The 115,343-nt window shown below is 63.9% G+C and carries 98 protein-coding genes, 1 tRNA gene and 3 pseudogenes (1 of these 102 running past the window's edge); 62 read left to right on the top strand and 40 right to left on the bottom strand.

Going from position 1 to position 115,343, the window contains the following annotated elements; all coding sequences use genetic code 11:
* The first annotated feature begins 268 nt into the window (after positions 1-268).
* The 9 genes from EWV37_RS06965 (at position 269) to EWV37_RS07005 (ending at position 9,871) form a co-directional block, all read left to right on the top strand.
* A complete protein-coding gene (locus EWV37_RS06965; protein ID WP_129700685.1) occupies positions 269-1,906 on the top strand; it encodes an ABC transporter substrate-binding protein in 1,638 nt (545 codons plus the stop codon).
* A 3-nt stretch (positions 1,907-1,909) separates the two neighbouring features.
* Positions 1,910-2,866: an ABC transporter permease gene (locus EWV37_RS06970; protein WP_129700686.1), complete on the top strand. Its 957-nt coding sequence runs from the start codon at positions 1,910-1,912 to the stop codon at positions 2,864-2,866.
* Complete coding sequence (locus EWV37_RS06975) at positions 2,863-3,804, top strand: ABC transporter permease (RefSeq protein WP_129700688.1); 942 nt, start codon at positions 2,863-2,865, stop codon at positions 3,802-3,804. Before EWV37_RS06970 ends, EWV37_RS06975 begins: the two co-directional genes overlap by 4 nt.
* Positions 3,805-5,736 carry an ATP-binding cassette domain-containing protein gene (locus EWV37_RS06980; protein WP_129700690.1) on the top strand — a complete coding sequence of 644 codons (1,932 nt, stop codon included), beginning with the start codon at positions 3,805-3,807 and terminating at the stop codon, positions 5,734-5,736.
* A gap of 26 nt (positions 5,737-5,762) precedes the next feature.
* Positions 5,763-6,926, top strand: coding sequence for a serine hydrolase domain-containing protein (locus tag EWV37_RS06985; RefSeq protein ID WP_129700692.1), 1,164 nt, complete (start codon positions 5,763-5,765; stop codon positions 6,924-6,926).
* 34 nt (positions 6,927-6,960) lie between these two features.
* Positions 6,961-8,001: an enoyl-CoA hydratase/isomerase family protein gene (locus EWV37_RS06990; protein WP_238663117.1), complete on the top strand. Its 1,041-nt coding sequence runs from the start codon at positions 6,961-6,963 to the stop codon at positions 7,999-8,001.
* Positions 8,002-8,033: 32 nt separating this feature from the next.
* Entirely contained in the window at positions 8,034-8,915 is an 882-nt protein-coding gene (locus EWV37_RS06995) for an alpha/beta hydrolase family protein (protein ID WP_129700696.1), read from the top strand.
* An 84-nt stretch (positions 8,916-8,999) separates the two neighbouring features.
* Positions 9,000-9,308, top strand: a complete 309-nt coding sequence (locus EWV37_RS07000) for a type II toxin-antitoxin system Phd/YefM family antitoxin (protein WP_095797671.1) — start codon at positions 9,000-9,002, stop codon at positions 9,306-9,308.
* A complete protein-coding gene (locus EWV37_RS07005) occupies positions 9,305-9,871 on the top strand; it encodes a type II toxin-antitoxin system RelE family toxin (protein ID WP_129700698.1) in 567 nt (188 codons plus the stop codon). The genes EWV37_RS07000 and EWV37_RS07005 overlap by 4 nt, the downstream gene beginning before the upstream one ends.
* A 60-nt stretch (positions 9,872-9,931) precedes the next feature.
* Here EWV37_RS07005 and EWV37_RS07010 read toward each other — a convergent pair whose 3' ends face one another.
* Entirely contained in the window at positions 9,932-11,314 is a 1,383-nt protein-coding gene (locus EWV37_RS07010) for a uracil-xanthine permease family protein (protein WP_129700699.1), read from the bottom strand.
* Between the two features lie 98 nt (positions 11,315-11,412).
* Between EWV37_RS07010 and EWV37_RS07015 the strand changes: the two genes are divergently transcribed.
* Entirely contained in the window at positions 11,413-12,186 is a 774-nt protein-coding gene (locus tag EWV37_RS07015; RefSeq protein WP_202976193.1) for a metal-dependent transcriptional regulator, read from the top strand.
* A 223-nt stretch (positions 12,187-12,409) separates the two neighbouring features.
* On the opposite strand, the gene EWV37_RS07020 is transcribed toward EWV37_RS07015, so the two are convergent.
* The 7 genes from EWV37_RS07020 to EWV37_RS07055 form a co-directional block, all read right to left on the bottom strand.
* Complete coding sequence (locus tag EWV37_RS07020) at positions 12,410-12,700, bottom strand: YrhK family protein (RefSeq protein ID WP_193554306.1); 291 nt, start codon at positions 12,698-12,700, stop codon at positions 12,410-12,412.
* Between the two features lie 163 nt (positions 12,701-12,863).
* Positions 12,864-14,498, bottom strand: a complete 1,635-nt coding sequence (pgm, locus tag EWV37_RS07025) for a phosphoglucomutase (alpha-D-glucose-1,6-bisphosphate-dependent) (protein ID WP_129700705.1) — start codon at positions 14,496-14,498, stop codon at positions 12,864-12,866.
* A gap of 66 nt (positions 14,499-14,564) precedes the next feature.
* Positions 14,565-16,073: an amidase gene (locus EWV37_RS07030; protein WP_129700707.1), complete on the bottom strand. Its 1,509-nt coding sequence runs from the start codon at positions 16,071-16,073 to the stop codon at positions 14,565-14,567.
* Between the two features lie 329 nt (positions 16,074-16,402).
* Positions 16,403-17,746 carry a 4-aminobutyrate--2-oxoglutarate transaminase gene (gabT, locus tag EWV37_RS07035; protein WP_129700708.1) on the bottom strand — a complete coding sequence of 448 codons (1,344 nt, stop codon included), beginning with the start codon at positions 17,744-17,746 and terminating at the stop codon, positions 16,403-16,405.
* Between the two features lie 44 nt (positions 17,747-17,790).
* On the bottom strand, positions 17,791-19,266 hold the full coding sequence (locus tag EWV37_RS07040; protein ID WP_129700710.1) for an NAD-dependent succinate-semialdehyde dehydrogenase: 1,476 nt from the start codon (positions 19,264-19,266) through the stop codon (positions 17,791-17,793).
* A gap of 105 nt (positions 19,267-19,371) precedes the next feature.
* A complete protein-coding gene (locus EWV37_RS07045) occupies positions 19,372-20,799 on the bottom strand; it encodes an APC family permease (RefSeq protein WP_129700712.1) in 1,428 nt (475 codons plus the stop codon).
* A gap of 509 nt (positions 20,800-21,308) precedes the next feature.
* A complete protein-coding gene (locus tag EWV37_RS07055; RefSeq protein WP_016996806.1) occupies positions 21,309-21,632 on the bottom strand; it encodes an ArsR/SmtB family transcription factor in 324 nt (107 codons plus the stop codon).
* Between the two features lie 125 nt (positions 21,633-21,757).
* Between EWV37_RS07055 and EWV37_RS07060 the strand changes: the two genes are divergently transcribed.
* Positions 21,758-23,137: an NAD-dependent succinate-semialdehyde dehydrogenase gene (locus EWV37_RS07060; protein ID WP_095797680.1), complete on the top strand. Its 1,380-nt coding sequence runs from the start codon at positions 21,758-21,760 to the stop codon at positions 23,135-23,137.
* A 91-nt stretch (positions 23,138-23,228) separates the two neighbouring features.
* Here EWV37_RS07060 and EWV37_RS15800 read toward each other — a convergent pair whose 3' ends face one another.
* Together EWV37_RS15800 and EWV37_RS15805 are read right to left on the bottom strand one after the other, a co-directional pair.
* Complete coding sequence (locus EWV37_RS15800) at positions 23,229-23,951, bottom strand: MFS transporter (RefSeq protein WP_315278882.1); 723 nt, start codon at positions 23,949-23,951, stop codon at positions 23,229-23,231.
* Between the two features lie 76 nt (positions 23,952-24,027).
* Positions 24,028-24,351: pseudogene (locus EWV37_RS15805) on the bottom strand (MFS transporter); the annotation flags it as partial.
* Positions 24,352-24,794: 443 nt separating this feature from the next.
* Here EWV37_RS15805 and EWV37_RS07070 point away from each other — a divergent pair.
* A complete protein-coding gene (locus EWV37_RS07070; RefSeq protein ID WP_095797681.1) occupies positions 24,795-25,835 on the top strand; it encodes an Lrp/AsnC family transcriptional regulator in 1,041 nt (346 codons plus the stop codon).
* A 114-nt stretch (positions 25,836-25,949) separates the two neighbouring features.
* Here EWV37_RS07070 and EWV37_RS07075 read toward each other — a convergent pair whose 3' ends face one another.
* The 5 genes from EWV37_RS07075 to EWV37_RS07095 form a co-directional block, all read right to left on the bottom strand.
* Positions 25,950-27,578 carry an amidohydrolase gene (locus EWV37_RS07075; protein WP_016996810.1) on the bottom strand — a complete coding sequence of 543 codons (1,629 nt, stop codon included), beginning with the start codon at positions 27,576-27,578 and terminating at the stop codon, positions 25,950-25,952.
* Positions 27,579-27,677: 99 nt separating this feature from the next.
* Entirely contained in the window at positions 27,678-29,306 is a 1,629-nt protein-coding gene (locus EWV37_RS07080; protein ID WP_129700714.1) for an amidohydrolase, read from the bottom strand.
* Between the two features lie 163 nt (positions 29,307-29,469).
* Complete coding sequence (locus EWV37_RS07085) at positions 29,470-30,681, bottom strand: aminotransferase-like domain-containing protein (protein ID WP_129700716.1); 1,212 nt, start codon at positions 30,679-30,681, stop codon at positions 29,470-29,472.
* Positions 30,682-30,780: 99 nt separating this feature from the next.
* A complete protein-coding gene (locus EWV37_RS07090; protein WP_129700718.1) occupies positions 30,781-32,427 on the bottom strand; it encodes a thiamine pyrophosphate-binding protein in 1,647 nt (548 codons plus the stop codon).
* A gap of 95 nt (positions 32,428-32,522) precedes the next feature.
* On the bottom strand, positions 32,523-34,199 hold the full coding sequence (locus EWV37_RS07095) for an amidohydrolase (protein ID WP_129700720.1): 1,677 nt from the start codon (positions 34,197-34,199) through the stop codon (positions 32,523-32,525).
* A 343-nt stretch (positions 34,200-34,542) separates the two neighbouring features.
* Here EWV37_RS07095 and EWV37_RS07100 point away from each other — a divergent pair, with 343 nt between their 5' ends.
* From EWV37_RS07100 to EWV37_RS07115, 4 genes are read left to right on the top strand one after another with little or no spacing between them, the layout of a single operon-like run.
* Positions 34,543-36,030, top strand: a complete 1,488-nt coding sequence (locus EWV37_RS07100) for an amino acid permease (protein ID WP_129700722.1) — start codon at positions 34,543-34,545, stop codon at positions 36,028-36,030.
* A gap of 43 nt (positions 36,031-36,073) precedes the next feature.
* On the top strand, positions 36,074-36,409 hold the full coding sequence (locus tag EWV37_RS07105) for a rhodanese-like domain-containing protein (protein ID WP_031272826.1): 336 nt from the start codon (positions 36,074-36,076) through the stop codon (positions 36,407-36,409).
* Positions 36,406-37,410: a prephenate dehydratase gene (gene pheA / locus EWV37_RS07110; RefSeq protein ID WP_129700724.1), complete on the top strand. Its 1,005-nt coding sequence runs from the start codon at positions 36,406-36,408 to the stop codon at positions 37,408-37,410. The genes EWV37_RS07105 and pheA overlap by 4 nt, the downstream gene beginning before the upstream one ends.
* Before the next feature lie 5 nt (positions 37,411-37,415).
* On the top strand, positions 37,416-38,810 hold the full coding sequence (locus EWV37_RS07115) for a GntP family permease (protein WP_129700726.1): 1,395 nt from the start codon (positions 37,416-37,418) through the stop codon (positions 38,808-38,810).
* Positions 38,811-39,018: 208 nt separating this feature from the next.
* Here the strand turns inward: EWV37_RS07115 and EWV37_RS07120 are convergent, their stop codons facing one another.
* Complete coding sequence (locus EWV37_RS07120) at positions 39,019-40,011, bottom strand: diacylglycerol/lipid kinase family protein (RefSeq protein ID WP_165189311.1); 993 nt, start codon at positions 40,009-40,011, stop codon at positions 39,019-39,021.
* A 127-nt stretch (positions 40,012-40,138) separates the two neighbouring features.
* Here EWV37_RS07120 and serS point away from each other — a divergent pair, with 127 nt between their 5' ends.
* From serS to EWV37_RS07135, 3 genes are all read left to right on the top strand, one after another.
* Entirely contained in the window at positions 40,139-41,443 is a 1,305-nt protein-coding gene (gene serS / locus EWV37_RS07125) for a serine--tRNA ligase (protein WP_129700730.1), read from the top strand.
* Between the two features lie 72 nt (positions 41,444-41,515).
* Positions 41,516-42,436 carry an HAD family hydrolase gene (locus tag EWV37_RS07130; RefSeq protein ID WP_371514677.1) on the top strand — a complete coding sequence of 307 codons (921 nt, stop codon included), beginning with the start codon at positions 41,516-41,518 and terminating at the stop codon, positions 42,434-42,436.
* A 79-nt stretch (positions 42,437-42,515) separates the two neighbouring features.
* A complete protein-coding gene (locus EWV37_RS07135; RefSeq protein ID WP_238663118.1) occupies positions 42,516-43,127 on the top strand; it encodes a hypothetical protein in 612 nt (203 codons plus the stop codon).
* Positions 43,128-43,208: 81 nt separating this feature from the next.
* Here EWV37_RS07135 and EWV37_RS07140 read toward each other — a convergent pair whose 3' ends face one another.
* Positions 43,209-44,102 carry a hypothetical protein gene (locus EWV37_RS07140; protein ID WP_238663119.1) on the bottom strand — a complete coding sequence of 298 codons (894 nt, stop codon included), beginning with the start codon at positions 44,100-44,102 and terminating at the stop codon, positions 43,209-43,211.
* Between the two features lie 438 nt (positions 44,103-44,540).
* Entirely contained in the window at positions 44,541-45,056 is a 516-nt protein-coding gene (locus EWV37_RS07145; RefSeq protein ID WP_095797691.1) for an inorganic diphosphatase, read from the bottom strand.
* Between the two features lie 171 nt (positions 45,057-45,227).
* On the opposite strand from EWV37_RS07145, the gene dacB reads away from it, so the two are divergent.
* The 20 genes from dacB to EWV37_RS07245 all read left to right on the top strand — a co-directional run bounded on the left by dacB (position 45,228) and on the right by EWV37_RS07245 (position 65,367).
* Positions 45,228-46,673 (top strand): D-alanyl-D-alanine carboxypeptidase/D-alanyl-D-alanine endopeptidase, encoded by a 1,446-nt coding sequence (gene dacB / locus EWV37_RS07150; RefSeq protein ID WP_238663120.1) that lies wholly within the window; start codon positions 45,228-45,230, stop codon positions 46,671-46,673.
* 46 nt (positions 46,674-46,719) lie between these two features.
* Complete coding sequence (locus EWV37_RS07155; RefSeq protein WP_129700734.1) at positions 46,720-47,817, top strand: zinc-dependent metalloprotease; 1,098 nt, start codon at positions 46,720-46,722, stop codon at positions 47,815-47,817.
* 52 nt (positions 47,818-47,869) lie between these two features.
* A complete protein-coding gene (locus EWV37_RS07160; RefSeq protein WP_254049343.1) occupies positions 47,870-48,331 on the top strand; it encodes a DNA-binding protein in 462 nt (153 codons plus the stop codon).
* A gap of 3 nt (positions 48,332-48,334) precedes the next feature.
* On the top strand, positions 48,335-49,393 hold the full coding sequence (tilS, locus tag EWV37_RS07165; RefSeq protein WP_238663122.1) for a tRNA lysidine(34) synthetase TilS: 1,059 nt from the start codon (positions 48,335-48,337) through the stop codon (positions 49,391-49,393).
* Positions 49,394-49,445: 52 nt separating this feature from the next.
* Positions 49,446-49,997 carry a hypoxanthine phosphoribosyltransferase gene (hpt, locus tag EWV37_RS07170; RefSeq protein WP_095797695.1) on the top strand — a complete coding sequence of 184 codons (552 nt, stop codon included), beginning with the start codon at positions 49,446-49,448 and terminating at the stop codon, positions 49,995-49,997.
* 222 nt (positions 49,998-50,219) lie between these two features.
* Complete coding sequence (ftsH, locus tag EWV37_RS07175) at positions 50,220-52,367, top strand: ATP-dependent zinc metalloprotease FtsH (RefSeq protein WP_129700736.1); 2,148 nt, start codon at positions 50,220-50,222, stop codon at positions 52,365-52,367.
* A complete protein-coding gene (folE, locus tag EWV37_RS07180; RefSeq protein ID WP_129700738.1) occupies positions 52,368-53,024 on the top strand; it encodes a GTP cyclohydrolase I FolE in 657 nt (218 codons plus the stop codon).
* Positions 53,021-53,932, top strand: a complete 912-nt coding sequence (folP, locus tag EWV37_RS07185) for a dihydropteroate synthase (protein WP_095797698.1) — start codon at positions 53,021-53,023, stop codon at positions 53,930-53,932. Before folE ends, folP begins: the two co-directional genes overlap by 4 nt.
* A 6-nt stretch (positions 53,933-53,938) precedes the next feature.
* Positions 53,939-54,340, top strand: a complete 402-nt coding sequence (gene folB, locus EWV37_RS07190; protein WP_095797699.1) for a dihydroneopterin aldolase — start codon at positions 53,939-53,941, stop codon at positions 54,338-54,340.
* Between the two features lie 2 nt (positions 54,341-54,342).
* Positions 54,343-54,858: a 2-amino-4-hydroxy-6-hydroxymethyldihydropteridine diphosphokinase gene (gene folK, locus EWV37_RS07195; RefSeq protein ID WP_129700740.1), complete on the top strand. Its 516-nt coding sequence runs from the start codon at positions 54,343-54,345 to the stop codon at positions 54,856-54,858.
* Between the two features lie 7 nt (positions 54,859-54,865).
* Entirely contained in the window at positions 54,866-55,423 is a 558-nt protein-coding gene (locus EWV37_RS07200) for a DUF3180 domain-containing protein (protein ID WP_095797701.1), read from the top strand.
* Positions 55,407-55,922, top strand: coding sequence for a PH domain-containing protein (locus EWV37_RS07205; RefSeq protein WP_129700742.1), 516 nt, complete (start codon positions 55,407-55,409; stop codon positions 55,920-55,922). The genes EWV37_RS07200 and EWV37_RS07205 overlap by 17 nt, the downstream gene beginning before the upstream one ends.
* Positions 55,923-55,936: 14 nt before the next feature.
* Positions 55,937-57,646, top strand: a complete 1,710-nt coding sequence (locus EWV37_RS07210) for a PH domain-containing protein (protein WP_238663126.1) — start codon at positions 55,937-55,939, stop codon at positions 57,644-57,646.
* Positions 57,643-58,569 (top strand): Rossmann-like and DUF2520 domain-containing protein, encoded by a 927-nt coding sequence (locus tag EWV37_RS07215; RefSeq protein ID WP_095797704.1) that lies wholly within the window; start codon positions 57,643-57,645, stop codon positions 58,567-58,569. The genes EWV37_RS07210 and EWV37_RS07215 overlap by 4 nt, the downstream gene beginning before the upstream one ends.
* Entirely contained in the window at positions 58,566-59,408 is an 843-nt protein-coding gene (panC, locus tag EWV37_RS07220) for a pantoate--beta-alanine ligase (protein WP_129700746.1), read from the top strand. Before EWV37_RS07215 ends, panC begins: the two co-directional genes overlap by 4 nt.
* 23 nt (positions 59,409-59,431) lie before the next feature.
* Positions 59,432-60,955 (top strand): lysine--tRNA ligase, encoded by a 1,524-nt coding sequence (gene lysS, locus EWV37_RS07225; RefSeq protein ID WP_274543003.1) that lies wholly within the window; start codon positions 59,432-59,434, stop codon positions 60,953-60,955.
* A gap of 59 nt (positions 60,956-61,014) precedes the next feature.
* Positions 61,015-61,278 (top strand): hypothetical protein, encoded by a 264-nt coding sequence (locus tag EWV37_RS07230; RefSeq protein ID WP_129700748.1) that lies wholly within the window; start codon positions 61,015-61,017, stop codon positions 61,276-61,278.
* 259 nt (positions 61,279-61,537) lie between these two features.
* Complete coding sequence (locus EWV37_RS07235; protein WP_095797707.1) at positions 61,538-61,870, top strand: histone-like nucleoid-structuring protein Lsr2; 333 nt, start codon at positions 61,538-61,540, stop codon at positions 61,868-61,870.
* A 249-nt stretch (positions 61,871-62,119) separates the two neighbouring features.
* Positions 62,120-64,735, top strand: coding sequence for an ATP-dependent Clp protease ATP-binding subunit (locus tag EWV37_RS07240; RefSeq protein WP_129700750.1), 2,616 nt, complete (start codon positions 62,120-62,122; stop codon positions 64,733-64,735).
* A 113-nt stretch (positions 64,736-64,848) separates the two neighbouring features.
* On the top strand, positions 64,849-65,367 hold the full coding sequence (locus EWV37_RS07245) for an amino-acid N-acetyltransferase (protein WP_095797709.1): 519 nt from the start codon (positions 64,849-64,851) through the stop codon (positions 65,365-65,367).
* A 107-nt stretch (positions 65,368-65,474) separates the two neighbouring features.
* Here the strand turns inward: EWV37_RS07245 and EWV37_RS07250 are convergent, their stop codons facing one another.
* Positions 65,475-66,458, bottom strand: a complete 984-nt coding sequence (locus EWV37_RS07250) for an A/G-specific adenine glycosylase (RefSeq protein WP_165189313.1) — start codon at positions 66,456-66,458, stop codon at positions 65,475-65,477.
* Between the two features lie 25 nt (positions 66,459-66,483).
* On the opposite strand from EWV37_RS07250, the gene EWV37_RS07255 reads away from it, so the two are divergent.
* The gene (locus EWV37_RS07255; protein ID WP_095797711.1) at positions 66,484-67,215 is read left to right on the top strand and encodes a hypothetical protein; all 732 of its coding nucleotides are present in this window, start codon (positions 66,484-66,486) and stop codon (positions 67,213-67,215) included.
* A gap of 99 nt (positions 67,216-67,314) precedes the next feature.
* On the opposite strand, the gene disA is transcribed toward EWV37_RS07255, so the two are convergent.
* The 3 genes from disA to EWV37_RS07270 all read right to left on the bottom strand — a co-directional run bounded on the left by disA (position 67,315) and on the right by EWV37_RS07270 (position 71,061).
* Entirely contained in the window at positions 67,315-68,391 is a 1,077-nt protein-coding gene (disA, locus tag EWV37_RS07260) for a DNA integrity scanning diadenylate cyclase DisA (RefSeq protein ID WP_095797712.1), read from the bottom strand.
* 74 nt (positions 68,392-68,465) lie between these two features.
* Positions 68,466-69,857: a DNA repair protein RadA gene (radA, locus tag EWV37_RS07265; RefSeq protein ID WP_129700754.1), complete on the bottom strand. Its 1,392-nt coding sequence runs from the start codon at positions 69,855-69,857 to the stop codon at positions 68,466-68,468.
* 46 nt (positions 69,858-69,903) lie between these two features.
* Positions 69,904-71,061: an FUSC family protein gene (locus EWV37_RS07270; protein ID WP_095797714.1), complete on the bottom strand. Its 1,158-nt coding sequence runs from the start codon at positions 71,059-71,061 to the stop codon at positions 69,904-69,906.
* Between the two features lie 309 nt (positions 71,062-71,370).
* On the opposite strand from EWV37_RS07270, the gene pstS (EWV37_RS07275) reads away from it, so the two are divergent.
* The 4 genes from pstS (EWV37_RS07275) (at position 71,371) to pstB (ending at position 75,518) form a co-directional block, all read left to right on the top strand.
* Positions 71,371-72,486, top strand: coding sequence for a phosphate ABC transporter substrate-binding protein PstS (gene pstS / locus EWV37_RS07275; RefSeq protein ID WP_095797715.1), 1,116 nt, complete (start codon positions 71,371-71,373; stop codon positions 72,484-72,486).
* A gap of 149 nt (positions 72,487-72,635) precedes the next feature.
* Positions 72,636-73,583, top strand: a complete 948-nt coding sequence (gene pstC / locus EWV37_RS07280) for a phosphate ABC transporter permease subunit PstC (protein ID WP_095797716.1) — start codon at positions 72,636-72,638, stop codon at positions 73,581-73,583.
* The gene (pstA, locus tag EWV37_RS07285; RefSeq protein WP_129700756.1) at positions 73,583-74,701 is read left to right on the top strand and encodes a phosphate ABC transporter permease PstA; all 1,119 of its coding nucleotides are present in this window, start codon (positions 73,583-73,585) and stop codon (positions 74,699-74,701) included. The genes pstC and pstA overlap by 1 nt, the downstream gene beginning before the upstream one ends.
* A gap of 37 nt (positions 74,702-74,738) precedes the next feature.
* Positions 74,739-75,518 carry a phosphate ABC transporter ATP-binding protein PstB gene (gene pstB / locus EWV37_RS07290; protein ID WP_129700758.1) on the top strand — a complete coding sequence of 260 codons (780 nt, stop codon included), beginning with the start codon at positions 74,739-74,741 and terminating at the stop codon, positions 75,516-75,518.
* 94 nt (positions 75,519-75,612) lie between these two features.
* On the opposite strand, the gene EWV37_RS07295 is transcribed toward pstB, so the two are convergent.
* The 5 genes from EWV37_RS07295 to EWV37_RS07315 all read right to left on the bottom strand — a co-directional run bounded on the left by EWV37_RS07295 (position 75,613) and on the right by EWV37_RS07315 (position 80,739).
* The gene (locus EWV37_RS07295) at positions 75,613-76,638 is read right to left on the bottom strand and encodes an inorganic phosphate transporter (RefSeq protein WP_129700760.1); all 1,026 of its coding nucleotides are present in this window, start codon (positions 76,636-76,638) and stop codon (positions 75,613-75,615) included.
* Between the two features lie 6 nt (positions 76,639-76,644).
* On the bottom strand, positions 76,645-77,262 hold the full coding sequence (locus tag EWV37_RS07300; protein ID WP_095797720.1) for a DUF47 domain-containing protein: 618 nt from the start codon (positions 77,260-77,262) through the stop codon (positions 76,645-76,647).
* A gap of 258 nt (positions 77,263-77,520) precedes the next feature.
* A complete protein-coding gene (locus tag EWV37_RS07305; RefSeq protein ID WP_095797721.1) occupies positions 77,521-78,141 on the bottom strand; it encodes a hypothetical protein in 621 nt (206 codons plus the stop codon).
* A gap of 22 nt (positions 78,142-78,163) precedes the next feature.
* Positions 78,164-80,005, bottom strand: a complete 1,842-nt coding sequence (gene glsA, locus EWV37_RS07310) for a glutaminase A (RefSeq protein ID WP_095797722.1) — start codon at positions 80,003-80,005, stop codon at positions 78,164-78,166.
* Positions 80,002-80,739 carry an ABC transporter permease gene (locus tag EWV37_RS07315; protein ID WP_095797723.1) on the bottom strand — a complete coding sequence of 246 codons (738 nt, stop codon included), beginning with the start codon at positions 80,737-80,739 and terminating at the stop codon, positions 80,002-80,004. Before EWV37_RS07315 ends, glsA begins: the two co-directional genes overlap by 4 nt.
* 171 nt (positions 80,740-80,910) lie before the next feature.
* Between EWV37_RS07315 and EWV37_RS07320 the strand changes: the two genes are divergently transcribed.
* Positions 80,911-80,983, top strand: a tRNA-Lys gene (locus tag EWV37_RS07320).
* A 61-nt stretch (positions 80,984-81,044) separates the two neighbouring features.
* On the opposite strand, the gene EWV37_RS07325 is transcribed toward EWV37_RS07320, so the two are convergent.
* Positions 81,045-82,178 carry a tyrosine-type recombinase/integrase gene (locus EWV37_RS07325; protein ID WP_129700762.1) on the bottom strand — a complete coding sequence of 378 codons (1,134 nt, stop codon included), beginning with the start codon at positions 82,176-82,178 and terminating at the stop codon, positions 81,045-81,047.
* The gene (locus tag EWV37_RS07330) at positions 82,165-82,833 is read right to left on the bottom strand and encodes a helix-turn-helix domain-containing protein (RefSeq protein WP_129700764.1); all 669 of its coding nucleotides are present in this window, start codon (positions 82,831-82,833) and stop codon (positions 82,165-82,167) included. Before EWV37_RS07330 ends, EWV37_RS07325 begins: the two co-directional genes overlap by 14 nt.
* A 100-nt stretch (positions 82,834-82,933) precedes the next feature.
* Here EWV37_RS07330 and EWV37_RS07335 point away from each other — a divergent pair, with 100 nt between their 5' ends.
* From EWV37_RS07335 to EWV37_RS07345, 3 genes and pseudogenes are all read left to right on the top strand, one after another.
* Entirely contained in the window at positions 82,934-83,128 is a 195-nt protein-coding gene (locus EWV37_RS07335) for a helix-turn-helix transcriptional regulator (RefSeq protein ID WP_129700766.1), read from the top strand.
* A gap of 175 nt (positions 83,129-83,303) precedes the next feature.
* Positions 83,304-83,951: a bifunctional DNA primase/polymerase gene (locus EWV37_RS07340; protein ID WP_165189315.1), complete on the top strand. Its 648-nt coding sequence runs from the start codon at positions 83,304-83,306 to the stop codon at positions 83,949-83,951.
* Positions 83,952-84,028: 77 nt separating this feature from the next.
* A pseudogene (locus EWV37_RS07345) lies at positions 84,029-85,410 on the top strand (IS1380 family transposase).
* Positions 85,411-85,933: 523 nt separating this feature from the next.
* Here EWV37_RS07345 and EWV37_RS07350 read toward each other — a convergent pair.
* From EWV37_RS07350 to EWV37_RS07365, 4 genes are all read right to left on the bottom strand, one after another.
* A complete protein-coding gene (locus tag EWV37_RS07350; RefSeq protein ID WP_005053937.1) occupies positions 85,934-86,839 on the bottom strand; it encodes an NADP-dependent oxidoreductase in 906 nt (301 codons plus the stop codon).
* Between the two features lie 63 nt (positions 86,840-86,902).
* Positions 86,903-87,328, bottom strand: a complete 426-nt coding sequence (locus tag EWV37_RS07355) for a cupin domain-containing protein (RefSeq protein ID WP_005053940.1) — start codon at positions 87,326-87,328, stop codon at positions 86,903-86,905.
* Between the two features lie 123 nt (positions 87,329-87,451).
* Entirely contained in the window at positions 87,452-89,452 is a 2,001-nt protein-coding gene (locus EWV37_RS07360) for a heavy metal translocating P-type ATPase (protein WP_129700770.1), read from the bottom strand.
* A 91-nt stretch (positions 89,453-89,543) separates the two neighbouring features.
* Positions 89,544-89,777 carry a heavy-metal-associated domain-containing protein gene (locus tag EWV37_RS07365; RefSeq protein WP_005053944.1) on the bottom strand — a complete coding sequence of 78 codons (234 nt, stop codon included), beginning with the start codon at positions 89,775-89,777 and terminating at the stop codon, positions 89,544-89,546.
* A 164-nt stretch (positions 89,778-89,941) separates the two neighbouring features.
* Between EWV37_RS07365 and EWV37_RS07370 the strand changes: the two genes are divergently transcribed.
* The 10 genes and pseudogenes from EWV37_RS07370 to EWV37_RS07415 all read left to right on the top strand — a co-directional run bounded on the left by EWV37_RS07370 (position 89,942) and on the right by EWV37_RS07415 (position 103,565).
* Positions 89,942-90,625, top strand: a complete 684-nt coding sequence (locus tag EWV37_RS07370) for a Crp/Fnr family transcriptional regulator (protein ID WP_005053946.1) — start codon at positions 89,942-89,944, stop codon at positions 90,623-90,625.
* A 232-nt stretch (positions 90,626-90,857) separates the two neighbouring features.
* Positions 90,858-92,237 (top strand): IS1380 family transposase, encoded by a 1,380-nt coding sequence (locus tag EWV37_RS07375; protein WP_095797264.1) that lies wholly within the window; start codon positions 90,858-90,860, stop codon positions 92,235-92,237.
* 251 nt (positions 92,238-92,488) lie between these two features.
* A complete protein-coding gene (mobF, locus tag EWV37_RS07380) occupies positions 92,489-95,947 on the top strand; it encodes a MobF family relaxase (RefSeq protein ID WP_238663129.1) in 3,459 nt (1,152 codons plus the stop codon).
* 118 nt (positions 95,948-96,065) lie between these two features.
* The gene (locus tag EWV37_RS07385) at positions 96,066-96,542 is read left to right on the top strand and encodes a TIR domain-containing protein (RefSeq protein ID WP_129700774.1); all 477 of its coding nucleotides are present in this window, start codon (positions 96,066-96,068) and stop codon (positions 96,540-96,542) included.
* Positions 96,512-96,979, top strand: coding sequence for an HIT family protein (locus EWV37_RS15855; RefSeq protein ID WP_129700776.1), 468 nt, complete (start codon positions 96,512-96,514; stop codon positions 96,977-96,979). The genes EWV37_RS07385 and EWV37_RS15855 overlap by 31 nt, the downstream gene beginning before the upstream one ends.
* Positions 96,976-97,509: a hypothetical protein gene (locus tag EWV37_RS07395; protein ID WP_129700778.1), complete on the top strand. Its 534-nt coding sequence runs from the start codon at positions 96,976-96,978 to the stop codon at positions 97,507-97,509. Before EWV37_RS15855 ends, EWV37_RS07395 begins: the two co-directional genes overlap by 4 nt.
* Before the next feature lie 163 nt (positions 97,510-97,672).
* Positions 97,673-98,680 (top strand): annotated as a pseudogene (locus tag EWV37_RS07400) (C-terminal helicase domain-containing protein); the annotation flags it as partial.
* 146 nt (positions 98,681-98,826) lie between these two features.
* A complete protein-coding gene (locus tag EWV37_RS07405) occupies positions 98,827-99,180 on the top strand; it encodes a sulfate permease (protein WP_129700780.1) in 354 nt (117 codons plus the stop codon).
* A gap of 132 nt (positions 99,181-99,312) precedes the next feature.
* Complete coding sequence (locus tag EWV37_RS07410) at positions 99,313-102,942, top strand: YobI family P-loop NTPase (protein ID WP_129700782.1); 3,630 nt, start codon at positions 99,313-99,315, stop codon at positions 102,940-102,942.
* 95 nt (positions 102,943-103,037) lie between these two features.
* On the top strand, positions 103,038-103,565 hold the full coding sequence (locus EWV37_RS07415; protein ID WP_129700784.1) for a hypothetical protein: 528 nt from the start codon (positions 103,038-103,040) through the stop codon (positions 103,563-103,565).
* A gap of 22 nt (positions 103,566-103,587) precedes the next feature.
* On the opposite strand, the gene EWV37_RS07420 is transcribed toward EWV37_RS07415, so the two are convergent.
* The 4 genes from EWV37_RS07420 to EWV37_RS07435 all read right to left on the bottom strand — a co-directional run bounded on the left by EWV37_RS07420 (position 103,588) and on the right by EWV37_RS07435 (position 106,250).
* Positions 103,588-103,893 carry a helix-turn-helix domain-containing protein gene (locus EWV37_RS07420; RefSeq protein WP_129700786.1) on the bottom strand — a complete coding sequence of 102 codons (306 nt, stop codon included), beginning with the start codon at positions 103,891-103,893 and terminating at the stop codon, positions 103,588-103,590.
* Between the two features lie 389 nt (positions 103,894-104,282).
* Complete coding sequence (locus tag EWV37_RS07425) at positions 104,283-104,549, bottom strand: hypothetical protein (protein WP_129700788.1); 267 nt, start codon at positions 104,547-104,549, stop codon at positions 104,283-104,285.
* A 2-nt stretch (positions 104,550-104,551) separates the two neighbouring features.
* Positions 104,552-105,304 (bottom strand): RelA/SpoT domain-containing protein, encoded by a 753-nt coding sequence (locus EWV37_RS07430; protein ID WP_095797734.1) that lies wholly within the window; start codon positions 105,302-105,304, stop codon positions 104,552-104,554.
* A gap of 181 nt (positions 105,305-105,485) precedes the next feature.
* A complete protein-coding gene (locus EWV37_RS07435) occupies positions 105,486-106,250 on the bottom strand; it encodes an SIR2 family NAD-dependent protein deacylase (RefSeq protein ID WP_095797735.1) in 765 nt (254 codons plus the stop codon).
* Positions 106,251-106,360: 110 nt separating this feature from the next.
* Between EWV37_RS07435 and EWV37_RS07440 the strand changes: the two genes are divergently transcribed.
* The gene (locus tag EWV37_RS07440; RefSeq protein WP_158222926.1) at positions 106,361-107,539 is read left to right on the top strand and encodes a heparan-alpha-glucosaminide N-acetyltransferase domain-containing protein; all 1,179 of its coding nucleotides are present in this window, start codon (positions 106,361-106,363) and stop codon (positions 107,537-107,539) included.
* Here EWV37_RS07440 and EWV37_RS07445 read toward each other — a convergent pair.
* Together EWV37_RS07445 and pstS (EWV37_RS07450) are read right to left on the bottom strand one after the other, a co-directional pair.
* The gene (locus tag EWV37_RS07445) at positions 107,534-108,508 is read right to left on the bottom strand and encodes an MsnO8 family LLM class oxidoreductase (protein WP_129700790.1); all 975 of its coding nucleotides are present in this window, start codon (positions 108,506-108,508) and stop codon (positions 107,534-107,536) included. The genes EWV37_RS07440 and EWV37_RS07445 overlap by 6 nt on opposite strands.
* 56 nt (positions 108,509-108,564) lie before the next feature.
* Positions 108,565-109,704, bottom strand: a complete 1,140-nt coding sequence (pstS, locus tag EWV37_RS07450; protein WP_238663130.1) for a phosphate ABC transporter substrate-binding protein PstS — start codon at positions 109,702-109,704, stop codon at positions 108,565-108,567.
* A gap of 682 nt (positions 109,705-110,386) precedes the next feature.
* Between pstS (EWV37_RS07450) and EWV37_RS07455 the strand changes: the two genes are divergently transcribed.
* Both EWV37_RS07455 and EWV37_RS07460 read left to right on the top strand, forming a co-directional pair.
* A complete protein-coding gene (locus tag EWV37_RS07455) occupies positions 110,387-112,543 on the top strand; it encodes a RecQ family ATP-dependent DNA helicase (protein WP_129700792.1) in 2,157 nt (718 codons plus the stop codon).
* A gap of 30 nt (positions 112,544-112,573) precedes the next feature.
* On the top strand, positions 112,574-113,707 hold the full coding sequence (locus EWV37_RS07460; RefSeq protein ID WP_095797739.1) for a glycosyltransferase: 1,134 nt from the start codon (positions 112,574-112,576) through the stop codon (positions 113,705-113,707).
* Positions 113,708-113,723: 16 nt separating this feature from the next.
* Here EWV37_RS07460 and EWV37_RS07465 read toward each other — a convergent pair whose 3' ends face one another.
* The gene (locus tag EWV37_RS07465; RefSeq protein WP_129700794.1) at positions 113,724-115,226 is read right to left on the bottom strand and encodes a lipopolysaccharide biosynthesis protein; all 1,503 of its coding nucleotides are present in this window, start codon (positions 115,224-115,226) and stop codon (positions 113,724-113,726) included.
* A gap of 97 nt (positions 115,227-115,323) precedes the next feature.
* On the opposite strand from EWV37_RS07465, the gene EWV37_RS07470 reads away from it, so the two are divergent.
* Positions 115,324-115,343, top strand: partial view of a glycosyltransferase gene (locus EWV37_RS07470; protein ID WP_129700796.1) — the 5' portion only. It continues 1,078 nt past the right edge of the window; 20 of the gene's 1,098 nt are visible here — the first part of the coding sequence; it begins with the start codon at positions 115,324-115,326; the stop codon falls past the right edge of the window.

A 115,343-nucleotide genomic window follows, 5' to 3' on the forward strand; every position in this document is an offset into this window, starting at 1 on the left:
CGCCGCGTGAGCTACGCGGACATTTCACCTGAGGCAAGCACGAACACCATCCGGACATCTTGACATGAGGCAAGACGTCCGCCCACGGCCCGGCTCGCCAGCCGGTGGGCTTCGTCCGTTCGCGGTGGATCGGCTGTCTCAGCAAGATCCCGTAGCTACATTTCCCTGTCCCAATGGTGTGCCCGTGTGGGCATGCCACGGCACGCCCTGTTTTCCGAAGGGCGCTCGCCAGGAGTCTCACAACGTCGTGTCTCAACAGCGAGGAAATATGAGCGCAGAACCCTATCCACATCACTCTCCGGACCACGCCGGAGGGGTGCGCAACGAGCGTCGCTCGGCTGCGCGGCGTCGGGCATTGTCACGACGCGGTTTCCTGGGCGTGGGCGCGACGGCCGCGGTGTTCGCGCTGGCTGGTTGCGGAAGTAACACGGAGCAGGCCTTCTCGGGTACTGCGGCTACCGGAGAGCCGGAGCCCGGTGGCATTTTGCGAGTTGGACTCGCAGGTGGTGGTGCCGCGGATGTCGTGGATGCGCACGTGCCTGTGACCACTCCGGACGGCGGTCGTGTGATCAACCTCTATGACCGGCTCTACGAGTTCGACCAGGACTACGAACCGGTGCCGGCGCTCGCGGTCAGCGCCGAACCCGTAGACGATGGGCGGGCCTGGGTCTTCAAACTGCGCGACGATGTCACCTTCCACGACGGCCGCCCGATGACTGCAGCGGACGTCGTGTTCTCCTACGACCGAGTAACAGATCCTGACAACCCCAAATCGGGTGCGTCCGGTCTGGCGAGTCTGGAAAAAACCGTGGCCGTGGACGATCACACGGTTCGGTTCGAGTTGTCCGAACCGGATGCCGCGTTCATTTACTCGACGGCGGAGTACGCGGTGGGCATCGTGCCCCCGGACTACGATCCCGCACATCCGATCGGTACCGGACCGTTCACCCTGGGACAGTTCGAACCCGGTCAGATCACGGTGCTCAAGAAGAACCCGAACTACTGGGGCGGCGCACCGATCTTGGATGAAGTTCACATGATGAACTTCAACGACGAGGACGCGATGGTCAACGCTCTGCTGTCCTCCCAAGTTGATGCGGTCGGCCAGCTGCCCATGGCGCTCGTGGACGTGGTGGGAACCGACCCGCGCATCTTCACCGAGATGTCCGAAACCGGCGGTTGGTTGCCGTTCACGATGCGCGTGGACGTGGAGCCGTTCGATGACCCCCGGGTGCGCGAGGCGTTCAAGCTCGTGGTCGACCGTGAGCAGATGGTGGAGCAGGTCTTCTCCGGACACGGCACGGTGGGCAACGACATGTACGCACCGTTCGACCCCGGCACACCTGAATTGCCGCAGCGCACTCGTGACATCGAAAAGGCCAAACAACTGTTGGCCGATGCCGGCTACGCGGACGGGCTGGACGTAGAACTGGTCACCGCGCCCATCCAAGCCGGAGCCGTAGAGTCCGCGCAGGTCTTCGCAGAGCAGGCCTCGGAAGCCGGCATCAACGTGAGCCTGCGCCGCGTGGACACCACCACGTTCTTCGGCGATGGCTACTTGCAGTACCCGTTTGCTCAGGATTTCTGGTTGACACGAAACTTCTTGCCCCAGACGGCCAACGGCACGCTACCGGGATCTCCATTCAACGAGACCCATTGGGCGGAGCCTGAATTCATCGAGCTCTACAACAAAGCGCGCGCCACGCTGGACGACGACGAACGCAACGAACTGATCGGTCAATTGCAGAAAATACTCCACGACGCCGGCGGCTACATCGTGTGGGGATTCTTCAACCAGGCCGATGCCTATCAGAACTATGTGGGGGGAACCATGACCTACCGCACGGGTATGCCGGTGAGCGGTTTCCAGTTCCGGCATCTGTGGATTGCACAGGAAAGCGAGTAACCCGTGGGAAAAATGATTCTCAAACGCCTGGGCATCTCGGTCTTCGTGCTGCTGGCGGTTTCCGTGGTGGTGTTCGTCTTCACCCTCCTGTTGCCCGGTGACCCGGCGCAGGCAATCCTCGGTCAGCAGGCTACGCCGGAACGCCTCGCGGCACTGCGTGAACAGCTGAACCTGAATGACCCGTGGTACGAGCGCTATTTCACGTGGCTGGGTGGACTACTGGTTGGAGACCTGGGTACCTCGGCGGCAACCGGCGGTTCGGTCAACGAGCTGCTGGGGCAGAAGGTTTCTGCATCCGTACTGCTCATGATCATTGCCGCGGTCATCTCCATCCCCGTAGGCATCCTGCTCGGCACCTGGTCGGCCATGCGCCGCGGTCGCACGACCGACCACACCCTGACCGGCATCTCGCTGGTGTTGGCGGCGTTGCCCGAGTTCGTGATCGGTATTGCCCTGACCACGCTGCTGTCCACCACGGTGTTCCAGCTTTTGCCCTCCGTGACCATGGCGGCGCCGGGAACGCGCGTGTGGGATTACCCGTTGCAGCTGGTGCTTCCCACCCTGACTCTGGTGCTCGTGGTGGTTCCGTACATGATTCGCATGACCCGAACCACCATGCTGGACGTGCTCGATTCCGGCTACGTGGAGATGGCCCGACTCAAGGGTGTCCCCGAACGCCAAGTGATCATGAAACACGCGCTGCCTCACGCGATCGGACCGGTCGCGCAGGTCGTGGCCATGCAGTTGGCCTGGTTGGCCGGCGGCATTGTGGTGGTCGAGTTCCTCTTCCGCTATCCCGGTCTGGGCCAGGCCATGGTGGACGCGGTGCAGATCCGTGACGTTCAGGTGGTTCAAGCACTGTCCATGATCATTGCCGCGTTCTACGTGGTCGTGAACCTCATTGCTGATGTGATCGGCATCCTGGCCAATCCCAAGCTGCGGACGGAGTCCTCCAAATGAGCGCGCAGAACCATCAACCGGTGACACCGGAAACTCCGGTCACCCAGCCCGCAGCAAGTTTTGAACCTGCGGAGTCCCGCGGGGACGCCCGTCCTGTTTCCTTCTTCCGCCGGTTCCTGTCCCAACCCGAGGCCAAGTTCGGCCTGGTGCTGACCGGCCTGGTGTTGTTGGTGGCCATCGCGGGTCCGTTCGTGGTTCCCGCGTGGACCGGTTACGGTCCTACCTCGTACGCGGGCAAACCGTTCCAGTACGACATCTTCGGCACGGACAATCTGGGCCGTGACGTACTCTCCCGGTTCCTTGAGGGCGGCTGGCGACTGCTGCTGTACTCGGCCCTGGCCACAGTGTTGGGCGTTGGGCTCGGCACCGTTCTCGGCATGCTCGCGGCGTTCCGCGGCGGCTGGATGGACTCGGCCATTATGCGCACCGGTGACGTGCTGCTGGCCATCCCGCAGCTGGTCTTCGCAATGCTCGCCATTACCGTGCTGGGCCCGCAGGGCTGGGTGCTCGTGGTGGTCATCGGCATCACCCACGCACCGCGCGTGGCCCGCGTGATTCGCTCGGCCACCTCCGGTGTGGTCGCGGAGGACTACGTACTGGCCTCGCAAATGTACGCCGTGCCCCAGTGGAAGATTCTGGGCCGGGACGTGGTCCCCAACATCATGGGCCCTCTCATGGTGGAGATGGGCTTGCGCATGACGTATTCGATCGGCGCCGTCGCCTCGCTGTCGTTCCTGGGATTGGGCATGCAGCCGCCCACCGCGGACTGGGGCCTGATGATCAACGAGAACCGCATTGCGCTTTCGCTCCAGCCATGGGGCGTGATCCTGCCGGTGATCGCGATCGCCATTCTTACCGTGGGCACCAACCTCATTGCCGACGCCGTGTCCGGCGCCTCAGCGGGCCGCACCACCGGTTCCGCGCGAAAGGACAAGTAAATGGTCAGCACAACTACCGTTCCCAAGGCCACGGTGGCCACGGCCATTTCCGTGCGCGACCTGTCCCTGGGTGTTCAAGGCGGGGACCTGATCCTCAAGGACGTCGATTTCGACCTCACGCCCGGGCGCATTCTGGCCCTGGTGGGTGAGTCCGGTTCTGGTAAGACCACTGCCGCGCTGGCATGCATGAACCATTTGCGCACCGGATTGGAACTGCGCGGTGGCTCCGTCCAGTTGCACGAAGGTGCGTCGCGGTTCTTCAACCAGAACATGGACCTGCTGACGCTGTCTGAGAAGCAGGTGCGTAAGCTGCGCGGCGGCACCATTGCGTACGTTCCTCAGGATCCCGCGCTCTCGCTCAATGGTGCGTTGCGCGTGGGGGAGCAGATCCACGAGGTGCTGTGCATCCACGAGTTCGGACGCAATGGTAGGGAACGCGAGGCTCGCGTGGCCGAGGTGCTCGAAGAAGTGGGCCTGCCCAGCACCAAGAAGTACCAGCGGCGCTACCCGCACCAACTTTCGGGCGGTCAGCAGCAACGCATCGGCATTGCGATGGCCTTCGCGTGCCGCCCCGCCGTGATCATCCTGGATGAGCCGACCACCGGTTTGGACGTGGCCACCCAGGACCTGGTCCTCAAGACCGTGTACCAGTTGACTACCAAGCACGATGTCGCCGGCCTCTACATCACTCACGACCTCGCCGTGGTCGCCCAGGTCGCCAACGACGTGGCGGTCATGCTCCGCGGCGAGATAGTGGAACGCGGTCCCGCCGAGAAGGTTCTTTACGATCCTGATCACGACTACACCAAGACACTTCTGGCCGCGGTGCCCGACCTCCAGGGTGAACGCGCCATGGGCGGCGGGCCTGCGGTGAGCCCCAGTGCCAAGGTACGTGCGCCCTGGGACAACAGCCATGACGACGACGTCCCGGTCGCCAATAGCGGTCAGGTCGCAGATAGCGCGCGCGGCGCGAACGATGGCCGGGACAACGCTCGCGGTGTCGGCCAGCACGACGCCGCCCAGTCGGCTCACGGAGCATCCTCCGGTGCCACCGCGGTCGCGGCCGAACCCGCGCGATCTGACGAGGCATCGCGCGGTGGTGAGCGGGCGGCGTCGTCAACCGGCGATACGGCCCAGGTACATGACCGAGCGGCGTCGCCGACCGAAACGAAACCTGCCAATGAACCGTTGGTCGCCGTACGCGACCTGCGGCTGGCGTACGGACCGGCGGTGATTCTGGACGGCATCAATCTGGACCTGGTCGAGGGCCAGACCACCATGCTCTTGGGTGAATCCGGTTCGGGTAAGACCACGCTGTCGCGCAGCATTGCCGGCCTCAACGCCGCGTACACGGGCGAGGTGCTGCTGGAAGGCAACGTGCTCGCGAACGGAACGCGCAAGCGCAGCAACGAGGACCGCCGCCGGATTCAGTACATTTTCCAGTCGCCGTTCTCATCGCTGAACCCGCGTCGCAGCATTGGTGACTCGCTCGAAGTGCCGCTGGAAATGAGCGGCGGAATGTCCCGGAAGCAGCGGCGCGCCGCCGTGGCCGACGCGCTGGATGCGGTGCGGCTGGGGCGCAGCTACATCAACCGCAGGCCCGGTGAACTCTCCGGTGGTGAGCGGCAACGTGCGGCGGTGGCGCGAGCGCTGGTGAATGCGCCCTCGGTGCTGGTGTGTGATGAGATCACCTCCGCGCTGGACGTGTCCGTGCAGGCCTCGGTGATCGAGCTGCTGCGCGATCTGCAGCGCGAACGCGGGCTGGCCATGCTGTTCGTGACCCACAACATCGCGCTTGCGCGGCACGTGTCCCATAAACTCGCGGTGTTGGAGAAGGGTCGACTGGTTGATTACGGGCCCACGGACCACGTGCTGCGTAACCCGCAGCATGGCTACACCAAGTCGCTGTTGAAGCACGTACCCACGCTGTAGCGCGAGGGGGAAGGAATCGTCACCGAATGACCGCCGGAAGTGCACAGGAATTGATCGCCGAAACCCATCTGCCCGGCACCACAGGGCGGGTGATCCGGGAGATCTTCGAGCAGCATTTGAGGCAAACGTGCGGCGGCATGTCGTTCAGCGTGTACCGCGACGGGGAGCCGCTGGTTCGTTTGCACGGCGGTTCGCAGGAGCGGCGTTCGTCTCCTGATGATCCGGCGGAGACGCCGTGGACCGACGAGACCCTGGCCGTCATGTTCTCCGGAACCAAGGGCATGGTGGCCACGCTGGCGGCCATGCTCGTGGACGATGGCGCCCTGGACGTGCACGCTCCCGTGGCCGAGTACTGGCCGGAGTTTGCCGCAGCGGGCAAGCAGAACGTGACCGTCGCGCAGGTGCTCAATCACACCGTGGGGCTGATCTACACGGACCCGGATCCTACGGACAGCTTCTACAGCCTGACCGCTCATTCCGAGATCCTGGCGCAGCAAAAGCCGGTGTGGGAGCCGGGTTCCAAGGTCGCCTATCACGCGGTGACGTTCGGATACCTGGTGGAGGCCATCATGCTGCGCATCACCGGCCAGCGGGCCGGACAGCTGCTGGGCGAACGAATCGTGAAACCCAACGATCTGGATCTGTACCTGGGACTGCCGGAAGCTCTGGAGCCGCGCGTGGCACCCGTGTTCCGCGCGCCCGGCTACGCGATCAGTACCTTCCTGAAGGACCCGGAACGGCGGGCCATCGTGGACCGGATGTACGGCGATGCACTGATGGGGGAGGAGCTTCCCGCCAACTCGCCGGCATTCCACGCGGCGGGCTTGGCATCCGGCGGCGCGATCGGCGGGGCGGATTCGATTGCCCGCGCGTACTCGCTCGTGGAGTCCGGAGCGTTGGTATCCGCAGAGACCCGTCAACTGTTCACCCGGACGTGGTCCGAGGGGCTTGATGCGGTCAACGACCGTCCTTTGCGCTTCGGTCTGGGCTACGAGCTGCAGGATCCCATCCACACCTACGGTCCCGTGGAGCGGGCTTACGGGCACTCCGGCGCGGGCGGTTGCCTGCACGGGGCGTGGCCGGACTACGGGATCGGGTTCTCGTTCCACACCAACGAGATGTTCGCGGAAAACGTGGACCGCCGCGCCAAGGACCTGTTGGGCGCACTGCGTAAAGCTTTGGAATCCTGAATTCTCCAAGCCCGGTCTCGATAGGGTGGTGATCATGACCACATCTCAGGAGAATTTTGTCCGGGCAGAAATCGTGGGCGGCACCGGAGTGCTCACGCTCACGCGCGAAAAGGCGCTCAACGCGCTGAGCCGTTCCATGTACCACCAGATCGCCGGAGCCCTTCAGGATTGGGCCAAGGACCCGGCCATCACGCAGGTGGTCATGCAGTCCACGCTCCCCAAGGCGCTGTGCGCCGGCGGTGACATCAAGGAAGTCCGCGAGGCAGCCCTGGATGGCCGCTCGGACGAGGTGGAGGACACCTTCGGTACCGAGTACGCGATGGACAACCTGATCGCCGAATACCCCAAGCCGTACGTGGCCATGATGAACGGCATTGTGATGGGCGGTGGCATGGGTATTTCCGTGCACGGCTCACACCGCATCGTGTCCGAAACCACCCTGATGGCCATGCCCGAAACCGCGATCGGCTTCTTCACGGACATCGGCGCGAGCCACTTCCTGCCGCGCGTCTCCCGCGAAACCGCCGGCGGCGCTCGCGAGACGTCGCTGGAATTCGGCCGGTACCTGGGCTTGTCCGGTGCCCGCTTCAACGGTGCGGACGCCATTGCCCTGGGCCTGGCCGACACTTACATTTCCTCGTCCGATGCCGAGGCTTTCGTGGAGCTGACCATTTCCGACGGTGTGGACGCCGCCGTTGCCAAGTTCGGTCAGGAACCGCCGGCTTCCGAGATCATCACCAAGTGGGACGAGGTTCAGGAGACCTACGGCGGCGACTCGCTCGAGGCGATTGTCGAGCGCGCCGGCAGCGATCTGGACGGTATGAGCCCCACCTCGCTGGTTCGTGTCTTCGAGCTGCTCAATGCGGGAGCCAAGGACGATAGCGTCCGCTCCTGCCTGGAACGCGAACTCAGTATGGCCACGGTTGCCGCGCAGTCCAAGGAATTCTTGGAGGGCGTGCGCGCCATGGTGGTTGACAAGGACAAGAAGCCGCAGTGGTCCCCGGCCACCGTGGCAGAGGTGGACGCGGAAGAAGTTCGCCGGGTCGTGGAGCGCAAGATCGAGCTGCCGTTCTGAGCACCTCATCGTCTTCTTCGACTGAGCCGGAAGTGAGCATCCGAACCGAGCAGCTGCAGATTCCGGTCGTCGGGGATTCCTCGGTGACCGGGACGCTGTGGTTGCCTTTGGATGAGCCGTCCGCCGCGCTGACGATTCACCCGGCCACCGCCACCCCCGAGCGTTTCTACCGTGGTCTGGCGGAGTACTTTGCCGCTCGGGGCTACGCGGTGGTGACGTACGACTTCCGTGGCACTGGCCGCTCCGGCAAGCCCAAGGATCATCCCGAGCTGCGGATGCGCGACTGGATGGCCCAGGATGTTCCGGCGGTGGCTTCGTGGGTTCGCTCGCGATTTGGAGACCTGCCCCAAGTGGCCATTGGTCACAGCGTGGGCGCCCATGCGCTCGCACTGGACTACGGCACCGAGGGCCTCGCCGGATTCGTGACCATCTCATCCCACGCCGGCGTCACCAGCACCGTGCGCGGCACCGCCGAACGACGCCGCGTAGCAGCCGTGCTCCACGTGGCCGGTCCGGTGCTGTGTCGAGTGTTCGGCTACATGCCGGGGCGTCGAGCCGGGCTGGGCGAAGACATGCCTTCCGGCGCCATGCTCGAGTGGGGGAAGTGGGCGCGGAAACCGCATTACTTCTTCGATGACCCATCGATGGATGCGGCCGCTCGTACCGCTCGGGTATCAGTTCCTGTGCTGGCCGTTGGTGCGTCCGACGACCCCTGGGCCACGCCGGAGCAGATCGAGGAAATCACCGACCGGCTCACTGGCACCACCGTGGAGCGCAGGACATTCACGCCGGGGGAGTTGGGCGTCTCCTCGCTGGGGCACCACGGTCTGGTGCGCCGCTCGACCGGGCGCAATGCGTGGCCCGCGTTGGAGAGGTGGCTGAGCGGCGTCGTTGAGCGCGGCGCGAGTATTTAGCTCAGAGGCGGCAGTCTCTTAGACCCGGTTCGCGCCTCGATGGTCTCCTAGAATTCTGTGTAGAAAAATGTGTATATTTGGGACATGAGTACTTTGTCGATTTCCGATGCGTCGCGTGCCGGCGTATCTGCTTTGGTGTCATCAGCTGAACAAGGCCACGACGTCGCTTTGGCGCGGCACGGGAGAGTTGTGGCAGAGGTGGTCTCTGCGGACGAGATGGACGAGCTTCGACGGGATCGGGATACTCTCCGCGATGCGGCGTTGGTCATGGCACGCTTCGCCACGGATTCAGGAGTTAGAACGGACCTGGATCAGGCTATGAAGGCTTTTGGCTTTACTCGCGAAGAACTCGAAGCAGAGCTAGCTGCTGAAATCGGTTCAACACGGTCGTGAATCTTCCAGATTCACACTGCGTGGTACGGCTGACAGAAGACGCAGTCAGTGATCTGTTCCGCTTGAAGAAGAAGGATCCATCCATCCTTCGTGCAGTCTTCAAGAAGATGCTCCTGTTGGAGCGCTCGCCACTGGCAGGGGAACCTCTACTTGGCGCTTTGGTGGGTTTTCGAAAACTTGTAGTCGGTGACCGGCACTACAGGATTGTGTGGCGAGTCAAGGAAGAGCCCGGCGGACCAACGGTTCTCGAAATTTCGGAAGTTTGGGCGGTAGGAGTCCGCTCGGATTCCGAGGTCTACGAAGAAATGAAGGGCCGGATCGCCAAACTTCGTTCTAACGGCGGGCCAGAGATAAAGCCCCTGGCGGACGTCATTAGTGGGATGGGGCGACTTTTCCAGGACATCTCGGTGAATGAGGAACCCCCACCGCCCAGTTCATTGCCTGAGTGGCTCAGGCGCGCACTCAGTGAAGAACTGAACCTGAGTGCCGAGGAGATTGAAGAGTTGTCTGAATCTGAAGCCAAGCAACTCATCATGGCTAAATGGAGCGACCAGGGGTCCTAAGTCCGAGGGCTAGAAGTGGGGGCTTGTTCACCATGGTGAGCAAGCCCTTCTTCAACTGATTTAGCCCAACGGCGACGGCGTCTTGGACGTGTCCGGGGTCAGCGGGTCGGAGCCCACGGAACCGCGCACGCGGGCGATGAACGCCATGAGGTGGTAGACCACCAGGGTCGCGGCGGTGCCCAGGGCGATGCCCGCGAAGTCCAGGCCGAACACGGACCATGTGTAGTCGGCAATGCCCACGATCATGGCGACGGCCGCCGTGGTGAGGTTGACCGGGTTGGAGAAGTCCACGCGGTTCTGGACCCAGATGCGCACGCCCAGCATGCCGATCATGCCGTACAGCACCGTGGCCGCGCCGCCCAGCACGCCCTGGGGGACGGTGGCCACGGCCGCGCCGAATACGGGCATGATGCTCAGCAGGATCGCGACGATCGCGGCAACCCAGTAGGCAGCGGTGGAGTAGACGCGGGTGGCGGCCATGACGCCGATGTTCTCCGCGTACGTGGTGGTACCGGAACCGCCGCCGGAGCCGGCGATGATGGTGGCCAGGCCGTCGGCCATGATGGCGCGGCCGGCGTAGGGGTCAAGGTCGTCGCCGGTCATGAGGGCCACGGACTTCACGTGTCCGATGTTCTCCGCAACCAGCACTAGGATCACGGGGATGAAGAGCCCGGCCAGGCTCAGGTGGAACTCGGGGGTGTGGAACTCGGGGAGTCCGAACAGGCCCTGTTCCTGCCACGCGGCGTTGATGGCGGTGAAATCGACCTCGCCGCGGACCACGGCGGTGATGTAGCCGATGGCCACGCCCAACAGGATGGACAGGCGGCCGATCAGACCGCGAAACAGCACGGAGATCAGGATGATGGAGCCCAGGGTCACCATGGCGGTGACCGGGGCTTCCATGAAGTTCGCCTTGGCCGAGGGTGCCAGATTGAAGCCGATCAGCGCCACGATGGTGCCCGTGACCAGTGGCGGCATCAGCTTCTGCAGCCACCCGGTGCCGGCCAGCTGCACGATCAGGCCGATGATCGCCAACGCGATGCCGGCCATGACCACACCACCGAGCGCGCCACCGGGGCCGTACTGGTTCATGGCCGCGGAGATCGGGGCGATGAACGCGAACGACGAGCCCAGGTATGAGGGCACACGTCCCGCGGTCAGGATCAGGAACAGGATGGTTCCGATGCCCGAGAAGAACAGCGTGGTGGCCGGTGGAAATCCGGTCAGCAGCGGCACCAGGAACGTCGCGCCGAACATGGCCACCACGTGCTGGGCGCCGATCGAGATCGTTCGGGGCCACACGAGCCGCTCGCGCGGGGTGACGACGTCGCCGGGGGCCACGGTGCGTCCGTCCCCGTGGAGGCGCCAGCCCAACCCGAGGCGTTCCGCGAGACCGGGGGCAGCGGCGTCGTTAGTGGGGGGAGTGGACGGTGACGAACTCATGAAGGCTCCTAGACAGCGGCGCGTGGCGTCTGACGGGCGGCCGGGAAATGAGTACCGCCCGCCAAATTCTAATCCGGGGCGACCGGTACCCTGGACACGTGCAACCCGCAGAGCTCAGTTCTTCCACGCAGGACTACCTGAAGACCATTTGGCAGTTGGGCGAGTGGTCGCCGGACAAGGTCACCACCACGACCCTGGCCGCGCGCATGGGGCTGGCGGCGTCCACGGTGTCCGAGGCGCTCAAGAAGCTCACGGCGCAGGGCATGGTGACGCGTCCGTCCTACGGAGTGGTCGAGCTGACCGATGAGGGCCGCTCGGTGGCGGTCACCATGGTGCGGCGGCATCGGCTGCTGGAGACGTTCCTGACCACCAAGCTCGGATACGCGTGGGATGAGGTGCACGATGAGGCCGAGGTGCTTGAGCACGCCGTCTCGGAGAAGTTCTTAGACCGGATCGATGCGCTGCTGGGGCATCCGTCCGCTGATCCGCACGGGGATGTGATTCCTTCGCCGAGTGGGGTGATCGCCGCACCCACGGCTGTGCAACTGGTGGATGTGCTGGAGCCGGTGGCCGTTGACGTGGTGCGGGTGTCCGATGATGATCCTGCGACCTTGCGCTATCTGGCCGGGGTTGGCGTGGTGCCGGGTACGCGGTTGCGGGTGTTGCCGGATTCGGGGTCGCCGGGGATGGTTGCGGTGTCGGTGGTTGGGACTGCGGCCGCTGTTGTTGCCGCGGGCGCGCATGGCCGTGTTGCGGGGGGCGGTGACGGTGCTGGTGATGTTCCCGCTGCTGCGCCCACCCTTGCCGATCCGCAGTCCGTGGTCAGCATGGGCGTTCTCGCGGCGGAAGCGGTGTGGGTGACGCGGGTTTAATTGTTCGCGCCGAGATCTGAGTCAGCTTTAAGCCACTGCCAAATCTGAGGCACGAAAAAGCCACCTGGACCGCGTCCAAGTGGCTTTTTGATGACTGAGGGCTTTCGCGCCAGCGGGCCCCCTGGACGAGTTGGTGGGGGAGCGGTGGCCCCGACATCCCAGTCATCAGAAGTGCATTTTTGGGCCGCTCAGGTGCATCTTTACGGACTGGAATGTTCATCACTCAGAAGTCTCTACTGGTTGCGGCATCACTGCGGGGGTTAATCTTCTTCAGGTGAGTCCGGCGGGCCAACCGAATCACGGGTCGCACGAGCATCAAGAGACTTCCCACAACGAACAGCCACGTGGCGATGGTCATTGTCGCCTCAGAGAAGAACAAGAACGAGCCGATTACGAAGATCACACCGATCAGGATGTCGTTGCAGATCGAGGCGATCTCATAGCGGTCCCTGATGATGAGCTCGTGATGGCCGACTTCAACTTTGACGGTGGTGCCCGAGGTCTGCGTATTCATGTCTTCCATCGTGCCGGTGTGGCGGGGGCTCGATCAAAACGACGGGTACCGGACACACGAACAAATGGGGCAGAGGTTGGCGCCGAAACCCCTGGTCTCAGCGCCAACCTCTGCCCGAAATGCTCAGCTCCGGCGGAGATCACCGCAGAAGTGAAAGAAGTCCCTACCCAATCACCGAATCCACCAGCGCCTTGGCTTCCTTCTGCACCTGTGCGAGGTGCTCGGAACCCTTGAAGGACTCCGCGTAGATCTTGTACACGTCCTCGGTGCCGGAAGGTCGGGCCGCGAACCACGCGTTCTCCGTGACGACCTTCAAACCGCCGATTGCAGCGCCGTTGCCCGGAGCTTCCGTCAGCTTTGCGGTGATCGGTTCACCGGCCAGGGTGTCCGTGGTGACCTGCTCTGCGGAGAGCTTTTTCAGCGCTGCCTTCTGCTCACGGTTGGCCGGAGCATCGATGCGCTCGTACACCGGATCGCCGAACTCCTCGGTCAACTCCTTGTAACGCTGCGACGGGGTCTTACCCGTGCGCGCCGTGATCTCCGCGGCCAACAGGGCCAAGATGATGCCGTCCTTGTCGGTGGTCCAGGTGGAACCGTCCATACGCAGGAACGATGCGCCCGCAGACTCTTCACCACCGAAACCGATGGATCCGTCAATCAGACCCGGTACGAACCACTTGAAGCCCACGGGGACCTCGTCCAAACGCCGGCCCAGCGAGTCAGCAACGCGATCGATGATCGACGAAGACACCAAGGTCTTGCCCACGCCCGCATCCGATGACCAACCCGAACGATTGCGGTACAGGTAATCAATAGCCACGGCCAGGTAGTGGTTCGGGTTCATGAGCCCGGCATCCGGGGTCACGATGCCGTGCCGGTCCGTGTCCGCATCGTTACCGGTTGCGATGTCGTACTTGTCGCGGTTTCCGATCAGGGAGGCCATGGCATTGGGGGAGGAGCAGTCCATGCGGATCTTCTCGTCCCAGTCCAGCGTCATGAACGCCCACTGCGGGTCCACTTCGGGGTTGACCACGGTGAGGTTCAGGCCAAAGCGCTTGCTGATCTCTTCCCAGTACGCCACGGATGCAGAACCCATGGGGTCCGCGCCAATGTGCAGACCGGATTCCGCGATGACGTCCAGGTCGATGATCGACGGCAGATCCGAAACATAGGAGTCCAGGAAATCGAAGGTGCCGGTGGTCGCTGCGGCCCGAGCGGCGTCGTTCGAGACGCGCTTGACGCCGTCGAGCCCGGCCTCCATGAGTTCGTTGGCGCGCGCGGCGATCCACTCGGTGGCGTCAGAATCGGCGGGGCCGCCGTGCGGAGGGTTGTACTTGAAGCCGCCGTCGGCCGGCGGGTTGTGGGACGGCGTGATGACAATGCCGTCCGCCTGCTCGGCCGCATCGGACGCGTTGTACTTGATGATCGCGTGGGACAGCGCCGGGGTGGGCGTGAAGCCGTCGCGCGAATCCAGTAGCACGTTCACGCCGTTGGCCGCGAGCACCTCGAGTGCGGTGTCCTGCGCGGGCCCGGACAGCGCGTGCGTGTCCTTGCCCATGAACAGCGGGCCGGTAATGCCCTGCCCCGCGCGGTACTCCACAATCGCCTGCGTGATGGCCGCGATATGTGTGTCGTTGAACGAGGTCTTGAGTGATGATCCACGGTGTCCGGACGTACCGAACGCCACTCGCTGATCGGGATCACCGGCGTCAGGCACGCGGTCGAAATACGCCGCGATCAGCTCGTCGATGTTCACAAGGTCACTGGGTTGGGCTACGGTGCCCGCACGGTTCGCCATACCCCAAACCTACTCGGGAAACCCGCGCTCGTCAGTGACGCGACGCAATGTTCCGTTCGATTGCACTCACGCGGCCCGCGGGTCCGTGGGCGGGTTCAGCTGCGCGGCCAGGGAGAGCAGCCACGCCTCCGACGACGCCGCTCCCACCAGTTGCACACCCATCGGCACCTTGCCGGGGTAGTCACCGGATTCCGGCTGCGTCCACACGGTGGGAACAGTGATGGCCGGTAGCCCCACCACGTTGATGAACGAGGTGTAGGGGGTGTACTGGCACTGCCGCTCGTAGTCGCGTTCTGCGCTGCGAGGATCGGCCATGTCGTAGCCCTCGAAGTACCAACCAATGGGCCGCGGGGGCATCGCTAGAGCTGGCGTGAGAATCATGTCGTACCGGGCATATTGGGCGATGGTGTCGGCCTCGAACACGCGGATCGCGCTCACGGCGTCCGCCAGCTCCACGGCCGAGCGGTTCAACGCGGCTTCTCGGAAGTGCCGCGCCAGGCCGGTCAGGTGCGAGTCTTGCCCGTCGGCCAAGGGGATCTGACCCACGGCGGTCGTCCACAGTTTGAAGAAGTTCTCCGCGTAACCGGGCAGGTAGTTGATCTGGGCTTCTTCAACTTCGTGGCCCAGCGACTGCAACTGGCGGACGCCCTCGGACAGAGCGAGCTCTGCTTCGGGGGAGACAGAGATGTCGTAGCTGCCCTCGAACGGGGATGCCGTATTCACGCCAATCCGTAACGGACGATCTCCCCATGGTGCATCCCCGGCCAGCGCGCGGCTCACCACGGATGTGAACGACCGTTCCGGCACTGCTTTCACCGGCCGATCGATGGCGGTGTGGCCCGGGGTGGAGCACAGCACATCCATGAGTAGGGCGGCGTCCAAGGCGGTGCGCGTGATGGGGCCGTTGACGCCCAACTGCCCCACGTTGTTCAGCGCATCGCTGCTCGGGACTCGTCCACGGTTCGGTTTGAGCCCGATCAATCCGCACGCCGCGGCAGGAATTCGCACCGAACCGCCGCCGTCCGAACCGATCGCCCCCGCCAGCATTCCGGATGCCACAGCCGCAGCCTGGCCACCAGAGGAGCCCCCAGGGCTGTGTTCCGGCGAGTGGGGATTGCGCGCCGGCGGAAATATTCTGTTCTCGGAATAACAATTGAGCAGGAACTCCGGGACTTGTGTCTTGCCCACCATCACGGCGCCGGCTGCCTCAAGGGTTTGCGCGAGAGGGTCAGAGTCGGCAGCGATCGGGAACTCGCCGTTCTCGTCCTGGTTGATCAGGGTTCCGAAGGTCGTGGGCATCCCCGCAACTTCGTGCCCGTCCTTCAACGCCGTGGGTACACCCAGAAGCGCTGGCAATTCTGCTTCAGCGGACGGGTCCGACGCCGCCTCGGCCAGTTGTTCGTCCGCCTCTCGGGCCCGCTTCAGAGCAACTTGACGATCCACGTGAATGAACGCGCCCAGGGTGTCATTGAGCTCTTCGATGCGGTCGAGCGAGGACTTCACGGTGTCCTCGCTGGTGACCTGACCGTTGCGCAGTGCCAGAACAGTCTCGGTGAGTGACGGATAGTGCTCCACGATGGTCCTCCGGGCTCGGAATGAAGTGGTATACGGCGGGTTAGTCCCACCATCCCACATCGACCGTGAGGGTTTAAGGTTCCCTATCCCGCATTTCCGGCCGAAAACAAGGCATAGGGAACCCTATTCCACGGAAGTGACACCGGAAGACGAAGACCATGGAGCCGCAACCGCGGAAGGTGGCGGGGCGGCGTCGTCGTCGTCCGTAGTGGCGTCAAGGTTGGCCAGGAACGCAGGAACGCAAGAAACGCAGAAACCCATAAATGCGAACGGGCGGCCACCGGAAACCGGTGACCGCCCGTCGAAAAGCGCTACGTGATCAGTTCAGATCAGGCGCCAGCCTCTTCAATGGCCTTGACGAACACGCGCAGGCCGTCGCGCAGCAGGTCGAAGTCGATGACCAGCGGCGGCAGCAGACGCACGTTGTTGCCGAAGGTGCCACAGGTCAGGATGACAACACCCTGTTCCATGCACTTGGCGGCAATCTGCTTGGCAGCATCAGCGTTGGGCTTCTTGGAACCTGGCTCCACGAACTCGAGCGCCATCATGGCGCCGCGACCGCGCAGCTCGCCCACGATGGGGGAGGACTCTGCCAGGTCGCCCAGCTCTTCCTTGATGATCTTCTCGATCTCCAAGGCGCGCTCGTTGAGGCCCCACTCTTCGATGGTCTCAATGGCGCCCAGGGCTGCGGCACACGCGACGGGGTTACCGCCGTAGGTGCCACCCAGGCCGCCGCCGTGCACGGAGTTCATGATCTCCGCACGGCCCACCACGCCGGACAGCGGCATACCGCCGGCGATGCCCTTGGCGAAGGTCACCAGGTCGGGCTCGATGCCCTCCCACTCGGAGGAGAACCACGTGCCGGTGCGAGCGATGCCTGCCTGGACCTCGTCAGCCACGAACACAGCGCCGTTGTCCTGGCACCACTTGGTCAGCGTGGGCAGGAAGCCCTCGGCGGGGACGATGAAGCCACCCTCGCCCTGAATGGGCTCGATGACCACTGCGGCAACGTTCTCCGCACCGACCTGCTTTTCGATTAGGAGCAGCGCGCGCTCGGCGGCTTCCTGACCGGTCATGCCGTCAGCATCACGGAACGGGTAGGACATGGGAACGCGGTACACGTCAGAAGCGAACGGACCGAAACCCTGCTTGTAGGGCATGACCTTGGAGGTCATGGCCAGCGTCAGGTTGGTGCGGCCGTGGTACGCGTGATCGAAGACGACCACTGCGCTGCGCTTGGTGTAGGTGCGAGCGATCTTGACCGCGTTCTCCACTGCCTCGGAACCCGAGTTGAACAGGGCCGCACGCTTGTCGAAGGAACCCGGGGTCAGCTCGGCGATCTTCTCGCCAACCGCCACGTAGCCCTCGTACGGGGTGACCATGAAGCACGTGTGGGTGAACTTCTCCACGGCTTCCTTGACCTTCTCCACGACCTTGGGAGCGGATGCGCCCACGGAGGTCACGGCGATGCCGGAGCCCAGGTCGATCAGCTGGTTGCCGTCGGCATCCAGGATCACGCCGCCGTCCAGCTTGTCCGCGTACACGGGGACGGAGGACGCCACACCGGAAGCGACCGCGTTACTGCGGCGCTCTGCCAGCTCAACGGACTTGGGGCCCGGGATGCTGGTCTTCAGGTCACGCTTCTGCTCAAGCGTGTATTCGATTTCAGCCATAGTTGTCTGATTGTCCTTTCGAAGGGTGAAAAATTAGGTGTGGATCAGGCCCACGGGGAGGGCAGGCCCATGTACTGAGTGGTGGTGTACTCGGCAATGCCCTCGGCGCCGCCCTCACGGCCCAGACCGGACTCCTTGACGCCACCGAACGGAGCGGCGGCGTTCGAGATCACGCCGACGTTCATGCCCAACAGGCCATACTCGATGCGGTCGCCGATGCGCAGCGCACGCGAGATGTCATTGGTGTACACGTAGGAGGCCAAGCCGTACTCGGTGGAGTTGGCCAGACGCACGGCGTCGTCCTCGTCCTTGAAGGTGATGACCGGAGCCACGGGGCCGAAGATCTCTTCCGTGAACACGCGGCAGTCCTCGGTCACACCGGTGATCAGGGTCGGCTCGAAGAAGTAGCCGTTGCCGTCCACAGCCTTGCCGCCCACGCTGATGGTCGCGCCCTTTTCCTTGGCGTCTTCCACAAGCTCGACGACGCCGTCGCGCGCCTTCTTCTCGACGAGCGGGCCCACATCGGTGCCCTCGTCCATACCGTTACCGGTCTTGAGCGCGCCGAGCTTCTCACCGAACTTCTTGGAGAACTCCTCAGCCACGGACTCGTGCACCAGGAAGCGGTTGGCCGCGGTGCAGGCCTCGCCCATGTTGCGCATCTTGGCGGCCATGGCACCCTCGACAGCCTTGTCCAGGGCTGCGTCCTCGAACACGATGAACGGGCCGTTGCCACCCAGTTCCATGGAGGTACGCAGCACGCGGTCCGCAGCGGTCTTCATGAGCTGCTTGCCCACGGGGGTGGAACCGGTGAAGGAGACCTTGCGCAGGCGCGGGTCGTCCATGATGGGGCCGGAAACCTTGGAGGCGGAGGCCGAGCACACTACGTTGAGAACACCCGCGGGGATACCCGCCTCGATCATCAACTTGGCAAAGTACTGCGAGGTCAGCGGGGTGAGGCGCGCAGGCTTGAGGATCATGGTGCAGCCTGCGGCCACGGCGGGAGCAACCTTGCGGGTTGCCATGGCCAGTGGGAAGTTCCACGGGGTGATCAACAGGCACGGGCCAACCGGCTTGTGGGTCACAATCATCTTGAGGTTGCCCTCGGGGGTGTCCGCGTAGCGGCCGTAGTGGCGGGGTGCTTCCTCCGAGAACCAGCGCATGAACTGGTTGCCGTAGACAACTTCACCCTGCGATTCCTTGAGCGGCTTACCCATTTCCAGGGTCATCAGCGTCGCGAGCTCGTCGGTGTGTTCCTTCACCAGGTTGTACGCGCGCATCAGAATGTCCGAGCGTTCGCGGGTGGAGGTGCGTGCCCAGGACTCCTGAGCGTTCGCCGCGGCATCCATGGCAGCGCGGGAATCTTCTTCGGTGGCCGAGGCCAGAGTGGCCAGGACTTCACCGGTGGCGGGGTTCTCGACATCAAAGGTGCCGCCGTCGGAGGCATCGCGCCATTCTCCGTTGATCAGCAGACCCTTGGGAGTGGCTTCAAGAAGTGCAGAAATTTTCTCTTGGTTAGTCATATCGTGCCTCTCTCACAACTTCATCCTAGAAATTGTGCAATTGAAGGTGCTTGGGCGCAATGCCCCTGATTCCATGTTATGCCCCGGCGCAAGTCCGAGCATCCCTCATTTCTTGCGGGCTTCCACGGCAGCCACCAGTCGGGGCTCCGCGTCTTCTCCCGGTTCAATGCCTCGGGGGATGCGCAGCAGGAAGATCAGTCCGAGCAGCCACCACAAACCGAAGATGACATAGGGGGCTACGCCAAGGCTGGCCGGCATGCCCGGGATGTACAGGATGGCCAATCCGGCACACAGGACGACCGACAGGATTCCGATGACAACTCCGCCATTCTTGCGGCCGCCGATTCGGTACGGGCGTTCCATCGAGGGTTCGCGCTTACGGAGGATCACGAACACCACGGAAACCAGCAGGTACGCAATCACAATGGAGGGTGAGCCTGAATCAACTAGCCAACCCAGCATTTCCTCGCCGAAGAACGGCGCGATGAAGGACAGTGCGCCCACAAAGAGCAGTGCGTTGATGGGTGTGCCGTACTTGGGGTGGATCTTGCCGAACCAGCGCGGCAGTATGCGGGAATTCCCCAGGGCCCAAAGCAACCGGGAAGCGCCCATGAGCAGGGAGTTCCAGGATGTCAGAATGCCGGCCAGACCGCCGGCGAGAAGCAGGTTGGCCATGGCCTGGGAGTTGTACACGGCTCCCACCGCGTCCGCCACGGCGATGTCGGCCACGGCCAACTCGGCTACCGGCAGCGAAGCCGATGTGGTGAGAATCACCATTCCGTACCAAACGGTGGCCAGCAGGACGGCGATCACGATGGTTCCGCCGAGCTTCTTGGGCGAGAGGTTCATCTCCTCGGAGACCTGAGGGATTACATCGAAACCGACGAACAGGAACGGCACCACCACGAGCACGGTGAAGAATCCAGCCATCCCGTTGGAGAAGAAGGGTTCCATGTTCTGTTCCGACCCGCCGCTGAAGGCCCCGAAGATCATGAACAGGCCCACAATGGCCAGGAACAGAATCACGAAAATCTGCACGGTTGAAGCCTGCTTCACCCCTCGGATGTTGATCCAGGTGATGATCACTGCGGAGAGCGAGCCGACCAGCGCCCACGTGAGATTCACTTCGAAGCCGGCAATGGTCCACAGAGGAATTTGGCTCAACCCCGGGAAAATGTACTGCACGGTTCGCGGTACGGCCACGGCCTCGAACGCCACGATGGTGATGTAGCCGACCGTAATGCCCCACGAGCCGATAAAGGCCCAGCGCGCACCCATGCCGCGCAGCAAGTAGTTGTGCTCACCGCCCGCTGCGGGCATGGCGGCCACGAGCTCGCCGTAGACCAGACCCACAACCGTCATGATGATGCCACCGGCGAGCATGGCCAGCGCGGCGCCCATGGTTCCGGCGTCATCCAGCCAGCCGCCGGTGAGCACGACCCAGCCGAAGCCGATCATCGCGCCCACCCCGAGTGCAATGGCATCTATCCGGCCAAGGACTTTCTTGAATCCCCGTTGGTCTGTGTGAGTCATGGGCACGTCCTATCGAGCAAGTAATGCGAATTGATGTCCTTATTCTGTCGCTCGAAGGACTCAATTGGGCTTTTCGCCGCTCCATTGCGCGTTGCCCGCCTTTGCGGGGCTGCTTCCCGCCGACGACGCCGCGCCCCAGGTTTCGTTGGATCCTCCCGGTGCGCGTGGTGTTTCGTGGGAACCTCTTGGGATCGCCGCGAGGGTTCCGGCGGAACCAGAAGTGTCACTTAAGGCGCCGACGGCATCTCATGCGGGGTGGATGCGCGCGGGGAACCCCATGCAATGTGAATGCGCGGGACTCGCCGTAGAAGGAGTGCATGACAGCGGGGACCCCGCCCTTAAGGGCAAGGTCCCCGCTGTACTCGCTAGCGGGCGGCGCCCGCTAAAGCGAAGAGGCTAGGTGGTCCAGCGATCAGGCGGCGTGGTTGCACTTCTCGCAGGTGCAGTTCTCGCAGGTGCAGGTTTCGCACGTGCAGTTGGGGCCGCACTTCTCGCAGGCGCAGGTGGTCTCAGTGGTTGCAGCGCTCATTGTGGTGCTCCTTGGTGTGTTGATGGGCGTCCAGGAAGACGTGCGCTACGTGCTCGTCGATCAAGCGGTAGCGCGTGACTCGGCCATCGCGGAAACCTTCCACGAGGTGGGCCTCTCGCAACACCTTAAGATGTTGCGAGACCAGGGGTTGGGACAGGCCCAACTCCTGTGACAGCTCTCCGACGAACCGGGGCTCCACGGTGAGTCGCTCCACGATGGCGCAGCGAGCCGGATTGGCCAGCGCGCCGAACAGGCGAGCCACATCCAGATAGGGAGACAGCGGTCCCGTAGCCTCGGTTGTCATAAGACCATCCTTATATAAGAAATTGCAATATCAAGACCCGCGGGGCCCGATGCAATACAGAAGGAGGACTCTCGCCCTCGGTGAACGCTGTTCGCCAAACTCTGAGTGAGGCATAACCTAGGGGTATGGCTTACGCAACAGTTAATCCCGCCACAGGCGAAACCGTAAAAGAGTTCCCCACCGCAACGGATCAAGAGATCAAGGACGCAGTGAAGCGTTCCGGTGAGGCCTACAAGTCTTGGCGCAACACTCCCGTTTCGGAGCGCGCCCAGCTCATGCACAAGATGGCTGAGCTGTACCGCGAGCGCAAGGAAGAGCTCGCAAAGATCCTGACCGACGAGATGGGCAAGCCCAAGGCTCAGGCCATCGGCGAGGTCATGATCGTTGCGGGTATCTACGACTACTACGCGGACAACGCAGAAGGCTTCATGGAAGGCCGCACCCTGGAACCGTCCACGGGTGGCGAAGCTCGCGTGGTCCTGGATTCCACCGGTTCCCTGCTGGGCATCATGCCCTGGAACTTCCCGTACTACCAGGTGGCTCGTTTCGCAGCACCCAACGTGATGCTGGGTAACACCATCCTGCTGAAGCACGCCGGTAACGTTCCGCAGTCTGCCGTGGTGCAGGAGGAGCTCTTCCACGAGGCGGGCTTCCCCAAGGATGTTTACATCAACATCTTCGCTTCCAACGACCAGATCGCTGACATCGTGATCCCGGATCCGGCTGTGCAGGGTGTGTCCCTGACCGGTTCCGAGCGCGCAGGTGCCTCCGTGGCCGCCACCGCTGGTAAGAACCTCAAGAAGGTCGTTCTGGAGCTCGGCGGTTCCGACCCCTTCATCGTTCTGGACGACCAGAACGTGGAACGCACCGTGAAGAACGCCGTGATGGGTCGTATGTCCAACAACGGCCAGGCGTGCACCAACGCCAAGCGCTTCATCGTTCTGGAAGACGCCTACGAGTCCTTCGTGGACAAGTTCGCGCAGGCTGTCCAGGGCATCGAGCCCGGTGACCCCTCGGACGACAAGACCTTCCTGGGCCCGATCAGCACCGTGGGCGCTCGTGACGAGATCATGGAGCAGGTCCAGGACGCCATCGACAAGGGCGCATCCGTGCTGGCCGGTGGTAAGAAGATCGAGCGCGACGGCGCATGGATGGAAGCTACCGTCCTTGCTGACGTGACCCCCGAGATGCGTGCCTACGCCGAGGAGATCTTCGGCCCGGTGGCCGTGGTCTACAAGGTCAAGGACGCTGACGAAGCGATCGAACTCGCCAACTCCTCGCCCTTCGGCCTGGGTGGTTCCGTGTTCGGCGCGGACGAGGCCGCCGCTCTGGAGATCGCCAAGCGCGTTGACTCCGGCATGGTGTTCGTCAACGAGGTGACCGGCACCGCTCCGGACCTGCCCTTCGGTGGCGTCAAGCGTTCCGGTGTGGGCCGTGAGCTGGGCCCCTTCGGTATCGAAGAGTTCGCCAACAAGAAGCTGCTGCACACCCCCGCCAAGAAGTAAGGCAGGGTTGACCGTTCTCGAACGGTAGACAGACGAAAGCCGCCCCCGCACCTGGAAAAGGTGCGGGGGCGGCGTCGTTCTCGGGAAAGCTTTAGTGGCGCAGGTCCTTGCCCTTGGTCTCGGGAAGGAAGAATGCGACCACCGATGACACGAGCAGCAGCAGGCACACATACACCGAGAAAGCGCTCACGGAGTACTGGGTGCTGATCCAGTTCTGCAGGTAGGGTGCGGTGCCACCGAAGATGGCCACGGCCACCGCGTACGGGAAGGCCACGCCCACGGTGCGCACGCTGGTGGGGAACAACTCCGCGAATACGGCCGGAGTGTTGGCCAGGGTGGCGCCCATGAAGAGCAGGATGAGTGCGGCGGGGAAGACCAGGGACACGAAGGTCTGACCCACCATGGCGTTCATGGGGAAGAACGGCAGCAGCGGAACAACGTTGCCGATGATCAGTGCGGGGCGGCGACCGAATCGGTCGGAGAACTTGCCCCAGAACGGCAGGGAGATGATGAGTACCACGTTGGCCAAGAGGCTCGCGTTGAGCGCGGTGGCCTGGGGCATGCCGTGGACCACCACGGCCTGCTGAACCGCGGACACGGACCACACGTAGTAGCACACGGTGCCGCCAATGGTCAGGCCGATCACGCGGAATGCGGACTTCCAGTTGCGGCGGAACTCGGGCCAGATCGAGGGGCGCTTGGCCTTGTTGGACTTGAAGGTTTCGGACTCGTGCAGTTGTGAACGGCCGACCAGGGCCCACAGGCCACCCAGGGCGCCGATGAAGAACGGAACGCGCCAGCCCCACTCGCTCATCTACTCGGGGGGAGAGGAACAGGTTCATGATGACGCCCATGAAAATACCCAGGCACGCGCCAATGGTGCCGGACACGTAGATCATGGAGGACCAGAGGCCGCGGCGCTCCGGGGGAGCCATCTCCGCCAGGTAGGTCTGAGCGGTGGGCATTTCGCCACCGTAGGCCAGGCCCTGAATCAGGCGTGCGGCCAGCAGCATGATGGCGGCGAACACGCCCGCGGTCTCGAAGGTGGGTGTCACGCCGATCATCAGCGCGCCCAGTGCGATACCTCCGACCGTGGTCAGCAGTACAGCCTTACGACCCACGCGGTCGGCCATCCAACCGAAGAACAAACCGCCGATCGGGCGGAAAATGAAGCCCACGGCAAAGATGGCCATGGCGCCCAGGATGGAGGCCACGGGATCCGACGGGTTGAAGATCTCGCGAGCAAAGTAAATGGAGAATGTCGCGTAATTACTCCAGTCGTATCACTCCAGGGCGTTGCCAATGCCCGTGTTGATGAGGGTTTTCCTGGAAGAGACGGCAATGCCGCCCGGATTGGTCTCCGAGTAAGGGGTGGCAGTTGAAGTAGCCATAACGTGCATCCTGAATCGGTGGAGCGATGCCTCGTGAGGGGCGCCGCGAAAGAAGTAGAAAGTGGCGGGTGCTACAGCTCGTATAGCAATTGTGCACGATGCGTTCCAGATTACCAAGACCTGTGTAAGATTTTTTACAGTTCACGGGCACATGTCGCGATTTTGTTTCAAATTATTGCCCCAGCGTCTGAAACCACAGACCCAGGGTCATCACCCTGACTTTGTAGAATCATGTATCGGCCACCACACACATCTAAGGGAGATCCATGGCAAGCAACGGCCAGTCCAAGACTGAGCTGTCCGACCAGGACTTGGAGCTCATCAGCCTGCTGCAGTGGGCACCCAGAATCACCTGGGGTGAAGCCGCCGAGATTCTGGACGCACACCCCACCACCCTGGCCGGACGCTGGGAGAAACTGCGCAGCTCCGGCGCAGCCTGGATCACGGCCCAGGTCAATCTCAACGATCCCCGCAATCTGTTGTCCTTCCAGGAGATCTCCTGCGACGCCCAGCAGTGGGACCACGTGGTCAAAGAGCTCGTGGCCATGCCGGAGGTGCTTTCGGTTGAGGCTTTCTGCCGAGAACCGGACCTCGGTCTCACCGTGGTCAGTCGGGATCTGCAGTCGCTCTCGCGCATCATCGAGGAGAAAATCTCCCGCGTTCAGGGCATCGTGAAGATCCACAACATGATCTCCACCAAGCTCCACCGTGCCGGTGACAAGTGGCGTCTGGACAGGCTCAGCGATGAGCAGCGGGCCGCCGCGCAGGCCTGGGTGAAGGCTGAGCAGGAGTCTCTGCCCGTGAGCAGCACGCCGCTGGGCGAGGATCAGCGTCCCGTGATCGAAGCGCTCATGCTCGACGGTCGCGCTAGCGCGGCGGAAATCGCTCGCACCACCGGCCTGCACCCGGCCACCGCCCGCCGGTATCTGCACAAGGTGCTCGCTTCTGGGATGTTGTCCATCCGGTGCGATTTGATCCAGCGGGTCTCCGCATCGCCCATCACGGCGCAGTGGTTCACGCGCCTGGACGCGAATCTGCACGAAACGGCGGCGGAAGCGCTCTCGCACGACCCTCGTACCCGCGTGGTCACGTCCATCACCGGGCGTGCGAACCTGATGGTCGTCATGTGGTTGGGCTCGGTGGGGGAGATCCTCGAGGCCGAACGGGCCATCCAGTCCGCGGTGTCCGGCATCGAGACCCAGGAGACGGTGGTGTCCCTGCGGCCCATCAAGCGCATGGGATGGGTCCTGGGCACGGAGGGTCACGTGGGTAAGAAGTTCGTTTCGCCCGAGCTGCACCTGAGCTAACCTTCTGCGGCCTGTCCCGTCTCCACGACGGGTTCGCCAACGACGCCGCCCCGGCACCTACCAAGGTGCCGGGGCGGCGTCGAGGTGGGGCGTTCGAGAACAACCGGAAGTGGTTCAGTCCTCGCGCTGGTAGCGGATCTGAGCCCCCACCACGGTGGACTCGACCACGGTGTCCTTGATCGCGCGATCGTCCTCCGCGAAGACGTCCCGGTCCACGACCACGAAGTCCGCGAGCATGCCCGGTGCCAGGCACCCCTTGAGGTTCTCCTCGTAGGAGGCGCGCGCCACGGCGTGGGTGTAGTAGTACACGGCCTCCGCACGGGGAAGGATTTCCTGTGGCTGCCAACCGTCCACGGCATCCCCGTCACGAGTCCGCGTGATGGCCGCGTGAATGCCCTGGAACGGATTGGGATCCTCCACGGGTGCATCCGAACCGAAGACGAGTTCCGCACCTGCCGCCCGCAGGCTGTTCCAGCCGTACGCGATCAGGTCGCGATCCTCCAGGAAATCGTTCATGGGGATGTCAGCCGTGCAGTGCATGGGCTGCATAGAGGCCGTGACACCCAGTTGACGGAATCGGGCGATGTCGCTGCGTTTGATGTACTGCGCGTGCTCGATGCGCTGGCGCAGGCCGAAGACCCGTGAAATGGCCTGATGAGTCTCGAACGCGTCGAGCACCTCGGTCGCGGCCTGGTCACCGATGGCGTGAACCGCGGTGGCAATGCCGGCGCTCGCCGCCAGGTGGATCCAATGATCCAATTCGTCCCGAGTAGTCACGGCCATCCCATGGTCCTGGGTGCCCGGCCACGGATCCGACATGTGGCAAGTGTGGGAGCCCAGAGCGCCGTCCGCGAAGAGCTTGAGCGGACCCATTGAAATCCACTCATCGCCCGATGCGGTGCGAATACCGCGACTGATGAAATCGAGAATCTGTTCCTGCCGCAGCACCTTGTGCACGCGGATATCCAGCTCACCGCGTTCCCGCAGTTTCTGATAGGCAAAGAGGCAGTCCGCGCCGTCGATGTCGTGGATGGAGGTGATACCGCGCTTGAGCAGTTCTCGCTGGCCCACGGGCAGGTAATCGTCGATGTTGCCGGAGACATCCGACTGCATCAGGCCATCGCGGATGGGGATGCCCGCCGCTTCCCGGATGATGCCGGTGAGCTCACCGTGCTCGTCCCGCTCGTAGGTGCCGCCGTCCGGGTCCTTGACGTTGCGGTCCAAACCCAGAGTCTCCAGCGCCTTGGAGTTGAGCCACAGCGTGTGCCAGTCCAGGGAACCCAGGGCCATGGGGATGTCCGGGCAGATGCTATCCAGGCTGTGCTTGTCCGGGAACACCGGAACGTCCCAGCCGTTGGCGTTCCACTGTCCGCCGAAGATCCAGGTCTGGGACTCATCCTGCCGCGCCTTCTCCACGAACGGCTTCAGCAGGTCCAGGGCCTCCTGCAACGAGCCGCAGAAACGCATATCGGGTTCCGTGATGGAGCGTGAGTAAATGGCCGAATGAATGTGTCCGTCACCCATGCCCGGCAACACGTACTTACCCTCGAGGCTCGTGCGCTCCGTACCCAACGGAGCCATGTCCTTGAGCCTCCGATAGTCGCCCACGGCCACGATGCGGTCGTCCGAGGTGAGGATGGCATCCGGGTGAGGCATGTCGTGGGAGTGCCAGGTGGCCTGCGGAGTCCACCCCGTGGCCGGGTTCATGGCGTGGACTTTGGCGTTATGGAACAGGCGAAACATCCGTGGGACTCCTCGATGCGAACCGGTGCGGGGTGGACAAGGGCTGACCTCCGATCCTATCGAAGCAACCGGTGGACTGGCGCAGGCTCCTTGTCCCCTTTACCGTTCACGCTGATAACGGATCTGCGCACCCACCACGGTGGCTTCGACCACGGTGTCCTTGACCGCTTGGGCGTCTTCCGCAAACACATCTCGGTCCACCGCGATGAAGTCCGCGAGCATGCCCGGTGCCAGGCACCCCTTGAGGTTCTCCTCATAGGAGGCGCGGGCTACCGCGTGGGTGTAGTAATAAAGTGCCTCCGGTAGACCGATGCTCTCCTCCGGTTGCCAGCGATTGGCGGGCTTCCCCGGTTCCGAACGACATACAGCGGCGTGAATCCCGAAGAACGGGTTGGGGTCCACCACCGGCCCGTCCGAGCCGAAAGCCATGGGGGTTCCCGCAGCACGCAGACTGTTCCACCCGTAGGCCACCATATCCCGGCCCTCCACAAAGTCGTTCATGGGGATCTCCTCGGGGCAGTGCAGGGGCTGCATGGAAGCGGTCACCCCTAATCGCTGGAACCTCAGGATGTCATCGCGTTTGATGTACTGAGCGTGCTCCACGCGCTGGCGCAGCCCGAAGACCTTGGCGATCGTTCGGTTGGCCTCGAACGAGTCCAAGACATCGGTGACGGCCTGGTCACCCACGGCGTGCACGGCGCTGGCAATGCCCGCCGCTGCCGCCTTATGGGTCCAATGGTCCAGCTCCTCACGGGAGATCACGGCCACCCCGTGGTCGTGGGTGCCGGGCCACGGCTCCGACATGTGTGCGGTGTGGGAACCCAGGGCGCCGTCCGTGAAGAGTTTGAGCGGGCCAATGGAAATCCACTCGTCGCCGGATCCCGTGCGAATGCCGCGGCTGATGAAGTCCAGGATCTGTTCCTGCCGGAGCACCTTGTGGATTCGGATGTCCAGCTCACCGCGCTCGCGGATCTTCTGGTACGCGTACAGACAGTCTGCCCCGTCGATGTCGTGGATCGAAGTGATGCCGCGCTTGAGCAGTTCACGCTGCCCGTGCGGGAGCATGTCGTCGATATGGCCCGAGACGTCCGACTGCATGAGACCGTCGCGTACCGGGATGGCTGCGGCCTCGCGCAGAATACCGGTCAGTTCACCGTGCTCGTCACGAACGTACGTTCCGCCGTTTGGGTTAGGCACGTCGCGGTCCAGGCCGAGTTCTTCGAGAGCCTTGGAATTGAGCCACAGGGTGTGCCAGTCCATGGACCCCAGCGCCACGGGGATGTCCGGGCTGACAGAATCCAGCGCCTTGCGATCCGGCACCACGGGCTTGTCCCAAATATTGACGTTCCACTGCCCACCGAAGATCCACGTGATGCTCTCATCCTCGCGAGCTTTCGCCACGTACGGCTTCAGCACGTCCAAGGCCTCTTCCAAGGACCGGCAATTGCGCATGTCCGGCTCGAACAGGGAGCGTGCGTAGATGGCGGAGTGAATGTGCGCATCGCCCAGCCCGGGCAGCACCGAACGGTTTTCCATGTCGGTGTGCTCGGTGCCCAGCGGGGCCAGATCCTTGAGTTCCTGATAATCACCCACCGCCACGATGCGGTCATGGGAGGTCAAAATGGCGTCCGGGTGGGGAGTGTCCGAGGCGTGCCAGGCGTTTTGCGGAGTCCAGCCGGCGGCCGGATTCATGGAGTGGATCTTTGCATTGTGGAACAGTCCGAACATTGTTGAACGCCTGCGGTTGCAATACCCGTGCCTCGCCTGGCCTAGGGGTTCTTGTGGACATTACAGAAGTCAGTGACCTGGGGATTTGCTAACAGAAATACGACGACGCCGCGCCCCGTTTCCGGGGTGCGGCGCCGTCGTCATGAGCGCTACGCGAGGGAAATCAGCCGCTGATGGCTTCCTTCAGTGCGGTGGCGAAGATCTCTGCACCCTTGCGGATGTCCTCCTCGGTGGGGTGGCAGAACGAGACGCGGGCCTCGTGCGTGCCACGGCCGTCCGTGTAGAACGCGGTGCCCGGTACGAACACCACACCGCGGTCGATGCAGGTCATGCACAGCTCGTAGGAGTCCACGGACTCGGGCAGGGTGATCCACGAGTAGAAACCGCCCTCGGGGCGGGTCCAGGTCACGCCCTCGGGCATGAACTCGTCGAAGACGTCCATCAGTGCCTGGGCGCGCTTACCGTACAGCTCGCGGTACTGGTTCAGCACAGCCTGCCAGTCGGTCTTCTCCAGGTACTCGGCGACCAATTCCTGGCCGAACACGGAGGGGTTCAGCACGGCGGCCTCTGCCTGCAGGCCAAGGATCTTGGACAGCGAGCTGGGCGCCAGCGTCCAACCCACGCGCAAACCGGGGGCAAACATCTTGGAGAAGGATCCCAGGTAAACCACGTTGTCGTCGTCGGCGCGCATGGCGCGGCCCACCTGGCCCTCGAAGCCCAGCAGACCGTAGGGGTTGTCCTCGGCGATCAGGATGTGGTTGGCGTCGCAGATCTCGCGCACGCGGTCACGGCGCTCCTGCGGCATCATGGTGCCGCCCGGGTTCTGGAAGCTCGGGATCGTGTACAGGAACTTGATGCGGCGACCCTGCGCCTTGAGCTCCTCCACGGTCTTCTCGAGTTCCTCGGGAATCAGGCCCTCGTGGTCAGCGCCAACGTGCACCACGTTGGCCTGGGCGCCGGTGAACACGGCCATGGCACCCGAATAGGACGGTGCTTCCGCCAGGATCACGTCTTCCGGATCGATCAGCACGCGGGTCAGGATGTCCAGACCGCACTGCGAACCGGTGGTGACAATGATGTCCTCTGGCTTGGCGTTCTCGATGCCCTCGAGCTTCATGAGTTCGATGATCTGGGCCTTGAGGTGATCCGTGCCGGTGGAAGCGCCGTACTGCATGACCTCCATGCCGCGGTTGCGCATCAGGTCCTCAGTGATGTCCGCCAGCGAATCCATGGGCAGGGAGCTGAGCTCCGGCATACCCGACGCGAAGGAAATCATGCCCGGCTTGGCGGACATTGCGAAAACCTTACGGACCTCGGAGGGCTTGGCGTTCCGTACTCCGGCGGCGCAGTCCTCAATAGTAAATTCTTGGCTCATGCCAATACCTCCTTGAAATAATTCGATGCTCGGCTAGTGCCGACTGAAAACGGTGTGTGGCGGCGGAAATTCCGCCACCACACACCGAGCGGGCTGTTATTACATGCCCGGCATGACCTTGGAGCGGTCGACCACCACGTGCACCACGGCGGGGATGCGATCCTCCTGCGTGGCCTTCATGGCCTCGGAGATGACGCGCTCAATGTCGTCGTTGTTGTCCAAGCGGGCTCCGTACCCGCCGTACCCCTCGCCCAGCACGCCGAAGTCCGGGTTCGCCAGCTGCGTTCCGGAGATGCGGCCCGGGTAGTGGGCTTCCTGGTGGGAACGGATGGTGCCGAACTGGGAGTTGTCCATGACCAGGATCAGCGGGTGCGCCCCGAACTGCTTTGCCGTGGCCAGTTCCTGGCTGTTCATGAGGAACTCACCGTCGCCGGCGATCGAGAAGACAAAGCGATCCTTGTCCTCCAACGACAGCGCTACGGCGGCGGGAACCGAATAGCCCATGGTGCCGTTACGCACCGAGAACTGGGACGGGTAGAAGGAGTTCGGGAAGTAGCGGTGACCCCACGCGGTGTGGTTACCGGAACCGAACGTGATCTGGGTGTCCTCCGGCATGTGCTTGAGGACCTCTTCCATGACCAGGGTCATGTCAGCGGTGCCCTCCGCGTTGGTGCCGGTGTTGTCCGGGATCTGCGAGACCTTGCGGTGCGCTTCCACGGCGGGTTCGCGCCACGACGTCCAGTCCGGGTGCTCGCCCAGGTCCAGATCTGCCACGGCCTGACCGAAGGCCACCGGGGAAGCCAGGATCTGACGAGTCACCGCGCCCGAGTGCTGGCGCAAGGAAGCGTCGATGTTGACGATCCAGTTGACGTCATCGGGGTTCTGGCGAACGGTGAAGCTCTCCGTCGGAACGTCGGAGAGGGTGCCGCCCACGAGGAGCAGCAGATCGGCGTCCTTGAGGACAGCCAAGGACTCCTCGGTGCGACCATAACCCACCTCGCCCGCGTTGACGGAAGAGTTGCCGGGGATACGGTCAGCGGCGCGCCAATCGGTAATGACCGGAATGCCGTTCTTCTCGGCGAATGCGGTGACCTGCTTGGAGGCCTCCGCGGTCCAGCGGGGACCGCCGAGCAGCATTGCCGGACGCTCGGCCTTGGCGAAGGCCGCCTTGAGGTCGTTGATCTCCTCGTTGCTCACGGAACCCTCGGTCACGGGGATGCGCGGCACCACGGGGCGGTCCACCATTTCGGTGATGACGTCCTCGGGGAGACCGACCACCACGGGACCGGGGCGGCCGGAAGTAGCGGCAAAGAATGCCTCGGCCACGACCTCGGACGCGCGCTCGGCCTCGTCGAGGACGAACACGCGCTTGGTCTGGGTGCCGAACCACGCGTACGGGTCGAACTCCTGGAAGGCTTCCTTCATGCGGTGCTCGAACGGGATCAGGCCCACGAATAGCACCAGGGGAGTGGAGTCCTGCCATGCGAGGTGGACACCAACGAATGCGTTGGCTGCACCGGGACCGCGGGTCACCATGGCGACACCGGGCTCACCGGTGGCCTTGCCCACTGCCTCCGCCATGTACAGGGCGCCGCCCTCCTGGCGGCACACCACGTTCTCGATACCCGAGTTGTAGAGGCCATCGAGTACGTCCAGGTAGCTCTCACCGGGCACGGAGAACACGCGTTCCACGCCGTGGCGCTTGAGCGACTCGACAATGAGATGGCCGGCTGACTGTTTGGTCATTAGTACCTCCTGGTTAGGCACCGGACTCGCCGGGAGCCGGAAGAATGGTCGTTAACTTCAATAAATGGTGACGCGCTGAATGATTTGTCGGGTGGTTACAGGTTTCCGTGCATAATTTCCCCACCCACAATCGTGGCCGTGACCTGCACGTCCTTGATGGTCTGCGGGTCGATGTCATAAATGTCATCGGAGAGCACCACGAAGTCCGCAAGTTTGCCCGCGCTCAAGGTGCCCTTGAAGTCGTCCTGGTGGGACGCGTACGCGCTGCCCACGGTGTAGGCGTTCACGGCCTGGTCCACGGTGATGCATTCTTCCGGAACGAACTGGGCGCCGGATGCCGTGCGGCGGTTGACCATGTCGTGAATGTTGTACAGCGGCGGGTACTCCACCACGGGTGCGTCCGTGGAGGCGGGGGCCACCATGCCCGCGTCGATGAGGGACTTCATGCGGTAGCACAGGCGGGTGCGCTTCTCGCCCAGCGCCTTGGCCATACCGTCGCCGAGCTCGTTCACGAACCGCCCCTGGGGCACGGGAACCACTCCGAGAGCCGCCGAACGGGCCACTTGCTCGTCGCTGGCGACACCGAAGTGCTCGATACGGTGGCGGGCGTCCTCGCGGGGGAATTCTTGCTGTGCCTTCTCGATGATGTCCAGCACCACGTCCACGGCGCCGTCGCCGATGGCGTGCACGGCAAGCTGCCAGCCGTTCTTGTGCGCCGCGATCAGGCGGCGTTCCAACCATTCCTGTGGGAACTGCAGGAAGCCGACGTTCTCCACGCCCTCTTCTGCATCAGCGGCGTAGCCCTCGGTCATGAACGCGGAACGGCCGATCAGAGAGCCGTCCGACAGTACCTTGACGGCGCCGATCTGGAACCAGTCGTCACCCATGCCGGAGCGGATTCCCAAGTCCAGACCGAAGGGCTGATCCTCATCCGGGAACTCATTGGCAACGTCCTTGCCGCTGGGATCGATGGGGTGCAGCGTGGTCAGATAAGGCATCACGGTGGCGCGCAAGCGCAGCCGACCCTGGTCCTTGGTCAGCTGGTAGGCGGCGATATCCGTGAAGGACTGACCGATGTTCGCGGGAGAGCCCAAACCCGGTTCGGTGATGGACGTGATGCCGGCGGCCAGAGCGGCGTCGCAGGCGGCTGCAATCTGATCGGCAACGTCCTCGGTGGTCTTGGCGGGCAGTACTTCCTGGACCAGGCCGCGGGCCGTCTCCGAGAGCAGGCCCTGCGCGGCGCCGTCCTCGTCGAGCGGGACCTCGCCACCCTCCGGAACCTCGAAGCCCTTGCGGCCGGGGTAACCGGCGATTTCGAAGGCCTTGCTGTTGACCACGGCCATGTGACGCGAGTTGTGCCACAGCCACACGGGATTGTCCGGGGCGACCTCGTCCAGGGCTACCGCGGTGGGATGCGCGCCGTCCAGATAATTCTGGTCGTAGCCCTGACCCAGGATCCATTCGCCGGGCTCGGCGTCTGCGGCGGCATCGCGCACGGCGCCGATCAGGTCGTCCATGGTGGAAATGGCGGACGGGCGCAGGTCCAGCTGAACCAGCGACTCGCCCAAGAAGCTCAGGTGGCAGTGAGCGTCGTTGAACCCGGGGACCACGGCGGCACCCTTGAGATCCACCACGCGCTCGAAGAGATCGGTGGGCAGCTCGCCGTCCAGGCTCACGACCTTCCCCTGGTGAACACCCAAACTGTGAGCCGTGGGGTGCTCAGGATCCTGGGTGTGAATGGTGCCGTTGGTGAAGATCACGTCGAGAGTCATGAAGTCTCTTACCGTCCTTTACTCGTGCGATCGATGGTGGAATCCACCAGAAGCGGCATAGTGACTAACCGTCTCACACCGGCCGATTGGTGGTCAGCGTGGACCGTTACATCGCCTCTCGTCAACAGCCACGTGTCACTTGTCTGCCATTTATTGCTCTTCGCGGGCGCAATATGACGCATTTCGACTCACTCGGGCAAATGAACCGAAATGTTCGTTGCACGCCGATTTCAGAACTACCCTCAGTGAGCAACTACCGGCGGTGCGTGGTGGGGGTCCGTCTCGTGAGCATTACTGATTGACGCATCAGGTGGGTGGTTCACCCCACGAACAGGAGAATGTCATGCCATTCGACCCGAAAGAGCCCGCCACAGGGCCCATGCCCACGTACGAGGATCGGGGTGACGAGGGGTACAAGAAGTCCCTCGGTAACTTCCAGATCCAGATGATCGCCATTGGCGGCGCCATCGGTGTGGGCCTGTTCCTCGGAATCGGGCAACGTCTGGCCACCGCCGGGCCGGCCCTGGTGCTGTCCTACCTGGTCGTCTCCGTGGTCGTCTACCTGCTCATGCGAGCACTGGGCGAAATGGTGATCTACCGGCCCACCACCGGCGCGTGGGTGTCTTACGCCCGAGAGTTCGTCTCCGACCGCTTCGCTTACATGACCGGTTGGATCTACGTGGTGCTGGCCGCAGTGGCCGGCGTGGGCGAGATTGCGGCGCTCGCCGTGTACGTGCAGTTCTGGTGGCCGGAGATCCCGGGCTGGATCCCGTCCCTGGTCGCGGCACTCGTGATAGTCGGCTGTAACCTGCTCAGCGTGAAGCTCTACGGCTTCATCGAGACCTGGGCCGCCATGATCAAGGTGCTGGCCATCCTGTTGTTCCTGATTGCGGGCATCATCCTGGTGGTTGCCGGTGACATCTTCAATGCCCCCACCGTGGCTTCTGTTTCCAACCTGTGGTCGGAGGGCTTCGCAACGAGTGGCGTCCTGGCCCTGGTGGTCGTGATGTCCGGTGTGGTCTTCTCGTACTCCGCCATTGAGATCGTGGGCGTCTCCGCTGGTGAAGCCAAGGACCCCGAGCGCTCCATGCCCCGCGCCATCAACTCCGTGGTACTGCGTATTGCACTGTTCTACATCGGCTCCATCCTGGTGCTGTCCATGCTGTTGCCCACCCAGCAGTACTCGGGCAACGAGTCACCGTTCGTGACCGCACTGGGCTCGCTGAACATCCCGGCGCTCGCGGGCATCATGAACTTCGTGGTGTTGACCGCCGCTATTTCTGGCGTGAATGCAACCCTCTACGCGTGCGTGCGTCTGCTTCGTAACCTCGCAGCCCACGGTCAGGCGCCCCGCGTCACGGCCACGGTGTCCAAGCGCGGTGTGCCCTCCGGTGCACTGATCTGCCTGCTCGGTTTCTACCTGTTGGGCATCATCCTGATTTACGCACTGGGTGCTGCTTCCGCATTCGAGGTCGTGTTGAGCGCATGCGCGGTGTTCATCCTGTTCGGCTGGATCTCGATCTTCGTCTCGCACATCGGCTACCGCCGCAAGGTAGCCCGTGGCGAAGCGCATGCCGTCAATTTCCGCATGCCCGGCGCTCCGGTCACCAACTACATCTGCTTGGCGTTCCTCATCATTGTGGCGCTGTACATCATGTTCGATTTCAGCAACCCGCACTGGTACTACAGCCTGATCGCCGGCGTGGTGATCGTGGTGGGCACCACCATTGGCTTCAGCGCGTCCAAGCGCAGTGTGGCCAAGAACGGTCTGCCTGATCTCGGCCCGTTCGCGTCGCACGAAGAAGAGCCCCTGGACCCGGTCCAGCGTTAAGGTGGAGGCGGATCAATTTTCCGCTTCTGAGTTCGGAGGAACCATGGACAACGTGAACAATCTGCCGTCCGCGTCCGTTGAGGACATTCCCCAGGGCGCACCCGTCCTGGACGTCCGCGAGCAGGACGAATGGGATGCCGGCCACATTGACGGCGCTCAGCACCTGCCGCTGTCCCAGCTGGCCGAGCGCACCGGCGAGGTTCCGGTGGATGAAGATGTCTACGTCATCTGCCGTTCCGGCGGACGTTCGTTGAAGGCCACCGCCTACCTCGCGCAGTACGGATTCGACCCCGTCAACGTGTTGGGCGGAATGGGCGCGTGGGCGGATGCCGATAAGCCCCTGGTTTCCGAAAACGGCGAAACTCCGCGCGTCCTGTGAACGCGGCAGTTTCCGGCGTGGCCTCGGGTCCCCTTGCGGACTCGGGGCCACGCCCGCGTCGGTTTGCTTTTCTCGGGCCCGAGGGCACCTTCACGGAGGCCGCTCTCATGCAGGTTCCGGGTGCTCGAGAATCCGAGCGGATTCCCATGGCCTCCGTTCCGTCCGCTCTCGCGGCCGTGCGCGAGGGCACCGTGGACGCCGCGGTGGTTCCCATCGAGAATTCGGTCGAGGGCGGTGTGACGGCCACCCTTGACGACGTCGCTTCGGGCGCCGAGCTTCGCATCCTCCAGGAGATCCTGGTCCCCATTCAGTTCACGCTGGTGGCGCCGGGGGAGCTGCCCTTGGATCAGATCCACTCCATCTCCACCCATAGCCACGCCTGGGCGCAGATCCGCGGGTGGGTTGAACAGAATATCCCGGGCGTGGAATATGTCGCGGCGTCATCCACGGCGGCCTCGGCCGTCGCTTTCCTGGACGGTCACGGCGGTACCAGCTCCGAAGGTGTCAGCTATGACGCTGCGGTGTGCTCGCCCGTCGTCGTCGATCGGCATCCCGAACTGACCGTGCTGGCCGAGAACATCGGTGACAACAAAAATGCCGTCACACGTTTCATCCTGGTGGCCAGGCCCGATGCAACCATGCCCAAACCCACCGGCGCGGATAAAACCTCGGTGGTGATTCCGCTGTGGCAGGATCGTGCCGGAGCGCTCATGGAGATCCTTGAGCAGTTCGCCACTCGCGGGGTGAACCTGTCCCGCATTGAATCCCGGCCCACCGGAAGTCACCTGGGTGACTACTTCTTCAGTGTGGACGTCGACGGTCATATTCAGGACGACCGCGTGGCGGATGCGCTGATGGGCGTTCGGCGTATGTGCCCGCGCACCCGATTCCTGGGTTCCTATCCGCGAGCAGATCAGCGAGTCATCGAGGTTGCCAAACAACACTCGGATGCCGCGTTTATTCAGGCCCGATCCTGGGTCGATCACTTGAGAGGACAATAGCCGCCATGGAAATCGAAGGCTGGAGTCAAACCCTCACAGCGGGTCCCCTGCTGTTGATCGCAGCCGCGGCGATCGCCGTGCTGCTGGTGCTCATCATCAAGCTGCGCGTTCACGCGTTCCTTGCACTCATCATCATTTCCGCGCTGACCGCGTTCGCCACGGGTATCCCCACCGGCGAAGTGGTTCCGGTGTTGCTGTTCGGCTTCGGCAACACCCTGGCCAGCGTGGCTCTGCTCGTGGGCCTGGGCGCGATGCTCGGCCGCTTGCTGGAAACCTCCGGCGGTGCCCAGGTGCTCGCGGACAGGCTCATCGGAATTTTCGGGGAGAAGCGCGCCCCACTCGCCCTGGGTGTGGCGTCACTGCTGTTCGGCTTCCCGATCTTCTTCGACGCCGGCCTGGTGGTCATGCTTCCGGTGGTCTTCTCCGTGGCGCGTCGCCTGGGCGGGAGCGTGTTGACCTACGCGCTGCCGGCCGTGGGTGCGTTCTCCGTGATGCACGTGTTCCTGCCGCCCCACCCGGGTCCGGTGACCGCGGCGACCTTCTTCGAGGCGAACGTCGGCTACATCATCCTGGTCGGCCTGGTCTGCGCCATCCCCGCGTGGTACCTCTCGTCCTACCTGTTCGGCAAGGTCATGGGGCGCAAGATCAACCTCCCCGTGCCCAGCATCCTGGGCGAGGCCGAGAACGTGAAGAACCCGCCGTCGGTCGGCCTGGTCATCATGCTCCTGTTGCTGCCCATGCTGTTGATCTTCCTCAACACCGGCCTGGGTACCTTGGCCAACTCCGGCGCCGTCTCGGAGGACACGGCCGGTCGGGGTTGGTACGAGTTGCTGCGCGCCATCGGTGAGACACCCATTGCCCTGACCATCACACTGATCATTGCGGCCCTGACCATCGGTAAGGTCCGCGGCATGAGCGGTTCCGCGATCGAGAAGACGTTCGAGTCCGCGCTCGGCCCCGTTTGCTCGGTCATCCTGATCACCGGTGCCGGTGGCATGTTCGGCGGTGTGCTGCGTACCTCGGGAATCGGCGACGCCATGGAGAACGTGCTCTCGAACCTGGGTATCCCCGTGATCCTGGCAGGCTTCATCATCGCCGCCGTGATGCGCGTTGCTCAGGGTTCGGCCACGGTCGCGCTGACCACCGCGGCCGGACTGGTGGCTCCCGCCGTGCTCGCCGGTGATTACAACGCGATGCAGCTGGCGGCCATGGTGGTTGCCGTGGCCGCCGGTTCCGTGGTGCTGTCCCACGTCAACGACTCCGGCTTCTGGCTGGTCGGTCGCTTCCTCGAAATGGACGTCAAGACGACCTTTAAGACCTGGACGGTACTGGAAACCATCATCGGTGTGGTGGGCTTCGCCATCGCCGCGGCGATCTTCGGTCTCGCCGGCGTAGCCTAGCCGCCACGTTCACCCAAAACGACGCCGCCGCGTCCCCTTCTCTTCCGGCCCCCGGGCCGGGTGCAAGAAGTGGGGGATGCGGCGGCGTCGTCGTAGGTGGGCACCTCTGAATCGGCGGTGCGACTCTGGTTTCTTGCTGGCCGCAACATGATCAACGGTGCGACCACAAAATCGCGATCTTTTGGCCCTACCGTCGATCAGGGTGCGTTCAGATCTTGTCCGGATCCGCGGCGTCGATGACCGGGGCCTCGGGCTCGTCCAGATCGGCCATGGAGGGTGCCACGCGCACGCGCAGGGAGCGGGGGAACACCTCGGATTCGAAGGCCTTGATCTTACCCAGCGAATCACCGTCGATCTCGGACTCGGTGGCATCCCAGAACTCCACGCGCACGTGCTTGCCGCGGTGGAAATCGATTACGGGCAGGTCGTGGGTGTGGCGGAAGAGGACCTTGGCGGCCATGCGGGCCCAGCCGAGCATGCTGCGGGGGCTCATGACGACAAGGTCCAGAACGCCGTCGTCGAGTTTGGCGTCCGGAACCAGGACCATGCCGCCGGTGAGTTCGCCGCAGTTGCACACCATGACGGAGCGGGAGCGGGCGGATTCCCACTCGCCGCCGTCCACCTGGAAACGGGCCCAACCGGGGCGGTTGAACAGGTGACGGGCACCGGCCTCGCCATAGGCGACCCAGCCGACCATGTCCTTGAGGTCGTCCTTGGTGTCCGCCATGATCTGTGCATCGAAGCCACCGCCGCCCATGACCAAGAAACGGTTCTTGTCTGTGGTGCCGTCCTCGCGTTCCACGTTGAAGGACACCGTGTCGATGGATTTTTCGGAACCGAACAAGGCCACGTCCACGCACTGGCGCGGATCGGCCAAATTGGCACCCAAGTTGCGGGCCAGCAGGTTGCCGGTGCCCAGGGGAACGAGCCCCAGGGCGGTATCGGTCCCGGCCAGCGTTTCGGCCACGGCTCGCACGGTGCCGTCGCCGCCTGCGGCAAGGACCACGTCCGCGCCGTCCTCGACGGCGCGCCGGGCCATGGAGTATCCGGGATCGTCTTCTTCGGTGAGGTAGAACTCAGGATCGGACCAGCCGCCCTTGCGGCATGCCAGGATCACGGCGTCTCGGGCCTCATCGGCTTGGAGCTTGATCGGGTTGAGCACCACAGCAACACGCTGCGGCACCAGAGAATTGGTGCGCACGGGAGTCTTTCTCGGTAGGAGGAACAGTCACCTGTTTACCAGGGGCAGTCTACGGTCGCCAGCTTGGTGTGAGCCACGCGCGGCAGCGGGTTCCGCGTCACCCTGCGGCGTTCGCTACCCTGGAACGGTGATCGATATCAATGAGCTGCGCGCCCACCCCGACCTGTTCCGTGCTTCCCAGAAAGCCCGCGAGGCCGACGAGAGCCTGGTGGATCGAATTCTCGATGCCGACGCTCAGCGCCGGACGGCCATCACCGAGTTCGAGAACCTCCGCGCGGAGCAGAACGCGTTCGGCAAGAAGGTCGCCAAGGCGCAGGGTGAGGAGAAGCAGGAATTGCTCGCCCAGGTCAAGCAGCTCGCCGCGGACGTCAAGGCCACGCAGGCCACCGCCGACGCCGCTCAGCAGACTCAGCAGGCGCTGCTCGCCCAGCTGCCCAATTTGGTGGAAGAGGGCGTGCCTTCCGGTGGCGAAGAAGACTTCACGGTGCTGCGCATCGAGGGTACCCCGCGCGATTTCGCGGCCGAAGGATTCGAGCCGAAAGACCACCTGGAAATCGCCGAACTGCTCGATGGAATCGACATGGAACGCGGGGCCAAGGTCTCCGGCTCCCGGTTCTACTTCCTCAAGCGTGACATCGCCCGCCTGGAGAACGCACTGTTGCTCGCGGCCCAGGACCTGGCGCTGGACAACGGATTCATTCCCATGACCACACCCAACCTGGTGCGCCCCGAGGTCATGAGCGGCACCGGCTTCGATGTGGAACACGACGACGAGATCTACCGCGTGGAGAAGGACGACCTCTACCTGGTCGGCACCTCCGAGGTGGCCCTGGCCGGCTATCACATGGATGAGATCCTGGATCTCTCGGACGGTCCGCTGCGCTACGCCGGGTGGTCCTCGTGCTACCGCCGCGAGGCAGGATCGGGCGGTAAGGACACCCGCGGCATCATCCGCGTGCATCAGTTCAACAAACTGGAGATGTTCGTCTACTGCACCCAGGACCAGGCCGCCGCCGAGCACGAACGGCTGCTGGCGTGGGAGGAGCAGATGTTGCAGGCCTGCGGTCTCAGCTACCGCGTGATCGACACTGCCGCCGGTGATCTGGGGACATCGGCCGCCCGCAAGTTCGACTGCGAAGCGTGGGTACCCACCCAGGGCCGTTACCGCGAGCTGACCTCGACCTCCAACTGCACCACCTATCAGGCCCGCCGTCTGAACATCCGCGAGCGCCTGCCGGAAACCACGGGCGCGGACGGCAAACCCAAGAAGGCGGGCACGCGCGCCGTCGCCACCCTCAACGGCACGTTGGCGACCACTCGCTGGATTGTGGCGATCCTCGAGACCCACCAGCAGCAGGACGGTTCCGTGGTGATTCCCGAGATTCTGCGCCCTTACATGCGCGGTCAGGACATGATGCGCCCGGTGAACTGACGCGCCGGGGAGTTCATGCGCCCTTAACCGTGTGGTCTGCGTCGTGTCATGAGCAGCTGGTGGTGTGACACCATGACTGTTATGACTGAAACACAGGCTGGCATCGATGACCGGCAGCAAGCACAACTGAAATCAGCGGCGGATACGCTTCCCCCCACCAAGGTTCAGCCCGTTCGTACGGGTTCCTGGACCAAGGAGGAAGGGGTCAAGTATCTCGTTGCCCTGGACGTCGACGGCACCCTGGTGGACCACGACGGAAAAATGTCCCGCGCCGTAAAGGACACCGCCCGCGCAGTGGTCGCGGCGGGTCACCACGTGGTGATCTCGACCGGCCGCTCCATGGGCGCAACACTCCCCGTGATCCGGCAGGTACACATGGAGTCCGGCTTTGCCGTGTGCTCCAACGGCGGCATCACACTGCGACTCGATCCGGAACTCGAGAACCACTACGAAGTGGTGGACCGGGTCAGCTTCGACCCGTCATCCGCGCTGGAAGCACTGGCCGATAAACTGCCCACCGCCAAGTTCGCACTCGAGGGTGAGGACGGAACGTTTTATTCGACCGAGCGGTTCCAGGACTCGTCCTTCGGCATCGAGGCGATCGGCGTGGATCTGAAGACCCTGTCCGAAACACCGGCGGTCCGGTTGGTCGTCTACAGCGCCAACGACACCCCTGAAGAGTTCGGAAAGGTGATCGACGAGGCCGGTCTGCACGGCGTGACCTATTCCGTGGGTTGGTCCTCGTGGCTGGACGTGGCCGCCAACGGAGTGTCCAAGGCGAGCGCGCTGGAGCAGATCCGGCGCCAGTTGAACGTGGATCCCGCGCACACGATTGCCATGGGCGACGGTCGCAACGACATCGAGATGCTCGACTGGGCCGCCCGCGGGGTGGCCATGGGACAGGCTCCCGACGAAGTGGCCGAGGTGTGCCACGAGGTCACCACCACGGTCTACGAGGACGGCGCGGCGCGCATCCTGCAGACGCTGCTCTGAGCCCAGACACTGCTCCGCTGCACCGGGTTCAACCGCATGAATCCGGGCAGCGAGCTGCGATACTGAGAACGTGTTTGTGATGACATTGACTCAGCGCGTGGAGGACAGCTCCCGGCCCAGTACCGACACCGACCGTGAACTCACGCGCGAGTTGAGCGATCTGAACACCAGTGCGCCGTTCCAACCCACCGGGCCCGGTGAGGTCCGTGGGTTGACCGAAGACCCGAACGCCGCCGTGAGCGCGACCATGATCGCCCTGCGCGAGGACCGTTATGCGGTGGCCATCGGCGTGGGAGAAGTGTTCTTGACCCGGGTGACCGATCCGGAGGGGCGCTTGGCGGTCGCCGCGGACGGCGCGGGCATGCTCTACGGGCACGAGGCCGCAGCGACCCAACGCCTCGGTGAACGAGTGGCCGTGCGCGTGTGCGCGGCCGACCCGCAATCCGCGGCCGAGGCCCAGGCCGTGCTTAAACTCGTGGGAAGAATCGTCAGCGTGCGCAGTGACGCCGAATGGCGCGTGGTGGATCTGCTGACACCCGGCGCGAGGGGGCAACAGAAGGACGTGGCCGCTCAACTGGGCATCACCCCGCAGGCCGTTTCCAAAGCCGTGGTGCGCTCACTATGGAACGAAGAATGGGAAGCCCGTCCCGCCGCTGCCACGCTCTTGCAGCGGTGCGCCGAACAGTTCTAGCCGACCGTGCCTTGGTTCGCCGCCGGTGACCGGCGCTCCAGCCGTCACTACCGAAGTGCGCTCGGGCCCGAGCTCATCCGTTCACCACCACACGTCCACGGAATAGCCACGCTCGGTCAGGGCGTACTCCAGCTCCGCGGCGCACTCCATGGGAAGGCGCAGCGATCCCAGGACGTCCATCGGATCGAAATACCCGGTCAGCCACGAGAAGGCGGAGTGCGTGCCGCTGAGCTCCTCGCAGAGGGCGACCACCTGATCCAGACGCTCCGGAGTTGTCAGCACCCAGAATGACTCCACATCCGTGAGTTGAAAGAGACCCACCCAGGGATACTGTTCCCCGGTCTCGTGGGCCTCGTCCCACGCGACACCGCTCGCTCGAGAGGGTGAAGACGGAGCGGAGGCCTCGGAACCACCGGCCTCGGTGGACCCGTCCGATGATGCGGGGGCCCAGATCCAACCACCCGGTGCGGCGGGCCCCAGGGCCGGTGCGAGCGGGTCCAGTTCCCACCGGGGAGCATGAGCCAACCAGTCCGGGACACTGGGCGGGAACATGGGGCCGTCCGCGGGGGAGGGCCATTGCTCGGACCAGGTGGCCCAACTTCCGGCATTGAGCCGGTCCCAGAACATCTGGGCGGGCAGTTGCACGGAGAGCTCCGTCACGCTGGTGTGGGAACGGACCCAGGGCGAGGGCGCATCGAGAATCGGATCCTGGAGCGCTTCATTCGTGTACGGGCGGGCCACGATGTCCGTGTGGATGGCCGGTGAAACGTGCGGGTCGACACCGGCGGCCGCGAGCAATTTCTGCGCTGCCGTGACCAGACGGACGGTCCCGAGCAACTGCGTCGAGGCGCTGCCGTGGAACACATACACGCGCTCGTAAGGCGCAGGTTGTGAGCCAAGCACGGAGATCACCTCGAACGGGCGGGCGGGGCGGGCGGACGGAGCGCCACCGCACGTGGTCTGCGGGGTGCTCAAAACCATCCCACCACAACCCACCGACACGCATAGGCCGCCGAACGGTCACGTTAAAAAGGTGTCGGCCGGTGAGCATGGGGGACATTCACCGGCCGACTCCCGTGCTCGGTATACGCCTCGAACGGGATTCGTCCGAGCGCCAAAAGTTTCGACAAGTTGGGGGAACCACCAAAACTCGCGAGAGTTTCAAATCTGCTGCGCTCGGGTACTCGAATCCGGGAGGGATTTGGGGGAAATTCTCCCGGTTCGTCACCGGTATTACCGGTTAGTAGAAAATTTAGCGTACGGAATGCAGAGTGACAAGAGTTTTCCTCTGAAAGTTTTTCGAGTCCAACGACCTGCCACCTCGAGCTCCTGGTCAGGGCATTAGCGTGGGCGAAAACGCCGGGACCCCGCACCAGGAATTGGTGCAGGGTCCCACGAGAAGGTGAGCGGGACTCAGTTGTCCTGTTCGGCTTCGGCTGCGGAGTCGTACTGGGACTTCTGGAAGCGTTCCTGAGCCTCGACGATCAGGCGCTCAGCGGTCTCTTTGCCTTCCCAACCTTCACCCTTGACCCACTTGTTGGGCTCGAGGTCCTTGTAGCGCTCGAAGAAGTGCTGGATCTCCTTCTGCTTGAACTCGTTGACGTCCTCAAGGCCCTGGATCTCGTCGTACCGCTTGTCCACGGAGACGCACAGCACCTTGGCATCGCCACCGGCCTCGTCGGTCATGTTGAACACGGCGATGGGGCGGGCTTCCACGATCACGCCGGGCATGATGTCCACGTCCATGATGATCATGGCGTCCAGCGGGTCGCCGTCCTCACCCAGGGTGTCTTCGAAGTAGCCGTAGTGGGTGGGGTACTGCATGGACGTGAACAACACACGATCCAGGCGGATGCGACCGGTCTCGTGGTCGATTTCGTACTTGACGCGGGATCCGCGGGGAATCTCGATAGTGACGTCCAGCTCCATAGCAGTGCTCCTCGTGTTCGAGTCTTGGTTGTATCGGGGCGCGAGTTGAGGCCCCGAAATCACGTTGGGTTCCACGATAGCGGCACGTGCCGCGCGCACAGCAATCAACGACGCCGCTCGGGGCCTGGCAATCGGTTCGTTTCAATCCCGTACATGCGAAAGAATGGCCGCATGAGTAAGCCCAGCGCCCCGCCGCCCAAGCGACCCAAGAGCCTGTTGGGTCCCGTTGTGGCGGCGTTGCTCATCGTGGCGCTAATTCTCAGTTCGCTGTGGGCAATCCCCGCGTTGCTGGCGGAAGTGGATCGGGGCGAGCCCGGTGAGCCCATGAGGGTGGTTACCCCGCCCGGTGAAGCGGGGGACCTGCCTGGGGTACTGCAGGCCGCGGCGTCGTCGGCGGAAAGCCCGGCTGCACAAGGTGCTGAGGTCCAGAACATCGTGGACGCCGAACTGACCGGCGCACCGGGGAGTTCGAGTGTCACGGTCCTCGACGCCGAATCCGGAGAGGTGCTAGCAGAACGAGAGGCTGGCGCGCCGAGAATCCCCGCGTCCAATCAGAAAACACTGACCGCGCTGACGGTGGCCGCGCACCTGGACCCGTACGCGCGGCTTGCCACCACTGTGGTGACGGGGGAAAATCCCCGCCAGATCACGCTCGTCGCCGGTGGAGACACCACGCTGGCGCCGGGTGAGGGCGACCCCAAAGCCGTGAACGGACACGCAGGGATAGAGGACCTCGCAGAAGGGACCGCGGATGCGCTCGTCGAGCGCGGCATTCAGGGGGAGATCGAGGTGGGGTTGGACACCTCCCTCTTCTCGGGGCCCGCACTGAACCCGGGCTGGGCGGACGAGGACGTCGAGGCCGGCGAAATCACCGCCGTCTCATCCATCGCCATGTATTCGCACAGGGTTCCCACCCCGGACGGGCGGGATCCGGGAGCCCGAGGCGAACGCCCCGAGAACGCGCCGAACGCCGTGGCCATGGAGTTCCGAGAGCGGTTGCAACGGCACCTGGGGGCGGGCACCAGAGTGAGCCCGGGAAACCACTCCGCGCCCGAGCAGGGTACGGAGCTAGCGCGCGTGGAATCCGCACCCGTCCACGAACAAACCGCGTTCATGCTCGAACACTCGGACAATTCGCTCGCCGAGACCCTGGCACGCATCGCGGCTCGAGAAGCGGGGGAGCAGGGCAGCGTTGCGGGTGTGCAGAACGCCATTCGTGCCACGCTGGAGGCCCACGAGATCGACCTCACCGGGGCGGAGGTCGTGGACGCCAGTGGCATGGCGCTGTCCAACCGCGTGACCACGGGAATGCTGGCGCAGGCCACTCGTGCGCTGCTGACCGATCCGGAGCTGGGGCCCTATGGACAGGGACTGCCGCTGGGCGGTGCCACCGGAACGCTCACCGAGCGCTTCGACGACCCGGACGAGCAGGCGGCCAGGGGACTCACCCGCGCAAAGACCGGCACGCTCAATTCGGTGGTGTCGCTGAGCGGCTACGTGCAACGGGCGGAAGGGGAAGTGCTCGTGTACTCGGTGATCTTCAACGATGTGAGTGGCCAGACCGACCCCGCCAAGGACACCGTGGACCGAACGGTGGCCGCGCTCGCCCAAGGCTGAACTTCGGGCAGTGTGCTTACCGGCTGTGTGTGGTTGAGTGGTGGGCATGACTCAAGAGCTTGCTCGACCCTCACTCGTGGACTGGGATTCGGCGGCGCAGATCGCCGCCAAACTCACCCCGCCAGGGCCCACGCCCAAACCGCGGGAGATGAGCAAGGCCGTGGAGTCGCTGCGGTACTTCGCCCATGAATCCGTCCATCACGTGCACAACATCACTCGATTGGACGCCGCCGAAAACCTGCGCGATTCCAAGATCCTGGTGGTTGACCGCGCCGGGTGGGCCAAGGCCAACACCCAGACGTTCTCGGTGCTCATGCAGCCGATCTTCGACAGGATCCGCATTAAGAATCCCGAGAAGTTCGACGCCGCCCTGCGCGGTTTCGCACCCACGGCCGCTGCCGCCGAAATGGGGGCGATGGTCGGTTTCCTCTCGTCCAAGGTGCTGGGCCAGTACGACCCGTACGCGGGTCTGGTCTCTCCGCAGGCCGCCGAATCACATCCGGGCGGCAGATTGATGTTCGTGGCCCCCAACGTGTTGTGGACCGAACAAGAAATCAACGTGGACCCCGACGACTTCCGCTTGTGGGTGTGCCTCCACGAGCAGACCCACCGCGTGCAGTTCGCGGCCGCGCCTTGGTTACGCGGGCACATGCTCGAACAGATATCCACCCTGGGTTCCTTTGATGTCTCACCCTGGGATCGCTTGAGCGCGGTGGTGGCCTCGGTGACCGGGCGCGGATCCGGTGATCACCCGGACACGGGTCTGGGGCCTATCGGCCACCTGCTGACCGATGAGGAGAAAGCTACGCTGTCGCACCTCACCGCCGTCATGTCCCTCTTGGAAGGTCACGCCAACGCGGTCATGGATGCGGTGGACTCCAGCATTGTGCCCACCGTTAAAACCATTCGGCGCCGGTTCAATGCACGATCGGACAACCACGGTGCCCTGGACCGGGCGATCCGTACTCTCATGGGTATGGACGCCAAGATGCGCCAGTACAGCAACGGGCAGAAATTCGTGGAGTACATCGTGGAACGGGCCGGAATGGACACATTCAACACCGTGTGGACCTCGGCGGAGACCTTGCCGACCGAAGCGGAGATCCACGATCCGCAGCGCTGGATGGATCGGGTGCTCGCGTGATGTTCCATCCTTTCCGAGAGTTCGTTTCAGCCGAATGTGTCAGGATGATTCCGTGAGTTCGGAAAATATTGATCAGCAGATTCAGCTGTACGGCCAACCTTTGTCGGAGCGATTCGGCAACGTGGTGGCTGCGTACCGCATCACTCAGCGACGCCTGGCCGAGGTGTTGGGTCTGTCTGCGCCCATGCTTTCCCAGCTCATCAGCGGGCGCCGAATCAAGATCGGTAACCCCGCTGTCTATGAACGCTTGGTCATGTTGGAAGACAGTGTGGGTGCCCAAGACATTGAGGCCGTTCTGCGTCGCGTGGAAGCAGCCCAGCCGGTGTTGTCCACCACGCAGATCCGCACGGGTATCAGCACGGAGACGGATGCCGTGACCGCGTTGGCCACCGTGGTGCCCTCCGGTGAACTCGAGCGCGCTCTGATCATGCTGGGGGAGCACACCCCCGTGTTGTCCAAGGTGTTGAGCATGGCCGAGGACATGTCCCGCCGCACGCGCGACGCCCAGGACTGATCCTTGCAGCGAGGTAGAACCGGCCGGTTACACCCCTGGGTGGCCCGTGCGCGCAGAGCCGTGGGGCGCGCCATCGAAGAACTGCCTGCTCGACACGACGGACGGCTTCCGCTGGTCCTGATCGCGTGCAGTGGCGGACCCGATTCCCTGGCACTGGCCGCGGCCACCGCCCATTTCGCGCGCCGTGGAAAATTACGCGTGGGGGCCGCGATCATCGACCACCAGATGCAATCCGGTTCCGCAGACGTCACCGAGTCCACCGCTCGCGTCCTGGAGGACATGGGTCTGGAGCCTGTGATTTCACGCCGGGTCACCGTGGATCGTGCGGGTCACGGCCCCGAAATGGCGGCTCGCCTGGCCCGTTACGACGCGCTCAACGACATCGCGCGGCAAACCGGCGCGGACGCGGTGCTGCTGGGACACACCCGCAACGACCAGGCAGAGACTGTGCTGCTGGGATTGGCGCGTGGCTCAGGCACGCGATCGCTGTCCGGGATGTCCCCGCGGCACACGATCGACGGTGTCCAGTACAGGCGCCCCTTCCTCAACGTGACGCGTGAGGAGACCGAGGAGATCTGCCGGGCCGAGGGGCTTGACCCGTGGCACGACCCCAGCAACTCGGACACCACGCTCATGCGCTCCAAGGTCCGGCACGAGGTGCTGCCGTGGCTCGAGGACCATCTGGGCCCCGGTGTGTCGAACGCGCTGGCACGCACGGCTTCCGTGCTCAACGCGGACGCGGACTTCCTGGACGAGCAAGCAGCCGAGTTTTTCCGCCGCGCGCGACTGGACCCCGCGGCGTCGTCGTCGGAAAACCTGGAGCTGGACGGCGGGGCCGTACAGGCGGCACCGGCGGCGATGCGCCGTCGTATGCTCGCTCAGGCATGTGTGGCCGCGGGCGGTGAAACCCCTACGTTCGAGCGGCTCAGCGCACTGGAACAGTTCGCGATGGGATACGGGGCTGCCGGTCCACTGCAAATGGCGGGTAAGGTGACCGTGTGGCGACGACGCGCGGACAAACACTGCGCCAAGGGGCGCCTGGAGTTCCACGGCACCGCATGATCCCCTCCCACACACCCCATACCCTGTTCACGCAACACCTCAGGAGCGCAACGTGAAGGCCGAGCACGTCGAGTCAGACCTGACCCACGTCCTATTCACCAAGGAAGAAATCGCCCAGAAGATCGAGGAGCTCGCAGAGCAGATCGATCGCGATTACGAAGGCCGCGACGTTTTGCTCGTGGGCGTGCTCAAGGGTGCCGTGATGGTCATGGCGGACCTCACGCGTGCACTCAAGGGGCAGTACCCCATGGACTGGATGGCCGTCTCGTCCTACGGTTCCGGCACCAAGTCCTCGGGCGTGGTGCGGATCCTCAAGGATCTGGACACCGACCTGCACGGTAAGGACGTTCTCATCGTGGAGGACATCATCGACTCGGGCCTCACCCTGTCCTGGTTGCGCACCAACCTGGAATCTCGCGGCCCCAAGTCCGTGGAGATCTGTGCACTGCTGCGCAAGCCGGACGCCGCCAAGACGTCCATCGACGTGAAGTACGTCGGCTGGGACATCCCCAACGAGTTCGTGGTCGGCTACGGCCTGGACTTCGCCGAGCACTACCGCAACCTGGAATGCATCGGCACCTTGGCCCCGCACGTCTACGAGTAAGAATTCAGGGAACAGTGGGGTCCCGCATGTAGCGTGAGCGCGGCGCGTGCGCTCTCAGGGAACGACCGGACCCGGATGAGGCCCGGTGTTCCCGGAAACGATAGATTGTGCGTTACGCGCCGCGCACCCACATCGGTAACCGGATCAAACGGACCCGGATACAGCACCGTCAGTTTTTTGGGGCGCGGCACTGCGTGTCACGTCCACGGGAGGATCATCGGCTTGGCCACGGCGAAAAAACCCACCAGCTTCTTTAAGGGACCGTTCTTCTGGATCTTGCTAGCCGTCTTGGTGCTGGTACCCGTGGGCGCAAATCTCTTCGGCCCGTCCACCTCGCGCGTGGACACCAATGTGGGCATGTCGCTGCTGCGCGACCACAAGGTGCAAGAGGCCAAGATCTACGACGGCCAGCAGAAGGTCGAGCTCCAGCTCAAGGAAGACCTCACCCTCAACGACGAACAGCTCGGCAAAGACGTGGAGTTCTTCTTCGTGGAGCCGCGAGCTGAAGAAGTCATCGAGACCATGAACAACGCCGAGCTGGAAGGATTCACCGACCAACCGGTGGAGAACAACTGGTTCCTGTCCCTGTTGCGGTTCATGCTGCCGTTCCTGATCATCCTCGCGATTTTCTGGTTCATCTTCTCCCGCATGCAGTCCGGCGGGCAGGCTATGAAGTTCGGTCGCTCCAAGGCCAAGATGTTCAACAAGGAGAATTCCGAGGTCATGTTCTCGGACGTGGCCGGCGCGGATGAGGCCGTTCAGGAACTCGACGAGATCAAGCAGTTCCTGGTCGAGCACGACCGGTTCACCGCCGTGGGTGCCAAGGTTCCCAAGGGCGTGCTGCTCTACGGCCCTCCGGGTACCGGTAAGACCTTGCTCGCCAAGGCCGTGGCCGGTGAGGCGGGCGTCCCGTTCTATTCAATCTCCGGTTCGGACTTCGTGGAAATGTTCGTGGGCGTGGGTGCATCCCGCGTGCGCGACCTCTTCCAGCAAGCCAAGGAGAATTCCCCCGCCATCGTGTTCGTGGACGAGATCGACGCTGTGGGTCGCCAGCGCGGTGCCGGCATGGGCGGCGGCAACGACGAACGCGAGCAGACCCTGAACCAGTTGCTCGTCGAGATGGACGGTTTCGACGCGAACACCAACGTGATCCTGATTGCCGCGACCAACCGCCCGGACGTCCTGGATCCCGCGCTGTTGCGCCCGGGTCGTTTCGACCGCCAGATCGGCGTGGACGCCCCGGACATGAAGGGCCGCGAGCAGATCCTGCGCGTGCACTCCAAGAACAAGCCGCTCGCCCAGAACGTGGACCTGGGGTCCGTGGCCAAGCGCACCCCGGGCTTCACCGGCGCCGAGCTGGCCAACGTCATGAACGAAGCAGCCCTGCTGACCGCCCGTTCCCACGCCCAGCTCATTGACGACCGCGCCGTGGACGAGGCCATCGACCGCGTGATTGCCGGACCGCAGAAGCGTTCGCGCATCATGAAGGAACTCGAACGCAAGGTCACCGCGTACCACGAGGGCGGCCACGCGTTGGTGGCTGCCGCGCTGCGCAACACCGATCCCGTCACCAAGATCACCATCCTGCCGCGCGGCCGCGCACTGGGTTACACCATGGTGATGCCGGCGGACGACAAGTACTCGACCACCCGCAACGAGCTGTTGGACCAGATGGCGTACGCGATGGGCGGCCGTGCCGCGGAGGAGCTCGTGTTCCACGATCCTTCCACCGGCGCGTCCAACGACATCCAGAAAGCCACGGACACCGCGCGCAAGATGGTCACGCAGTACGGCATGAGCAGCCGCATTGGTTCCGTGAAGATCGGCGGAGACAACTCCGATCCGTTCGTGGGCCGTGAAATGGGCTCCACGGGCAAGGACTACTCGGACAGCACGCTGGCGGTCGTCGATGACGAGGTGCGCAAGCTGCTCGAGCAGGCCCACACTGAGGCCCACGAGATCCTGGACGAGAACCGCGATGTCCTGGACCGCTTGGCCCTGGAACTGCTCGAGAAGGAAACGCTCAACGAGGCGCAGATCGCCGAGATCTTCCGCGACGTGCGCAAGCGCGAGCTGCGACCCGTGTGGCACTCGGGCGAAAACCGCCCGGTGTCGGACATCCCTCCGGTGATCACGGCTGCCGAGCGCGAAGAGGCACACCGCAAACACACCCAGGATCCGGACACCATGGCTCCCCAGGACCAGGCGGTGGCCGCCAAGCCCGAGCACCCGCTCGAGGTCCCGGATCACGGTGAATCCCAGATGCCCGGCACGGACGGGCGGGGTGGCCCTCAGGGCGGACCCGCCGGCGGTGAGCAGCAGGGCGACGGCCAGAATCCCTGGTCCGGCGGATCGCAGGAGCAGCGCTGAATGAGCCCGGACAACGGTCAGGAATTATCCGAGCCGATCTCCGGCTCGTACGCGGACTACCTGGAATCGGAACAGGTGGACAGCCGCATCGACCAACCGCGCATTCGGGCCGCGGTGCGAGAGATTCTGTTGGCCATCGGTGAGGATCCGGACCGCAGCGGTTTGAAGGACACCCCCGCGCGGGTGGCCCGAGCGTATGCGGAGATCTTCACCGGGCTCCATCAGGACCCCTCGGACTTGATGGCCACCACGTTCGACATCGGCCACGCCGAAATGGTCATGGTCAAGGACATCCCGTTCTACTCGACCTGTGAGCACCACCTGGTGCCGTTCCACGGGGTGGCCCACGTGGGCTACATCCCCGGTCCCGAGGGTCGGGTCACCGGGCTGTCCAAGCTCGCGCGCCTGGTGGACCTGTTCGCCAAGCGGCCGCAGGTCCAGGAACGATTGACCACACAGGTGGTCGAAGCGCTCGTGGACAACCTGCACCCTGCCGGAGCCATCGTCGTGATCGAATGCGAGCACCTGTGCATGTCCATGCGCGGGGTGCGCAAGCCGGGAGCCAAGACTGTGACCTCTGCGGTGCGCGGTCAATTGCGTGATCCGGCCACTCGCGCGGAGGCCATGAACCTGATTCTGTCGGGCCAAAATCGATGAGCCCGAACCGTGCCGACCAGCTGGGTTGGGGATCGTACGAGCAGTTGCCCCAGGGTCGCACCCTGGTCATGGGCATTCTCAACGTCACGCCGGACTCCTTCAGTGACGGCGGTACCCACGACACCGTGGACGCGGCCATCGCGCACGGACTGGAGCTCGCCGCCCAGGGAGCGGACATCGTGGACGTGGGCGGAGACTCCACCCGGCCGGGTTCCGTGCGGGTGAGTCTCGAAGAAGAGCAGCATCGCATTCTTCGGGTCATCCGCGGGCTGTCCGAGCGGGGCATCGTGATCAGTGTGGACACTCTCAACGCGGAGACCGCGGCCGCCGCCCTGGACGCCGGTGCGCACATCATCAACGACGTCTCGGGAATGAACGTCCAGCAGGACATGATCGAGCTCGCGGCACAGCGCCAGGTGCCGTACATCCTGATGCACTCGCGCGGCACCTCCACCACGATGGACGCGCTGTCCCGCTACGAGAATGTTCCGGACGAGGTCATCGCCGAGTTGCTCGCATTGCGCGAGCGCCTCTACCGCGCCGGGGTGAAACCAGAGAACCTGATCCTGGATCCTGGCCTGGGATTCGCCAAGGCCGGTTCCCAGGACTGGGATCTGCTCCGCGCCCTTCCCCGGTTGCTCGAGATGGGCAACAAGGTCCTCATAGCGGCATCCCGCAAACGCTTCCTGGGCCACCTCCTGGGGGACGAACACGGCCCGCGTCCCGTGGCCGAGCGCGACGGCGCCACGGCCGCCCTCAGTGCGCTGTCGGCCTTCGGCGGGGCCTGGGCGGTTCGGGTTCACGACGTCGCCGCGACCGCCGACGCCGTGGCCACCGCCCACGCGTGGTTGGGTGTCACCCCTCCGATCCTTGATCCCCATGAGATTCCCCACGAGAGTGAAAACTGAGCGCGAATGATGACTTCCCCCGCTGACTTGAGCCACCACGACCGCATCACCCTCACCGGCTTGGGCGCTGTGGGATACCACGGCGTCTTCGAGAAGGAACGTCGCACGGGCCAACCGTTCTTCGTGGACCTGGTGATGTACACGGACCTGAAGGCCGCGGGAAGCAGCGATGAACTGACGGCCACGGTGCACTACGGGGAGGTGGCCGAACTCGTGCGCGAGATCGTGATCGGTCCCCGTTACCAGCTCATCGAAACTCTCGCCGAACGCATCTCCACTGAGTTGCTCGCGAAGTTCTCCTTGATTGGGGCCCTCGAAGTGACCGTACACAAGCCCAAGGCCCCCATCGAGGTCACGTTTTCGGACGTGGCGGTCACCATTTTCCGCACGCGGGATACGGAGGGGTAGTCATGACAGCCCGGTGTGTTGTGGCCCTGGGGGCGAACCTGGGGGACCGGTTGGCCGCGTTGCGGTCCGCGGTGTCCGCTCTGGACGGCATCCCTGGAATGTCCGTGACCGGCTGCTCACCCGTGATCAGCACCCGGTCCGTGGGTGGCCCCGAGGGCTCTCCGGACTACTTCAACGCGGTGCTCGAACTCAGTGTGGAATTAACTCCCGAAGAGACGCTGCGCGCGTGTCAAAAGGTGGAGCAGGAACACGGCCGCGAGCGCACGGTTCACTGGGGTCCCCGCACCCTGGATGTGGACATCATTTGGTTCGAGGGCGTCCAACAACAGGACCCGAATCTCACGCTGCCGCATCCGCGCGCTCATGAAAGGGCCTTCGTTCTGGTCCCGTGGTCACGGCTGGATCCTTCCGCGCAGCTGGGCGGGCAGCTAGTGCGTGACTTGGCCAAGCGCGCCCCCGACCTCGAGGGTTTGAGCACCACGGATCTCACGCTGTGTGACGGCACGGAGGGGAGCTGAATCAATCATGCGCTACTTGAACGTACTGACGCTGGTGGTGATTGCACTCGTCGCCGCCGTGCTGGGTTGGAGCATCAACTACGCGGTCTCCGGGCAGAACCAGGCGCTGCTGATTCTCCCGTGGGGAAGCCTTGTGGCCGAGGGCGCCGCGGCGGCCGTGTTGCTCTATCTGGGTCTGCGGCTGCGCGCCTACCGCGACCCGGAAGGGGAGGGGCGGCGGCGTCGTCGAGCCCCGGCCGACCGGAAACCCTACGACCCCGTGTGGGGCGTGGGCACCGCAGCGGCGGCGCAGGCTGTGGCGTACTACGGCGCACTGACCGCGGGATGGCACGCGGGTCTCGGCGTGGATCAGGTCATGCTGCTCGGCGTGCGCACCACCCAGGAACCGCTGTGGTTGTGCGTGGCGCAGATCGTCGCGGGCGTACTGCTCATGGTCATCGGGTGGATCGTCGAGAATTGGTGCAAGCTGCCCCCGGACGACCCCGAATCCGAGAAGGACACCCCGTACGGTGGACGTCAAGACCCTTACGCCACCGGAGAGGGAGGCTATGCCCGACACCAATGACCTGAGCCCGCAGGGTTTGACCTGGAAGCGCGTATCGCCCGATTACATCAAGGTGCGGCTCATTTCCGGCACCATCAGCACCGTGATCTGGACCGTGGGCTTCGGCATTCCGCTGATTCTCGGTGTGCTGGGGATCTGGGGTGATTCTCCGGCGCCGTGGATGTGGTTCCCGCCCGCCGTGGTGCTGGTGTGGGGCCTGATCGACCTGTGTCTGATTCCCCGCCGCGTCCGCGCGATCGGTTATGCGGAGGAGTCCACCGAACTCTGGTTGCGCAAGGGCATCATCTTCCGCAGCGTCACGGTGGTCCCTTACGGTCGCATGCAGTACGTGGACATCAAGACCGGCCCGCTGCTCAACGCGTTCGGTCTGGCCAACCTGACACTTCACACGGCGGCGGCGAACACTGACGCGGATCTTCCGGGCCTACCCCGGGCTGAGGCCGACCGGTTGCGTGAGGAGCTCACACGCCGCGGAGAAGAGCTCATGGTGGGACTGTGATGAGTGCCCCCGGGATGAACGACCCCCAGACCAGCGCGCCGTTCGACCAGGAGGCCCCGCAGCCCGCACCCGAAGGGGAGTGGCTGCGCGTTCACCCGCTCACCCCGTACGTGCGCAGCTGGCTCCTCATCGTGGCGCTCGTGTGGGGCGTGGGCAATGTGTTCCTGGACGACGTCCTGGCGGCCGTCGTCTACGGTGATCCGCTCGACGTGGATTTCGCCGGCACCGTTCAACTGGTGGGTCTCGGCCTGGTCGCGGCCGTACTGTGCGGTGTGGTCGGCCTGGTGATCGGCCTGGGTGTGCTCTCGTGGTGGTTCACCCGTTACCAGATCACCCCGGACCACGTGCGCTTCCGAAACGGCGCCATCTTCCGCACGCAGCGCCAAGCTCGGTTGGACAGGGTGCAGGGCATCGACATCGAGCGAAAGTTCCTGCCCCGGATCTTCGGGTTGGCGTCCCTGAAATTCGACGTCGCGGACGGCGGCAGCACCGCCCTGGAACTCTCGTACCTGCGCCGCGACAAGGCCCGGGAACTGCGCCACCAACTACTCGGCGCGGTACGCGAGGCCTCGGGCTCCGGCACGGTCACTCACGGTGATACCAAGGGTCTCCACGGGTCCGACGACGCCGCTGGCTCACCTTTCGGCGCCCCGAACCCGGTGGCGGCCGCTCACCGGCCGGCACCGTGGGACTACTCTCCGCAGGCACAGGAACACCGGGCGTTGCTCGCCCAGCACGGTGCGGGCTCCAGCCTGACAGCAGACGAGGAACGCTCCCGGGAAGTTCGAGCGGCCCAGCGGTTGGGTCTGCTCACGGACCAGGACGATCAAGATCAGCAACGCCGCGTGTTCACCGTGCCCACGAGCCGCGTGCTGCTGAGCCTGTTGCTCTCGTGGAGCACGGTCTCCGCGGTGTTCTTCGCCGTCGTGGCCGTGGTGGTGTGGCAGTGGAACCCTGAAGCCCTGCGGGTGCTGATCCCCAGTTACCTGCCCGTGGTCATCATGATCGTCTCCGGGCTCTACAACCGCTTGGAAAGCAGCTGGGGTTTCACCCTCAGCCAGGTGCAGGTGGGCGTGCGGGTGCGCTCCGGTCTGCTCAATGAACGCTCCTCGACCATTCCGGTGGGCCGGGTCCAGGCGCTGCAGGTGTCCAAACCGATGCTCTGGCGGGTCTTCGACGGCCACCGGGTCAAGGTGATCACCGCGGGCAAGGGCGGGGCAGATGACCTCGAGGGATTGCGGTCACTCGTCCTGCCCGTGGGCTCTCCCGAGAACGTGGCCGAAATCCTGGAACTCGTGCTGCCGCTCGCGGAACCGCCCACCGAACTGGTGCGGGACGGACTCAACGGGATCGACGGGGACCAGAACTACACGATCAGCCCCCGCCGAGCCCGCTGGGTGGACCCGCTGACGTGGCGTCGCACGGGTTTCGCCATGGACAACGCCGTTCTGGCCATGCGGTGGGGCCGGCTCAACCGGAATGTCAGCGTGATTCCCCATCACAAGACGCAGTCCCTCGGTCTGCAGCAAGGGCCCGTCGATCGGCGGATGAAGCTGGCGAGCATCCACGCGCACATGATTGCCGGACCGGTCACCACGGCCATTTACCACCTGGATGTGCGGCAGTCCCGTGCTCTCTTGGCGCGGCAGACGGGCCTCGCACGTGCCGCCCGGGACCGGGTCAACCAGGACAGTGCACATCACTCACGCGAGGAGATCCAGTGAACGAGCCACAACAGCGCCCGGGGCGCCTGGGCGTGGGAATCATCAGTGCCGGAAAGGTCGGTTCCGTTCTGGGCGCGGCATTGCGCGCCGCCGGACACGCCGTGGTGGGTGTGTACGCCCACTCCGAAGCCAGTCGTGACCGCGCGGATGCCCTCCTGCCGGACGTTCCTGTGCTCGACGTTCCCACCATCGTGGAACGCAGCGAACTCGTTCTCCTGGCTGTACCGGATGATCAACTCCCGGGACTGGTCGAGGGGCTCGGCAAACTGGGCGTTTGGCAGCCGGGTCAACTGGTCGTGCACACCGCCGGGCGCTTCGGAACGGACGTGCTGGAACCGGTGCGCGCGGCCGGGGGCATCGGCCTGGCCATCCACCCGTCCATGACGTTCACGGGCCTGAGTCTTGACCTCCAACGGCTCACCGACTGTAGCTTCGGGGTCACCGCTGCTGCTCCCGTGTTGCCCATTGCGCAGGCACTCGTCGTGGAAATGGGTGCCGAGCCGGTCGTGATTGCGGAGGCGGATCGCCCGCTCTACCACGCTGCTCTCGCCCACGGATCCAACCATGTGATGACGCTCATGGGCCAGTCCATGCAGCTGCTGCATAAGATCGGTGTCGAACACCCGGATCGCGTGCTGGGTCCCTTGGTGCGAGCCACGGTGGACAACGCCCTGGCCTCCGGCGAGAACGCGTTGACCGGACCCGTGGCGCGAGGTGACGTGAGCACGGTGGCCGCCCACGTGGCCGCCCTGACGGAACTTGCGGGACCGGACGCTGCGGCGTCGTCGGCGGGGCATGACCTGCTCGAGGGCTATCGCGCCCTCGGGAAGCTCACGGCCCAGCGCGCCGTGGCCTCCGGGCGGATCGACGACACGACATATCGCGCGGTGCTTGCCGCGCTCGAGGGGAAGGACCTCCAGTGACTCAACCCGTGGTGTGCACCTCCGTTGCCGAAATGCGTGAGGTGCTCGAGACACGCGTGGCTCAGGGCGTGACAAGCGTGGGGTTGTTCCCGACCATGGGAGCGTTGCACGACGGTCATCTCCGGATCGCGCAGACCGCGCGCGAGGAGAATCAACTGGTTGTGGTTTCCGTGTTCGTGAATCTGCTCCAGTTCGGTCCCAACGAGGACTTCGACAGCTATCCGCGCCAGCTCGAACAGGATGTCGCCGGGCTCTCCGCGAGCGGGGTGGACATCGTTTTCGCGCCGAGCACCGAGGAGATGTACCCGGGAGGCGTTCCGGTGGTCTCGGTGACCTCCGGTCAGGCCGGTTCCGTGCTGGAAGGTGCCACCCGCCCCGGTCACTTCGACGGCGCCTTGACCGTGGTCAACAAGCTCTTCACGATTATTCAGCCGGGCCCCGGTGTCGAATTCCGCGCCTATTTCGGCGAAAAGGACGCCCAACAATTGCTGCTGATGCAAAGAATGGTGCGTGATTTCAATCACCGCGTGCAGATCCGACCGGTGCCCATCGTGCGCTCGGAGCAAGGCCTCGCGCTGTCCTCGCGCAACCAGTACTTGACCACCGACGACGCCGCCCACGCCCTGGTTCTCAACCACACCTTGCGCTCGCTGGCCGCGGGTGAACTTACTCTGGACCAGGCCCGCGGGCGCATCGACGCGGAGCCGAGTGTAAAACTCGATTACCTGGTCACCGTGGACCCGGATACGCTCGCGGAGATCCAACCGCGAGCTGGGGCGTTGGCGCTGGCCGCCGCCTGGGTGGGCCCCACCCGCCTCATCGACAACATGAAGATTTGATCTGACCGCTATCCTGGAGAATTGTGACCGAGCAGCGAGATAACACCACAGCAGTAGATTCCACGCCGGAGCTTTCCGAGCACGAACTCAACGACCAAATGGCGTTCCGTGCTGCCAAGCGCAAGGCCATTGAGGAATCGGGTGTTTCCCCCTACCCGGTGGGGGTGGGTCGCACCCATTCCCTGGCTCAGGTGCGAGAGGGTTACGAGCACCTCGAAGCCGGAGAGGAAACCGATGACGTCGCGACCGTCGCGGGACGTGTGATCCACGTGCGTAACACCGGCAAGCTGTGCTTCGGCACCCTTCAAGAGGGTGACGGCACCCGGCTGCAGGTCATGATCTCCAAGGCCAACGTGGGCGAGGACGCCCTGGCGGCCTGGAAGGCCCAGGTGGACCTGGGTGACTTCGTGGCCGTGACCGGCCGCGTGATCAGCTCCAAGCGCGGTGAACTGTCCATCATGGCCGATTCGTGGCGCATGGCCTCGAAGGCGCTGCGCCCGCTGCCCACCTTGCACAAGGAGCTCAACGAAGAGACTCGGGTGCGTCAGCGCTACCTGGACCTCATGGTGCGCCCTCAGGCTCGCGACGTTGTGCTGACCCGCTCGCTCATCACGCGCACCGTACGCCGGGTTCTCGAGGAACGCGGGTATATCGAAATTGAAACACCCATGCTGCAGCTCATTCACGGTGGTGCGGCCGCGCGGCCGTTCGAAACGCATCTCAACGCGTTCGACCAGGACATGACCTTGCGAATTGCCACCGAGCTCTATTTGAAGCGAGCCGTGGTGGGTGGAATTGAAAAGGTCTTCGAGCTCGGCCGGGTATTCCGCAATGAGGGTGTGGATTCAACTCACAGCCCGGAGTTCACCACCCTGGAAGCGTACGAAGCGTACGCGGATCAATTCGTGATGGCTGACCGCATCAAAGAAATTATTCAGGCGTGCGCCTCCGCATTGGGTGTGGAGGGTATTGATACTGATCAGGGCCGCATCGAGCTCTTCGGTGAGTGGGAATGGGTTTCCGTCTACCCGGCTTTATCGGAAGCTGTGGGGCAGGAAATCACGCCGGACACATCGGCGGATACGCTGCGCGAGATTGCTCAGCAGTGCGAGATCTCTGTCGATTCCGCGTGGGATGCAGAAAAACTCGTGGTCGAGTTGTTCGGGGAAATTGTCGAGCCGAACTTGATCCAGCCCACATTTGTTTACGATTACCCACCTTCGGCTCAGCCGCTGGCCCGTCAACACCGTGAGAAGCCCGGACTCATTGAAGCCTGGGATCTAATCATCGGGGGAATGGAGCGGGGCACCGCATTCTCCGAGTTGATCGATCCAGTGATCCAGCGTGAGCGACTCACGGAACAGTCCTCGAAGTCCGCTGCGGGCGATGTGGAGGCCATGCAGCTCGATGAAGACTTCCTGCGGGCGCTGGAGTACGGCGCACCGCCCATGGGCGGGCTGGGACTCGGCCTGGATCGACTGATCATGCTGTTCACCAACCTGGGAATCCGGGAGACCATCCTGTTCCCGCTCATGAAGCCCGAGTGATCGGGAATGAGTAGCCAAGTGCCAGTGACCGTTCAGGGCAGTAGAGGACAATAATCACCATGGAGTATCTTTCCGTTTTCTTGCCCTCTCTCGGTGTGGGCCTCATTTTCTATCTGGTCATGAGGTGGCTTTTCCGCGGTGACCGGGCAGAACGTTCCGCACAAGCGAATGTGGAACAGGATGCTGAGCGCTGGTATGAGCAGGTCAAGGACCGCGAAGGTGACCAGGTTCCCTTTGGCTACCAAGAAGTAAGCTCAAAGAAGAAACGTGGTTTAGAACTCAAGAACACCATTCCGATCCGGGATACCCCGCAGGATAAATAACGCTGCGCAATTATCCCACCGTGACATTAGTGAACAATCATGTCATGATAGGACCGCGTGAAACACTCGTGTTTTTGTCGGCTTATCACCGCGAGGTGTGATGGATATCAAGACCATCGTTGGTGATTAGGGACTAATCGGGGGACAGGTTCACGCGAAATGACACCACGTGTGGCTTTCCGCCCGGAGAGCACTCATGGCACCTAATGTCTCACTAATTTTGACATGACCCTTGACGGGGTGATGAGGAGGATCCGACATGGCACAGACAGTCAAGATCATTCTTGAAGATGACATCGATGGCGGCTCCGCAGATGAGACCATCCGTTTTGGTCTCGATGGCGGTCAGTACGAAATCGATTTGAATTCCGCTAACGCCACCAAGTTGCGCGAAGCTCTGCGTCCTTACGTGTCCAAGGCCCGCCGCGCCTCGGCCAAGACCAACCGCGGGGCCACCACGCGTCCCACCCGCTCGGGCAACCCCGAAACGCCCAAGATTCGGGCGTGGGCCAAGGAACAGGGTTTCCAGGTGTCCGATCGTGGACGTATCCACCAGGACATCCAGGACAAGTACTACGACGCTCACAAGTAAGAAAAGTTCAGGCGTGCCAAGGGGAGAGTTCGACTCGGCACGGACCTGATGATGTAGGTCGGGAAGGGCGAATCCCGGCGAACAGCTCAACGGCCGGAATGCACCTACTGGGTGCATTCCGGCCGTTGCCGTTGCCGGGCACAACAGGTTTTAGCTCTGGGCTATACATCGTGCGCCAGCGGCGAACAGTGCCCATAAACGCTCTTCAGGTGCCTAGCATCGTTGGCAGACACCAATAGAGGAGTATCCATGTTCGAACGCTTCACCGACCGCGCCCGCCGGGTCGTGGTGCTGGCCCAGGAAGAGGCCAGGATGCTCAACCACAACTACATCGGTACCGAGCACCTGCTGCTCGGTTTGATTCACGAGGGCGAAGGCGTAGCAGCCAAGGCTCTCGATTCGATGGGCATCACCCTGAGCTCGGCGCGCGAACAAGTACAAGACATCATCGGACCGGGCCAGCAGGCACCGTCCGGTCACATTCCCTTCACACCCCGTGCCAAGAAGGTGTTGGAGCACTCGCTGCGCGAAGCACTGCAGCTGGGTCACAACTACATCGGCACGGAGCACATCCTGCTGGGCATCATTCGTGCCGGCGAGGGTGTGGCATCCCAGGTTCTGATCAAGCTGGGTGCTGACCCCGCCAAGGTGCGGGCAACGGTGCTCGAGCTGATTTCCGGTTACCAGTCCGGAAACGCCGGTGGCGAGAAAGAAGCCGCGGGTGTCGGGACCGGTGGCCGCGCCGAGGGTACCCCCGCGGGCTCCGCAGTGCTGGACCAGTTCGGTCGCAACCTCACCGCGGCCGCACGCGAATCCAAGCTTGATCCGGTCATCGGCCGGTACAAGGAAATGGAACGCGTGATGCAGGTGCTCTCACGCCGCACCAAGAACAACCCCGTGTTGATCGGTGAGCCCGGCGTCGGTAAGACCGCCGTGGTCGAGGGCTTGGCCCAGGCAATCGTGCGCGGAGACGTGCCCGAGACGCTCAAGGACAAGCACCTCTACACCCTGGACCTCGGTTCACTGGTGGCCGGTTCGCGCTACCGCGGTGACTTCGAGGAGCGCCTCAAGAAGGTGCTCAAGGAGATCCGCACGCGCGGCGACATCATCCTGTTCATTGACGAGATCCACACCCTGGTGGGTGCGGGTGCCGCCGAGGGCGCTATCGATGCCGCCTCGATTCTCAAGCCCATGCTGGCTCGCGGTGAGCTCCAGACCATTGGTGCCACCACGCTGGACGAGTACCGCAAGCACATCGAGAAGGACGCCGCCCTGGAGCGTCGTTTCCAGCCCATCCAGGTGGATGAACCTTCCGAGGCACACGCCGTGGAGATCCTCAAGGGTCTGCGCGACAAGTACGAGGCACACCACCGCGTGTCCATCACGGACGAGGCGCTGGAAGCCGCCGTGCACATGTCCGCACGCTACGTGTCCGACCGGTTCCTGCCGGACAAGGCCATCGACCTGATCGACGAGGCCGGTGCCCGCCTGCGCATCAAGCGCATGACGGCTCCGCCGGAGATCAAGGCCCTGGATGAGAAGATCGCGGACATCAAGCGCGCCAAGGAAGCCGCCATCGACAGCCAGGAGTACGAGAAGGCCGCCTCGCTGCGCGATGACGAGCAGAAGCTCATCACCGAGCGTGAGGAGAAAGACAAGGCCTGGCGCGACGGCGACGACCAGATCTCCGAGGTCACCCCCGAGGTCATCTCGGACGTCCTGTCCGCGTCCACCGGTGTTCCCGTGTACAAGTTGTCGGAGGAAGAGTCCGGTCGCTTGCTGCACATGGAGGACGAGCTGCACAAGCGCGTCATCGGTCAGAACGAGGCCATCAAGGCTCTGTCCCGGTCGATCCGCCGTACCCGTGCGGGTCTGAAGGATCCGCGCCGTCCCGGTGGCTCGTTCATCTTCGCCGGTCCCACCGGTGTCGGTAAGACCGAGCTGGCCAAGGCTCTCGCGGAGTTCCTGTTCGGTGATGAGGACGCCCTGATCACCCTGGACATGTCCGAGTACCAGGAGAAGCACACGGTCTCGCGACTGTTCGGTGCCCCTCCGGGTTACGTGGGCTACGAAGAGGGCGGTCAGCTCACCGAGAAGGTGCGCCGCAAGCCGTTCTCCGTGGTGCTTTTCGACGAGGTCGAGAAGGCTCACCAGGACCTGTTCAACTCGTTGCTGCAGATCCTCGAGGACGGTCGTCTGACCGACTCGCAGGGTCGCGTGGTGGACTTCAAGAACACGGTGATCATCATGACCACCAACTTGGGCACCAAGGACATCTCGCGCACCGTTCCCGTGGGCTTCCAGGCCACCGGCGATGTTTCGACCTCCTACGACCGGATGCAGGCCAAGGTTCAGGAGGAGCTCAAGGAGCACTTCCGTCCCGAGTTCCTCAACCGCGTTGACGAGACCATTGTGTTCCCGCAGCTGAGCCAGAACGAGATCCTCAAGATCGTGGACCTGTTCGTGGCCCGCTTGCAGCAGCGGCTGCGCGAGCAGGACATGTCCATCTCGCTCACGGACGCCGCCAAGGTGCTCATGTCCGAGAAGGGTTACGATCCCGCAATGGGTGCACGTCCGTTGCGTCGTGCGGTGCAGCGTGAGATCGAGGACCAGCTGTCCGAGAAGATCCTGTTCGGCGAGATCTCTTCCGGTGAGAAGATCACAGTGGATGTCGAGGGTGAAGGTGAGGACCGCACGTTCACGTTCTCATCCACCCCCATGTCCGAGCTCTCGGATGAGGAACTGGACGAGATCCACAACACGCCGTCGTTGACCGACAACGACGACAGCGAGTCCGGCAGGGACGTTCCCCGCTCACCCAACACGGGTGGCTTCGGTGACGGCCCCGCCCAGGCCCAGGCCTAGGCGAACGGACCGCTACAACGCCGCGAGCGGCGTCGGCATCCTGGACAAGGGTGACGACGCCGCTCGCGGCGTTTAACCCGCGTCTCACGGTTACGGCGGCGTACAGTCTTGGCATGGAAAAGATCAGTATTCGTCCCGCGAAGACCTCGGACGTCCAGGGCATCAAGGCCTTGGTGGCGCCCATGGCGCAGGAGAACATCCTGATCACCAAGGACACCGTGACCTACTACGAGAACATTCAGGAGTTCGTGGTCGCTCAGGACGAGAGCGGCGAGCTGGTGGGCTGTGGTGCCCTCCACGTGATGTGGGAGGACCTCGCGGAGGTGCGTACGCTCGCCACCTCGGCCAAGGCGAGGGGGCAGGGCGTGGGGCGGCGCATGCTCGAGGTCCTGATTGACCGCGCCGCGGAACTCGGCGTGAGCCGGGTCTTCTGCCTGACGTTCGAGGTGGATTTCTTCTCCGCCCACGGGTTCGAGGTCATGGAGAACCAGGAAAGCATTGATCCGAATGTGTTCGCCGAACTCCTGCGCTCCCACGATGAAGGCGTTGCGGAGTTCCTCGACCTGGCGCGCGTGAAACCCAACACCCTGGGCAACACGCGCATGATTCGACAACTGCACGTGTCGTTCTGACTCTTGGACGCCCCGGAAGTCCTGGCGCTATCGGCGGTCGCGGCCGGTCAGCACGTCCCGGCCACCAAGGAAGCCGGAGCCGTCCGGAGCGATTGAACAAGACCGATTCAGCTCGGCAGACTGGCTTCGTCTCCGTGGCGAGTCGCCAGACCGTCTTTGAGCAGCCCGCCGAGGGCCCGCTCGCGCTGTTCCAGCGGGGCCGGGAGCGCCCACAGCTTTTCAAGCATGTCGGCCGTCTCCTGGCCAGGGTTCTCGATCCTGCTGGCCAGCTGCTCCGCCCCGGCGCGATCCGTGAGCAACAGGTCTACCGAAACCGGTGACGGGCTGTGCCGCAGCACCGCCATGATGGCCCCGCGCACCTGTCGGTCGGTGCCGTGCCAGGACTGCCCCTTGGGGACGTAGTCCGGTTCCGGTCGACCCGCGGCGATCCACGCGCACTCATCGAACACGGGGCATTCATCGCATTTGGGGGAGCGAGCCGTGCACACCAAAGCACCCAGCTCCATGACGGACTGGTTCCACTTCACCGATTCGGCGATGTCCTCTGGCATGAGCTGATCCGCAAGCCGGGTCTCCGCCGCGGTGAGCGTCTTGGACGGCAGTGCCTTGCCGCTGAACAGTCGAGCATGCACCCGCCGGATATTCGTGTCCACCACCGTGTAGCGCTGGCCGAAAGCGAAGACAGCCACCGCTGCTGCCGTGTAGGAACCGATGCCCGGCAGAGCGAGCAATTCAGAGTGGTTTTCCGGCACCTGGTTGTCATGGTGATCAGCGATCTCCGTGGCTGCTGCGCGCAATCGGAGCGCCCGGCGGGGATACCCAAGCCTGCCCCACGCGCGCACCACGTCCGCGGGGCTGGCTGCGGCCAGGTCTGCCGGTTTGGGCCAGCGGTCCAGCCATTCCCGCCAGATCGGCAGAACCCGTACCACGGGCGTTTGTTGCAGCATGATTTCACTCACCAGCACACCCCACGGAGAGCACGCGGGCTCGCGCCACGGGAGGTCCCTGCCTGCCCGTGAAAACCACTGGATGACGGCTTGGTGAATGCCGTGAAGTTGGTCCGGTGCGCAGGGTGTGGAGCTCGAGTTCATAAATCCCCACGGTAGCCTGGAGTTCATGGCAACCAACGGTTCAGAGCAGCGTGATTCCCCCAACTCCGGCGCATCCCACGGGGATTCCGGGGACCGGTTGCCTCCCTCGGTCTACCGCCGACGCCGCGTGATCGCCCTGGTCGTTCTGCTCGTGTTGGTCGTGGCCCTGATCTGGGGGATTTCCTCCGTGGTCTCCGCGCTCACCGGTTCTTCGGAGGACCCGGAACAACCCCCGACACAGACCCAGGTCACGGCCGAGCCCACTCAGGCAGCCACGGTTGACCCCAATGACAAGTTCGCGGATTTCACCCCCCGGCCCACACCCAGCGGTGACAAGGAGAGCGAGGGTTCCTCGGCCAGTCCTGCCGCAGCCGAGGAGTGCGGTGCCAACTTGACGCTCACCGCCTCCACGGACAAGCAGACCTACCCGGCCGATCAGGAACCGGTACTGGTCATGACCATGGAGAACACCGGGGAGCAACCCTGCCGGGTCAATGCCGGGACGAACGCCATGAATTATGTGGTCACGTCCGGTTCGGATGTCATCTTCGATTCCCGGCATTGCGCGGCCGAGGGGGAGGACCGAAACGTCACGCTGGAGCCGGGGAAGACGGAAGAGGCCCGGTTGGCGTGGAACCGGATTCGCACCGCGGAAGGGTGCCCCGCGGATCAGGCAAAAGCCATGGCTGGTTATTACAACTTGACCGTGGGCTTGGGCGAGCAGAGCAGTTCCTCTGCAACCTTTGTTCTGGAGTAGACCGCTTCAGCACGGTTGATCGAAAAATCCTTGGTCCTTCAGGGTTGGGCAGAACCGAGGAGCGCCCTCATGTCCACGGGCGGGAGGCGGGTCCCGCGTTCACATGAAGCGTTCGAGCAAACTGGTTTCAGCCATGCGGGACAGCGATTCGCGCACGTTGCGGGCGCGTTGTTCGCCAATGCCCTCCACGGACATCAGGTCCTCGAGGTTCGCGGCCATCAAGGCCTGTAAGCCGTCGAACTGACCCACCAGGCGTTTAGCCACCACCCGCGGCATGGACTTGATGCCTTCGAGCAAGCGGTAACCGTGCGGGTGCAGGTCAGCTTCCAGGTTGCCCTGGGACGTGATGAGAGCCGCGGCCACGGCCACTTTCTGCAGGTCGATCAGATCCGCCGGGGAGAGTTCCGCGAGTTGTGCCATGGCGTCGGACAAGACCTCCGCCGGAGTCTCCTCGGGGAGATAATCCCGCAACACCACGTCGGGGCCGGGTCCGTTACCGGCCGTCAGCTCTTCCAATTGCAGCGAGATGAGGCGCCCGTCCTCGCCGAGCTCCAGCACGTACCAGCTGATTTCCTCGGAGATCCTGCGCACCATTTCCATGCGCTGCAGAGTGAGGGCCACATCCCGGGCCGTGACAGCCGCCTCGATTTCCAGTGCGGAAAGACTGCCTAGAACTTGTTCCAGGCGATTGCTGTAGTGCTCCAGGGTCTGCAGAGCCTGATTGGCGCGGGCCATGATGGCTTGTGAACCTTCAATGGCGTAGCGGTGATCGCCCACGTAAATGGTGATCACGCTCATAGACTGGCTCACGGAAACCACGGGAACGTTGGTTTGTTTGGCGGTGCGTTCTGCCGAACGGTGCCGGGTGCCTGATTCCTGGGTCTCGATGTGAGCCTCCGGCATGAGCTGCACGCCTGCCTTCAGAATGCGGGTGGCATCACGATCGCACACGATGGCACCGTCCATCTTGGCCAGTTCGCGCATCTTGGTGGGAGTGAACTCGGTGTCGATGTCGAAACCACCCGAGCACAGGGCCTCGACGGACTTGTCGAAGCCCAGCACGATCAACCCACCGGTCCGTCCCCGCAGGATGCGTTCGAGACCTGTGCGCAGCTGGGTTCCGGGTGCCAAGCGGGCCAGGGTCTTACGAAGGGCCGTCTCCTGAGCTTTCACCACATGATCATCCTACGTGCTATATGCATGCACCTCGTGCCCAGCCTCTGTTGCTATTTCCGCGCGTACCTGGTCGTTCAGCGCTCCCGCGGAGGGAAGAGCAATTCGATGGCCTGACTTACAGTGGTGACCTCTCGGACGGAGAACCCCTGGGGGATCTTGCCCGGTCCGCTCGGCGAAGCGGGCACCACCGCGTGGGTGAATCCCAGCCGGGCGACCTCCTGGATCCGGCGATTGATGTCCGGGACCGGACGTACCTCTCCGGCCAGGCCGATCTCCCCGAAACAGACCAGGCGCTGGGGGAGTGGGCGGTCCTGAGCGGCTGAGGCCAAGGCCATGCACACCGCCAGGTCCGTGGCGGGTTCGGTGAGCCGCACACCGCCCACGGTGGAGACGTAGCAGTCCAGGTTCGCCAGGCCCACACCAGCGCGGCGCTGCAGCACCGCCAGCAGCATGGCTACGCGAGAACTATCCAGACCGGAGGTGGCCCGCCGCGGTTGTGCAGTGCTGGATTTGTCCAGCAGGGCCTGCACCTCCGCCAACAGCGGACGGCGGCCCTCGACCGTGACGCTCAGACACGTGCCGGCCACCGGTAGGGGAGTGCGCGAGACGAACAGACCCGAGGGGTCCACGACCGATTCGATCCCGGCCTCACCGAGGTCGAAACAACCGACCTCGTCCGTGGGGCCGAATCGGTTCTTGATGGCGCGTAGCAGTCTGATCCTGGAGTGTTTGTCACCCTCGAACTGGCAGACCACGTCCACGAGGTGTTCGAGCAACCGGGGGCCTGCAATGGAGCCCTCCTTGGTGACGTGGCCGACCAGCAACGTGGTCATGTTCTTGGTCTTGGCGGCGTGGATCAAGCTGGCCGCGACTTCTCGCACCTGACTGACCCCTCCGGCGGAACCGTCAACTTCGGAACTGGCCAGCGTTTGAACCGAGTCCACGATGAGCAGCTGGGGCTTCACAGCTTCCACATGAGCCAGGGCGGTGGACAGATCGGTTTCAGCGGTGAGGTAGAGCTTGTCCGCGACCGCCCCGATACGTTCTGCGCGCAGCTTGACCTGCGCTGCCGATTCCTCGCCGGTCACGTAGAGCACATCGCGGGGTGTCTGACCCGCGGCGACCTTGGCGGCGGCGTCCAGGAGCAGCGTGGACTTACCCACACCAGGTTCGCCCGCGAGGAGGATCACCGCGCCGGGCACCAGCCCGCCACCGAGCACACGGTCCAGCTCGGGTACGTGCGTGGGGGTAAATTGGGCGACCGAAGAGTCCACCTGGCCGATGGGCTTGGCCGGTTGAGCCACGGTTCGCGCGGCCTGGGTACGACCGTGTTCCTGAGCGGAACCGGTTTCTTCGACGGTGCCCCAGGACTGGCATTCACCGCAGCGACCCACCCACTTGGCCGTGGTCCAGCCGCATTCGGTACAGCGGTACGACACTGAGGGTTTCCGGGTCTTGGTGCTCATGAACTCACAGTATCCAGCGCGTCAGACACGCATAGCCGGCACGGAGTCAGTCCGATTGCAGCGGCGGCAGGTGCCCGATGGCCACCTGGTGACTGATGCCCGTGGCTTCGAGCAGATCCACCACCATGGGGCGGATCATCAGCACGAGCGCCTCGCCCTCCATGGTGCGCACACCCATGTCATGAGGTTCCAGGCGCGCCGCGACCGAGAACAATTCGTTGCGGGCCTGGCGCAAGTAGCTTTCGCGTGACTGTGGGTGGCTCACGGCCAAAGCATTGCCCAGGCTCAATACGGCGTCGGAAAGATCGGCGAGCACCTCGGAAAGGGACGTGACGGCGTCGTCGGCGAGGGAGACGTGGTCCAGCACTGAAGCGAGCCTGCGCGCGAGGACCCGGGAGTTTCGCACGGCGAGGTCCAGGTAGTGAATGCAATGGTCCAGACTGTCGATTTCTTGCCGGTGTCTTCGATGCAGGGGCGAGGCATAGGAAATTTCCTTGGACGCCTCCAACCCCGTGCGAACCGAATCAACGAGAGGTTGAGTCTGGCGGCCGCGAACCAGTGCGTGCCACGCCAACCGGGAATCGTAATCAGAGACGGCTCGGGAGGATTCGGCCAACAACTCGGAGTATTCCGTGATGAGCTTTCGGACGTCACCTCGTGGCTCGCGGCGGGGATCTTCCGGGATGAAATAGGCCAGCAGCAGTGCGCACAGGCAACCCACTACCGCGTCGAGAGAACGGGCGAACACGCCGTCCTGGGATGGGGGTAGCAGCACCACCAGGACGGATTGCAGTCCCATCTGCGTGGTGAAGATGGCACCGTTGTCCAAGAACCGCGCGAGCATGAGCGAAATGAGCAGAACAATGGCCGCCTGCCACTCGCCGTGGCCCAACACGTGCATCAGCAGGTCGCCCACCACGATGCCCAGGGTGCAGCCGATCGCGACTTCGAGAACGCGGCGATAACGCAGGCCACCCTTGGCATAACCCAGCGAAACGAGGGCAGCGGTAGCTGCGAAAATGGGCCCCTGGTGGCCGAGCAGTCGCTCCGCGATTACATAGGCGCCCACCGCAGCCACGGTCATCTGCACGGCCTGGAACAGTCCGCGCATCATGCGGTTCCAGCCGGTTTTGGACCGTTTGCTCACCACAGAGGGAACATGAGCAAGCCTCGACCTGTGATGTTTCGCCTCGCTCGATGACATGACCCCATCTTAGGCAGCGGTCGCCCGAAACCGACCGTGCATTCGGTGCCGAGCCTCGTCACGATTCCGCGGGTATGCAATAACTCACATCTACGGGTATTGATGCAAGTGGCTACGTGAACACGGGCACTGACGCGTCATCTGTTAACCCCACGTTTACCTTCCTGGAGATCTCTGTCCATATCCACTGCCTACCGTCACTGGTGAACCACTACGGATATGCGCTTTCCGTAGGCGGGTTGATGGCCGAGTCCGGCCGTTTTGCGATCCACCGGCACCGCCGGAAATATTCCATGAAGGGGTAACACTGTGAAGGCTTCCTACTACGGCCGTTCAGCCGCCGTTCTCGCCATTGGCGCCCTCGCCCTGACCGCTTGCGGCTCGGACAACCCGACCGGCAACGAAGGCGGCGACTCCAACGGTGGCGGCGGCGAGTCCAGCGTCTCCGGCACCCTGACCGGTATCGGCGCATCGTCGCAGCAGGCCGCCATGACCGCTTGGCAGAACGGTTTCCAGTCCGCCAACAGCGGCGCGACCGTTCAGTATTCCCCGGACGGCTCCGGTGCGGGCCGCACCGCCTTTCTGGCCGGCGGCGCCCAGTTCGCCGGTTCCGACGCCTTCATGAGCGACGAGGAGAACGAGGAGTCCAAGGAGCAGTGCGGCACCGACGGTTCGCTGAACCTCCCCGTCTACATCTCCCCGATTGCCGTGGCCTTCAACCTGCCCGGCGTGGACAGCCTCAAGCTGGATGCCCCCACCATCGCCAAGATCTTCAAGGGCGAGATCGAGACCTGGAACGCTCCCGAGATCGCCGAGCAGAACCCGGATGCAGACCTGCCGGACACTCGCATCACCGTGGTGCACCGTAACGATGACTCCGGCACCACCGAGAACTTCACCGAATACCTGCACTCGGCCGCTCCCCAGGACTGGACCGACGAGCCGGATCAGGCATGGCCCTCCAAGTACGCCGCTGAGAACGACAAGGGCACCTCCGGTGTTGTGAACACCACCCAGGGCACCGAGGGAACCATCACCTACGCGGATGCCTCCGCAGTGGGTGACCTCGGCACCGTGGACATCAAGGTCGGCGAAGAGTACGTGCCGCACTCCCCTGAAGCTGCAGCAAAGGCCGTTGAGGTCTCCAAGCAGGTCGAAGGCCGCAGCGAGCACGACATGGCCATCGAGCTCGAGCGCGACACCACCGAAGCCGGTGCTTACCCGCTCGTGCTGATCTCCTACCACGTGGTCTGCTCCCAGTACGACTCCCAGGAGACCGCTGACCTCGTCAAGGCCTTCGAGTCCTACGTGATTTCCGAGGACGGCCAGAAGACCGCGGCTGATTCCGCCGGTTCCGCTCCGTTGTCCGAGACCTTGCGCGAGCAGGCCACGGCAGCTGTGGAGTCCATCAAGGTCCAGGGCTGACCTGACGACCTAACGCGCACAAACGGCGTCGGCGCGGGTATCGCGTCGACGCCGTCTGTGCGCCGAACGCCCGGGTCTCTTCCGTCCTGACAATGGATGGTAGGTTGCCCAGGCACGCGAACTGACCATGATCTGAAGGGACTCTGTACATGTCCACCACAGCGAGCGCACAGAAGCCGGGGACCAAGAACTCCGCGGCCGGTCGCGCGGGTGACTCAATTTTCTCAGGATTGAGTCTCGCAGCGGGCATCTTGATCTTCGCCGTGCTCGCGGCCGTGGCACTGTTCCTGCTGTTGCAGGCGCTGCCCACGTTCGCGGCTCCGGCCGACGAGATCACCGGCGGAGAAGGATTCTTCTCATACATTTGGCCCCTCGTGCTCGGCACGTTGATCGCAGCCATCATTGCGCTGCTGATCGCCACGCCCATCGGCATCCTGGTGGCCCTCTACATCTCCCACTACGCACCCGCCCGAATCTCCAAGTCGGTCGGATACGTGATCGACCTGCTGGCGGCCATTCCCTCCGTGATCTACGGCGCATGGGGTGCCACGGTGCTGGCTCCGGCGCTGGTGCCGTTCTACAACTGGCTGGCCGAGAACCTCGGCTTCATCCCGATCTTCGCCGGCCCCGCGTCCCAAACCGGTAAGACCATGATGACCGCCGGCGTGGTGCTGGCCATCATGATCCTCCCCATCATCACGTCCATGTCCCGGGAGATCTTCACCCAGACGCCCAAGCTGCACGAAGAAGCAGCCCTGGCGTTGGGTGCCACTCGCTGGGAAATGATCCGGATGTCGGTGCTGCCCTTCGCACGACCGGGCATCATCTCTTCCGTGATGTTGGCCCTGGGTCGAGCACTGGGCGAGACCATGGCCGTGGCCCTGGTTTTGTCCTCGGGCCCCATGATCGCTTCGCTGATCAAGTCCGGTAACCAGACGATCGCCGCCGAAATCGCCCTGAACTTCCCGGAGGCTTACGGTCTGCGGTTGTCCGAGCTGATTGCCGCTGGTCTGGTGCTGTTCCTGATCACCCTGGTGGTGAACATGATCGCTCGCGCCATCATTGCCCGCTACAAGGAATTCTCGGGAGCTAACTGATGTCAACGACTACGACTAAGCCCGGTACTTCTCCCGTGCGCGAGTCTCGACTGACTCGCGGTCAGCGCCCCAAGTGGCTCATCCCCGTGATCGGTGTGGGTGCCATTGTGGTGGGTGCCGCGATTTCCGCGCTCATCGGCTTCAACATTGCCACCTGGGCGATCTTCGCCGCCCTCGTGTTCCTGATCGTGGGCCCGCTGTTGATCGGCGCGATCGAGGGTTCGCGCGCCGGTTCCGACTCACTCATGACCTTCCTGGTCTACACCGCGTTCATCCTGGCCGTGATCCCGCTGATCTCGGTGATCTACACGGTGCTGGCCAACGGTATCCCCGGCCTGACGTCCAACCTTCTGCTCACGTCCATGAACGGTGTGACCGGCGCGCAGGACAACTTCGCGGAAGCTCCCGGAGATGTCGTGGGCGGTGCCTACCACGCGATCGTGGGTACAGTGTCCATCACCTTCTGGGCCACGCTGATGTCCGTGCCCATTGGCCTGCTGACCGCGATCTACCTGGTGGAGTACTCCAACAACGGTTGGTTGGGTAAGGCCATTACGTTCTTCGTGGACGTCATGACCGGTGTCCCCTCCATCGTGGCCGGTCTGTTTGCCGCGGCGTTGTTCGGCATGATCTTCGGTCCGTCCACCCGTACCGGTTTCGTGGCCGCGGTCGCCTTGACCGTGCTCATGATCCCCACGGTCGTGAAGAACACCGAGGAAATGCTGCGCATCGTTCCCAACGAACTGCGCGAGGCCTCCTACGCGCTGGGTGTGCGGAAGTGGCGCACCATCCTCAAGGTGGTCATCCCCACCGCGATCTCCGGTATCGCCTCCGGCGTTACGCTGGCTATTGCCCGCGTGATCGGTGAGACCGCTCCGCTGCTGGTAACCGCGGGCTTTGCAACGGCCATCAACTGGAACTCGTTCTCCGGCTGGATGACCACGCTGCCCACGTACATTTACTACCAGATCATGACACCCACCTCGCCCACCAACCCCGACCCCTCACTGCAGCGTGCCTGGGCCGCGGCACTGATCCTGATCGCGATCGTGATGCTGCTCAACCTTCTTGCCCGACTGATCGCCAAGGCCTTCGCGCCTAAGACGGCCGGCCGCTAAGCATCCATCGAGTCACGAGTCCTAAGGAATCCACACCATGTCGAAACGAATCGACGTTGAAGACCTGAACGTTTACTACGGCGACTTCCTGGCCGTCGAGGACGTCAACATCAACATTGAAGCGCGGTCCGTGACCGCATTCATCGGCCCCTCCGGTTGCGGTAAGTCCACCTTCCTGCGCACGCTCAACCGCATGCACGAGGTCATCCCCGGCGCGTACGCCAAGGGGAAGGTGCTGCTTGACGGTGACGACCTGTACGGCAAGGGCGTGGACCCGGTCACGGTGCGTTCCATGATCGGTATGGTCTTCCAGCGCCCCAACCCGTTCCCCACCATGTCCATTCGCGACAACGTGCTGGCGGGTGTGAAGCTCAACAACAAGCGCATCTCTTCCAAGGCCGCGGATGAGCTGGTCGAATCCTCGCTGCGCGGTGCCAACCTCTGGAACGAGGTCAAGGACCGTCTGAACAAGCCGGGCTCGGGTCTGTCCGGTGGGCAGCAGCAGCGTCTGTGCATTGCGCGCGCCATTGCCGTGAAGCCGAACGTGATCCTCATGGATGAGCCCTGCTCCGCGCTGGACCCCATCTCCACTCTGGCCATCGAGGACCTCATCAACGAGCTCAAGACGGATTACACCGTGGTGATCGTGACGCACAACATGCAGCAGGCATCGCGCGTGTCAGACCGCACCGCGTTCTTCAACATCGAGGGCACCGGCAAGCCCGGCAAGCTCATCGAGTACGCCCCCACCACGGAGATCTTCAACAACCCGCAGAAGAAGGAGACCGAGGACTACGTCTCCGGCCGCTTCGGCTGATCGGTAGCGTTTCTCGCGCCTCCTGACTCACGACGACGCCGCCGCGCGCGCCGGTTCCCCACGCTGGGTCCGGCGAACGCGGCGGCGTCGTTGGCTAAGAAGCCAGCTGCAGAAGCGGCGAGGCGGCCAGGAACAAGATGATGGACACCAAGGCGCAGGCCGGGACCGTACCGGCCCAGGTCAGGAGCACCTGGACCAGGGTGCGGTGGTAGACGGTTCGGAAGCGCTGACCGGAACCCGCGCCGAGGATTGCGGCAGTGCTGGTCTGGGACGTGGACATGGGTAGCGGGACCAGGAAACCACCGACGAAGAGCAGCGTGCCCGCAACCGTTTGGGCCACGGCACCGCGGAGGGGGTCCAGGTTCACGACACGGGAGGAGAGGGTGTAGGCAATCCGCCAACCGCCCAGCAAGGTGCCCGCACCGAGGCACACTCCCACGAGCAGCGGGACCCACCACGGGATGTGAGAGATGGGGATGAACGTTCCGTAGCACATGAGCAGGACCACGAAAATCCAGATGGCCCGGCGGCCGTGCTGGATACCGTGGCCGAAGTGGATGGCGGCCGCCCCGGTTGCCTGGACCACGGCGGAACGGCTCTTCACCACCCCGGGTGCTTCATGTCGAACCAGGTATACGGCCAGGAAGACCAGCAGCTGCGCCAGAACGAAGGCGATGGCAGGCGCCACGACGATCGGCAGAGCAAGCCGCCAGATCGTGAAACTGTCGACGGCCAGGTCCTGGACCAATCCGACGGCGTGGGCACCCACCAGTGCGCCGATCACGCCACCGCTCATGGCTGCGGTGGACGAGGACGGCATGGCCCACCACCAGGTGAGCAGGTCCCAGGCCACCGCGGTGATCAGGGTGCAAATAATGACGACCGTTCCCACCATGCTGATGGGGATGGGAATGTCGAACGGGATCAACTGCGTGAGGACCAGACCAACGGTCAGCGCGCCGGCCAGGTTGAACACGGCGCCTATGCATACGGCTACCCGCGGGGTGAGGGCATTGAATCGGACGGGTAGGGCGTTCGCGTTGGAGGCGTCGTGAAAGCCGTTGACGACAGTGAAAGCGACGGCCAGCACAAGGCCGACGACCAGAAGGATTTCTGCCATGGGCTATCAGGATTCCGCGACGAGTACTCGGCCGACCTCGGCGGACACGTGTGACAGTGCGCGGGCCGCGTCCAGGATGCTTCCGGCGGCGTCCATGCGGCGTAGCGCATGGGGTGCCTTGTGCTTGTCCAGCAGCGCCGCACGGTAGGTGCGGTGGGTTCGTTCGGACTGGCGCGACAGGCGGATCATCTCGAACCAGTAATCGTCGAGTTCGTCCAGGGTGGCCAGCCGGCCCATGGCTTTCGTGGTCATCTCGGCCATCAGCCGGATGATGTTCAGCTGTTCCGTGGCGTAGGAGGTGGGGCGCCCGATCTGATAAAGCTCCTGGGTCTCGGCGCACGCCACCAAGGCTTCCACGGACTTCAGGATCCACTGGCCCAGGATGTACAGGTCCTGGCGGGGGATGGGTACCACGTACGAAGAGCGGGTCGTGGTCATCAGGGAGAAGTACAGGTTGGAGCACTCGTCCTCGGCGTCCAGGAGGGCTTGCAACGTTTCTTGGCGGCGCTCGTCGGTGGCGCTGATGTGTTCGGCCAACAGGTCTACGCATGTGGTGACGCACTGGGACATGTGAACCAGAAGTTCAATCACCCGTTCGTCTTCGGGGAAGATCCGAAAGGCCATGCGTGCGCCCATCCTTTATGTGTCATGCAAGTGAATTTTCGCCCTCACTGTACCCGTAGTAGGTGAACAGAACGGACGCACGGAGACATGACTGGCCCAATGTCGGGCCCAAGGATCGCCGGTCAGAACGTACCGGGAAGAAGGGGTGCCGGACCGGGAGCGCCTCTCGGCGGAAGGCCGCTCGTAGCGGCTAAATGATGGAGCCCGGGGCTGCCACGGCCCGACACCTGGTGTCCATGCTAAACCCTGCGCGGGGGGCTAATCCAATGCCCCGATTCGCCAGGCCTTCGCTGCGGCGTCCAGTTCGTTGGCCGTGCGGGACAGCCTCGGAATCCGCTGGTCCGCGTGTCGGACGGCAAGGCTCGGGATGTCCTGGGTGCGTTCCTGGCCCAGCGCAATGACGCGACAGAAGGCCGCGAACCGCTCCAGAGCGACGTCGAAATCGCCGTTGAACGCACCGGACAAAATGGTGTCCGCGACCTGGCAAATTTCCTCGGCCCCGGGAAGGCCCGCCACCCCGGCCACCACATCCGAGACCTGTGCCGTGCCCTTGCCCGCCGCGAACCAGCGGCCCATGCGGTGCGGGTCCGTGCGGGCGGCCGCGCGCAGTGCGTACAACCGCCACAGGGCCCCGGGAAGCGAGACCGCCGGTGCCTGCGCCCAGAGCTCGGCGATGCCTTCCAGTCCCTGCTCGTCGGTGAGCTGAACCAAGCGCTGATGAACCTCTGGATCATCCGCCTCACGGCCCCGGGACACCAACGCGTGAGCGGCGAGGTGCGCGGCCTCCGAGACCCGCGCAGGATCCGTTCCGCCCTCGTGGGCGTCGAACTGCTCTGGCGAGAACTTCACGGGTGAATGGTGCTGGCGCGGTTCATTCATGCGCTCCAGCCTACGCCCGTGATCAGTCGGCGGTGTGGGTTTCCCCGGCCTGTTGCCGCCAGCGTTCCTCGATGCGGCGCATCGCGTGAGTGGAGACGGCGCGCCACCAACGCAGCGCGAGTTCGGGGTGTGTTTTTTCGATCTCGTCCACGGCCTCCGGGGGCAGCTTGCGGGCGATCACGTCCGTGAGGGTCGTGAAGCTGACCATGTGACGGGAATCCGTGCCCAGGGCCACCTCACCGAAACTCTTACCCGGACCGAGGACCTCCAACTCGACCCGTTCACCCGTGGGGGAGCGGCGGGTGATCTCCACGTTGCCGGAGACCACCATGTACACGCCCTCGAAACGCTGGCCGGCCCGGAGCACCGTGGTGCCGGCCGGCCATTCCACGCGAGTGGTCTTGGAGCGGATTTCTGCGACGTCGTCGTCGGAGAGCGAGCTGAGCAGGTCCGAATCCGTGGAATGGACCTTGTCCGGCATGCACTCCGGGCCGCCGAACTTCTCGAGAATCCGGTCCTCGGCCCAGGTCAGGGCCTCGGCACGGGTGGGAAACACCGTGACCGGGTGATCCAGGTCCTGGGTGTGCTCAGATCCCTTTTCGGCAATGATCGCCAGGTGGCGTTGCGCGTTCTCCAGCTGTTCGGAGGTGCGTCCCAGAAGTGGCATGACGTATCGGGCCAGGTCATCGACCTGCCTGATGTCAACTAGGACGTAGGTGCACTCCCGCGCGGCCTCGCGGATGGTCCGAATCGCAGTTTCGGCACCGGCGAAGCGCAAGTCACCCTGGAGCTCGACGATCCGCACGTCCTCGCCGTGTTCCTCGAGGACCTCGTTGGCCGCATCGTTGCGGCGCATCAACGACGGCGCCTCGGAGAGGTAGTACTCCGAACGCACCGTGGAGTGCCCGTTGCGTTCGGTGCGGGCGAAGTGCAGGTCCAGGTCCTGGGTCAGGCGTTCGCACGCTGCAACGCCACGCACGGAGTTGCCGTGCTGATCCAGTGGGGGTGAGAACACGGCTACGGCCAACTGCCCGGGCAGTACCGCGATGATCCCGCCGGCCACGCCGGATTTGGCGGGCAACCCGACCTTCAAGGCCCAGCGGCCGGCGTCGTCGTACATGCCGCACGTGTACATCACGGACAACACGTCGGAGACCACCTGGGTGTCGAGCACGCGTTCACCCGACAGGGGATTGACGCCGCCTGCCGCGAGCGTGGCACCCATCCGTGCGAGGTCGACACAGTTGAGCATGACCGAACACTGCGCGAAGTAGTCCTCCAGCGCATCGGTGGGGTCCCCCTCGATGATGTCGCGGGAGGACAACAACCAGCCGAGCGCGCGGTTGCGATCCCCGGAGCGGTGTTCCTGAGCGTGGATGGTCTTGTTGATGCGCAGTTGGCGACCGGCCAACCGGGAATACAGACGCAGGATGCGCTCACGCCGGGTGCCGTGGGCGGTGTTCTTGACCAGGGACGTTGCCGCGATCGCGCCGGCGTTGATCATGGGGTTCGCCGGACGGCCCGTTTCAGGCTGGAGGGAGATCTCATTGAACGCGTCACCGCTGGGCTCCACATCGATCTTCTCGAACACCCCGTCCATGCCGCGGTCCGTGAGTGCCTGTGCATAGGTGAAGGCCTTGGAGATCGACTGAATGCAGAATTCCTGCTTGGAGTCACCGGCCTGATAAATGGCGCCGTCCACGGTGGCCACTGCGATCCCGATCGGATGGGGATCGGCATTGGCCAGCGCGGGAATGGAGTCCTTGACGGCCCCGCCCTCAACCTCTCGAAGGTCCTCCACCACCCGTTGCAGGTACTCGGTGATGACGGAGGGACCCAGCTTAGTTTTGGGAACGGTGCTCATGAAGTACGTACCTCTTGCGGGACCACGGGCGAACCGGACAGCACACGGATCACCACGGACGAACAGATGGATTGGGTCAGCAGAATCCCCACGAGCACCACCAGTTGCAGCATGGCCGCTTGAGTGGGGGATGCGCCTCCCAACAAGGCTCCCACAAATGCGCCGGGAAGAGTGACCAAACCGGTCGCGCGGGTCTGGTCGATGTTGGGGATCAGGGATTCCTTCATCGATTCCTGAGCTACGGCCTGGTAAGCGATTCGAGAGGTGGCACCCAATGACAACCAGGCCTCGATCTCCCCGCGACGAGCCACCGTGGAGCGTTCGAAGTTCCGTCCGGTCAGGGTTGCCGCGCTCATCGTATTGCCGATCACGATGCCGGCCACCGCCACCACGTTGGCCACTTCCCACTCGACCAGGCGCATACCGAAGATCAAACCGATCGTGATCAGCGCTCCCACGAAGATGCCGGTGACCACGGCTTTCCTTGCGTCCGGGATCCCCTTCAACCTGGTGAACGAGGTCCACGACGCGGTGGAGAGCATCAGTAGGACGAACGCCAGAACCAGCCACGGCAGGGCCAGTACTCCGCGCAGGATCAGGGCGATTACCGCCAGTTGCACGGCGGCCCGGATCACCGCCACGAGTGGCTGGACCCCGAGCCTGACACCGGCCTGCCGTTGTATCAGAATCGCCAACAGAGTCATGGCCAGCAGGCCCGCCGCGAACCACCACATGTTCTCCACGTGCCCAGGTTAGCCACGCCGCGAACCGCGCCGTCGCGGATGACGATCGAACCGAGCAGGGGCGTCAGTCAGTGCTTCGTGCGGTGGGTGCCGAAAGTGGAAAAGTGCTGAGCCTGCGGTAGAGTAGCGGTGCTCCGTTTCCGGTTCGCCGTTGCGGGGCACGCGCCTTTAGCTCAGTTGGTAGAGCAGTGGACTTTTAATCCATGGGTCGTGGGTTCGAGCCCCACAGGGCGCACGCACTGAAAGGCCCGTAGATCGCCGGAATACCGGGGTTTACGGGCCTTTTTCATGCCCACCTAGGCTGCGTCTGCCCACATTTTGCCCACACCTGAGGCTGAAACAGCCTGATCGAGAGCCGCACCCACGGCGTCCAAATCGTCGTCGAATAGGTCCGCGTACACGTCCAACGTCATGGCCGCAGAAGCGTGGCCCAACATGCGTTGAACCGCTTTCACGTTCGCCCCGGCCGAGACCGCGAGAGACGCCGCGGTGTGCCGCAGATCGTGCAACGTCATGTAGTCCAGCTCGGCGCGTTTGAGCGCGGACGTGAACCATGAGTGTTTGTTGCTCGTGAGCGCGGTCGCTGCTGGGCCTTTCAAGCTGGGCCGTTTGATGAAACCGCCCGTGCTGCTCGGAAACAGGATCTCATCCAGGCCTTTCCCTGCTGCTTGTTGGGCCACCAATGGGATCATGAACGCGGGTAGCGGCACCGAGCGGCGTTTGTGACTTTTCGGGGTGCCGACCTCCACACGGGAACCGACCTCCACGGCGTTGCGTTCCACGTGCAGCCGGCGCCGGGTAAGGTCCGCGTCCTTCACACGTAGACCGGCCATTTCGCCCCACCGCAGCCCGGTGTACCCGAGCACGAGAATCAACGTCCGGTGGACCCCTGCAGCGTCCGCGAGAGAGTGGAGCTGCTCGTGCGAGAGGTAGATGTGTTCCTTGCGGCGTTTTCGTGGCAGTGGGACGCCCTCGGCCGGGTTCGACAAGATCCGCCGGTCACGCACAGCACCGGCGAGGATCGACAACAGCACACCGTGGGCACGCAGCACCGTTGTGGCCGATTTGCCCGCAGATAGCTCACTCACCCACGTCTCGACGTCGGAGAACCGCACCGCGGACACCAGGGTTTGACCCCAGCGCGGTTCAACGTGAATCCTCCACGCTGACTCGGTGGTGCGGAACGTGGACGGCTTGAGGTTGGTCCGGTTGTTTATCCAGACCGTGCCGAGCTCGCCGACGGTCACCCGTGAGTCTGCCGGGTCGATGTACTCGCCGCGATCTTTCGAGACTTCCACGGTGCGCGCGAACCGTTCGGCGTCACGTTTCGTGGTGAATCCGCGCTTGTCTGTTTGCCGGCGGTCCGGTGTCCGGTAGCGCACCCGGTATCGCCGGCCGGATCTCGTTTCGTACGCCTCAATCGTCGCCATGACGATCCTTGATGTATTTGCCGAGTTCGGCAATAAGCGAGCGGGTGACGTGGCCCCGAGCTTGAGGTGTGCTATCCGCGCTCACGAGTGAGTCACGCCGTTCCGTCAGCGATTGGCCCCACAATGATTGCGCTGCGAGGTCGACCACCAGCCGGGGGACGTCGAGTGATTTCGCGGCCTTGTCCTCGGCTGCTCCGGTGGTTGCCTCGCTACCGCGCTCTAGTAGCTCCCAATCATCAAGCCCGAGGTAATCGAACGCCTGATTGACGTGCTCCAATCGCGCGAAATGGCGTTCCCGCGCGTCATGACGATTCTTACCATTCGGGTAGATGTTTACCTGCCCACCGGACAACGCACGGTGAAGATCATCCCCAGGTATGTGGAACGTGTCTGTGACCTCCACGGAATCCGCGCCGGCGAGCAGATCCGCCAGCGTCACCCTTGGCCCGTCATTGAGCACCTGGGCCAGTACCAGCATCTCGGCGAGGCTGACGGGTTTGCGCCCGTTCTCAAGGTCCGACACCCGCGAGGTGGCCCAATTCAGGCCGCGCTTACGCGCTCGCCGGCCGAGTTCCTCCGCAGTCATGCCCTGCGCCTTGCGCAGTTGTTGAACGTTCCGGCCAATCACGGCACGCATCGGTTCGGGTTGATCCATGGCCTCAGGGTACAGGAAATCTAGTCACTTGACAGGAGGCAGAATTACAGTCCATTCTGTGAGACACGCAGAAATTTATAACCCTGAAAGGTTGAAACCAATGACTGACAAGCTGCTGACCCCCGTGGAACTGGCCGAGTACCTCCACACCACGGTAGGCAACCTCGCGCAACTGCGATTCCAAGGCAGGGGACCGGCTTTCACCAAGGCCGGGCGCCGTGTCCTCTACCGCGAGTCCGACGTTCAAGCGTGGCTCGACGAGAACACGCGAACTCAGACCGGCTCGGCCGCGTGACCCGGACCCGCTGCACCGCAAACAGAAAGAGCGGCGCAGGAGACCCGTAGGAACCTGCGCCGCTCTATCAACCAAACCAGCCCGCGCCCCACACGCGGACAAAACACCAGTGAAAGCAGAACCAGTGATGTATCAACAGTCTACCGCCCAAAACGACCGGGGTGGGGCCGGTTTCATGGGCCACAACCCCGCCCAACAGCGCCTACTCATGGCCGCCCGAGGCTGGCACCTGTTCCCGTTGGAACCGGGCAAGAAAACCCCCTATCCCGGCTCGCGAGGATACAAGGACGCAACCACCGACCCCGCCAAACTGCTCAACTGGCCCGAGGGCGCCGGGGTGGGCATCGCAACCGGCGCGTCTGGGTTGCTCGTCGTCGATTGCGACAACAAGCCCAGCGCACCACCGGCGCCGTGGAATGTGCCCGGTGTGACCAACGGGGAGGACGCGCTCGCGTTGCTGTGGGAACACTGCGACCGAGGCCCAACGCCGTGGGCCGAGTGCCTCTCCGTGCTGACCCCATCAGGCGGAGCGCACCTGTATTTCCAAGCCCGCTCCGGCGAAATCGGGATCAGCGCCAGCCTGCTCGCGTGGCAAGTCGATGTACGCGCCCAGGGTGGTTACGTCGTCGCCCCCGGCACGCGTTTGACTGAGGGCACCAAGCGGACCGCGGGGGTTTACATTCCGGTTCACTGGCCCGCCGTGCTACCGATCGCCCCAGCATGGTTAGAGGAACGACTACGGCCCAAACCCAAGGCCGTGCGCGCGGTAGCCCCCTATCAGCCTGGATCCGCCGGTCAGGTCCTTGTGGGTGGCGGGTCGTGAGAGCCGAATGCTCCTGTGACCAGCGAGAATGGACTTGTCGAGAGTCCCAAACGCGCTGAGCAACAGGAGCACCGGTAGTGCGAGTTTCCCACAACTTCTCCGCCGAGTTCGATGACGACAACCTGATCGCCACCGGCGGGTTGGTACCGGTGATGCTGCTGGCCGAATCTGCCGGTCTGTCGGATCTGGTCCAGGAGTACGTCACCGTCGCCGGCAGCGCCGGCGCGAACGCGCCGGTGAAGGTCGCGGCGCTGGTGGCCGGGATGGTCGCCGGCGCGGACAGCATCAGCGACATGGACCTGCTTCGCCACGGCGGCATGGGCCGGGCGTTCACCGAGCACCGGGCGCCCACGACGCTGGGCACTCACCTGCGCGGGTACAGGTTCGGCCACGTGCGCCAGCTAGACGCGATCGCTTCCCGGCTGCTGACCGCGCTGGCGGCACGAGTGCCGGGACTGGTGGGTGGGGCCGATGAGGTGGCCTACCTGGACATCGACGACACGATCCGCCAGACCCACGGGTATGCCAAGCAGGGCGCGGGTTATGGCTACAGCGGCGTCAAGGGACTCAACGCGCTGGTCTCCACGCTGTCCACGCCCACGGCGGCGCCGGTGATCGCCGGGATGCGGCTGCGTCGAGGCTCGGTGAAGTCCCCGCGCGGTGCGGGCAAGATGATCGCCCAGGCGCTATGGCCGCGGCCCGCAGAGCCGGAGCGGGCGGGCTGATCACGGTGCGCGCCGACAGCGCGTTCTACCAGCACGACGTCATCGCCGCGGTCCGCCGCGGCAAGGCGCACTTTTCCATCACCGCCCGGATGGACGCCGGCGTGGTCGCCGCGATCTCCCGCATCGGGGAGCAGGAGTGGGTGGGGATCAAGTATCCCGAGGCGATCTGGGACGAGGACGAGCAGCGGTGGATCTCCGACGCGCAGGTCGCCGAGATCCCCTACACCGCCTTCACCTCCCGCAAGAAGGCCGACCACGTGGCTGCCCGGCTCATCGTGCGCCGGGTCAAGCGACTGAACCCAGCCTCGGCCACCGCCGAGCAGGGCGAGCTGCTGGCCGCCTACCGCCACCACGCGATCTTCACCGACTCCCCGCTGTCGATGCTCGCCGCGGAGTCCGCGCACCGCGACCACGCCATCATCGAACAGGTCATCTCCGACCTGAAGGACGGGCCGCTGGCCCACTGCCCCTCGGGGGTGTTCACCGCGAACAGCGCCTGGGCGGTGCTGGCCGCCATCGCCTTCAACCTCACCCGCGCCGCCGGAGTGCTCGCCTCGAGGTTCCACGCCAAGGCCCGCACCGCCACGATCCGCGCCCAGCTCATCAACGTGCCCGCCCGCATCGCCAACCGCGCCCGCTCCTGGCTGATGCACATGCCCAGGAACTGGCCCTGGCAGCAAGCCTGGGCCGCGCTCTTCGACGCCGCCAGCGCCCCACTACCAGCGGCGGCTTGACCAACCGCCCTGTCCCGACGAGAAGGAAAGCGAAAGTGGAAAGGCCGGGCAGACCGGCAGATCACGCACGCCCTTCACGAGCACCGACCGACAATCTCCTCCCCGAGCACCCCTCAATGCACTCCAAAGACCCGCTCGGCGTATCCAGGCTCAGTCGTTGCGACGGTCTGTGGATGACCCGGAGCCGAGGCGTCGCCCGGTCCATGCACGTTCAGCAGACGTGCGCCTTGCTGGCTGCATCCACAGAGCAGTACAGCAGCGAGTGCGACCGTGGCGAAGGTGATGGAAGCAACGCCGCCAGCGGTGACCGCACCGATGCCGACACATGCACCCGCACGCGGCTGCGGAGCGCGCGTCTCCAGCACATATCGCGGTACGATCGACATCGGGACCCTCCCCACCCTCTCGGCTCATCCGGGCACGTCGAGCTGAGCCCCTGTTCAGGAGCAATGCAGTGGAGCGTGCCCGCCCCGAATGAAAAACGCGTGCTCACCGCGCCCCGTCCGGCCTCGGTGGGCTCGCCTCAGGGCACTACGACGATCTTTCCGGCGGCATGTCCGGTTTCGACTGCGGCAATCGCCTGGCCTGCTTCATCCAGGCCGAACTGGGCGTCCACGTGCGGATCGACGAGCCCGTATTGGATCACCTCGGTGATCTTCCCCATAGCCTCATTCGTGCGTGCCAGGGCCAGGCCGCCCAGCTCGGCGGCGGTGTCCGGATCAGCCGCTGAGATGATCCGGGTCCGGTCGGGCACCAGGTCCGCGACGGCGCGCAGCGCGTCCCCACCGACGAGGTCGACAATCAGATCTGCCCCGTCGGGGGCGATCTCGCGCACCCGTTCGGGCAGGTTCGGACCGGATTCGACGAAGATGGCACCGGTGGACTGGACCAGGCCCCGCTTGGCTGCGCTGGCCACACCGATGACCCTGAACTCGTGCACCCGGCCGATCTGTGCGGCCATCAGTCCCACCCCACCGCCAGCGCCCAATAGCAGCAGGGTCTGGCCCGCTTCGAGTTCGATCTGGTGGGTGGCGTCATAGGCCGTGGCCGCGGCTACCGGGATGGTGGCGGCGTCGGTGAAGGAGATCTCCTCGGGCTTGGCCACGGTCGTGGACGCGCGCAACACTGTGTGCTCGGCCAGCCCACCGTGCCCGGGTGCCACCAGCCCGAGCACTTCGTCGCCCACGGCGAAGTCATCGATCCCGTCGCCGAGCTGGGTGACCACGCCGGCGGCCTCACGTCCCATCGGCGCCGGCAGGCTCCAGTGATGGCCCAGCTGGCCCTCGCGGATCTTCCAGTCGGCGGGGTTCACTCCGGCGGCCCGTACCTCGATGGCCAGCTCTGCGGTCCCGGGAACTGGAACAGACCGGTCGATCAGCTCCTGGGTCTCGGGCCCGCCGTAGTCGTTGAACACGTAGACCTTGGACATGGGATGGACTCTCTCTCAGTGGTTGGATTTGGCGTCGCAGTGGGTTCGCCAGGACGGTGTTGTTCAGTGCCGCGGTGGTTCGTCTCGGCCGGCGGCCTCGGCAGCGTCGGCTTCGCCCTTTGTGGCGAAGGCGACACCGATAGCGTGTTCCGGCGGGCTGTAAACGGTGTAGAGCACCAGCGACTCCTCGCCGGTGTTGCGGAAGTTGTGCTGGGCGCCGGCAGGAACCGCGCACTGGTCGCCTGCCTCGATGGGGTGGGTGTGGCCGTTGAGGTCCGCCTCGCCGGTACCGGAGACAAAGGTCAGGATCTGGTCGGTGTGTTCGTGGACCTCGTCCCCGATCTCGCCACCGGGCGGGATGGTCATGACGACGATCTGGGCGTGTTCGCCGGTCCACAGCACCTTCCGGAAGTCCGGGTTGTCCCTCGCGACGTCCGCGATGGTGAAGTGCTCGACGTTGTCTCCAAGGGTGAAGCTCTTCTCGGTCATGGCTGATCTCCTCTGCTTCCTGTATGGCTGTCTCTATGTCGCTGTCTGAGTTTTCGTGCTTATCGCGTCCTCGGGATGACCCGGAGGCGTGCGGGCCCCAGGGCCCCGGTGCGGATTTGGATGTCAGGCGGTTACCTGCTGTGCCCCTTTCTCCGTGGTCCTCTCGGCCGGTGGCGTCGTGGTCGAACCGCGGGTCTTCCGTAGCAGTCGCATTGCGTTGATGATGACGACCAGTACGGAGGCTTCGTGGACGAGCATGCCGACGGACATGGTCACCCCGCCGGCGAAAACACCGGCCAGCAGCAGCACCACGGTGATCAGGGCGATCGCGATGTTCTGCCGCATCACGGACACAGTCCGCTTGGCTAGACCGATGGCCTCCGGCAGTTTGAGCAGGTTGTCACCCATCAGGGCGATGTCCGCCGTCTCCACGGCCACGGCCGAACCGGCCGCGCCCATCGCCACGCCGATGTTCGCGGTGGCCAAAGCTGGGGCGTCGTTGACGCCGTCCCCGACCATGGCAATCGTGTGGCCCTGGCGTTGCAACTGTGCGACCACGTCCAGCTTGTCTTCGGGGAGCAGAGAGGCGTGGATCTCGTCGATCCCGGTGCCCTTCCCGACGGCCTCGGCCACCAGTCGGGTGTCACCGGTGAGCATGACAACCTTCTCGACCCCGGCTCGGTGGAGCCGGGCGACCATCTCGGGGGCATCCTGGCGGATTTGGTCGGCGACGGCGACGACGCCGATCACCTGGTTGTCGACGGCCACGATCATCGGCGTCTTTCCATCGGAGGCCAGAGTTTCCGCCGCCCGAGCGGCGCTGCCGTCGTCGGGAACGCCGTACTGGTCCAGCAGCGGCGGGTTGCCGATGAGCACCCGTTGGCCGGCAACGTCGGACGCGATGCCCTTACCGGGGACCGGGGTGACGGTGCCGGGGACCCCATCGGGGGCCACCCCCTCATCGCGCGCCGTCTGAAGGATGGGACGGGCCAGCGGGTGCTCCGACCCGGCCTCGGCGGCCGCGGCCCAGCGCAGCACGTCGGCACGGTCCCGTGCGGAATCCAGGACCACGACATCGGTCAGGACAGGTTGGCCCTCGGTGAGGGTGCCGGTCTTGTCCACGGCGACCGCCGAGATCTTGGCCGAGGTCTCCAGGAACTCGCCGCCCTTGATCAGGATGCCATTACGGGCAGCCCGGCCGATGCCTGCCACGATCGCGACCGGAATGGAGATCACCAGGGCGCCGGGGCAGCCGATGACCAGCAGGGTCAACGCCAGGACCACATCACCAGCGATCAGTCCGGCCGCCAGTGCCAGCGCCATGACGGCGGGGGTGTACCAGCGGGAGAAGCGGTCCATGAAGGCCTGGGTGCGGGCCTTGGCGTCCTGGGCCTCCTCCACCCGGTGGATGATGCGGGCCAGGGTGGTATCCGCGCCGATGCCGGTGGCCAGCACTTGCAGGAAGCCGCCGCGGGAGACAGTGCCGGCGAACACCTGGTCACCTTTGGATTTCTCCACCGGGATCGATTCGCCGGTGATGGAGGCCTCATCGATGGCGCCGGAGCCGGAGACGACCTGGCCGTCCACGGGGACCTTCGAGCCGTTCTTGACCAGGACGATCTCGCCCATTCTCACCTGTCCGGCAGGGATCTCCTGTTGTTCACCATCGCGCACAACGACGGCGGAATCCGGGGCGACGGCGACCAGCTCGGCCAGGGCCGAGCGGGTCTTGTTCAGGGTCGCCGCTTCCAGAGCGTGTCCGATGGCGAATAGGAACGTGACCGCCGCGGCCTCCCAGAAGTTGCCGATGATGACCGCGCCGATGGCCGCCACCGACACCAGCAGGTCGATGCCGATGACCTTGGCGATCAGCGCGCGAACCGCCTTGATCACGATCCCGTAGCCGGCGACCACGGCGGCGGCGACCATGAAGGCATCCGCGAGGGTGAAGACCGCGGTGGCATGGGTGGCGTGGGCGCCGGCATCGAGCCACCACTGGGGGCTGATGGTGAGGTTGGCCGCACCCTCGGCCAGCCGTTGAACGGCGAAGGAGATGATGATGAGTACGCCGGACACGACGGGGACCGACCAGTTCCCATAGACCCATTTCTGGAGCCTGTTCACTTTCGGGTACGACCTTTCTGCGATGAGTGCCAGCGGACCGGCAGATCGGGTATGAGCGAAAAATGTGCGACCCCACAGGGGCCCGCGTGCCTCAGAAGGCTGAAGGAGTGGCCTTATAGCCGGCCTTCGCCACGGCAGTCACGAGGTCATCCACGGAGACGCGCTCGGCGTCGTGGTCGATCTCGATGCGGGATGAGGCGAAATGGACCTTCACGTTCTCGACACCCTTGAGGCGGCCGACCTGCTTTTCGATCTTCGCCACGCAGGACGGGCAGGAGAATCCCTCGGCCCTCAAAAGGGTGTGGGTGGCGGTGGAGGTAGTCATTGTGAGAATCCCTTTCTTGGTGGTGTTCCGTATTGACACCTTCACGATAGGTTCGCGCCACTGCGAACTCCTTGACCCAGGTCAAGTCCGGACGGCACCGTACGAGGCGCCCCCTGGGGCATCTGGGACGGTGGCGCCCGCGCCGATTCCGGTAGGCTTGAGGCATGTCTGAGGATGACCTGTGCGTAGCTCGCGTACCGATCTTCCAAGGACTGACGCGCCAGGAGCAGCTGCACGTCGCCGACTTCGTTCGCCCGGTGTGCGTCCACAAGGGGGATATTGTTTGTTCCCCCGGACAGTCGGTGTCGCGTCTGCTGGTGATGCACAGCGGACAGCTCAAGGTCAGCCACACGGCGGCCAATGGTCAGGAACAGATTCTGCGAACGGTGACAGACGGTGATGTCGTGGGAGAACGGGCCTTCCTGACGGGCCACCGCCCGGTCGACCTCGTCGTCGCGCTAGAAGACAGTCGGATGTGCGTCTTCGACCACGCCGACCTCTCGGCCCTGCTCCGCGACTACCCCGACATCAGTCAGCGGATGCTGCGGACACTCTCCGACCGGCTCACCTCAGTCGAGCGACTGCTGGGCGCCGTCACCTCCAGCGACGTCAACGCCCGCGTGGCGGCCTACCTGCTAGATCTGCCCGGCAGCATGCGAGCAGGCGTACCCACGGTGAGGCTGCCGATGGCGAAACAAGACATCGCCGCCTACCTCGGAACCACGCCCGAAACCCTGAGCCGACGCCTCGCCGCGCTCTCCACCTCCGGCATCATCGAACTCCACGGACGCCGAGACGTCTCCATCCTCGACATTGATGCACTCGAACACGTCGCCACACCCCGATAGCCCGGTACCGTCAGGATGCATCCGAGACGCATCGATACGTCGATCACGGGTCGCGCCAGGAGGATCGAATTCCGACGGCTAAAGGTACGGGTGGTCGCGGTCGCCGTCATTGAACCTGGATCCGCCGGCCGGATCGGGCTGAGGGGCGGGTCGTGAGAGCCGAATGCTCCTGTGACCAGCGAGAATGGACTTGCTGAGAGTCCCAGACCGCTGAGTTACAGGAGCATCGGTAGTGCGAGTTTCCCACAGCTTCTCCGCTGAGTTCGATGATGACAATCTGATCGCTGCCGGTGGGCTGGTGCCGGTGATGCTGCTGGCCGAGTCGGCGGGGCTGTCGGACCTGGTCGATGCGCACATCACCCTGGCCGGCAGCGCCGGTGCGAACGCGCAGGTGAAGGTCGGTGCGCTGGTCGGCGGGATGGTGGCCGGGGCCGACAGCATCAGCGACATGGACCTGGTCCGCCACGGCGGGATGGGCCGGGCGTTCAGCGAGTTGCGGGCTCCCACGACGCTGGGCACGCACCTGCGCGGCTATAAGTTCGGGCACGTTCGCCAACTGGACGCGATCGCTTCTCGGCTGCTGGCCGCGCTGGCCGCTCGGGTGCCTGCGCTGGTGTCCGGCGTCGATGAGATGGCCTACGTCGATCTCGACGACACGATCCGCGAGACTCACGGCTACGCCAAGCAGGGCGCGGGATACGGCTACAGCGGCGTCAAGGGCCTCAACGCGCTGGTGGCCACGTTGTCGACGCCCACGGCGGCGCCGGTGATCGCCGGCATCCGGCTGCGCAAGGGCTCGGTGAAGTCACCGCGCGGGGCGGGCAAGATGATCGCCGAGGCCCTGGCCGCGGCTCGCAGGGCAGGGGCCGGGGGCATGGTCACGGTGCGCGCCGACAGCGCCTTCTACCAACACGATGTCGTAGCCGCGGTCCGCCGCGGTGGCGCGCACTTCTCCATCACCGCGCGCATGGACGCGGCCGTGGTCGCCGCCATCTCCCGCATCCCCGAGGAGGCGTGGGTGGGAATCAAGTACCCCGAGGCCATCTGGGACGAGGACGAGCAGCGCTGGGTCTCCGACGCCGACGTGGCCGAGATCCACTACACCGCCTTCACCTCTCGTAAGAAGGACGACCACACCAGCGCCCGGCTGATCGTGCGCCGCGTCAAGCGACTCAACCCGCGGTCGGTGCCCCAGGGCCAGGGCGAGATGTTCAACGTCTACCGTCATCACGCCGTGTTCACCGACTCCCCGCTGTCGATGCTCCAGGCAGAGGCCGCTCACCGTGACCACGCCATCATCGAGCAGGTCATCGCCGACCTGAAGAACGGTCCGCTGGCCCACATGCCCTCGGCAGTGTTCACCGCCAACAGCGCCTGGACCGTCCTGGCAGCGATCGCCTTCAACCTCACCCGCGCAGCCGGGGTGCTGGCCTCGCGCTTCCACGCCAAAGCCCGCATGGCCACCATCCGCGCTCAGCTCATCGCCGTCCCAGCCCGCATCGCCAACCGTGCCCGCACCTGGCTGCTGCACCTACCGCGCAACTGGCCCTGGCAGCAGGCCTGGGATGAGCTCTTCGAGACCGCCAGCGGCCAACTGACAGCCGCCACCTGACCAGCAAGCCCTGTCCCGACGAGAAGGGACCGAAAGTGGAAAAGCCGGGCAGACCGGCAGGTACCGCGCGCCCCCCGTCAGCACCGACAGTCAGGCCATCCACGAGCACCGCTCAATCCGCTCCAGAAACCGGCTCGGCGGATCCAGGCTCAGGCTCGCCGCCGACTCACCGAATCCACCGAATGCACGTATGCCACCGTTGGTGGGGCGTGCGCACCTCCCTCATGAGACGACTCATGAGGGAGGCCAGGATGAAGGGCGGGGTGATCCTGTTCCGCGGCAGCGGTGCTGCCGCGCGCCGCTATGTCGAGGCCGACCGTTCCCGTGCCGATGAGTATTACCTCGGCGCAGACGACACCGTGGCCGAGTACGCCGTGCTCGACAGCGCAGGCGAGGCCATCGCCGCCCGTTCCCTGTCAGCGGTCGAGTACGAGGGCTGGGTGGACTGGACGGAGCCGATGACGGGCGAGTCGATGGGCACGCCTCGCGCGGCCGGTGAGGGCACGAAGGGGTCGCCGTTGTTCGCGGAGATGACGATCAACGCCCCCAAGAGCCTGTCGGTCGCCGCCACCCTCCACCCCGAGGTTTCCGAAGCCCTCGACTCCGCGCAGCAGGACGCCCTCGCGGAGATTCGCCGCTGGCTCGGCCAGCACAGCGTGACTCGGGTCGGCCCGCGCGACGCGCGCGAGGTCGTGCCCATCGAGCGGATGCAAGTGGTCGGCATCGGTCACAAGACCTCCCGTGCTGGTGATCCGCACCGGCATATCCACATGCAGATCGGCACCCGCGTCTTCGCCGCCGAGAAGTGGCGGGCATTGGACACCGCCGCACTGTTCAAGCAGCAGGGAGCGATCCGTGCCCTCGGCACTGCAGTGATCGCCGCACACCCTGAACTTGCCGAGACGTTGAGCCGCTACGGTCTGACCCTCGACACCGCATCCGGTGAAGTAGTCGAGTTGGAGCCGTTCAACGCGGTCATGTCGAAGCGGTCGGCGCAGATCAGGCGCAACCTCGACCGGCTCGAAGCCGAATGGGAAGCCGCGCATCCTGGCGAAGTTCTCGGCCCGGTCATGACCGCGAGGTTGCAGGGCATCGCGTGGGCGCACCAGCGCCCCGGCAAGAAGCCCGCCGACCTCAAAGACGAGCAATGGTGGGTACAGGAACTCACGGATGCCGGATACAACCCCGACAAGCTCGAACACCGTGTCGCGCAACCGGTGGTGTCGGTGGATGACCTCGCGGTGCAGGAGATTGCATCACGGGCACTGGACCGCAGCGCTGCCGGAGCGTCGGCGTGGACACGGCACACCGTTCAAGAGCATGTCACCCGCATCACCACCGAGGCGGGCGTGCAGGCGAGTCCTGCCGAGTTGCGGGAGTTCATCGGGATTGCGACCGACCTTGCGACCAGCGACTGTTTCTCCGTCCTGCCACCGGGCGTACCTGCCCCGGAGCATGTCGCGCACCTGACCAGCCTGAGTGTGGTCGCTGCCGAAGCCGGGCTGCGTGACCAGCTCACCGCGGCCGTTCCCGCCGACGAACCTCAGCATCCCGAGGTATCCAAGACGGCGGACGCCGTAGGGCTTGATGAAGGCCAGCGCGTCGCCGCTGCGGCGGTCGCCTCACCCGATCCTCTCGTGATCGTGGAAGGAGCCGCAGGCAGTGGGAAGACGACCATGCTGCACACCGCAATCACCGTCGCCGCTGAGCACGGACGCAGTGCGCGGGTGGTTGCGCCGACCAAGCGTGCTGCACAGGTCGCCCACGATGAACTCGACGTGCCTGCAACGTCGGTTGCAGCACTGGTGTACGCGCACGGATGGAGATGGAACGACGACGGCGTATGGACACGCCTCGCCGTAGGTGACCCCGACCCCGCAACCGGCAGCACCTACACCGGTCCACCCGAGCACGCCCGACTGTCGCGGGGCGAGCGGGTGATTGTGGACGAGGCGGGAATGCTCGACCAGGACACCGCCCACGCCCTGTTGACCGTCACCACCGAGGTCGGGGCGACGGTCGCCCTCGTGGGTGACCGCGCACAGTTGCCCGCTGTCGGTCGTGGCGGGGTGCTCGACATGGCCGCGCAGATTCTCGGCCGCACCTACGACATGAGCGAACTCCACCGCTTCACCGACCCCGAGTACGCGGCTCTCACATTGGCGATGCGCGACCGGGCGAATCCCGGCGAGGCGTTCGACCGGCTCGCCGCGATGGGGCTCGTGACCCTGCACGCCGACGACGAGCAGGCCCGCGAGCACATCACCGAGCACGCCCGCGAGGGCGAGACGATCACGGTCGCCACGAATGACGAGGCGGCGGCGTTGAACGAGCGCATCCGCCTCGGAAGGGTCGAGGTTGGCGAGGTGGACGATACGGTGACCGCGACCGGCAGCGACGACCTCACCATCGGGGCAGGTGACCTGATCCAAACCCGCCGAAACGACACCGCGCTCGGCGTGGCGAACCGGCAACAGTGGATCGTCCAGCAGGTCACCGAGGATGGCACTGTGAACGCGCGGGAGGCTGCCAGCGACCGCAAGAACCCCCGCACCGTCACCCTGCCCGCCGAATACCTGGCAGAGCACGCGCACCTGTCTTACGCTGCGACTGCCTACGGTGTTCAAGGCGCGACCGTCGATGGTTCGCACACGGTGTTGACAAAGGCGACGAGCGCGGCAGGTGTCTACGTCGGTATGACCCGAGGCCGCGAGACGAACCGGCTCCACATCGTCGCCACGGACATGGCCGACGCCAGGACGCAGTTCATCGGCGCGATGGAACGCGACCCGGCAGACCGCGGCCTCGACCACGCCACCGCCCAAGCCGCCGAAGCGGTGCGCGGATTCGTCGCAGACGGCCCAGTGCGGCTGGTCACCGAAGAACTCGCCCGCCTCGACCACGAGACCGAGCGTGCAGAACAGGCGGCGGAACGGTGGGAGCAGATCGCCGCGAGGTTCGACGCCCAACGCGCTACCCACCAGGCTGAGGACGAGGACAGTGCCGCTGTGCTCCGACGAGCCGAGGACGCCGCCGAGCAGGTGCGTGCCGAGGTCACCGGGCCGCTGACGGTGCAGGCCGAGACTGATGGTGCCGCCTACCTCGACGCCGTCGCAAACGAGGCCGCCGCCCGTGGTCGCCTCGCCACGGTGGGCAGGTTCGGCAAGCGCAAGGCCCGTACCGAGCAGCAGGCCGCGACCGAGCGCACCCGGACGTTGCGCGGGCAGGTCAGCATCGAGTGGGGCACCACACCAGCGAACCCTGATCGTCTCCCCGAATGGGCAGGCAAGGTCGCCGCGAACCGCGCCGAGAGTGACCCCCGAGTGGCCGAGGCCGCCCAGACTGTCGAAGCCGCCACCGCCGACCGCGACACGATGCGGAAGCGGCACCAGCAGGAGCACACGGCGTTGCTCGTAAACGAGTACGGGGCCGAACACGCCCAGGCAGCCCGGTACGGGATGCGTCGCACCGCCAACCCACGCCGTCAAGCGCACGACGCCAAGAACCGGGCCGCGCTGCTACGGTCAGAGGCCGACGAACTCCGCGCCCTCCCCATCAACGACGCAGCCCGTCTGATCGAGACCAAGCACGCCGCACAGGAGCAGGCGCGACAGGACGCCACCGAACGAGCACGAAAACTCCGCGACCCGTTCGAGCGCGACCCCCGCCGAACCGACCCAAGCCGCGAGGGACCGAGACGGTCCCTGTAGCCGGGCGCAGCTCGACAGTAGGCACGCGAGCAAAGCGACGACGTGAGCCCCGGGGCTCGGATATGCTCAACGGAAGGGAGCAGACCTCTCTATGGGCACGAGTTCAAAGGAGACAAACATGGCCGTTTTCTATTCTTTCCACTACGACAGAGATGTTCATCGCGTGCAACTCATCGAGCAGATGGGAGCACTTGAAGGGCAGCCGATCCTCAACCATCAAGAGTGGGAGACGATCAAGAGCGGTGGTGACAAAGCCATCAAAGAGTGGATTTCTGACAAGATGAAGTGGAAGTCAGCGGTCATCGTTCTTATTGGCAAAGAGACTGCGTCTCGGGAATGGGTTCAGTACGAGATACAGAAGGCTTGGGATGACAAAAAGCCGCTTCTCGGCATTCAGATCCATGGCCTGTCCTCGATGGGGAGCGTCGACTCGGCAGGGTCGAATCCCTTTGACAAAGTCCCAGGCGTCTCAGGAGTTCCAATCTTTGATCCGACACAGACAGACTGGACGGGGAAGATCGATTCCAAGGCCACCTACAACTACCTGAAAGATCGCCTGAAGACATGGGCAACGCAGGGCAAGACTCGTCTGTGACCGCTGATCCCGATTGCCCGTTCTGCACAATTGTGCAACGGAACGATCCCGATGTGCGCGAGGTGTATCGGGACGATCAGGTGGTGGCCTTTTTCCCCACGGACCCGGCCGTGCTGGGACACACTCTGATCGTCCCGCGCGCGCATGTCCCCTTTGTTTGGGAGCTACACGATGAGGATGCAGAGCACATCGGCCTGCTTACCTCACGCATGTCGCGAGTAATCGTGGAAACCACTGGAGCCGAGGGGCTCAACGTTATTCAGTCGAACGGACACGTTGCTACCCAGAGTGTCAATCACGTCCACGTTCACCTCGTCCCGAGATGGACGAACGATGCCATAGGGCGCATCTGGCCCCCCGAGACTCGCTACTCCGAGCATGCGAAAGACGAGACTTGGGATGCTCTCCGTAACGCTTGTAGAGGGCTTCGACTATGACGGATCACGACACGACCAAGAGGGAAGACACAAGAGAAACCGTCAGGTTAAAGCACCTCGACTACATTCAGAGCATCGTCGCTCGAATGGCTCATTCCTCGACGCAGGCAAAGAGTTGGCTCTTGCCTGTGGTCACTGCGACGTTCGGATACGCGCTTACCCAACGGTCGGGAACTGTAGCATTGTTAGGTATCGCCGCCATTCTGCTGTTCGGCTACATGGATGCGAGTTACCTCCGGCAAGAGCGAGCGTACAGGCGGCTCTACAATGCCGTCGCTTCGGGGAAGAAGATTCCCGAGCTATCACTCGACCCGCATGATATCGACCGCAAGATTCCAGACGCGGATGGCGATCCGTCACCGAGGGACAAATCCGACGAAGAGCCAAGTTTTTGGAGGAAGTTGCGGACGGCCTTCCGTGGCTGGTTCTTCTTTGACCCTAGAGTCTGGTTCTCGTGGTCAATCTTCCCCTTCTACGGAGGATTCCTCGCTGTTGGAATCGCTGTTCTTTGGTACGCAGTTCCCCGCTGAGCCAGCTGACCAGGCACTGAACAGCGCCTCGACGTGACCCAATTAGATTCCCCTTTGGCAATTCGAACGCAGGATCGCACGGCAAAGTAACTGGTGTCCTCAGCAAGCAGTACACTGGAACTGCGCAGACGCGCACGATCACAGGTGAGTGTGTTTGGGGTACCTCGGCTACGCGGTCACCACCCACAGGGCGCAGGGCGTCACCGTCGACACCTCACACGTCCTGGTTGAACCGACCACGACGCGGGAGAACTTCTACGTCGCGATGACCCGCGGCAAGGACGCCAACCGCGCCTACGTGGTCCTCGACAGGGCCGACGAGCACGCTAGCCCGCATCCCGGTGACAACCCCGACGCGACCGGCCGGTCCGTGCTGTATGGCGTCCTGCAACACGTTGGGGCCGAGCTGTCCGCGCACGAGACCATCACCGCCAAACAGGAGCACTGGGGCTCGATCGCCCAACTCGCCGCCGAGTACGAGACCATCGCCGCCGCAGCCCAACACGACCGCTGGGCCACCCTCATCCGGTCCTCCGGACTCACCGCCGAACAAGCCGACGCCGCGATCGAGTCTGACGCGTTCGGGGCGCTCACCGCCGAGCTGCGCCGGGCTGAGGCCAACCACCACGACGTAGACCGCTTGTTCCCGCGCCTGGTCGCCGCGCGCGGGTTCGCCGATGCTGACGACATCGCCTCCGTCCTGCACTACCGCGTAGCCCGCGCCACCGCCCGCCCGGCCGGCTCAGGCCGCACCCGCAAGACGCCACGGCTCATCGCCGGACTGATCCCATCCGTGGATGGTCCGATGGCAGGCGATATGCGCAAGGCGCTCGATGAACGTCGCCAGCTCATCGGGCAGCGCACCAGCACCGTCCTGGATAGCGCCCTCACTGACCAAGAGCCCTGGACTGCCGCGCTCGGCCCGGTGCCCGAGGGCGAGAAAGAAGCGAAGGCGTGGCGGCGCGATGCCAGAGTGGTGGCGGCCTACCGCGACCGCTATCAGGTCACCAGCAGCCGCGCTCTCGGTCCCGAACCAGAGAGCGCGGCGCAGAAGATTGACCATGCCCGCGCCGATGCCGCTCTCCTCCGCGCACAGGCCATCACCAAGCCTCAACAGGACGGACCGGGACGGCGTCCAATCGCAAATCAGCCGATCGGCCCGCGACTGTGAGCCCTTCAAGACGTCAGAACTCGGGCGTATCGTAGAAGCGAGGCACGTTTCTCCTCACCACTCGGCCACACGCGGTCGGCCCGACTTCGGGCCTTTCTCAACGCACTGCCTCCTCAGGTGAAACGTGCGATTGAGAGGAGCCGAACATGTTCCGCCTCCTGATAGTGGTCAGCATCCACATCCGGAACTTCCTGCGCCGCTACATGCCCACCAACATCCTCGCTGACCTCATACGGACCAGACGCGGCATGAAGTGGGGGCCAGCAGCGATGATGCTGGCCATCCCGTACTTTGCCGCCGCCGTCTGGTTCGTCGGCCTGATAGATCAGGGAGCGCCAGGCTGGCTGCACCTACTCGTCCTGCTGACGATCTGGAACGGGTTCAAGATGCTCTGGCTCGGACCTGCAAGCGTCGCTTGGCTCACCCGAGCCCGCCTCCGTGAGGCCGCTGCACGTCGACGACAGCAGCGAGCCGCCCCGCTGTCAGGCTCGACCGTCTAGCCAGACGAACCCGAGGACCTTGACGCTGCGTCGCTCAGACGCCCGAGAACCGCAGTCATGTCGGGCACCTGCCGTAGAATTTCACCTATGTCATCTGATCGACCGGCGCGGCAACCAGCACCGAGTTCTGCCGTGCCCGTCCTTCGGAGTCTCGGACCCGCGTACGAAGAGGACCTCCACGGACGCAACGCTGCCGTCCTCCTCGACGTCCTAACTGACAAGTCCGCAACAGCCGCGAAGAACATCGCTCTAGCGGGTCACTACGGCAGTGGCAAAAGCAGCGTCATCCTTGGTGTCCAGGAGGGTTTAGACGAACGCAGTACCAAGTGGGTCAACTTGTCGTTGTCCAGCCTGGGAATCGATGACACGAAGCGGGTACGCATCCAGCAGGACGGGTCGCTTGCGCCCTTGACGAACCTCATCCAGAAGGAGATCGTCAAGCAGCTCCTCTATCGGAAGCCGCCTTCGGACATGCCGGGGTCAAGGTACTTTCGCATCGACTCATTCAAACCTTGGCCAGCCTTGATGTGGGGCGGTGTCGTTGCAGTCGGATTCTTCGTAGTGGCCGTTCTTCTTGGGCTGGTCAATCGCATCGAAGACGTGGCACCCGCGAGCGTGGTCGACAGTCATTCGTGGGTAGCTTGGGCCACTGTCGGCGCCCTCGGAGCGTTCGTGGGCGGAGTCTGGTTCTTAGGCCTCCGCGTCCTTCAGAACCGGATACGAGTGGAGAGCGTCTCCGCCGGCGGAGCAGCGGTCAAGCTGAGCGCGAAAGAAAACTCGTACTTCGACGAGTACCTGGACGAGATTGTCTACTTCTTCCAGCGGACGAAGACCAAGGTCGCGATCTTTGAGGATCTAGACCGGTTCAAGGACCCGCACATCTTCGAGACCCTGCGGGAGCTAAACACCGTCTTGAACAACTCCGAGCAGATCAAGTCACGGCCGATTCAGTTCGTCTACGCAGTCCGGGACAGCATCTTCGAGGAAATTCAAGTAGACACAGAATCCGACGGTGAAGATACCAAGACTTCGGCCCTCCATGCGTCTGCGTTGGAGTCTGCACCTTCGGCGAACAGGACGAAGTTTTTCGACCTGGTAGTGCCGATGGTTCCGTTCATCACCCACCGTTCGGCACGGGACCTGCTCGCGGCCGAGTTCTCCAAAGCGGACCACCAGCCGTCTACCGCATTGGTCAACCTTGTCGGCGCCCATCTGACCGACATGCGCGTAATCCGCAACATCAGAAACGAGTACGAGATCTATCGCGCATCCGTGCTCGGCGAGAATGGGCTCAAAGGACTTACCGCAGACCGCCTGTTCGCGATGATGGTTTACAAGAACCTGCACCTGGAAGACTTCGAAGCCATCCGGCTCGGCACAAGCAAGATCGACGAGGCACACCGGGCCTTCCACAAGATGGTCGAGTATCAAACTCGACATCAAGCGGTGCGCAGCAAGACGGCGCAGAACCGAGTGAGGACAAAAGCTCTCTGGGACAAGCATGCGCAGACAGCCGGGGAGCGGCTACAAGAGGTGCTGCCGATCGTCTACCGAGCGACAGGGCGCGGAGGTAAGCCGGTCCTTCGATACCAGTCGCAGGACTACCAACTGTCAGACCTGACATCAGGTGACTTCTGGAGGTCGTTGTACGAGAATCGCGACTCGGTACATCTCCTTCGCTCAGGATACAGCGGCATCGAACTGTCATTCGACGAACTGATCTCGCTGACCGGGACTGGGACGGATGGGTTGGACGACGCCGTGGACGCTGATGTTGCCCGCCTTCAGCGCGACTCCCGGGTGGCACTTGAGACTAAAGACTTCGTCACGAAGTCCACGATGGCGGAACTTATCGCTAGGACGGACCTCGTCATGCCAACCACGGATGGCGACGAAAGCAATTTGGACTCCGTCATCAGCGAACTTGTATCTCCTTTGGGGCGCGATCTGCTGGCTAAGGGCTACATCGACGAGAACTTCACTCTGTACTGCTCGGACTACCATGACATCGCGATCAGCGTGAGTGCGATGAACTTCATCCTTCACTGCGTCCAAGCCGATCGCGCAGCTCCCCACTTTCACTTCGATGAGGCTAGCTCGATCGAAGCAGTTGAGAAGGAGATGGGTTCCCGCTTCCTCGACGGCGAAAGTGTCTTTAACGTCGAAGTATTTGACTACTACTTGCTTGCACGTCCCGAACACCTCGACAAGGCCATCGATAAGCTCGCCGTGCGTTCGGGGGATGACTCCTCTTTCCTCGACGCCTACATGATAGACGGCGAATCTCGCGATGGGTTCATAAGTCGATTGGCGCCGCGCTGGGACGGTGTTTTCATTCATCTGGTCGAGAAGGCACCGCTAGAACTCGAAGTAGTCGTGGCCCTCGTTGATGCGGCTATCACGAGCGCCGCGCAGGACACAGACTACGAAGCGTCTGACCAGGTCGCGGAGTTCGTGTCGGAGCACTACGCCCAGATGCAGGCATTTGTTGGCGAGACGGACGCGGTGAAGGCGACCGACCTGATTGCTCTTCTGCGTCGTCTCGGCGCGCAGATAAGCGATCTCGGTGTGCTCGGAGAGACACAGCGCAAGGCGGCGGTGGCCGCAGGCCTTTACCCGGTCACGCGGATGAACCTGTCGGTCGCTCTCGGCGAAAGCACCGGTCTAGTGCTTGACGTCATGAACGCTGCCGATGACTCGGTCTACAGGCATGTGCTCGCGAACCTGGACGACTACCTTGACATCCTCCAAGACGACGAGGTGACCGTCGAGAGTCCAGACGCATTCGTTGCTGTGCTCGGTGACGTCGCAGATTCAGCCGAGTTTGCCGTGCGCCTCGTCGCGGCACGTGCGGCGGACTCCTGCGAAGTTGCCGACCTGACGGACCTCGACGACGGAGCATGGGGACAAGTGGTGTCGGCAGGTCGGTTCGCGCCGACTGTCTGGAACGTGAGCCACTTCGTCAGCAAGTTCGGAGTCAACGAAGAACTGATCGAGAACCTCGGCACCGTCAACCTCACCAAGGCCGAGGAAGTAGAAGAAGAGCCCAGGCTGGAGCTTGCATATGCACTGGCCAACTCCGGTGCGTTGGAGTCGACAGCAGCCGTCCGCCTACTCGGGCAGCTCGACCTGGCCGACGGCTTGGACCCCGAACACTTGTCCGATGTCGGCCTCGCCCTCCTTCCGGCGCTGCTAGAGAAGGACCTGGTGCCCGATACCGCCGACACGTACGCCCTCGTGAGTGACCGCCCGTTCGCATTCCGCGAGGAGTACTTCGCAGCGTCCAAGCAACTGGCGTCGTACGTATGCGAGTTGGAGTTGTCGAGCGACGATCTGGCTCAAGTGATGCGGAGTCGACGCCTGACACCAGCTGTGAAGCGCGCGATCGCCGACGACGTAGATTTCGTCACTGATCGTCTGTCCCGGCAGAGCGTGATCGCGTTTTGCCAGTGGGCAAGCAAAGGCAACAACGTCTCTGTTGAACTACTAGTCAAGCTTGCCGAGGCTGGTGCGCCGGCCGAGCACGTTCTGGGTCTGCTAGAGCCGCATCTCCCCGACATAGAACTCGGGCTACTAGATCAAATCCTGCTCGGATTGGGCGACGACTATGAGCCTCTGACCAGAACCGGTTACCATCGTCCGCACTTGAAGGACCGCGACGGAACTGAGGAACTGCTCAAAGCGTTGCAGAGTCGCAACAGAGTCAGTTCCTTCGGTCCAGCAAAACTACTCGGCGGAATCCGAGTCAACATGCGGCACTGATAATGACAGACATTTTGACCGTAATTTAGATAGACCCGGGTAGCTTGCTTGGCTAAAGACCGGGATGATGCCAGAGGGCTGAGAAGGATATCGGTATGCGCCTTGTTGATTTCACTGACCTGGCGCAACGATGTCGCGAGAGCGGTTACGGCCTCACAGAGTTCCAACGACAAGACATGGTCGCCGACCTGCGCTGGCCGGCCGATGTCATCGAGCAGTGGATCTACGACCACGCAGGCAATGCTTCCTTCCTCCGAGATTATGAGAACGTCGATCTCGCACAGGTCGACTGGCAGGTTGAAGCGCTGCCAGTTGACACGTTCATGAAGATGCAAACTGGACCATCGGACCGGAATGCTATTGAGGTCGTCGCGGACGATCCAGATCATTGGATCTCCGTGCGTAACCAAGGCCAGCACCTGGGCGTGGGACTCGCCTGGGAGGTTCACGGCACTTGGAAGCGTTGGCCGATCGTCATAGATCAGGCGCTGCTTCACCCCGCATCGAGCGGCGTTCAACTTGTGGAAGGACGCACTCGCGTCGGCATCCTGCGCGGTCGTCAGCGGCAAGGAAAGCTCGTCGCCAACATGCATCTGGCTTGGGTCGGTCGCCAATTTGGATGACATCGTCCCTCTCCGAACTTGACTAGAGAGACGGACGGCGGCCACGTTGGCGAATCGTCCCGCCAGAAGTGACGACCGCAGAGCGCACCGTCTCGTCACCGACACCCAACTTGGCAGCGACCTCTTCGAGCGTCATGCCCTTCTCGTACAGCCGCGCAGCTTCTCGACGCCCGCGCTCATCCAGACCACGACGACGCACCGCGACACCTGCCTGTGCAGCGAGCCGATGCACAGTCGTGCGATGTATCCCGAACCGCCGCACCAGCTTGTCGACCGGTACTCCCTTGGCGTACTGCTCCGCCAGCGCAGCCCGATTCGGGACACTCAAACGGGTTTGAGGACGAGGCGAATTCTTCGTGACCGGGCCGCGCACATCCTCGATAGGCTGACGCTCAGGACGCGACACCGAGCGCCGCGTTCCCCTCAGAACCCGGCGAATCAGCGTCATGAGGGGCTTGCGCGGGTTTGAGAACCACCCAGCGAGGTGCACCTCAGGCGCAAGGCCCGAACCTTTATCGCACTGTTTTCATTGCTTGAGGTTCGGGCCTTTCTCATGCGCGACCAGGGTGCTCGCGCGAATTTTCAGCCCATGTTTATGGGTGGAACCTTGCACGAACGACATGCCTATGACACTCGGATCAGAGCGTCAATAAGAAATCCCCATCCACAGGTGCGGATGGGGACTTCCTGATCTTCGAAGAAGACTTGGAAACGTAGCTAGAAGCTCAGGGCCATAGCTTTTTTCATGAGAGATTGAGAGGCGCCTTCAAAATAGTTGGCATGAGTAAATTTGATGGTCTCCAACGAGTCAGAGCCCACCAAGACCACATCAATCTGCGTCTCGTCCTGGTGCTGTTGCTCCATCGCGGAGTACGCAGTGGTTGCTCTGGCCACGTCAGAACCAAAGTCTTCTTGGTGCACCAACTTGCCGTGGGCATGGTCAAACACCAGCAAGAAGTGGCGAATGGGCTGCGCCTTAGCCATAGCTAGATCCTTTCATCGAGGGGCAACTCCTGCTGCACCCCCTGGGCGGCACGAAGAACATGCATAGACCTCCGTGCCTCACTTAGAGTCTCACTGTACCTTTTTTGAAGATCATGTGGTATGGGCTTCTTCATATCGGTCAAGAAGTAGATATCTGCCACTACGGCGAGGAACTCCTGGACTGGATGATCACCATCCTGCTTGAAGTTGCGTCCCAAATCTTTGGAGAACCCCTCTGAAGTCTCGGCCCACTCATGCATGGATTGAGTCCTTAACTGCACCTCAACGGGCAGCCCACTGGGTTGCGTCTTAAGGACTATATGTACTGCCCTGTACCCCGAGATGCGGGGGATTTCCACGTAGTCAAGTACACGGAGTATTTGACTCTGGCGGCGATCCTTGATCGAAGCCTCGAACAGCCTAGGAGATTCTAGGTCATCAAGGACTACGCGGCAGCCACCGATGTCGTGCATCGTGAGGAGATTAAGCGTCGTCTCCCGCGCAGTGAGTTTCTCAATGATTGTGGGAACCTTCTTGAGTCTCTGAGACACCTTCACGGGCAGGCCAACATCCCGGGCATAGCGCCGCAACCAGTTGTTGACGTTCACAGTCGGAGAGCTGAAACATGCGCGGTACTGCTCCACTACTCGAAGAGCAAGCTCGTAATCGTGGTGGGGCAAATCTCCACGATGATAGGCGCGAATCCTGGAACCAGCTTTCTTCACTTGCTTGCGCGTGGGTAGCTGGTTCTGCATGTCCCAAGAGTAACCCGCAACGTCCTCGGAATTGTTGGGGGTGACCAAGCCCCCGCCGCACTGCAATGAGCGGTTGGAGCGCTGATGGTTTGACGCGGTGCGATGCGGGACTGGGCAAGTGTAATTTTGATGCGCCGAGCCGTGGATCTTGCGCCAATGTCGCGATAACCAGACCCATTCTTTACCCTAGGGCACTCACCAGCGCGGGTAGCGCCTGACCGGCCGTGGCACGCCAGGTGTGGTCCGCGCTGGCCGACACCTCCGAGACCCGGGGGTTGATTTCAACAACGGGCACACCGCGTGCACCGGCGAAGTCCGGGATGCTCGCGGCGGGGTACACCAGGCCCGAGGTGCCCACGACCAGCACGAGATCCGCTTCTTGCGCGGCCTCGACAGAGTCCTGGAACGCCCTCTCCGGCAGGGCCTCGCCAAACCACACGACACCGGGGCGGACCAGTCCACCACACTGATGGCATGCGGGTGGGTCGAGCTGAGCCACGGGTTCCGTAATGGGCGGATAACCGGTGTCGGCGGGGGCACCGCAACCGGCGCAGCGCAGGGCGAAGAGGTCGCCGTGGACGTGGGCGAGAACCGTAGCGCCCGCCCGTTCATGCAGGGCGTCCACATTCTGGGTGGAAATTCGCAGATCGATACCGGGGCGAGCCTGCCATTGCGCAAGTGCCAGGTGACCGGGGTGCGGCTCGGTGCCGCGCACGAGGGACGCGCGCCACGCGTACCAGGCCCAACACTGGGCGGGGTCTTCCTCCCAGGCCTCCGGGGTGGCGAGTTCCACCGGGTCAAAACGCTCCCACAGTCCGGTCTGGGCATCGCGGAAGGTCGGAACACCGGACTCGACGGACATCCCTGCTCCGGTCAGAACCGTCACCCGCCGTGCCGAGCGGGCGAGGTCGAGGATTTCTGGGGGTACCCGATCGGAGGAAGGCATGCTCCTCAGGCTAGATCATGACCTCATTGCGACCCATGCAGCAGTATGTGATCCTCCCGGTGCGCCATGATGGATGTATGCCACCGTCCGCAGCATCGCCGCCACGCAGCATGTCACAGCGCGTGAAGCAGAACGTGGCCCGGTTGGAATCTCCGGGTCGGATCCCCGGCATCGATCTGGCCCGTGGCTTGGCGATCCTGGGCATGTACGTGGCTCACCTCACTGTGGTTACATCCCTGGAATGGTCCCGACCGCAGACCTGGCTCGGGGTGGTCGAGGGCAGGTCCGCCATTCTGTTCGCAACCCTCGCCGGTGTGTCCTTGGGGCTCATGGGCTCCAGGATGCGGGCGCAAGCCGGCGAACACGATGCGGCGCGCGCCCAACGCAAGCCCATCATGATCCGCGCGGTACTCATCTGGACCCTCGGGCTGCTTCTGCTCAGCCTTGACATCCCTGTGTTCGTGGTGCTTCCGGCCTACGGTCTCCTCTTGATGATCGGCGCGTTCCTGGTCACATGGTCCGGGCGGGCACTCGCCATCACGGCGGCGCTCACGGCGGCTGTCGCGCCATTTGTCGTCGCGTTGATCGACAGCGGGGGCCAACCCGAACGGGGAAGTGCTGCGGAACTCGTCTCCGACGTGCTCGGGTGGAATTACCCCTTTGTGGTGTGGCTGGCGTTCGTGGCCGCGGGGATCATCGCGGGGCGGGTGATCCGCCGCGGAATCGGCCCCACGGTGTTGTTGCTCGTGTCCGGGGTGGCACTCTCGGTGCTCGGTTACGCGGTGCTCGGCCCGGTAGGCAACCAGGTGATTGCTCGCTATGGGGCGGATCTCCCGGCCGGCTCGACCTTCTGGGCACTGTCGGTTTTTCGCGACGACCCCCACTCGAACGGGGTGGGGGAGGCGTTCGGCTCGGGAGGTTTCGCTCTTGCGGTCCTCGCGGTGTCCGTTCTCGCCGCGACGACGTCGCTGCGCTGGCTTCTGTGGCCGGTACGGGTCATCGGGTCCATGCCTTTGACGGCATACACGGCGCACCTGCTCGTCTGGGGCATCTGGATCATGGTCACACCGGGAGTGGGTTCCGACATCCACCGGTTGCATGGATTCCTGGCGCTCGATCCGTTCTGGCCGATCACCCTGGGAGTCACGGCGGGCTGTATTGCCTGGACTTTGATCTGGGGGAAGGGTCCGATGGAGCAGCTCGTTCATGTGGTATCAACCGGGGCGGGGGAGCCCAGCGGGTTGGTTGATGGCAGCAGCCCCGCGCCGGGCAAGGAACGCGGACTATAGGGCAGCCACGGCACGAGCCAAACGGGCGTCCGAGTCGTACAGCGCGGCAACGTCAAAGGTGGACGCCGTGCTCATGATCTCGTCCGCACCGGTGCGCTCCAACAGGTCGCTGATCTCCCTCACGACCCGGTCCTCCGTCCCCGCGATGACGGTCGCTAGAGATTCGGCCACGTAGCGATCTTGCCGACCCGTGCGCTGGGTGGGGAGCGACGTCGTCGGCAGGAGCGGCGGGAAGGACCCGGTGAGGCGAGATTGGGCCATGGCCCAGGCTTCCGGCACAGCGAGTGCGCGAGCTTCCGAGGACGACTCGGCCACGAAGATTTCGGCAGAGACAATTAAATACGGCTCGGCCTGTTGGGAGCTGGGGCGGAACTCGGAGCGGTACGCGTCGAAGGCCTCCGGGCCTGACCTGAGCAATGGCCCACCGACCACTGCGGGCAGACCCAGCTCCGCTGCGATCTGCAGCCCGGTGCCGGTGCCCAGCACGAAGATTGGGATATGGCCGGTGTCGGCCGGGCGAATCGTGATGTTGCCCGCACCCGTCAAGTACTCACGGACCTCCTCGATGGCCGCCGCGAATTCTCGCGGCCGAGCCTGCAACGCGCCGAGTGCTTCGCGCACGGGTTTGGTGAAGCCCAGGGAGCGACCGAGCCCCAGATCGAAGCGCTCGCCGTGCAGGGCTGTGAGTACCGCGAATTCCTCGGCGACCAGGATCGGGCGGTGGTTGGGCAGCATTACTCCGCCGGACCCCACACGAATTGTGCTGGTGGCGGCGGCAACCGCCTGGGCAAGTAAGGCCGGGGTCCCCGAGGCGACCCCGGGAACTCCGTGATGCTCGGACACCCAGAACCGCCGATACCCGGCCGCCTCTGCGCGCCGGGCTCGTTCCACCGTTTGGTGCAAAGCGGCGGAATCGGTGTGTCCCTGGCGGGTGCGGGACCGGTCGAGGAGCGAAAGTGGAATACCCATCACTCACAGAACACGGCCGCGTGGCCACTCATTCCGGGAACGCGGCATGGCGTGCACTACCGCAGCGTGATGGAGTCCAGAGCCTCCTGAGCCTCCCTGGTGAGGTTTTCGGGAAGGGGCGCGCTCTTGACCGAGTCCCCCGCCAGCTGTTGACCCTCGGGGCTGACCACGTAATGCCCGAAGGTCTTGATCAGCTCCAGAGTTTGGGGGTCACTGTAGCTCGTGCAGAACACGTGGTATGAGGCCAGGACCACGGGGTAAGCGCCCGGCACGTCGGGGGTGCGGTCGATGTCCAGAGCGATGTCGTGTTCGCCGGTACCTTCCACTCGGGAAGAGACTCCCACGGCCGTGGCTGCGGTTTCGGCGGTCACGGGCACGTACTCATCGCCTACCTTCACCCTTGCTTTGCCCAGGGATTCCCCCACGAGGGAGTCGTCCGCGTACGTGATGGCGCCCTCGGTCTGGTTCGTCACGGTGACCACACCGTTATTGCCCTGGGCGCGCTCGCTGGGAAGCGAATTGGGCCAGCCGCCGTCATGCTCATCGGTCCACACCTCGGGCGCGGCGGCCTCAAGGTAGTCGGTGAAATTCTCCGTGGTCCCGGAATCATCGGCGCGGGCGACCGGGGTGATCACGCCGTCAGGCAGGCTCACATCCGGGTTCTGATTCGCGATGGCAGGATCGTTCCACCGCGTGATCTCGTGTCGGAAAATCTTGGCGATCGTGGGCGCGTCCAAGTTCAATTCCCGAATACCCGGGAGGTTGAAGGCCACGCTGATGGGGGAGATGTAGACGGGAATGTTGATGGCCCCGCCCGGACCGCAGGTGTCCGTGACCTCGGTCTGCTCTTCCTCATCCAAGTACGCGTCCGACCCCGCGAAGTCCGTGCCACCGCCCGCGAGCGCGGAGCGACCCGCGCCTGAACCGGCTGACAGGTACTGCACGTTGGCGTTGGGGTACTTGGATTCGAACCCGGTCCGCCACGTTTGCATGGCCGCGTTCTGAGCCGATGAACCAATGCCCGTGAGGATGCCCGACAGTGAGGTGTCACCCTGTTCGGCGGCCCTGCGTTGTTCCTCACCCAAGGGGTAGTCGGAACCGCAGCCGGTCAGTGCCATTCCGGCGGCCAGCGCCAGCGCTCCGATTTTTGCGTAACTCGCTGTCTTTCGAGGGGCGCCTGTTCGGCTCATCTTCATCTCCGCGACATGTTGAGGACAGAAGACCATGGTAAACACGCATGCGCCCAAGCCGCGCATCCCGGGCCCCTCCCCACGGGGCGCTCACGCTTGCGTAAGATTCCCTGGGCGGCGCGCAGGAGTGACTTTTTCTGTGGGTCTTTGGGGGGACGTAGGTGAAGTTGACGTGTCCCCTCTTTGCGCCACGGCGCACCGGGGGTTAGTAGGTGACACGTCCCCTACAGACCTCGAAACCCTGGTTGCTAGTGCAAACGGGCACCCCAGGGTTGAGGACAGCACGTGTGATGCGGTTGAAATCGTGCTGGCAACCGAGCGGAAATCATGCTTACATACTGTTGTTACTTCAAGTACCGGGAAGCAATCAATGGTTCTGGCCAGGGGGGCCCGAACCTGTCCTTCCAAGTACGGTGAACGCGTCGAAACGCTGGGGGGCGTGAAAGCGCAATTATTCACCCGGGAGTAACGCATAGAAGTCATTGCGGGGGCTTTGGCTTCACCAGCGGATTGATCCGCACCGGCTCTGCCGGTGGACGCGCTCGCCGGGCTCGTGTTTCTTCGGGGGAAAAAACATGAGCGCGGCGGGCGCCTTCCAATTGAATGGCCCATGTCTTGTCTCCAGCCGCCTCCGGCCACTCACACCCCCTTGCTTATGCGTGTCTGATCGCGCTGAGAGACTTTTGGCATGAACCAGGCATCGGAGACAATCGACCGTCAGCTGTATGAGCAGGCCGTGAATTACCTGCGCGCGCTCACGAACACTCCTGAGGCGGCATTCCATTCCGGCCAGTTCGATGCCATTTCCGCACTGGTTCGGGATCGCCGTCGCGCCCTGGTGGTCCAGCGCACCGGCTGGGGCAAGTCCGCGGTGTACTTCATCTCCGCGCTGTTACTGCGAGCGCAGGGGCACGGGCCCACACTCATCATTTCCCCGCTGCTGGCGCTCATGCGTGACCAAGTGGCGGCGGCGGCCCGAGCAGGAGTCCGGGCGGCGGCCATTTCCTCCGCCAACCCCACGGAATGGGGAGAGATCACCGCTGCCTTGGAACGAGGGGAACTCGATGTTCTGCTGGTCTCGCCCGAGCGCTTGAACAACCCCAGGTTCCGGGACGAGCAGCTCCCGCAGTTGGTGGATCAGCTCGGTCTTCTGGTCGTGGACGAGGCCCACTGCATTTCTGACTGGGGACATGATTTCCGTCCGGATTATCGCCGGATCAAGGACCTGCTGGGACGGCTTCCCGAGTCGGTGGCCGTCTTGGCCACCACAGCCACGGCCAATGAGCGAGTTATTCAGGATGTCCGAGAACAACTGGGCGTGGGAGCTGGAGATCAGCAAGAAGTGTTCACACTCCGGGGGCCACTGTCGCGGGCATCGCTTCGGCTGGGTGTGCTGCGGTTACCCTCCACGGCTACCCGGTTGGCGTGGCTGATCGAACACCTCAACGAGCTGCCGGGCAGCGGCATCATTTACGCACTGACCATTGGAGCGGCGGAGGACACCGCGCGAGCCCTGACCGAGGCCGGCCACACTGCCGTGGCCTACACCGGACGCACGGACGCGGCCGAACGTGAAGAACTGGAAACAGCGCTCAAGGAGAACCAGGTCAAGGCCCTGGTGGCCACGTCCGCGCTGGGCATGGGCTTCGACAAACCGGACCTGGGGTTCGTGGTGCATCTGGGTGCGCCCTCCTCGCCGGTGGCCTACTACCAACAAGTGGGCCGCGCCGGTCGTGCGACCGACACCGCAGACGTTCTGCTCCTGCCGGGTGCCGAGGACCGGGAGATCTGGGAGTATTTCGCCACCGCGTCCATGCCCACGGAGGAGAAATCCGGGGCCGTGCTCACAGCGCTGGCCGAACACGGAGGGCCGCTGTCGGTCGCCGCCTTGGAAACTCGGGTCAACATCAAGCGCACGCCGCTGGAGTTGCTGCTCAAGGTGCTCGCCGTGGACGGTGCCGTGGAACGTGTCTCTGGAGGGTGGCAATCCACGGGCAGGCCGTGGGAGTACGACGCCCCTCGCTACGACCGGGTGCGGCGCGCTCGTATAGCTGAGCAGCAGGCCATGATGGATTACCAATTCACCACCGAGTGCCGCATGCAGTTCTTGGCCCAGCAACTCGATGACCGAACGGCTCAGCCATGTGGTCGTTGCGATGTGTGCGCCGGTGCCTGGTATGCCACCACCGTGCACAAGGAGGCCTCCGCGGCCGCAGACAGCGCACTCCACCGAGCGGGTGCTCCCCTGGAACCGCGTGCCCAATGGCCCAGCGGCATGGACCGGTTGGGCATCCAGATCAAGGGCAAGATCCCGGAAGAAGAACGTGCGGACCGAGGCAGGTCACTAGCCCGGCTTACGGACCTGGGTTGGGGTCAGCGGCTGCGGGAGATTTTCCGCAACGATGACAACGGGCAGCCCATGGACACCACTGTCGATGCTGCCCTGGGGCGTGCGTGCATCGGAGTGCTAGCCCAGTGGGACTGGTCCGTCCGCCCCACCGCAGTGGTCGCCATGCCGTCCCTGTCGCGCCCGGAATTGGTCTCGTCTCTCGCTCAAGGGCTGGCGACGGCAGGACATTTGCCGTTCCTGGGTGCACTACAACTCGACCAGGAAGTTCCGCGCGGCAGTCACGGCGGCAACAGCGCCTACCGTTTGGCGGAAGTGTGGGGCCGGTTCTCCGTTCCGCCCGAGATTGCGCAGGCCCTACGGGAACAACCGCAGCCGTCCATCCTGTTGGTGGACGACCTCGTGGACAGCCGATGGACCCTCACCGTTGCCGCACGTGAACTGCGGTTAGCGGGCGCCACGAATGTTCTGCCATTCGCTCTGGCCTCACAGGGTTGATTTGCGGAAATCTGTTTTATTCTGCTGATCATGCAGCAATCATCGGTTCGTTCTCTCGTGGATGTCGTGATCCCCGTTCATTCACTCTCACGGCCGCTCGGCCGGGCAGTGGATTCCGCGCGGCTTGGCGTCCAACCGCTGTCCGTGGGGGAGTACGTCATTACCGTGGTGGCACATCACCTCTCCACGGAACAGGTTCGGGGCATGCTGACCCAAGAGCAACTGGATCACGTCAGAATCATTGAGGCTCCAGCCGAAGGGGCGACTGCTGCAGCCCCCAGGACCGCGGGGTTGGAGCACACCAATGCCAAGTACATCTGCTTCTTGGACAGCGACGACAGTTATCAGCCCGGAGCGGTTGGCCGTTGGGTCAAGATCGCCGAGAAGCGCCACAGCGACATGGTGATTCCGTGGCTGAAGCACAGCAACGGCCGAACGGACATCACGCCCGTGATCCGCCCCGGGCGCACCTCCAACTTGGATCCTATTGCCGATCGCCTGGTCTACCGGGCCTCCGTGTTCGGGTTGCAACGGGTGGAGACCGTTCGCAGGCTCGGGGCCGAATTCGACTTCGGGACGAGCACCGGTGAGGATCAAGCGTTTGTCATGCGCTTGTACGCGGGAGCGGCCAGGATCGACTATGCCCCCGGGGAACCCACGTACGTGATGCACGCGGACGCCACGGATCGGGTTTCGCAAACCCCGTCCCCGGTTCGCGCGCAGCTCGAACCGTCAGTACGAATCCTGGACAAACCGTGGTTCGAGGGAGCCGCGCTTGAGCTGCGCCGGGCATTCGTCGTCAAAGTGGTTCGCATCAATGTGTTCGAAGCAGTGTCGGCTCATCTGAAGGCCGGAACCTGGTCCCAGGACGAAGCGCAGGGGACACGCGAAGCGCTTTCTCGCCTGCTCGATTCGGTGCCCGGTGCGCGGGGTGACTTTTCCAAGGCGGATCTGCACGTCATTGACCTGCTGCTTTCGGAAACACAGGAGGAGGGCCAGTTGAAAGCGGGGCTTGCCGCACGACGTCGTTTTGCCAACCCCGCCGCGCTCCTCACCGCCAAACCCGCCCACGCATTGGGGCGCGACGCACCGTTGCGTTTCATGGCTGCCGCTGCCGTCCAAACCGCGCGGGATCGCATTGCCAAGCGGCACGGGGGCAACTAACCGGGATTCTTCCTGACTACTTCTTGCTGAAACGGCCCGTGACCATGCGCAGACGCGGAGCCAGGTCGCGCCAAGACATGGCACACCAGACCAGGAGGAAGGCCACCGACGCCCCGATTGTCACCAGCAGTGAGTCGTAGCGGTACGTGAGCCACAGGCACAGCAGCGCGAGGGCATAACCGGTCAGGATCCGGAGCATCACGCCGGTCCATGGCATCCGGTCGTGAACCCACACGATGATCAGCGGAACCATGGAACTGATAATGCAGCCGATCAAGTAACCGATGGCGGCGGCCATCATGCCCAGTTCGGGGCCCCACCACACCATGGTGATGATGCCCAGGGCCATGCCGGTTGCGTTGCATAATGCCAGGGTGCGTACGCCCCAGTGCTCGCCTCCGTTGAGGCGTGAATTGGCGGCGTTGAAACTGGTGGTGGAGACGGCGAAGAACAGCACGATTAGCAGCGGAATCGCGCCTTCGAACTCTTCGTAGCGAGCGCCGTAGAGCACCATGACGAGCGGCTCGGCCCACAGGATTCCGACACCAAAGATCGGCAGGAAGACCAGGACCATCGTGCGCATGATCGCGTCCAACTGGGTCTTCATGCCGGCCATGTCCCCGGCGCTGAACATGCGCGCCACCGAGGGGGAGAGGGCCACGATCATGGCCGAGGAGAGCATGCTGGCGGGTGTCGCGATGGTCAGCGCGGCGGCGTAATGGCCGATGGCTTCTTGGCTGTCGTAATTGCCGCCGATGATCAGCGACAACTGCAACAGGCCGGCAGCCGTGAGGATGTTGATGGATCCCCACGCGGTGAACTTGAGGAGCTCACGCTTGAGCGGCTTCGAGAGTTTGCTGCCACCGCGCCTGGGCCACGCAGGGATCGCGTAGATCAGGTAGCCCAAGCACAGGGGGAGCAACAGCAGCGGGTTCAGCTCGGCCAGGAGGACCACGAGCAGCAGCGTGAGCGTGATCAACGAGCTGATGCAGTCCCAGAACGTGGTGGTCACGAACTGGTTGTTGCCCGTGCGCACGCCGCGCACAAAGTTGTAGGCGGATAGCGCAATGACGAGCAACCCTGCCGACAGCGCATAGCTGAGCGGGAGTTCCTGCGCGTAGATGGCGATGAACACTGCAGCCACCGACAGCACCGTCATGCCGACGAACGCGCTGCGGGAGGTGTACAAAGCCACGGACGCCTGCTGATCGGCGTCGGACTTGCCCCGCGCCATCGCAATGTACTTGGACGCCGCGGTGCCCGAGGCCTGGGGCCACAGGAGCACCAGGAACAGTCCCAGGGCAATGACCTGGTTGACCTGCCCCAGTTTCTCCGTGCCCAGGATGTTGCCGATGAGCAAGCTGTAGCCGAAGCGCGAGAGGCCCTGGACGAACACGGCGATCACCGTCAACGCGAACGCGGACCCGATGGGGTTGTCCTTGTTTTCGTGATTGGGCGGCGGGAAGAGTATTCGCCGCCACCGGCCTGGATCGCGGGGAGCTGCAGCGGGCGTGGTCATTATTGGGAGTCTAGGACAAGGGGCCGTCAAGGGGCTGAGGGGCACGCGCAATCCAGTGACGGGGCAGTGCAAAACACACGCTCGGTACAGTGGGGCCATGCGAATTCTGGTGGTCTC

The sequence above is a fragment of the Kocuria carniphila genome (assembly GCF_004136555.1).
Taxonomy (GTDB): Bacteria; Actinomycetota; Actinomycetes; order Actinomycetales; family Micrococcaceae; genus Kocuria; species Kocuria carniphila.

Excerpts from the sequence above, each read along its gene's own strand:
- EWV37_RS06965 (WP_129700685.1), top strand. The coding sequence starts at position 269 with ATGAGCGCAGAACCCTATCCACATCACTCTCCGGACCACGCCGGAGGG.
- EWV37_RS06975 (WP_129700688.1), top strand. The coding sequence starts at position 2,863 with ATGAGCGCGCAGAACCATCAACCGGTGACACCGGAAACTCCGGTCACC.
- EWV37_RS06980 (WP_129700690.1), top strand. The coding sequence starts at position 3,805 with ATGGTCAGCACAACTACCGTTCCCAAGGCCACGGTGGCCACGGCCATT.
- EWV37_RS06985 (WP_129700692.1), top strand. The coding sequence starts at position 5,763 with ATGACCGCCGGAAGTGCACAGGAATTGATCGCCGAAACCCATCTGCCC.
- EWV37_RS06990 (WP_238663117.1), top strand. The coding sequence starts at position 6,961 with ATGACCACATCTCAGGAGAATTTTGTCCGGGCAGAAATCGTGGGCGGC.
- EWV37_RS07000 (WP_095797671.1), top strand. The coding sequence starts at position 9,000 with ATGAGTACTTTGTCGATTTCCGATGCGTCGCGTGCCGGCGTATCTGCT.
- EWV37_RS07010 (WP_129700699.1), bottom strand. The coding sequence starts at position 11,314 with ATGAGTTCGTCACCGTCCACTCCCCCCACTAACGACGCCGCTGCCCCC.
- EWV37_RS07020 (WP_193554306.1), bottom strand. The coding sequence starts at position 12,700 with ATGAATACGCAGACCTCGGGCACCACCGTCAAAGTTGAAGTCGGCCAT.
- pgm (WP_129700705.1), bottom strand. The coding sequence starts at position 14,498 with ATGGCGAACCGTGCGGGCACCGTAGCCCAACCCAGTGACCTTGTGAAC.
- gabT (WP_129700708.1), bottom strand. The coding sequence starts at position 17,746 with ATGGCTGAAATCGAATACACGCTTGAGCAGAAGCGTGACCTGAAGACC.
- EWV37_RS07040 (WP_129700710.1), bottom strand. The coding sequence starts at position 19,266 with ATGACTAACCAAGAGAAAATTTCTGCACTTCTTGAAGCCACTCCCAAG.
- EWV37_RS07045 (WP_129700712.1), bottom strand. The coding sequence starts at position 20,799 with ATGACTCACACAGACCAACGGGGATTCAAGAAAGTCCTTGGCCGGATA.
- EWV37_RS07055 (WP_016996806.1), bottom strand. The coding sequence starts at position 21,632 with ATGACAACCGAGGCTACGGGACCGCTGTCTCCCTATCTGGATGTGGCT.
- EWV37_RS07060 (WP_095797680.1), top strand. The coding sequence starts at position 21,758 with ATGGCTTACGCAACAGTTAATCCCGCCACAGGCGAAACCGTAAAAGAG.
- EWV37_RS15800 (WP_315278882.1), bottom strand. The coding sequence starts at position 23,951 with ATGAGCGAGTGGGGCTGGCGCGTTCCGTTCTTCATCGGCGCCCTGGGT.
- EWV37_RS07070 (WP_095797681.1), top strand. The coding sequence starts at position 24,795 with ATGGCAAGCAACGGCCAGTCCAAGACTGAGCTGTCCGACCAGGACTTG.
- EWV37_RS07075 (WP_016996810.1), bottom strand. The coding sequence starts at position 27,578 with ATGTTTCGCCTGTTCCATAACGCCAAAGTCCACGCCATGAACCCGGCC.
- EWV37_RS07080 (WP_129700714.1), bottom strand. The coding sequence starts at position 29,306 with ATGTTCGGACTGTTCCACAATGCAAAGATCCACTCCATGAATCCGGCC.
- EWV37_RS07085 (WP_129700716.1), bottom strand. The coding sequence starts at position 30,681 with ATGAGCCAAGAATTTACTATTGAGGACTGCGCCGCCGGAGTACGGAAC.
- EWV37_RS07090 (WP_129700718.1), bottom strand. The coding sequence starts at position 32,427 with ATGACCAAACAGTCAGCCGGCCATCTCATTGTCGAGTCGCTCAAGCGC.
- EWV37_RS07095 (WP_129700720.1), bottom strand. The coding sequence starts at position 34,199 with ATGACTCTCGACGTGATCTTCACCAACGGCACCATTCACACCCAGGAT.
- EWV37_RS07100 (WP_129700722.1), top strand. The coding sequence starts at position 34,543 with ATGCCATTCGACCCGAAAGAGCCCGCCACAGGGCCCATGCCCACGTAC.
- EWV37_RS07105 (WP_031272826.1), top strand. The coding sequence starts at position 36,074 with ATGGACAACGTGAACAATCTGCCGTCCGCGTCCGTTGAGGACATTCCC.
- EWV37_RS07115 (WP_129700726.1), top strand. The coding sequence starts at position 37,416 with ATGGAAATCGAAGGCTGGAGTCAAACCCTCACAGCGGGTCCCCTGCTG.
- EWV37_RS07130 (WP_371514677.1), top strand. The coding sequence starts at position 41,516 with ATGACTGTTATGACTGAAACACAGGCTGGCATCGATGACCGGCAGCAA.
- EWV37_RS07135 (WP_238663118.1), top strand. The coding sequence starts at position 42,516 with ATGACATTGACTCAGCGCGTGGAGGACAGCTCCCGGCCCAGTACCGAC.
- EWV37_RS07145 (WP_095797691.1), bottom strand. The coding sequence starts at position 45,056 with ATGGAGCTGGACGTCACTATCGAGATTCCCCGCGGATCCCGCGTCAAG.
- dacB (WP_238663120.1), top strand. The coding sequence starts at position 45,228 with ATGAGTAAGCCCAGCGCCCCGCCGCCCAAGCGACCCAAGAGCCTGTTG.
- EWV37_RS07155 (WP_129700734.1), top strand. The coding sequence starts at position 46,720 with ATGACTCAAGAGCTTGCTCGACCCTCACTCGTGGACTGGGATTCGGCG.
- folE (WP_129700738.1), top strand. The coding sequence starts at position 52,368 with ATGAGCCCGGACAACGGTCAGGAATTATCCGAGCCGATCTCCGGCTCG.
- folP (WP_095797698.1), top strand. The coding sequence starts at position 53,021 with ATGAGCCCGAACCGTGCCGACCAGCTGGGTTGGGGATCGTACGAGCAG.
- folB (WP_095797699.1), top strand. The coding sequence starts at position 53,939 with ATGATGACTTCCCCCGCTGACTTGAGCCACCACGACCGCATCACCCTC.
- folK (WP_129700740.1), top strand. The coding sequence starts at position 54,343 with ATGACAGCCCGGTGTGTTGTGGCCCTGGGGGCGAACCTGGGGGACCGG.
- EWV37_RS07200 (WP_095797701.1), top strand. The coding sequence starts at position 54,866 with ATGCGCTACTTGAACGTACTGACGCTGGTGGTGATTGCACTCGTCGCC.
- EWV37_RS07205 (WP_129700742.1), top strand. The coding sequence starts at position 55,407 with ATGCCCGACACCAATGACCTGAGCCCGCAGGGTTTGACCTGGAAGCGC.
- EWV37_RS07210 (WP_238663126.1), top strand. The coding sequence starts at position 55,937 with ATGAACGACCCCCAGACCAGCGCGCCGTTCGACCAGGAGGCCCCGCAG.
- EWV37_RS07230 (WP_129700748.1), top strand. The coding sequence starts at position 61,015 with ATGGAGTATCTTTCCGTTTTCTTGCCCTCTCTCGGTGTGGGCCTCATT.
- EWV37_RS07235 (WP_095797707.1), top strand. The coding sequence starts at position 61,538 with ATGGCACAGACAGTCAAGATCATTCTTGAAGATGACATCGATGGCGGC.
- EWV37_RS07240 (WP_129700750.1), top strand. The coding sequence starts at position 62,120 with ATGTTCGAACGCTTCACCGACCGCGCCCGCCGGGTCGTGGTGCTGGCC.
- EWV37_RS07245 (WP_095797709.1), top strand. The coding sequence starts at position 64,849 with ATGGAAAAGATCAGTATTCGTCCCGCGAAGACCTCGGACGTCCAGGGC.
- EWV37_RS07250 (WP_165189313.1), bottom strand. The coding sequence starts at position 66,458 with ATGAACTCGAGCTCCACACCCTGCGCACCGGACCAACTTCACGGCATT.
- EWV37_RS07255 (WP_095797711.1), top strand. The coding sequence starts at position 66,484 with ATGGCAACCAACGGTTCAGAGCAGCGTGATTCCCCCAACTCCGGCGCA.
- radA (WP_129700754.1), bottom strand. The coding sequence starts at position 69,857 with ATGAGCACCAAGACCCGGAAACCCTCAGTGTCGTACCGCTGTACCGAA.
- EWV37_RS07270 (WP_095797714.1), bottom strand. The coding sequence starts at position 71,061 with ATGTCATCGAGCGAGGCGAAACATCACAGGTCGAGGCTTGCTCATGTT.
- pstC (WP_095797716.1), top strand. The coding sequence starts at position 72,636 with ATGTCCACCACAGCGAGCGCACAGAAGCCGGGGACCAAGAACTCCGCG.
- pstA (WP_129700756.1), top strand. The coding sequence starts at position 73,583 with ATGTCAACGACTACGACTAAGCCCGGTACTTCTCCCGTGCGCGAGTCT.
- pstB (WP_129700758.1), top strand. The coding sequence starts at position 74,739 with ATGTCGAAACGAATCGACGTTGAAGACCTGAACGTTTACTACGGCGAC.
- EWV37_RS07295 (WP_129700760.1), bottom strand. The coding sequence starts at position 76,638 with ATGGCAGAAATCCTTCTGGTCGTCGGCCTTGTGCTGGCCGTCGCTTTC.
- EWV37_RS07300 (WP_095797720.1), bottom strand. The coding sequence starts at position 77,262 with ATGGCCTTTCGGATCTTCCCCGAAGACGAACGGGTGATTGAACTTCTG.
- EWV37_RS07305 (WP_095797721.1), bottom strand. The coding sequence starts at position 78,141 with ATGAATGAACCGCGCCAGCACCATTCACCCGTGAAGTTCTCGCCAGAG.
- glsA (WP_095797722.1), bottom strand. The coding sequence starts at position 80,005 with ATGAGCACCGTTCCCAAAACTAAGCTGGGTCCCTCCGTCATCACCGAG.
- EWV37_RS07315 (WP_095797723.1), bottom strand. The coding sequence starts at position 80,739 with ATGTGGTGGTTCGCGGCGGGCCTGCTGGCCATGACTCTGTTGGCGATT.
- EWV37_RS07325 (WP_129700762.1), bottom strand. The coding sequence starts at position 82,178 with ATGGCGACGATTGAGGCGTACGAAACGAGATCCGGCCGGCGATACCGG.
- EWV37_RS07330 (WP_129700764.1), bottom strand. The coding sequence starts at position 82,833 with ATGGATCAACCCGAACCGATGCGTGCCGTGATTGGCCGGAACGTTCAA.
- EWV37_RS07335 (WP_129700766.1), top strand. The coding sequence starts at position 82,934 with ATGACTGACAAGCTGCTGACCCCCGTGGAACTGGCCGAGTACCTCCAC.
- EWV37_RS07340 (WP_165189315.1), top strand. The coding sequence starts at position 83,304 with ATGGGCCACAACCCCGCCCAACAGCGCCTACTCATGGCCGCCCGAGGC.
- EWV37_RS07350 (WP_005053937.1), bottom strand. The coding sequence starts at position 86,839 with ATGTCCAAGGTCTACGTGTTCAACGACTACGGCGGGCCCGAGACCCAG.
- EWV37_RS07355 (WP_005053940.1), bottom strand. The coding sequence starts at position 87,328 with ATGACCGAGAAGAGCTTCACCCTTGGAGACAACGTCGAGCACTTCACC.
- EWV37_RS07365 (WP_005053944.1), bottom strand. The coding sequence starts at position 89,777 with ATGACTACCTCCACCGCCACCCACACCCTTTTGAGGGCCGAGGGATTC.
- EWV37_RS07370 (WP_005053946.1), top strand. The coding sequence starts at position 89,942 with ATGTCTGAGGATGACCTGTGCGTAGCTCGCGTACCGATCTTCCAAGGA.
- mobF (WP_238663129.1), top strand. The coding sequence starts at position 92,489 with ATGAAGGGCGGGGTGATCCTGTTCCGCGGCAGCGGTGCTGCCGCGCGC.
- EWV37_RS07385 (WP_129700774.1), top strand. The coding sequence starts at position 96,066 with ATGGCCGTTTTCTATTCTTTCCACTACGACAGAGATGTTCATCGCGTG.
- EWV37_RS15855 (WP_129700776.1), top strand. The coding sequence starts at position 96,512 with ATGGGCAACGCAGGGCAAGACTCGTCTGTGACCGCTGATCCCGATTGC.
- EWV37_RS07395 (WP_129700778.1), top strand. The coding sequence starts at position 96,976 with ATGACGGATCACGACACGACCAAGAGGGAAGACACAAGAGAAACCGTC.
- EWV37_RS07405 (WP_129700780.1), top strand. The coding sequence starts at position 98,827 with ATGTTCCGCCTCCTGATAGTGGTCAGCATCCACATCCGGAACTTCCTG.
- EWV37_RS07415 (WP_129700784.1), top strand. The coding sequence starts at position 103,038 with ATGCGCCTTGTTGATTTCACTGACCTGGCGCAACGATGTCGCGAGAGC.
- EWV37_RS07425 (WP_129700788.1), bottom strand. The coding sequence starts at position 104,549 with ATGGCTAAGGCGCAGCCCATTCGCCACTTCTTGCTGGTGTTTGACCAT.
- EWV37_RS07430 (WP_095797734.1), bottom strand. The coding sequence starts at position 105,304 with ATGCAGAACCAGCTACCCACGCGCAAGCAAGTGAAGAAAGCTGGTTCC.
- EWV37_RS07435 (WP_095797735.1), bottom strand. The coding sequence starts at position 106,250 with ATGCCTTCCTCCGATCGGGTACCCCCAGAAATCCTCGACCTCGCCCGC.
- EWV37_RS07440 (WP_158222926.1), top strand. The coding sequence starts at position 106,361 with ATGTCACAGCGCGTGAAGCAGAACGTGGCCCGGTTGGAATCTCCGGGT.
- EWV37_RS07445 (WP_129700790.1), bottom strand. The coding sequence starts at position 108,508 with ATGGGTATTCCACTTTCGCTCCTCGACCGGTCCCGCACCCGCCAGGGA.
- pstS (WP_238663130.1), bottom strand. The coding sequence starts at position 109,704 with ATGAAGATGAGCCGAACAGGCGCCCCTCGAAAGACAGCGAGTTACGCA.
- EWV37_RS07455 (WP_129700792.1), top strand. The coding sequence starts at position 110,387 with ATGAACCAGGCATCGGAGACAATCGACCGTCAGCTGTATGAGCAGGCC.
- EWV37_RS07460 (WP_095797739.1), top strand. The coding sequence starts at position 112,574 with ATGCAGCAATCATCGGTTCGTTCTCTCGTGGATGTCGTGATCCCCGTT.
- EWV37_RS07465 (WP_129700794.1), bottom strand. The coding sequence starts at position 115,226 with ATGACCACGCCCGCTGCAGCTCCCCGCGATCCAGGCCGGTGGCGGCGA.